The organism is Paraburkholderia sp. FW306-2-2C-D06C, from assembly GCF_058781505.1.
In genome coordinates this window covers 229308-343749 of record NZ_JBYSWU010000001.1, presented here as the reverse complement: position 1 = coordinate 343749, position 114442 = coordinate 229308, and the positions used below count along the sequence as shown (strand labels likewise).

At 60.6% G+C, this 114442-nt stretch carries 105 protein-coding genes and 4 pseudogenes (2 of these 109 only partly in view); 45 read left to right on the top strand and 64 right to left on the bottom strand.

Annotation, left to right across the window (positions count from 1 at the left end; genetic code table 11):
• Both AC3WLT_RS01565 and AC3WLT_RS01560 read right to left on the bottom strand, forming a co-directional pair.
• On the bottom strand, nucleotides 1–66 hold the 5' end (the start) of the coding sequence (locus AC3WLT_RS01565; RefSeq protein ID WP_492590084.1) for a rod shape-determining protein. It extends 987 nt beyond the left edge of the window; 66 of the gene's 1053 nt are visible here — the first part of the coding sequence; it begins with the start codon at nucleotides 64–66; its stop codon lies beyond the left edge, outside the window.
• 196 nt (nucleotides 67–262) lie between these two features.
• Nucleotides 263–916, bottom strand: a complete 654-nt coding sequence (locus tag AC3WLT_RS01560) for an alpha/beta hydrolase (RefSeq protein ID WP_492590083.1) — start codon at nucleotides 914–916, stop codon at nucleotides 263–265.
• Nucleotides 917–1330: 414 nt separating this feature from the next.
• Between AC3WLT_RS01560 and AC3WLT_RS01555 the strand changes: the two genes are divergently transcribed.
• A complete protein-coding gene (locus tag AC3WLT_RS01555; RefSeq protein WP_492590081.1) occupies nucleotides 1331–2908 on the top strand; it encodes a DHA2 family efflux MFS transporter permease subunit in 1578 nt (525 codons plus the stop codon).
• A 106-nt stretch (nucleotides 2909–3014) separates the two neighbouring features.
• On the opposite strand, the gene AC3WLT_RS01550 is transcribed toward AC3WLT_RS01555, so the two are convergent.
• Nucleotides 3015–3767, bottom strand: a complete 753-nt coding sequence (locus AC3WLT_RS01550; protein ID WP_492590079.1) for an AraC family transcriptional regulator — start codon at nucleotides 3765–3767, stop codon at nucleotides 3015–3017.
• Nucleotides 3768–3923: 156 nt separating this feature from the next.
• On the opposite strand from AC3WLT_RS01550, the gene AC3WLT_RS01545 reads away from it, so the two are divergent.
• Nucleotides 3924–4838, top strand: a complete 915-nt coding sequence (locus AC3WLT_RS01545; protein WP_492590077.1) for a glutaminase — start codon at nucleotides 3924–3926, stop codon at nucleotides 4836–4838.
• A 71-nt stretch (nucleotides 4839–4909) separates the two neighbouring features.
• On the opposite strand, the gene AC3WLT_RS01540 is transcribed toward AC3WLT_RS01545, so the two are convergent.
• The 6 genes from AC3WLT_RS01540 to AC3WLT_RS01515 form a co-directional block, all read right to left on the bottom strand.
• Nucleotides 4910–6046 carry an enoyl-CoA hydratase/isomerase family protein gene (locus AC3WLT_RS01540; protein ID WP_492590075.1) on the bottom strand — a complete coding sequence of 379 codons (1137 nt, stop codon included), beginning with the start codon at nucleotides 6044–6046 and terminating at the stop codon, nucleotides 4910–4912.
• Entirely contained in the window at nucleotides 6043–6852 is an 810-nt protein-coding gene (locus tag AC3WLT_RS01535) for an enoyl-CoA hydratase (protein WP_492590073.1), read from the bottom strand. The genes AC3WLT_RS01540 and AC3WLT_RS01535 overlap by 4 nt, the downstream gene beginning before the upstream one ends.
• Nucleotides 6849–7754: a 3-hydroxyisobutyrate dehydrogenase gene (gene mmsB, locus AC3WLT_RS01530; protein WP_492590071.1), complete on the bottom strand. Its 906-nt coding sequence runs from the start codon at nucleotides 7752–7754 to the stop codon at nucleotides 6849–6851. The genes AC3WLT_RS01535 and mmsB overlap by 4 nt, the downstream gene beginning before the upstream one ends.
• Before the next feature lie 125 nt (nucleotides 7755–7879).
• Nucleotides 7880–9427, bottom strand: coding sequence for a CoA-acylating methylmalonate-semialdehyde dehydrogenase (locus AC3WLT_RS01525; protein ID WP_492590070.1), 1548 nt, complete (start codon nucleotides 9425–9427; stop codon nucleotides 7880–7882).
• Nucleotides 9428–9493: 66 nt separating this feature from the next.
• Nucleotides 9494–11185: an AMP-binding protein gene (locus tag AC3WLT_RS01520; RefSeq protein WP_492590068.1), complete on the bottom strand. Its 1692-nt coding sequence runs from the start codon at nucleotides 11183–11185 to the stop codon at nucleotides 9494–9496.
• A gap of 155 nt (nucleotides 11186–11340) precedes the next feature.
• A complete protein-coding gene (locus tag AC3WLT_RS01515; RefSeq protein WP_492590066.1) occupies nucleotides 11341–12474 on the bottom strand; it encodes an acyl-CoA dehydrogenase in 1134 nt (377 codons plus the stop codon).
• Nucleotides 12475–12738: 264 nt separating this feature from the next.
• Here AC3WLT_RS01515 and AC3WLT_RS01510 point away from each other — a divergent pair, with 264 nt between their 5' ends.
• From AC3WLT_RS01510 to AC3WLT_RS01495, 4 genes are all read left to right on the top strand, one after another.
• Nucleotides 12739–13776, top strand: a complete 1038-nt coding sequence (locus AC3WLT_RS01510) for an AraC family transcriptional regulator (protein WP_492590064.1) — start codon at nucleotides 12739–12741, stop codon at nucleotides 13774–13776.
• Nucleotides 13777–13859: 83 nt separating this feature from the next.
• Nucleotides 13860–15431, top strand: a complete 1572-nt coding sequence (locus tag AC3WLT_RS01505; RefSeq protein WP_492590062.1) for an NfeD family protein — start codon at nucleotides 13860–13862, stop codon at nucleotides 15429–15431.
• The gene (locus tag AC3WLT_RS01500; RefSeq protein ID WP_492590060.1) at nucleotides 15428–16201 is read left to right on the top strand and encodes a slipin family protein; all 774 of its coding nucleotides are present in this window, start codon (nucleotides 15428–15430) and stop codon (nucleotides 16199–16201) included. The genes AC3WLT_RS01505 and AC3WLT_RS01500 overlap by 4 nt, the downstream gene beginning before the upstream one ends.
• A 119-nt stretch (nucleotides 16202–16320) precedes the next feature.
• Nucleotides 16321–16581, top strand: a complete 261-nt coding sequence (locus tag AC3WLT_RS01495) for a DUF4148 domain-containing protein (RefSeq protein ID WP_492590058.1) — start codon at nucleotides 16321–16323, stop codon at nucleotides 16579–16581.
• Here AC3WLT_RS01495 and AC3WLT_RS01490 read toward each other — a convergent pair.
• Nucleotides 16558–16797 carry a hypothetical protein gene (locus AC3WLT_RS01490; RefSeq protein ID WP_492590056.1) on the bottom strand — a complete coding sequence of 80 codons (240 nt, stop codon included), beginning with the start codon at nucleotides 16795–16797 and terminating at the stop codon, nucleotides 16558–16560. The two genes, AC3WLT_RS01495 and AC3WLT_RS01490, sit on opposite strands and share 24 nt — an antisense overlap.
• Nucleotides 16798–16958: 161 nt before the next feature.
• Between AC3WLT_RS01490 and AC3WLT_RS01485 the strand changes: the two are divergent.
• Both AC3WLT_RS01485 and AC3WLT_RS01480 read left to right on the top strand, forming a co-directional pair.
• Nucleotides 16959–17033, top strand: a pseudogene (locus tag AC3WLT_RS01485) (YaiI/YqxD family protein); the annotation flags it as partial.
• Nucleotides 17034–17151: 118 nt separating this feature from the next.
• Complete coding sequence (locus AC3WLT_RS01480) at nucleotides 17152–18453, top strand: NCS2 family permease (protein ID WP_492590054.1); 1302 nt, start codon at nucleotides 17152–17154, stop codon at nucleotides 18451–18453.
• Between the two features lie 303 nt (nucleotides 18454–18756).
• On the opposite strand, the gene AC3WLT_RS01475 is transcribed toward AC3WLT_RS01480, so the two are convergent.
• Nucleotides 18757–19047, bottom strand: coding sequence for a DUF1488 family protein (locus AC3WLT_RS01475; RefSeq protein ID WP_115100227.1), 291 nt, complete (start codon nucleotides 19045–19047; stop codon nucleotides 18757–18759).
• Between the two features lie 450 nt (nucleotides 19048–19497).
• Here AC3WLT_RS01475 and AC3WLT_RS01470 point away from each other — a divergent pair, with 450 nt between their 5' ends.
• Nucleotides 19498–21459, top strand: coding sequence for a sigma-54-dependent Fis family transcriptional regulator (locus AC3WLT_RS01470; RefSeq protein WP_492590052.1), 1962 nt, complete (start codon nucleotides 19498–19500; stop codon nucleotides 21457–21459).
• A 105-nt stretch (nucleotides 21460–21564) separates the two neighbouring features.
• Nucleotides 21565–21873: a 2Fe-2S iron-sulfur cluster-binding protein gene (locus AC3WLT_RS01465; protein WP_492590050.1), complete on the top strand. Its 309-nt coding sequence runs from the start codon at nucleotides 21565–21567 to the stop codon at nucleotides 21871–21873.
• A gap of 72 nt (nucleotides 21874–21945) precedes the next feature.
• Here the strand turns inward: AC3WLT_RS01465 and AC3WLT_RS01460 are convergent, their stop codons facing one another.
• The 3 genes from AC3WLT_RS01460 to AC3WLT_RS01450 form a co-directional block, all read right to left on the bottom strand.
• Nucleotides 21946–22140: a YqaE/Pmp3 family membrane protein gene (locus tag AC3WLT_RS01460; protein WP_492590048.1), complete on the bottom strand. Its 195-nt coding sequence runs from the start codon at nucleotides 22138–22140 to the stop codon at nucleotides 21946–21948.
• A 58-nt stretch (nucleotides 22141–22198) separates the two neighbouring features.
• Complete coding sequence (locus tag AC3WLT_RS01455) at nucleotides 22199–22393, bottom strand: DUF1653 domain-containing protein (RefSeq protein ID WP_492590046.1); 195 nt, start codon at nucleotides 22391–22393, stop codon at nucleotides 22199–22201.
• A gap of 68 nt (nucleotides 22394–22461) precedes the next feature.
• Nucleotides 22462–23106, bottom strand: coding sequence for a helix-turn-helix transcriptional regulator (locus tag AC3WLT_RS01450; RefSeq protein ID WP_492590044.1), 645 nt, complete (start codon nucleotides 23104–23106; stop codon nucleotides 22462–22464).
• A gap of 323 nt (nucleotides 23107–23429) precedes the next feature.
• Here AC3WLT_RS01450 and AC3WLT_RS01445 point away from each other — a divergent pair, with 323 nt between their 5' ends.
• From AC3WLT_RS01445 to AC3WLT_RS01415, 7 genes are all read left to right on the top strand, one after another.
• On the top strand, nucleotides 23430–23648 hold the full coding sequence (locus AC3WLT_RS01445; protein ID WP_106277571.1) for a hypothetical protein: 219 nt from the start codon (nucleotides 23430–23432) through the stop codon (nucleotides 23646–23648).
• Between the two features lie 575 nt (nucleotides 23649–24223).
• Nucleotides 24224–24505 (top strand): hypothetical protein, encoded by a 282-nt coding sequence (locus AC3WLT_RS01440; RefSeq protein WP_115100326.1) that lies wholly within the window; start codon nucleotides 24224–24226, stop codon nucleotides 24503–24505.
• A gap of 138 nt (nucleotides 24506–24643) precedes the next feature.
• On the top strand, nucleotides 24644–24916 hold the full coding sequence (gene infA / locus AC3WLT_RS01435; RefSeq protein ID WP_492590042.1) for a translation initiation factor IF-1: 273 nt from the start codon (nucleotides 24644–24646) through the stop codon (nucleotides 24914–24916).
• 971 nt (nucleotides 24917–25887) lie between these two features.
• The gene (locus tag AC3WLT_RS01430; protein WP_492590040.1) at nucleotides 25888–27981 is read left to right on the top strand and encodes a S8 family serine peptidase; all 2094 of its coding nucleotides are present in this window, start codon (nucleotides 25888–25890) and stop codon (nucleotides 27979–27981) included.
• 105 nt (nucleotides 27982–28086) lie between these two features.
• Nucleotides 28087–29883, top strand: coding sequence for a tetratricopeptide repeat protein (locus tag AC3WLT_RS01425; protein WP_492590038.1), 1797 nt, complete (start codon nucleotides 28087–28089; stop codon nucleotides 29881–29883).
• A 397-nt stretch (nucleotides 29884–30280) separates the two neighbouring features.
• A complete protein-coding gene (locus AC3WLT_RS01420) occupies nucleotides 30281–30856 on the top strand; it encodes an ANTAR domain-containing response regulator (RefSeq protein ID WP_115100235.1) in 576 nt (191 codons plus the stop codon).
• 10 nt (nucleotides 30857–30866) lie between these two features.
• Nucleotides 30867–31958, top strand: a complete 1092-nt coding sequence (locus AC3WLT_RS01415; protein ID WP_492590036.1) for a CmpA/NrtA family ABC transporter substrate-binding protein — start codon at nucleotides 30867–30869, stop codon at nucleotides 31956–31958.
• Here AC3WLT_RS01415 and rhaS read toward each other — a convergent pair.
• The 6 genes from rhaS to rhaM form a co-directional block, all read right to left on the bottom strand.
• A complete protein-coding gene (gene rhaS, locus AC3WLT_RS01410) occupies nucleotides 31948–32955 on the bottom strand; it encodes a rhamnose ABC transporter substrate-binding protein (protein ID WP_492590034.1) in 1008 nt (335 codons plus the stop codon). The genes AC3WLT_RS01415 and rhaS overlap by 11 nt on opposite strands.
• A gap of 82 nt (nucleotides 32956–33037) precedes the next feature.
• Nucleotides 33038–34054 (bottom strand): ABC transporter permease, encoded by a 1017-nt coding sequence (locus AC3WLT_RS01405; protein WP_492590032.1) that lies wholly within the window; start codon nucleotides 34052–34054, stop codon nucleotides 33038–33040.
• Nucleotides 34047–35105, bottom strand: a complete 1059-nt coding sequence (locus AC3WLT_RS01400) for an ABC transporter permease (protein WP_492590030.1) — start codon at nucleotides 35103–35105, stop codon at nucleotides 34047–34049. Before AC3WLT_RS01400 ends, AC3WLT_RS01405 begins: the two co-directional genes overlap by 8 nt.
• The gene (locus tag AC3WLT_RS01395; RefSeq protein ID WP_492590028.1) at nucleotides 35102–36685 is read right to left on the bottom strand and encodes a sugar ABC transporter ATP-binding protein; all 1584 of its coding nucleotides are present in this window, start codon (nucleotides 36683–36685) and stop codon (nucleotides 35102–35104) included. The genes AC3WLT_RS01400 and AC3WLT_RS01395 overlap by 4 nt, the downstream gene beginning before the upstream one ends.
• Nucleotides 36686–36733: 48 nt before the next feature.
• Nucleotides 36734–37627 carry an amidohydrolase family protein gene (locus AC3WLT_RS01390; protein ID WP_492590026.1) on the bottom strand — a complete coding sequence of 298 codons (894 nt, stop codon included), beginning with the start codon at nucleotides 37625–37627 and terminating at the stop codon, nucleotides 36734–36736.
• A 40-nt stretch (nucleotides 37628–37667) separates the two neighbouring features.
• Complete coding sequence (gene rhaM, locus AC3WLT_RS01385; RefSeq protein ID WP_115100242.1) at nucleotides 37668–37991, bottom strand: L-rhamnose mutarotase; 324 nt, start codon at nucleotides 37989–37991, stop codon at nucleotides 37668–37670.
• A gap of 131 nt (nucleotides 37992–38122) precedes the next feature.
• Here rhaM and AC3WLT_RS01380 point away from each other — a divergent pair, with 131 nt between their 5' ends.
• Entirely contained in the window at nucleotides 38123–39121 is a 999-nt protein-coding gene (locus AC3WLT_RS01380; protein ID WP_492590024.1) for a LysR family transcriptional regulator, read from the top strand.
• A 21-nt stretch (nucleotides 39122–39142) separates the two neighbouring features.
• On the opposite strand, the gene lra1 is transcribed toward AC3WLT_RS01380, so the two are convergent.
• The 9 genes from lra1 to AC3WLT_RS01335 form a co-directional block, all read right to left on the bottom strand.
• A complete protein-coding gene (lra1, locus tag AC3WLT_RS01375; RefSeq protein WP_492590022.1) occupies nucleotides 39143–39925 on the bottom strand; it encodes an L-rhamnose 1-dehydrogenase Lra1 in 783 nt (260 codons plus the stop codon).
• A 109-nt stretch (nucleotides 39926–40034) separates the two neighbouring features.
• The gene (rhmD, locus tag AC3WLT_RS01370) at nucleotides 40035–41213 is read right to left on the bottom strand and encodes an L-rhamnonate dehydratase (protein WP_492590020.1); all 1179 of its coding nucleotides are present in this window, start codon (nucleotides 41211–41213) and stop codon (nucleotides 40035–40037) included.
• 49 nt (nucleotides 41214–41262) lie between these two features.
• Nucleotides 41263–42591 carry an MFS transporter gene (locus tag AC3WLT_RS01365; RefSeq protein ID WP_492590018.1) on the bottom strand — a complete coding sequence of 443 codons (1329 nt, stop codon included), beginning with the start codon at nucleotides 42589–42591 and terminating at the stop codon, nucleotides 41263–41265.
• Between the two features lie 75 nt (nucleotides 42592–42666).
• On the bottom strand, nucleotides 42667–43419 hold the full coding sequence (locus AC3WLT_RS01360) for an SDR family NAD(P)-dependent oxidoreductase (protein ID WP_492590017.1): 753 nt from the start codon (nucleotides 43417–43419) through the stop codon (nucleotides 42667–42669).
• A gap of 1095 nt (nucleotides 43420–44514) precedes the next feature.
• Complete coding sequence (locus AC3WLT_RS01355; protein ID WP_062091079.1) at nucleotides 44515–44787, bottom strand: hypothetical protein; 273 nt, start codon at nucleotides 44785–44787, stop codon at nucleotides 44515–44517.
• A 605-nt stretch (nucleotides 44788–45392) separates the two neighbouring features.
• Nucleotides 45393–46811, bottom strand: coding sequence for an aspartate ammonia-lyase (aspA, locus tag AC3WLT_RS01350; RefSeq protein ID WP_492590015.1), 1419 nt, complete (start codon nucleotides 46809–46811; stop codon nucleotides 45393–45395).
• Nucleotides 46812–46904: 93 nt separating this feature from the next.
• Nucleotides 46905–48374 carry a cysteate racemase gene (cuyB, locus tag AC3WLT_RS01345; protein WP_492590013.1) on the bottom strand — a complete coding sequence of 490 codons (1470 nt, stop codon included), beginning with the start codon at nucleotides 48372–48374 and terminating at the stop codon, nucleotides 46905–46907.
• Complete coding sequence (locus tag AC3WLT_RS01340; protein WP_492590011.1) at nucleotides 48371–49660, bottom strand: dicarboxylate/amino acid:cation symporter; 1290 nt, start codon at nucleotides 49658–49660, stop codon at nucleotides 48371–48373. Before AC3WLT_RS01340 ends, cuyB begins: the two co-directional genes overlap by 4 nt.
• Nucleotides 49661–49838: 178 nt before the next feature.
• On the bottom strand, nucleotides 49839–50750 hold the full coding sequence (locus AC3WLT_RS01335) for a LysR substrate-binding domain-containing protein (protein ID WP_492590009.1): 912 nt from the start codon (nucleotides 50748–50750) through the stop codon (nucleotides 49839–49841).
• A 99-nt stretch (nucleotides 50751–50849) separates the two neighbouring features.
• Here AC3WLT_RS01335 and AC3WLT_RS01330 point away from each other — a divergent pair, with 99 nt between their 5' ends.
• Nucleotides 50850–51272 (top strand): SDR family oxidoreductase, encoded by a 423-nt coding sequence (locus AC3WLT_RS01330; RefSeq protein ID WP_492590007.1) that lies wholly within the window; start codon nucleotides 50850–50852, stop codon nucleotides 51270–51272.
• A 248-nt stretch (nucleotides 51273–51520) separates the two neighbouring features.
• Here the strand turns inward: AC3WLT_RS01330 and AC3WLT_RS01325 are convergent, their stop codons facing one another.
• Nucleotides 51521–52060 carry a hypothetical protein gene (locus AC3WLT_RS01325; protein WP_492590005.1) on the bottom strand — a complete coding sequence of 180 codons (540 nt, stop codon included), beginning with the start codon at nucleotides 52058–52060 and terminating at the stop codon, nucleotides 51521–51523.
• Nucleotides 52061–52278: 218 nt separating this feature from the next.
• On the bottom strand, nucleotides 52279–53091 hold the full coding sequence (locus AC3WLT_RS01320; protein ID WP_492590003.1) for a class I SAM-dependent methyltransferase: 813 nt from the start codon (nucleotides 53089–53091) through the stop codon (nucleotides 52279–52281).
• 498 nt (nucleotides 53092–53589) lie between these two features.
• Here AC3WLT_RS01320 and AC3WLT_RS01315 point away from each other — a divergent pair, with 498 nt between their 5' ends.
• The 5 genes from AC3WLT_RS01315 (at nucleotide 53590) to AC3WLT_RS01295 (ending at nucleotide 58378) form a co-directional block, all read left to right on the top strand.
• On the top strand, nucleotides 53590–53856 hold the full coding sequence (locus AC3WLT_RS01315) for a hypothetical protein (RefSeq protein ID WP_492590001.1): 267 nt from the start codon (nucleotides 53590–53592) through the stop codon (nucleotides 53854–53856).
• A gap of 1458 nt (nucleotides 53857–55314) precedes the next feature.
• Entirely contained in the window at nucleotides 55315–55890 is a 576-nt protein-coding gene (locus tag AC3WLT_RS01310; RefSeq protein ID WP_492590134.1) for a phasin family protein, read from the top strand.
• A 1023-nt stretch (nucleotides 55891–56913) separates the two neighbouring features.
• Nucleotides 56914–57357, top strand: a complete 444-nt coding sequence (locus tag AC3WLT_RS01305; RefSeq protein WP_492578473.1) for a response regulator — start codon at nucleotides 56914–56916, stop codon at nucleotides 57355–57357.
• A 243-nt stretch (nucleotides 57358–57600) separates the two neighbouring features.
• Nucleotides 57601–57870: a DUF1488 family protein gene (locus tag AC3WLT_RS01300; RefSeq protein WP_492589999.1), complete on the top strand. Its 270-nt coding sequence runs from the start codon at nucleotides 57601–57603 to the stop codon at nucleotides 57868–57870.
• Between the two features lie 199 nt (nucleotides 57871–58069).
• A complete protein-coding gene (locus tag AC3WLT_RS01295; RefSeq protein ID WP_492589997.1) occupies nucleotides 58070–58378 on the top strand; it encodes an acylphosphatase in 309 nt (102 codons plus the stop codon).
• A 195-nt stretch (nucleotides 58379–58573) separates the two neighbouring features.
• On the opposite strand, the pseudogene phoU reads toward AC3WLT_RS01295, so the two are convergent.
• Nucleotides 58574–59281, bottom strand: a pseudogene (gene phoU / locus AC3WLT_RS01290) (phosphate signaling complex protein PhoU).
• A 395-nt stretch (nucleotides 59282–59676) separates the two neighbouring features.
• On the opposite strand from phoU, the pseudogene phaP reads away from it, so the two are divergent.
• A pseudogene (phaP, locus tag AC3WLT_RS01285) lies at nucleotides 59677–60147 on the top strand (TIGR01841 family phasin); the annotation flags it as partial.
• 385 nt (nucleotides 60148–60532) lie between these two features.
• Entirely contained in the window at nucleotides 60533–61054 is a 522-nt protein-coding gene (locus tag AC3WLT_RS01280; protein ID WP_492589995.1) for a hypothetical protein, read from the top strand.
• Between the two features lie 113 nt (nucleotides 61055–61167).
• On the opposite strand, the gene benD is transcribed toward AC3WLT_RS01280, so the two are convergent.
• From benD to catA, 5 genes are all read right to left on the bottom strand, one after another.
• The gene (gene benD, locus AC3WLT_RS01275) at nucleotides 61168–61944 is read right to left on the bottom strand and encodes a benzoate diol dehydrogenase BenD (RefSeq protein WP_492589993.1); all 777 of its coding nucleotides are present in this window, start codon (nucleotides 61942–61944) and stop codon (nucleotides 61168–61170) included.
• Nucleotides 61941–62963, bottom strand: a complete 1023-nt coding sequence (benC, locus tag AC3WLT_RS01270) for a benzoate 1,2-dioxygenase electron transfer component BenC (protein WP_492589991.1) — start codon at nucleotides 62961–62963, stop codon at nucleotides 61941–61943. The genes benD and benC overlap by 4 nt, the downstream gene beginning before the upstream one ends.
• Nucleotides 62964–63002: 39 nt before the next feature.
• Nucleotides 63003–63491, bottom strand: a complete 489-nt coding sequence (gene benB, locus AC3WLT_RS01265) for a benzoate 1,2-dioxygenase small subunit (protein ID WP_492589990.1) — start codon at nucleotides 63489–63491, stop codon at nucleotides 63003–63005.
• Complete coding sequence (locus AC3WLT_RS01260; protein ID WP_492589988.1) at nucleotides 63488–64846, bottom strand: Rieske 2Fe-2S domain-containing protein; 1359 nt, start codon at nucleotides 64844–64846, stop codon at nucleotides 63488–63490. The genes benB and AC3WLT_RS01260 overlap by 4 nt, the downstream gene beginning before the upstream one ends.
• A 113-nt stretch (nucleotides 64847–64959) precedes the next feature.
• Nucleotides 64960–65895 carry a catechol 1,2-dioxygenase gene (gene catA, locus AC3WLT_RS01255; RefSeq protein WP_492589987.1) on the bottom strand — a complete coding sequence of 312 codons (936 nt, stop codon included), beginning with the start codon at nucleotides 65893–65895 and terminating at the stop codon, nucleotides 64960–64962.
• 174 nt (nucleotides 65896–66069) lie between these two features.
• Between catA and AC3WLT_RS01250 the strand changes: the two genes are divergently transcribed.
• From AC3WLT_RS01250 to AC3WLT_RS01235, 4 genes and pseudogenes are all read left to right on the top strand, one after another.
• Entirely contained in the window at nucleotides 66070–66993 is a 924-nt protein-coding gene (locus AC3WLT_RS01250; RefSeq protein WP_492589985.1) for a LysR family transcriptional regulator, read from the top strand.
• Nucleotides 66994–67098: 105 nt separating this feature from the next.
• Nucleotides 67099–68226, top strand: a complete 1128-nt coding sequence (locus tag AC3WLT_RS01245; RefSeq protein ID WP_492589983.1) for a muconate/chloromuconate family cycloisomerase — start codon at nucleotides 67099–67101, stop codon at nucleotides 68224–68226.
• 93 nt (nucleotides 68227–68319) lie between these two features.
• Nucleotides 68320–68598, top strand: coding sequence for a muconolactone Delta-isomerase (gene catC / locus AC3WLT_RS01240; RefSeq protein WP_492589982.1), 279 nt, complete (start codon nucleotides 68320–68322; stop codon nucleotides 68596–68598).
• A 16-nt stretch (nucleotides 68599–68614) separates the two neighbouring features.
• Nucleotides 68615–68743, top strand: a pseudogene (locus AC3WLT_RS01235) (benzoate transporter); the annotation flags it as partial.
• Between the two features lie 36 nt (nucleotides 68744–68779).
• Here AC3WLT_RS01235 and AC3WLT_RS01230 read toward each other — a convergent pair.
• The 11 genes from AC3WLT_RS01230 to AC3WLT_RS01180 form a co-directional block, all read right to left on the bottom strand.
• A complete protein-coding gene (locus AC3WLT_RS01230; RefSeq protein WP_492589980.1) occupies nucleotides 68780–69358 on the bottom strand; it encodes a Uma2 family endonuclease in 579 nt (192 codons plus the stop codon).
• A 247-nt stretch (nucleotides 69359–69605) separates the two neighbouring features.
• Nucleotides 69606–70640: a GlxA family transcriptional regulator gene (locus AC3WLT_RS01225; RefSeq protein ID WP_492589978.1), complete on the bottom strand. Its 1035-nt coding sequence runs from the start codon at nucleotides 70638–70640 to the stop codon at nucleotides 69606–69608.
• A gap of 77 nt (nucleotides 70641–70717) precedes the next feature.
• Entirely contained in the window at nucleotides 70718–71719 is a 1002-nt protein-coding gene (locus AC3WLT_RS01220) for a LysR substrate-binding domain-containing protein (protein WP_492589976.1), read from the bottom strand.
• A gap of 317 nt (nucleotides 71720–72036) precedes the next feature.
• Nucleotides 72037–72807 carry a pyrroline-5-carboxylate reductase gene (locus AC3WLT_RS01215; protein WP_492589974.1) on the bottom strand — a complete coding sequence of 257 codons (771 nt, stop codon included), beginning with the start codon at nucleotides 72805–72807 and terminating at the stop codon, nucleotides 72037–72039.
• 94 nt (nucleotides 72808–72901) lie between these two features.
• Entirely contained in the window at nucleotides 72902–74395 is a 1494-nt protein-coding gene (locus AC3WLT_RS01210; protein ID WP_492589972.1) for an aldehyde dehydrogenase, read from the bottom strand.
• Between the two features lie 17 nt (nucleotides 74396–74412).
• Nucleotides 74413–75744 (bottom strand): NAD(P)/FAD-dependent oxidoreductase, encoded by a 1332-nt coding sequence (locus AC3WLT_RS01205; protein WP_492589970.1) that lies wholly within the window; start codon nucleotides 75742–75744, stop codon nucleotides 74413–74415.
• 5 nt (nucleotides 75745–75749) lie between these two features.
• Complete coding sequence (locus AC3WLT_RS01200; RefSeq protein WP_492589968.1) at nucleotides 75750–76640, bottom strand: dihydrodipicolinate synthase family protein; 891 nt, start codon at nucleotides 76638–76640, stop codon at nucleotides 75750–75752.
• A gap of 157 nt (nucleotides 76641–76797) precedes the next feature.
• Nucleotides 76798–78093 carry a serine hydroxymethyltransferase gene (locus tag AC3WLT_RS01195; RefSeq protein ID WP_492589966.1) on the bottom strand — a complete coding sequence of 432 codons (1296 nt, stop codon included), beginning with the start codon at nucleotides 78091–78093 and terminating at the stop codon, nucleotides 76798–76800.
• Nucleotides 78094–78265: 172 nt separating this feature from the next.
• Nucleotides 78266–79147, bottom strand: coding sequence for a glycine betaine ABC transporter substrate-binding protein (locus AC3WLT_RS01190; protein ID WP_492589964.1), 882 nt, complete (start codon nucleotides 79145–79147; stop codon nucleotides 78266–78268).
• A gap of 112 nt (nucleotides 79148–79259) precedes the next feature.
• Complete coding sequence (locus AC3WLT_RS01185) at nucleotides 79260–80147, bottom strand: ABC transporter permease (protein ID WP_492589962.1); 888 nt, start codon at nucleotides 80145–80147, stop codon at nucleotides 79260–79262.
• A complete protein-coding gene (locus AC3WLT_RS01180; RefSeq protein ID WP_492590132.1) occupies nucleotides 80144–81358 on the bottom strand; it encodes a quaternary amine ABC transporter ATP-binding protein in 1215 nt (404 codons plus the stop codon). Before AC3WLT_RS01180 ends, AC3WLT_RS01185 begins: the two co-directional genes overlap by 4 nt.
• Before the next feature lie 677 nt (nucleotides 81359–82035).
• Between AC3WLT_RS01180 and AC3WLT_RS01175 the strand changes: the two genes are divergently transcribed.
• The 4 genes from AC3WLT_RS01175 to AC3WLT_RS01160 all read left to right on the top strand — a co-directional run bounded on the left by AC3WLT_RS01175 (nucleotide 82036) and on the right by AC3WLT_RS01160 (nucleotide 86411).
• A complete protein-coding gene (locus tag AC3WLT_RS01175) occupies nucleotides 82036–82977 on the top strand; it encodes a LysR substrate-binding domain-containing protein (protein ID WP_492589960.1) in 942 nt (313 codons plus the stop codon).
• Nucleotides 82978–83477: 500 nt separating this feature from the next.
• Nucleotides 83478–84734, top strand: coding sequence for an aromatic ring-hydroxylating oxygenase subunit alpha (locus AC3WLT_RS01170; protein WP_492589958.1), 1257 nt, complete (start codon nucleotides 83478–83480; stop codon nucleotides 84732–84734).
• A 13-nt stretch (nucleotides 84735–84747) separates the two neighbouring features.
• The gene (locus AC3WLT_RS01165) at nucleotides 84748–85905 is read left to right on the top strand and encodes an FAD-binding oxidoreductase (RefSeq protein WP_492589956.1); all 1158 of its coding nucleotides are present in this window, start codon (nucleotides 84748–84750) and stop codon (nucleotides 85903–85905) included.
• A gap of 110 nt (nucleotides 85906–86015) precedes the next feature.
• Nucleotides 86016–86411, top strand: a complete 396-nt coding sequence (locus AC3WLT_RS01160) for a cupin domain-containing protein (protein ID WP_492589954.1) — start codon at nucleotides 86016–86018, stop codon at nucleotides 86409–86411.
• A 78-nt stretch (nucleotides 86412–86489) separates the two neighbouring features.
• Here AC3WLT_RS01160 and AC3WLT_RS01155 read toward each other — a convergent pair whose 3' ends face one another.
• The 6 genes from AC3WLT_RS01155 to AC3WLT_RS01130 all read right to left on the bottom strand — a co-directional run bounded on the left by AC3WLT_RS01155 (nucleotide 86490) and on the right by AC3WLT_RS01130 (nucleotide 91407).
• Entirely contained in the window at nucleotides 86490–87206 is a 717-nt protein-coding gene (locus AC3WLT_RS01155; protein ID WP_492589952.1) for a GntR family transcriptional regulator, read from the bottom strand.
• Between the two features lie 56 nt (nucleotides 87207–87262).
• Nucleotides 87263–87562, bottom strand: coding sequence for a proline racemase family protein (locus AC3WLT_RS01150; protein ID WP_492589950.1), 300 nt, complete (start codon nucleotides 87560–87562; stop codon nucleotides 87263–87265).
• Between the two features lie 58 nt (nucleotides 87563–87620).
• On the bottom strand, nucleotides 87621–88745 hold the full coding sequence (locus tag AC3WLT_RS01145) for a diguanylate cyclase domain-containing protein (RefSeq protein ID WP_492589948.1): 1125 nt from the start codon (nucleotides 88743–88745) through the stop codon (nucleotides 87621–87623).
• Between the two features lie 170 nt (nucleotides 88746–88915).
• On the bottom strand, nucleotides 88916–89464 hold the full coding sequence (locus tag AC3WLT_RS01140; protein ID WP_492589947.1) for a hypothetical protein: 549 nt from the start codon (nucleotides 89462–89464) through the stop codon (nucleotides 88916–88918).
• A 196-nt stretch (nucleotides 89465–89660) separates the two neighbouring features.
• The gene (locus tag AC3WLT_RS01135; RefSeq protein WP_492589945.1) at nucleotides 89661–90554 is read right to left on the bottom strand and encodes a glutamate/aspartate ABC transporter substrate-binding protein; all 894 of its coding nucleotides are present in this window, start codon (nucleotides 90552–90554) and stop codon (nucleotides 89661–89663) included.
• Nucleotides 90555–91134: 580 nt separating this feature from the next.
• Complete coding sequence (locus AC3WLT_RS01130; protein ID WP_492589944.1) at nucleotides 91135–91407, bottom strand: hypothetical protein; 273 nt, start codon at nucleotides 91405–91407, stop codon at nucleotides 91135–91137.
• A 610-nt stretch (nucleotides 91408–92017) separates the two neighbouring features.
• On the opposite strand from AC3WLT_RS01130, the gene AC3WLT_RS01125 reads away from it, so the two are divergent.
• The gene (locus tag AC3WLT_RS01125) at nucleotides 92018–92359 is read left to right on the top strand and encodes an H-NS histone family protein (RefSeq protein ID WP_492589942.1); all 342 of its coding nucleotides are present in this window, start codon (nucleotides 92018–92020) and stop codon (nucleotides 92357–92359) included.
• A gap of 178 nt (nucleotides 92360–92537) precedes the next feature.
• Here AC3WLT_RS01125 and dmeF read toward each other — a convergent pair whose 3' ends face one another.
• The 3 genes from dmeF to AC3WLT_RS01110 form a co-directional block, all read right to left on the bottom strand.
• The gene (gene dmeF / locus AC3WLT_RS01120; RefSeq protein WP_492589940.1) at nucleotides 92538–93830 is read right to left on the bottom strand and encodes a CDF family Co(II)/Ni(II) efflux transporter DmeF; all 1293 of its coding nucleotides are present in this window, start codon (nucleotides 93828–93830) and stop codon (nucleotides 92538–92540) included.
• Between the two features lie 12 nt (nucleotides 93831–93842).
• On the bottom strand, nucleotides 93843–94118 hold the full coding sequence (locus tag AC3WLT_RS01115; protein ID WP_492589939.1) for a metal/formaldehyde-sensitive transcriptional repressor: 276 nt from the start codon (nucleotides 94116–94118) through the stop codon (nucleotides 93843–93845).
• 291 nt (nucleotides 94119–94409) lie between these two features.
• Nucleotides 94410–95078 (bottom strand): J domain-containing protein, encoded by a 669-nt coding sequence (locus AC3WLT_RS01110; protein WP_492589937.1) that lies wholly within the window; start codon nucleotides 95076–95078, stop codon nucleotides 94410–94412.
• Between the two features lie 485 nt (nucleotides 95079–95563).
• Here AC3WLT_RS01110 and AC3WLT_RS01105 point away from each other — a divergent pair, with 485 nt between their 5' ends.
• The 7 genes from AC3WLT_RS01105 to AC3WLT_RS01075 all read left to right on the top strand — a co-directional run bounded on the left by AC3WLT_RS01105 (nucleotide 95564) and on the right by AC3WLT_RS01075 (nucleotide 101991).
• Nucleotides 95564–96223 (top strand): NADPH-dependent FMN reductase, encoded by a 660-nt coding sequence (locus AC3WLT_RS01105; RefSeq protein ID WP_492589935.1) that lies wholly within the window; start codon nucleotides 95564–95566, stop codon nucleotides 96221–96223.
• 507 nt (nucleotides 96224–96730) lie between these two features.
• Nucleotides 96731–96946, top strand: coding sequence for a DUF6566 family protein (locus AC3WLT_RS01100; protein ID WP_492589934.1), 216 nt, complete (start codon nucleotides 96731–96733; stop codon nucleotides 96944–96946).
• Nucleotides 96947–97062: 116 nt separating this feature from the next.
• Complete coding sequence (locus AC3WLT_RS01095) at nucleotides 97063–97701, top strand: hypothetical protein (RefSeq protein WP_492589932.1); 639 nt, start codon at nucleotides 97063–97065, stop codon at nucleotides 97699–97701.
• 17 nt (nucleotides 97702–97718) lie between these two features.
• Nucleotides 97719–99173: an indoleacetamide hydrolase gene (iaaH, locus tag AC3WLT_RS01090; protein WP_492589930.1), complete on the top strand. Its 1455-nt coding sequence runs from the start codon at nucleotides 97719–97721 to the stop codon at nucleotides 99171–99173.
• 56 nt (nucleotides 99174–99229) lie between these two features.
• Nucleotides 99230–99979, top strand: a complete 750-nt coding sequence (locus AC3WLT_RS01085; protein WP_492589928.1) for a CDP-diacylglycerol diphosphatase — start codon at nucleotides 99230–99232, stop codon at nucleotides 99977–99979.
• A gap of 120 nt (nucleotides 99980–100099) precedes the next feature.
• The gene (locus AC3WLT_RS01080; protein WP_492589926.1) at nucleotides 100100–101104 is read left to right on the top strand and encodes a fatty acid desaturase; all 1005 of its coding nucleotides are present in this window, start codon (nucleotides 100100–100102) and stop codon (nucleotides 101102–101104) included.
• 230 nt (nucleotides 101105–101334) lie between these two features.
• Nucleotides 101335–101991, top strand: coding sequence for an aspartate/glutamate racemase family protein (locus AC3WLT_RS01075; protein ID WP_492589924.1), 657 nt, complete (start codon nucleotides 101335–101337; stop codon nucleotides 101989–101991).
• A 77-nt stretch (nucleotides 101992–102068) separates the two neighbouring features.
• On the opposite strand, the gene AC3WLT_RS01070 is transcribed toward AC3WLT_RS01075, so the two are convergent.
• From AC3WLT_RS01070 to AC3WLT_RS01055, 4 genes are all read right to left on the bottom strand, one after another.
• Entirely contained in the window at nucleotides 102069–103367 is a 1299-nt protein-coding gene (locus AC3WLT_RS01070) for an L-fuconate dehydratase (protein ID WP_492589922.1), read from the bottom strand.
• Between the two features lie 138 nt (nucleotides 103368–103505).
• Complete coding sequence (locus AC3WLT_RS01065) at nucleotides 103506–104447, bottom strand: ABC transporter substrate-binding protein (RefSeq protein ID WP_492590130.1); 942 nt, start codon at nucleotides 104445–104447, stop codon at nucleotides 103506–103508.
• 88 nt (nucleotides 104448–104535) lie between these two features.
• A complete protein-coding gene (locus AC3WLT_RS01060; RefSeq protein ID WP_492589920.1) occupies nucleotides 104536–105561 on the bottom strand; it encodes an ABC transporter permease in 1026 nt (341 codons plus the stop codon).
• A 24-nt stretch (nucleotides 105562–105585) separates the two neighbouring features.
• Nucleotides 105586–107097, bottom strand: coding sequence for a sugar ABC transporter ATP-binding protein (locus AC3WLT_RS01055; protein ID WP_492589918.1), 1512 nt, complete (start codon nucleotides 107095–107097; stop codon nucleotides 105586–105588).
• A gap of 926 nt (nucleotides 107098–108023) precedes the next feature.
• On the opposite strand from AC3WLT_RS01055, the gene AC3WLT_RS01050 reads away from it, so the two are divergent.
• A complete protein-coding gene (locus AC3WLT_RS01050) occupies nucleotides 108024–109697 on the top strand; it encodes a porin (protein ID WP_492589916.1) in 1674 nt (557 codons plus the stop codon).
• A gap of 373 nt (nucleotides 109698–110070) precedes the next feature.
• On the opposite strand, the gene AC3WLT_RS01045 is transcribed toward AC3WLT_RS01050, so the two are convergent.
• Nucleotides 110071–110544 carry a YbhB/YbcL family Raf kinase inhibitor-like protein gene (locus AC3WLT_RS01045; RefSeq protein ID WP_492590128.1) on the bottom strand — a complete coding sequence of 158 codons (474 nt, stop codon included), beginning with the start codon at nucleotides 110542–110544 and terminating at the stop codon, nucleotides 110071–110073.
• A gap of 426 nt (nucleotides 110545–110970) precedes the next feature.
• The gene (locus tag AC3WLT_RS01040; RefSeq protein WP_154563341.1) at nucleotides 110971–111129 is read right to left on the bottom strand and encodes a hypothetical protein; all 159 of its coding nucleotides are present in this window, start codon (nucleotides 111127–111129) and stop codon (nucleotides 110971–110973) included.
• Nucleotides 111130–111405: 276 nt separating this feature from the next.
• Between AC3WLT_RS01040 and AC3WLT_RS01035 the strand changes: the two genes are divergently transcribed.
• The gene (locus AC3WLT_RS01035; protein ID WP_492589914.1) at nucleotides 111406–112287 is read left to right on the top strand and encodes an aldo/keto reductase family oxidoreductase; all 882 of its coding nucleotides are present in this window, start codon (nucleotides 111406–111408) and stop codon (nucleotides 112285–112287) included.
• An 81-nt stretch (nucleotides 112288–112368) separates the two neighbouring features.
• Here the strand turns inward: AC3WLT_RS01035 and AC3WLT_RS01030 are convergent, their stop codons facing one another.
• Entirely contained in the window at nucleotides 112369–113445 is a 1077-nt protein-coding gene (locus tag AC3WLT_RS01030; RefSeq protein WP_492589912.1) for a PQQ-dependent sugar dehydrogenase family protein, read from the bottom strand.
• Between the two features lie 314 nt (nucleotides 113446–113759).
• Between AC3WLT_RS01030 and AC3WLT_RS01025 the strand changes: the two genes are divergently transcribed.
• Nucleotides 113760–114442, top strand: the 5' end (the start) of a protein-coding gene (locus tag AC3WLT_RS01025; protein ID WP_492589910.1) for a phospholipase D-like domain-containing protein. It continues 1801 nt past the right edge of the window; only the first 683 of its 2484 coding nucleotides appear in the window; its start codon is at nucleotides 113760–113762; the stop codon falls past the right edge of the window.

Sequence of the window (114442 nt, the reverse complement as noted above, 5' to 3'; positions counted from 1 at the left end):
GTCGACCGCCACTGAATGGCGGAACAGGCGATCGAAAAGCGGGTAATGCGGCGTCGGTCTGGCCATAGGAAGGCTCTGCTGTGTCGTTATCCGCCCTTGCCGGGCAGTCTGGAAAATGCGCCCCGGTCGCCCGAGCCGCTCGGCACGTCCTGACGGGCGTTGCGCGGTCCGCGCGGCGCGGGTGATTCTCATGCTAATGACCAGTTAACGGCAAGCAGATCAAATTCTTTAGACCGATTTTTCAATCAGGATCGTGTCAGTCTTACGACAAGCTGCCCAGCGCGCGCACCAGCGCCTCGCGGCCAAGCTCGACGCCGTCGGCACTAATGGTGTGACCAATGCCGGGCAACACGTAGGCGTCGACGCTGTAGCCGGCATTGCTGAAAGCATTGGCGGCATATTCCAGTTCGCGCACCGGGATCACTCCGTCTGCTTCGCCGTGCACCAGCGTGAGCGGCGTGCCGTTGCGCGCGACGATCGCCGAGCCGAGCCGGCCCGAATACGCGACGACGGCGGCTGCGCCTTCCGCGCTGGTCGCCACGTGATGCATCGACATGATCGAGCCTTGCGAGAAGCCCACCAGCGCAAGCCGGTCGAAAGGAAGCTGCCAGTGCGCCAACTCGGCTTCGAGCATGCGCCGCAGCGCCGGATAAGCGGCGGCGACACGCGCCCCGCGGTTGCCCTCGTCGACTTCGCGAAGGCTGAACCACTGACGCCCGCCAAAACCGCCGTCGAATTCCTCGCTGCCGTCGAGCGACACAAACGCGACGTCCGGCAAGGGCTCGCTCCAGATATCCGCGAGCGGCATCAGATCGCGGGCATTGCTGCCGACGCCGTGCAGCAGCACCACCAGTGCCTTCGCAGGCGCATTGGCCGGCGCGCGGCGCCAGCCGTGTTCGAATTGCTCCCAGCCCATATCCGTTTCCTTTCTCCCGATGCTTCCGGTTCGTGTTTCCGCACGCGCGGCGAGGCGCACGGCGGCGTATTTCCGCACGCTTGGCAAGGCGTGCTGCGGCGTGTCGCCCCAGCCGCGAGGATACGCTGCCGGATTACTTTTCGCCCGAGAGCCTGCACGCGCCGGCTACGTCAAAACGTGAATACAGGTATGCTTTTGCGAGCGTTCACCCAAGCTTTGATCACGTTTCCAGGCGCACTTCCGGGTGGCGCGCAACAGACGCAACAGCCGGCCCCGGCTCGAACAGCTTGCGCCGCGCCGGCCGTGCACCGTGGTCCCGCAACATCCTTAGCTGCCCACTTGCTTGACTGACTGCCCGGCGCCGCGCGCGAGCGGTGCATGGAACATCCGCCGATATTCTGTCCGGAGAATGGTTTGAGCCAGCCCACTTCCGCGCGAGCCGCGACACCGCCGGCACCACCGCCGCCATTACAAGGCGGCCAACTGGTTCTGGCGACCATCGCCGTCGCGCTCGCCACGTTCATGAACGTGCTCGACACGTCGATTGCGAACGTCGCGATCCCGACCATTTCGGGCAACCTCGGCGTTTCGGTCGACGAAGGCACATGGGTCATCACGGTGTTCGCCGCCGCCAACGCGGTGTCGATTCCGCTGACCGGCTGGCTCACACAGCGCTTCGGCCAGGTAAAGCTGTTCGTCGGCGCGATTCTGATGTTCGTGCTGGCTTCGTGGCTGTGCGGCATTGCGCCGACGCTGCCGATGCTGCTGATCGCGCGGGTCTTTCAGGGCGCCGTGGCGGGTCCGCTGATTCCGCTGTCGCAGGCCATTCTGCTCGGCTCGTACCAGAAGGAGAAAGCGTCGACCGCGCTCGCCTTATGGGCCATGACGGCGACCGTCGGCCCGATTGCCGGCCCCGCGCTCGGCGGCTGGATCACGGATAGTTACAGCTGGTCGTGGATCTTCTATATCAACATTCCGGTCGGCATTTTCGCGGCCGGCGTCACGTGGATGATCTACCGCAACCGCGAGTCCGCCACCCGAAAACCGCCGATCGACGTGGTCGGCCTCGGCTTGCTGGTTGCCTGGGTCGCCTCGTTGCAGATCATGCTCGACAAGGGCAAGGACCTCGACTGGTTCTCGTCGCCGGTGATCGTGATCCTGGGCATCACGGCGCTCATCAGCTTCGCGTTTTTCCTCGTGTGGGAGCTGACCGAAGAGAATCCGATCGTCGATTTGCGGCTCTTCACGCAGCGCAATTTTCTCGGCGGCACGATTGCGATTTCGGTCGCGTATGGCGTGTTCTTCGGCAACCTGGTGCTGCTGCCGCAATGGATGCAGGAGTATCTGAACTACCGTTCGGTGGATGCGGGTCTGGTCACCGCGCCGCTCGGCGTCTTCGCCGTGCTGCTCGCGCCGGTGATGGGCCGCGTGCTGCCGCGCTCGGACGCGCGCATCATCGCCACCCTCGCCTTTATCGGCTTCGCGATCGTGTTCTACATGCGCTCGAAGTACGTGATCGAAATCGACACCTGGCACCTCGTGATACCCACGCTGCTGCAAGGCATTCCGATGGCGCTGTTCTTCGTGCCGCTGACCTCGATCATTCTGTCTGGCCAGCCGCCGAACAGGATTCCGGCCGCGGCGGGCCTGTCGAATTTCGTGCGGGTGTTTTGCGGCGCGGTGGGCACCTCGGTCGCCGGCAACGCGTGGAACAACCGCACGGTGCTGCATCACGAGAGGCTCACCGAGCGCGCCACCGTCGACAACCCGCTGTTCAGCCAGCAGATCGATTCGACCCAGTCGCTGCTGCATCTGAATACGCAATCCGCGCATGCGCTGTTCGACTTCACCGTGAACACGCAGGCCGCGATGATGGGCCTGAACGACATCTTTTATGTGTCGGCGATCATCTTCATTCTGATCATTCCGCTGATCTGGATTACGCGGCCGGCCAAAGGCGGCGGTGGTTCGGACGCGGCGGGCGCGCACTAATGGCGGACAGGGGCGATGCGCAGGGGCGACACGCTGGGGCGATATACAGGGGTGACATGCAGGGTGACGCTTCGAGTTCGTGAATCGGCGCGTTTGCGCTCCGACGTCAGCGGAAATAGCGCGCCGGCGTGTCGCCGAACGCGTCGCGGAACACCGCGATAAACGACGACACATCGTTGTAGCCCACTTCGAGCGCCACCTGCGTGACGCTGGCGCCGGCGCCCAGACGCTCCAGCGCAACGAGCAGCCGCAATTGCTGGCGCCACTGGCCGAAGGTCTGCCCGGTCTCCTTGACGAACAGGCGCGACGCGGTGCGAGCGGTGACGCCGGCGGCGGCCGCCAGATCCTCGAGCACCGCCTGCTCCGCCGGGTTCGCGCTCAGCGCGTCGGCGATCCGCTGGGCGCGCGGATCGCGTGGCCAGTTCACCGCCAGCGGCGCGGCAGGCAGACCCGGCAGCCGGTCCAGCAACACCTGCACGAGGCGCGCGGACGGGGCATCGGGCGGCTCGTCCTTCGGTAAATCCGCCGCCGCGATCAGCAAGGCCGCCACCAGCGGGTCGAGCACGACCGCGCCGCCCTGCTCGGGCAGCGGCGCGGCGCCCGCTTCGGCATATAGCGAATAAAGCCGCACCGGTTCGGCCGCGGACAGGCGATGCAACACGTCCGGCAGCATCCAGACCGCGTGGCCCGGCGGCACAACGCATCGTGAGATTTCGGTGCGCACGGTCAGCACGCCTTCGCTCGCGTGAATCAGACGCGCGCGACGGTACGCGTGCCACGGCTCATCCAGCGCGTCGTACCGCTCCTCGACCACGAATACCGAACGCTCGATGAGGTCCGGATCGAAGGCTCCCATCATGAATGTCCGTTTTGCCCGGTTGTCGTTGGAAACGCAGAAAGATTAGCATAGCCGCCGCGAAACGATGTTCGGACGTTCGCGCCCGTCCGCTCGGCGCCGCACCAACAATTCGCTCCAGGTTGCCAGTAAAATCGCGGCTTCAACGGTCCGAGCCCAATGAACTACTCATCCATCCTCGAACAGATTCATCACGACCTCCAGCCTTATCTGGGCACCGGCAAGGTCGCCGACTACATTCCAGAACTGGCAAAAGTCCCCGCCGACTGCTTCGGCATGGCAATCGTCACGACCTCGGGCGAAGTGTTTCGCACCGGCGCCGCCGACACGCGCTTTTCCATCCAGAGCATCTCCAAGCTGTTCGCCTGCACCATGGCGTTCCGGCTGCTCGGCGACGCGTTGTGGCAGCGCGTCGGGCGCGAGCCGTCCGGCACCGCCTTCAACTCGCTGGTCCAGCTCGAAGCCGAACAGGGCAAGCCGCGCAATCCGTTCATCAATGCGGGCGCGCTGGTGGTCACCGACGTGCTGTGCCGCCGCTTCGTGCAGGCCGAGACGGCGCTGGTCGAATTCATGCGGCGCCTGACCGGCGAAACGAGCATCGACTACGATTCGCGCGTCGCCCAGTCTGAATGGCAGCACGCCCACCGCAACCAGGCGATGGCGCACTTCATGGCGAGCTTCGGCAACATGGAGATGCCGCCGCAAGTGGTGGTCGACGCTTATTGCCGGCAGTGCGCGATTTCGATGAGTTGCGTCGAACTGGCGAAAGCGGCGCTGTTTCTGGCCAACCACGGCGTCGTGCCCGCCACCGGCGAGCGGATTCTCGACACCAGTTCCGCCAAGCGCCTGTCCGCACTGATGCTGACCTGCGGCACCTACGATGCGGCGGGCGATTTCGTCTATCGGGTCGGCTTGCCGGCGAAAAGCGGCGTGGGCGGCGGGATCGTCGCCGTGCTGCCCGGCGAGATGGCCGTGTGCGTGTGGTCGCCTGGGCTCGACAGCAACGGCAATTCGCTGGCGGGCGTGCTGGCGCTCGAATGGCTGACCACGTATACGGGGCAGTCGATTTTCTGAGTCTGCGCCGAGCGCGCGGCGTTGCGGGCGGATCTCGTTGCCCGCTAACACCGCCGCCAAAGGCAAAAACATCACGCCATGGAAACCAGAGGATGCCCGTCCTTTCGCCACGGCGAAGCCAAAAACCACCGGACTCTTTCCGCGCGGACTTCCGCCAGCGAAGCCGGCGCCCACCTTGCGCGCCGGTCCTTATCGATCAACTGTGCCCTGACGCCCTCACAGAAATCCCCTTCCTCGATCACCCGCCTGACAATGCCCAGTTCCATCCGGAAGCACTCGGCCAGCGTCATCTGCCGCCCACGCAATAAAGCCTCACGCGTCACACACAACATCGTGGGCGAATGCCCTACCATCGCGTCATAAGTGGCCTGTAGCCACTGCCGCACCTCTCGCGGCGGCTCGCGCTCCAGATCATGCCGCAACGTCGCGACCATCCGCTCGACACTCGAGCGCCGATCGAAATGCCGCAAAATCAACTGCGTAAAAGGCCCCAACGCAGCATGCGGAATAATGTTGCACGGCGGCTCGAACACGCCTCGCAACGCAGCCAGCGAATCCCCCGCATGCGACATGCGCTGCAAGCGCTCCTCGAACGTAGCGAGCCACTCGGCCGGCACGCATAAATCAGCCAGTTGCAGCCGCAATGCATCAGCCCCGGAGAGCGTCACGCCCGTCAGGCCGACATACAACTCGGCCTCCGCCGGCATCGCGCTCAAAAACCGCGTCGCGCCGACATCGGGCAAAAAACCAATGCGCGTCTCCGGCATCGCAATCCGGCTGCGCTCTGTCACGATCCGCAGCCGCGCCGCCTGGCCAAGCCCCATGCCGCCGCCCATCGTAATACCGTCGAGCAAAGCGACCACCGGCTTCGGAAAGGTATGCAGCGCGTAATCGAGCCGGTATTCATCGACGAAAAATGCCAGCCACCGGCTGTCGCCGGCCTTCGCCAGCCGGTACATCTCGCGCACGTCGCCACCGGCGCAAAAGCCCTTGGCGCCCGCCCCCTTCAGCACGAGCGCGACAATGCCGTCATCCGCGCGGCAATGTTCGACCAGCACGGCAAGCTCGCGCACCATCGCATGCGACAACGCATTGAGCGCAGCCGGCCGGTTCAGCGTGATGATCGCCACGCGGTTGACGACGCGAAACAGAATCTCCCGCTCCGCCTCCACACTCGCCTGCGCTGCCAGGCTCTGTACCGCGCTCATCGATGCGTCTCCCGCTCCATGTGTTCAGCCTGCGCAGCCTGCCAGCGCGGTGAGCGCTTCTCGAGGAACGCGTTGACGCCTTCGCGCTGATCCGCGCCGTCGAACAGATCGACAAAACGCTCGCGCTCCACCGCCAGCGCCGCCGAGCGCGGCACGCCGTTGCGCGCCTGATGAATCAGCGTCTTGCTGAAGCCGACCGCCTGCGGGCTCAGCGTCGCGACGCGCGCCGCCATCGTCAGTGCGGCCTCGCGCGATGCGCCCTTGTCCACCACTTCTTCGACCAGACCGATGCGCAAGGCAGTCGCCGCATCGACACGCTCGCCGGTCAGAATCATGCGCTTGGCCCAGCCCTCGCCGACCAGCCACGGCAACGTCTGCGTGCCGCAGCCGCATGGCAGCAAGCCAACCGCCGTTTCGGGCAAGGCGAGCAGCGCATGCTGTTCGGCAATGCGGATGTCGCACGCCAGTGCGCATTCGAGACCGCCGCCCATCGCATAGCCGTTGATCGCCGCGATCACCACCGGCCGCGCATTCTGCAAGGCTTCGAACGCGCTGCCGAAACGCATCGCCGCCGTGCGCGCGACTTCGCGATTGCCGTCGGCGAACGTGTTCAGGTCGGCGCCCGCGCTGAAGAACCTGGGGCCGTCGCCGGTAATCACGACCGCCCGCACACGCGCCTCGCCGTTCAGGCGCTCGACGGTTCGTTGCAACAGCAGCAGACCGTCCGGCGTGAATGCATTGGCCGGCGGCCGCTTGAGCGTCAGCAGCGCGACCGCGCCGTCGTGCGCGTAGTCGAGTTCGATCATTGCGCGTCTCCGTCCTTGCCGTCGTTACGGTAAAGCTTGATCACCGCCGAAAAGTCCAGCCGTCCCGCGCCTTTGCTGCTCATCGTCTGATAGAGCTGTTGCGCCAGCGCGCCGAGATACACCGGCTGACGCGCGAATTTCGCGGCGTCGGTGGCGAGGCCCAGGTCCTTGAGCATCAGGTCGGTGCCGAAGCCGCCGGTGTAGCCGCGCGTCGACGGCGCGGTTTCGATCACGCCGGGCATCGGGTTATACGTGTCCGAACTCCAGCAGCGCCCGGTCGAGGTATTGATGATGCCGCCGAGCACCTTCGCGTCGATGCCGAGCGCCTCGCCGAGCGACATCGCCTCGGCCACGCCCGCCATCGTGATGCCGAGCACGAGGTTGTTGCAGATCTTCGCGACCTGGCCGGTTCCGGTATCGCCGCAATGCACGATGTTCTTGCCCATCGCCGAGAGCACCGGCTTGACCTGCTCATACGCGCTCGCGCTGCCGCCAACCATGAAGGTCAGCGTGCCCGCCGCCGCGCCGCCGGTGCCGCCCGACACGGGCGCATCGACAAAGGTGTTGCCGTGTTGCGCGGCCAGTTCGGCGAAGGCCTTGACGCTCGCCGGGTCGATCGTGCTCGAATCGATGATCGTCACGCCTTTGGCGAGGCCGGCGAATACGCCGTCGTCCGCCGTCAGCACGCTGCGCACATGGGCGGCCGCGGGCAGCATCGTGATCACGCATTCGACGTCGCTCACCGCCGCTTTCGGCGAACCCGCCGCCTTCGCGCCCGCTTCGACCAGGGCCAGCACAGCCTGCGCGTCGAGGTCGAATACGTTGACCGCGTGGCCCGCCTTGAGCAGGTTGTGCGCCATCGGCGCGCCCATGTTGCCGAGTCCGATAAAGCCTATTTTCATGGTGTCGTCTCCTGTGTCGATGGGAGTTGGCGCTTCAGCGCCTACTCCCATCCCATGCAAAGCTCGATGGGAGTTGGCGCTTCAGCGCCTACTCCCATCCCATGCAAAGCAATGAACCCGAGGTCTTAGCGCAGGCTGATGGTCGTGTTGACGCCGTCGTTGACGGTGTCGTCGTCGAACCAGCGGGCGGTGACGCTCTTGGTCTGCGTATAGAACTGCACGACCTGTTTGCCGTACGGCCCAAGGTCGCCGAGCTTCGAGCCGCGCGAGCCGGTAAAGCTGAAGAACGGCACGGGCACCGGAATCGGAATGTTGATGCCCACCTGGCCAATGTCGATCTCGCTCTGGAATTTGCGCGCCGCCGCGCCGCTCTGCGTGAACAGGCCTACGCCGTTACCGAACGGATTGCGGTTGACGAGTTCGATCGCCTCGTCGAGCGTGGCGGCGTTCAGAATCAGCAGCACCGGGCCGAAGATTTCGGTGCGGTAGATTTCCATCTCGGTGGTGACATCGGTGAAGACCGTCGGGCCGATGAAGTTGCCTTGCTCGTAGCCCGGCACCTTCACGTCGCGGCCGTCGAGCGCGAGCGTGGCGCCCTCTTTCACGCCCGCTTCGATCAGGCCGAGAATGCGTTGCTTCGCCGAGCGTGAGACCACCGGGCCGACGTCCGTATTCGGTTCATTGCCCGCGTTCACCTTCAGCGTCTTCGCCTTCGCGACCAGATCCGCCAACCATTGCTGCGCCGCACCGACCAGCACCACCACCGAAGTCGCCATGCAGCGCTGCCCCGCCGCGCCGAAGCCCGCCCCGGCGAGCGCGTTCAAGGTCTGCTCGCGGTTCGCATCGGGCAAGACAACGGCATGATTCTTCGCGCCCATCATCGACTGCACGCGCTTGCCGTGTTCGCTGCCGAGGCGATAAACATGCGTGCCGACCGCCGTCGAGCCAACGAAGGAAATCGCTTTCACCAGATCGTGCGTGCAGAGCGCGTCAACCACGTCCTTGCCGCCGTGCACGACATTCAGCACGCCCTTCGGCACGCCGGCTTCAAGCGCCAGTTCGACCAGTTGCATCGTCGACATCGGATCCTGCTCGGAAGGCTTCAGCACGAAGGTATTGCCGCAGACGATCGCCATCGGGAACATCCACAGCGGAATCATCGCCGGGAAGTTGAACGGCGTGATGCCGGCGCACACGCCGATCGGCTGACGCAGCGTGTAGGTGTCCACGCCGCCCGCCACGTTCTCCGCGAATTCACCTTGCTGCAAGGTACCGATCGAGCACGCATGCTCGACCACTTCGAGACCGCGGAAGATATCGCCTTCGGCATCGGGAATCGTCTTGCCCTGCTCGGCGCTCAAGGTCTTCGCGATACGCGGCATATGCTCGCGAATCAGCGCCTGGTACTTCAGCATGATGCGCATGCGCGCGCCGATCGGCGTGTTTTTCCACGTGTTGAACGCGGCGTGCGCGCAGCGGATTGCTTCGTTGACTTCATCGGCGGTGGCGAACGGCACGCGGGCGAGCACCTCTTGCGTGGCCGGATTCACAATGTCGCGCCACTCGCTGGTCTTCGATTCGACGAACTCGCCGTTGATCAGCAGTTTGACGCTCGCGGTCTGATTGCTCTGATTGCCTTGATTCCCGGCGTGGTTCGAAGCAGTTGCGCTCATGCTGAAACTCCTGTGCAGTGGCCGCGCGGCGGCCGGACAGTGACTGAAAAATTCGAAATGGAACAATCAACGCAGGTCCGGGAAATCCTCTTCCCAGTACTCACCCGGCAGGCGCGCGGGCTCGGCCTCGCGTTCCATTTCGCGGCGCCGCAATTCGACGCGGCGGATCTTTCCGGAGATGGTTTTCGGCAGCTCGCTGAATTGCAGGCGGCGAATCCGCTTATACGGTGCGAGTTTTTCGCGCGAAAACGCGAACACGGCGCGCGCCAGTTCCGGACCGGCCTCGTAGCCTTGCCGCACGGTCACGAACGCCTTGGGCACCGACAAACGCAGCGCATCCGCGCTCGGCACCACGGCCGCTTCACCGATCGCTTCGTGTTCGATCAGCACGCTTTCGAGTTCGAACGGGCTCAGCCGGTAATCGGACGATTTGAAGACGTCGTCGGCGCGGCCGACGTAGACGTAGTAGCCGTCGTCGCGGCGCAGCGCGACGTCCGACGTGCGGTAGAAACCGTTGCGCATCGCCTGCGCGGTCGCGTTGGCGTTGTTCGCGTAGCCGGTCATCAGGCCGAGCGGGCGGGCGGTCAAAGACAGCGCGATTTCGCCTTCGGTGACGGGCTGGTCGTCGGCATCGAGCAGTTCGATCCTGTAGCCCGGCAGCGGGCGCCCCATCGAACCCGGCACCACCGGCTGCCCCGGCGAATTGCCGATCTGGCAGGTGGTTTCGGTCTGGCCGAAACCGTCGCGGATCGTGATGCCCCACGCGTGCTTCACCCGCTCGATGATCTCGGGATTCAACGGCTCGCCCGCGCCGACGATCTCGCGCAGCTTCACCGGATAGTCGGCGAGATGCTCCTGCACCAGCATGCGCCAGACGGTCGGCGGCGCGCAGAGCGTGGTGACGTTGAAGCGCACCAGCACGTCGAGCGTATCTTTCGGCACGAAGCGCGGGAAGTTGAACACGAACACGCAGGCTTGCGCATTCCACGGTGCGAAAAAACAGCTCCACGCGTGCTTGGCCCAGCCCGGCGAGCTGATATTCCAATGGATGTCGTTCGGTTGCAGGCCGACCCAGTACATCGTCGACAGATGGCCGACCGGATAACTCTGGTGCGTGTGCTCGACCAGTTTCGGCTTGGACGTCGTGCCCGAGGTGAAGTACAGCAGCAGCGGATCGGTGGCGCGCGTGACCCCTTCGGGCGTGAATTGCGGCGATGCGTCATAGGCGGCGGCCAGGTCGATCCAGCCGGCGCGAGGCGCGCCCACCGAAAGACGTGTGAGCGGTACATCGAGCGCATCGAACTTGGCCAGCTCCGCGCTATCGACCACGACGAATTTCGCGCCGCCGATCTGCACGCGGTCGCGCACATCGTCGGCGGAAAGCTGGGTGGTGGCGGGCAACACGATCGCGCCGAGCTTCATGGCCGCGAGCATCACGTCCCATAGTTCGACGCGGTTCGGCAGCATCAGCAGCAGGCGGTCGCCCCGCCCCACGCCCACACCGCGCAGGAAGTTCGCCATGCGCGCCGAGCGCTCCGACATCTGCGCGTATGACAACCGCAGCCCCTCGCTCGCCGGATCGTCGACGATCCACAGCGCCGGATTGTCGTTGTTTCGCGCGACCACGTCGAAATAGTCGAGCGCCCAGTTGAACTCGTCCAGCACCGGCCACGTGAATTCGCGGTACGCACGGTCGTAGTCGGTTCGATGGCGCAACAACAGGTCACGCGCGTCGAAAAAGCTCTTCGCTGCAGTCATCGTCGTCTCCTGTGTCGATCGGAGTTAGTGCTTCAGCTGTCGGCCGGAGTTAGTGCTTTAGCACTTACTCCGATCCCATGCGGGCGGCGCGGTGTGCGCACCGCCTTTGTGTTATCGGGCCGCTTATTTTGCGCTCAAATGGCCCGTGTTTTCCTTCAAACGTGGCGCGCGATCACCATCCGCTGGACTTCGCTGGTTCCTTCGTAAATCTGCGTGATGCGAGCGTCGCGGTAATGGCGCTCCACCGCATAGTCCTCGAGATAGCCGTAGCCGCCGTGAATCTGGATCGCCTTCGAGCAGATCTCCTCGGCCAGTTCCGACGCGAACAGCTTGGCCTGCGACGCCTCCGACAAGCATGGCTTACCTTCCGTGCGCAGCCGCGCCGCGTGATGCACCAGCAGCCGCGCGGCGTTCAGACGCGTCGCCATATCGGCGAGCATGTTGGCGATGGTCTGATGATCCTTCAGCGCCTTGCCGAACTGGATGCGTTCGTTCGCGTAGAGGCGCGCGGCATCGAACGCGGCCCGCGCGATGCCGACCGCCTGCGCGGCGATGCCGATGCGCCCGCCTTCGAGATTCGACAGCGCGATGCGCAAGCCTTCGCCCGGTTCGCCGAGCAGATTGGCTTCGGGCACGGCGCAGTCGTCGAGCGAAATCGGGCAGGTGTCGGACGCGCGAATGCCGAGCTTGTGTTCCGGCTTGCCGACCTTGAAGCCCGGCGTATCGGTCGGCACGATAAAGGCCGACAAGCCGCGCTTGCCGCGATCCGGATCGGTGACGGCGAACACGATCGCAAGGTCGGCGCGCGCGCCGTTGGTCACGAACTGCTTGCTGCCGTTGAGAATCCACTTGCCGTCGCGCAGCACGGCGCGGGTGCGCAGATTGTTCGCCTCCGAGCCGGCTTGCGGCTCGGTCAGACAGAACGCGCCGATGCGGCGGCCGGTGGCGAGGTCGTGCAGATAGCGGTCTTTCTGCGCATCCGTGCCGAAGTTCAGAATCGGTCCGCAGCCGACCGAGTTGTGCACGCTCATCAGCGTCGCACACGCGGCACAGCCGGCAGCGATCTCTTCGAGCGCGAGTGCATAGGCCACGTAGTCGGTATAGGAGCCGCCCCATTCCGACGGCACGATCATGCCGAGAAAACCGAGTTCGCCCATCTGCGCGACGACCTCCGCGGGCAGCTTCGCGTCGCGGTCCCACTGCGCGGCGTTCGGTGCGAGGCGCTCGGAGGCGAAGTCGCGCGCGGCGTCGCGGATCATGCGTTGTTCGTCGGTGTAGAAATTGTCCATGGGCTCGATCCTGTCTTTTGCGCCTGCTCACGCCCCCGGTGTGGCATCCGGCTCGCGAACGGTTGAGGCAAGTGTAGGCAAGCGGCTGGGCAGGTTCGATGCTCAGCCCGATCATTCTGGCTGAGCGCATTTGCCATACTGCTACTATGCAAACCCGATTCGGGCCGCATCTTCAAGGGCTTGGCGAATCGCCACAGGGAAAACACTGAGCGTAATTGCCAGATGCACCAGATGCACCAGACATGCCAGACACGCCGGACACTCATGAGAAACGATAAAGGCACGATTTCCGTCAGCCTGGTCGAGGAAACGCTAGCGCTGGCGCGCGCCCGCGGTCTCGATGCGCTGCCGCTCGCCGAAGCCGCCGGCATCGCGCCGCCGATGCTGGCGTCGCCGAAAAGCCGGGTGTCGTCGGCGCAATACGGCGCGCTGTGGGCCGGCATCGCCCGCGCGCTCGACGACGAATTCTTCGGCCAGGACTCGCATCCGATGAAAAGCGGCAGCTTCATCGCGATGACGCAGACTGCGCTGACCGCGCGTAACGGCGCGCAGGCGCTCGCGCGCGCGCTCGGCTTCATGCGGCTGGTGCTGGACGACCTCGGCGCGCGGATCGAGACGAACGCGCAGCGCGTGCGGCTCAGATTCGTCGAACGCGAAGGCGCGCCGCCGCCCAGGATGTTCGCCTACGCGACCTACTTCATCCTCGTGTACGGCCTGTTGTGCTGGCTGGTCGGGCGGCGCATTCCGCTGCTCGAAGCGCGCTTTCGCTGCGCGGCGCCGCCCGCCGCGCATGAATACCGCCTGATGTTCTGCGACGACATGACGTTCGATCAGCCCGAATCCTATGTGGACCTGGCGCCGGCGTTTCTCGAGCTGCCGGTGATCCAGACGGCGACGTCGGTGAAGCCGTTCCTGCGCGACGCGCCCGGCAGCTTCATCGTCAAGTATCGCAATCCGGGTTCGCTCGCCGCGCGGGTACGCAAGATGCTGCGCGCGCTGCCGATGGCCGGCTGGCCCGCCGCCGATCAGATGGCGCAGCGCCTGCACGTCGCCGAGGCCACCATGCGGCGGCGTCTGAAACAGGAGGGCTACACGTATCAGTCGATCAAGGACGACTTGCGGCGCGACATCGCAATCGGCGAATTGCAGGGCACCAGCCGCACCATCGCCGACATCGCCGCTGCGGTCGGTTTTGCCGAACCGAGCGCGTTTCATCGCGCGTTTCGCAAGTGGACCGGCATGCGGCCGACTGATTACCGGCCGGCGCGCACGGACTTCACGCGCCGCGCGGAATCGGACTAAGCTGTAAGAAGCAGGCCAGCCTTTTTTGGGGTTCCGGCCCGCGCCGGTCGATACCCGTCGACGCGGCGTGACGGCCGTCAGCGATGAGCACGTATCAGCGTCTCCCGTTCCGGCAGTCCGGTCCACATCGTCCGCTTATCCGTGGCGCAATCGTGGGCCGGTTGGTGCGCGGCATCACCGCGCTCGGCGTACTGTTGACGTTTGCAGCCACGCTCCCCGTCGCCCACCCGCCGCTTCAGGCCGCCGCAGCGCCCAATGAAATCGTCGTGATTCCGGTGAGCGGCGCGATCGGTCCGGCCAGCGCCGATTTCATCGTGCGCGGCCTGCAACGGGCAGCCGACGAACGCGCCCAACTTGCCGTGCTGCAACTCGACACGCCAGGCGGGCTGGATACGTCGATGCGGCAGATCATCAAGGCCATTCTCGGCTCGCCGGTGCCGGTCGCGACCTTCATCAGCCCGAGCGGCGCGCGGGCGGCGAGCGCCGGCACCTACATCGTGTACGCCAGCCACATCGCGGCAATGGCGCCGGGCACCAATCTCGGCGCGGCAACGCCCGTGCAGTTGGGCATCGGCGGTGCGGAGCCGCCAGGCGGGGCACCGGGAACCCCCGGAATACCCGGCACACCCAGAACCGCGCCCGCGACGCCGGCCTCAACCAGTGCGGCAAGCTCGGCCAATGCAGCCAGTTCCGCCAGCGCCGCAAGCGGCGCGCTGCCGCTCGACACTCAATCGACCGAAATGCGCAAACAGGTCCATGACGCCGCCGCTTACATCCGCGGCCTCGCGCAAATGCGCGGGCGCAATACGGACTGGGCCGAACGCGCGGTGCGCGAAGCCGTCAGCCTGTCGGCGAGCGATGCGCTCGCGCAGCACGTCGTCGATCTGATTGCGCGCGACGTGCCCGATCTGCTGCGCCAGGTCGACGGCCGCACGATCAACACGATCCGCGGCAACGTCAAACTCAGCACCGCCGGCGCACCGGTCGTCACGCTCGAAGCCGACTGGCGCAGCCACTTCCTCGCGGTCATCACCGATCCGAACGTCGCGCTGATTCTGTTGATGTTGGGCATGTACGGCCTGTTCTTCGAATTCGCCAACCCGGGCTTTGTGCTGCCTGGCGTGGTCGGCGCGATCAGTCTGCTGATCGGGCTCTTCGCGATGCAAATGCTGCCGGTCAACTATGTCGGCTTGAGCCTGATCTTTCTTGGCATCGCGTTCCTGATCGCCGAAGCGTTTTTGCCGACCTTCGGCTCGCTGGGCTTCGGCGGCGTGGTTGCGTTCGTGATCGGCGCGATGATGCTGATCGATACCGATGTGCCCGGCTACGGCATTCCGCTGCCGATGATCGCCGCCGTCGTGGTGTTCAGCGTCGCCTTCGTGTTCGCGGTGTCGAGCGTCGCGTTGCGCGCGCGACGCCGGCCCGTGGTGACCGGCTCGGAAGCGATTGTCGGCAGTCTCGGCATCGTGCTCGACGGCGGCTTGCTGCCGGACGGCGGCACGGCGGCCGGCTGGGCGCGTGTGCACGGCGAACGCTGGCGGGTGTCCAGCTCGGCGCCGCTCGCGGCGGGTCATGCGGTACGCGTCATTGCGCGGCACGGACTGACGCTGACCGTGGAGCCCGCGGAAGCAATACAACAAGGAGAACGCTCATGATCGGTTTCACATTCGGCTTCAGCAGCATACTGATTCTGCTGGTGATCATCCTGCTCGCTTCGGCGATACGGATTTTCAGGGAATACGAACGCGGCGTCGTCTTCATGCTCGGGCGCTTCTGGAAGGTCAAGGGGCCGGGGCTCGTGCTGATCATCCCGATCGTGCAACAGGTGGTGCGGATAGATCTGCGCACCGTCGTATTCGATGTGCCGCCGCAAGACGTGATCACGCGCGACAACGTCTCGGTGAAGGTCAACGCGGTAGTGTATTTCCGCGTCGTCGATCCGGAGAAAGCTGTGATCCAGGTGGCGCGCTACTTCGAAGCGACCAGCCAGTTGTCGCAGACCACGCTGCGCGCGGTGCTCGGCAAGCACGAACTCGACGAACTGCTGGCCGAGCGCGAGCAGCTGAACGCCGACATCCAGAAAGTGCTCGACACCCAGACCGACGCATGGGGCATCAAGGTGTCGATCGTCGAGATCAAGCACGTGGACATCAACGAAACCATGATTCGTGCGATTGCGCGCCAGGCCGAGGCCGAGCGCGAACGGCGCGCCAAGGTGATTCATGCGGAAGGCGAATTGCAGGCCTCGCAGCATCTGCTGGAAGCGGCGCAGACCCTCTCGAAGCAGCCGCAGGCGATGCAGTTGCGCTATCTGCAAACCCTCACGACGATTGCCGCCGACAAGAACTCGACCATCGTGTTTCCGTTGCCGGTCGATCTGCTGGGCGCGGTGCTGGATCGCCTCGGCAAGCCGTCGCAGTCCTGAGCCGCGGGTCGCTTTGGATCACTGGATGAAACGGTGCATTGCTTTTCATCGCCTTACTCGAAAGGCAGGCGAAAACTAGAATACGTGGGTCGCAGATAACCGCTCCACGGGAGCCAGTCATGAAAATCGTTTCTCGAGTTGGACTCGGCGCGCTGCTAGCCGCCGTTTGTATGAGCACTGCGTTCGCGCAGACATCGGCGCGGCCTTACGATCCGTCGGCGCCGAAAACACGTGCCGAAGTGAAAGCCGATCTGGCCGCATGGCGCGCCGCCGGCTACGATCCGCTCGACTGGATCAACTACCCGGACAACGCGCAACGCGCGGGCCGCATCGTCGCCGCGCGGCGGGCGCAGGAATCAGGCGGGAGCGTGACGCAGTAAATAAAGCTTGACCGCGGCATGCCGGGCCGCCCGCGATTGCAATGACCGCGGGCCATGTTGGCCTCGCATGCCGCGCGCATGAGTTTTCCTTTTGCGGTTTTCCTTGCGGTTTTCCTTGCGGTTTTCCTTGCGGTTTTCCTTGCGGTTTTCCTTGCGGTTTTCCTTGCGGCTTTCCTTGCCGCCTCCCTGCCGCCTCCCTGCCTGAATCCGTTTCACCCGCAACGCCGCGCAACCGTTCCATCTGGCTTCATCTTTCGCCGCTCGTTTGAAAGCCGGCCGCGTCGCGCCCGAACATCGTCAATTCGCTTGCCGCTCCGCCCGACGCGCTGGCAAGGTATCATCTCGCCCCTTTCATCCCCGCAGCCGGAATCCGAACGATGCCAATCCGGGTAGACGCCGACGCCTGTCCGGTCGTGATCAAGGAGATGCTGTTTCGCGCGGCGCGCCGCACGGGCGGCCGGACTTCAGCGCCGCTTCGGACGGCACGCCGGCACGCCCATCCGCGGTTGATCCGCTATACATCGCACGCCCCAACAAGAATCACTTTTGAAACGACGAGAGACGCGCCTCATGGACTCGATAAATCGCTACTTCGGCCTCGACGCCGCCGGCACCAACGTACGCACTGAAGTGCTCGCCGGACTGACCACCTTTCTGACGATGGCCTACATCATCTTCGTCAACCCGGCGATTCTCGGCGACGCCGGCATGCCGAAAGACGCGGTGTTCGTCGCGACCTGCATCGTGGCCGCGCTGGCCTCGCTGATCATGGGCTTCTACGCGAACTATCCGATCGCGCTCGCGCCCGGCATGGGCCTGAACGCGTACTTTGCGTACACGGTGGTCAAGGGCATGGGCTTCACCTGGCAGGCCGCGCTCGGCGCGGTGTTCATCTCCGGGTGCCTGTTCCTGATCGTCACGCTGATTCGCGTGCGCGAAGTGATCGTCAACGGGATTCCGCGTTCGATCCGCATTGCGATTACCGGCGGCATCGGGCTCTTCCTGGCGATCATTTCGCTGAAGACGGCCGGCGTGGTGGTCGGCAATCCGGCCACACTCGTCGCGCTCGGCGATCTGCACAACCCGCATGTGATTCTCGCCATCGTTGGCTTCTTCGCGATCGTCACGCTCGACTATCTGCGGGTGCGCGGCGCGATCCTGATCGGCATCGTCGGGGTGACGGTGCTGAGCTTTTTCTTTGGCGGCAATCAGTTTCACGGCGTCGTCTCCGCGCCGCCGTCGATCGCGCCGACGCTGTTCCAGCTCGACATTCGCGGCGCGCTCTCCACAGGCGTGCTGAACGTGATTCTCGTGTTCTTCCTCGTCGAACTGTTCGACGCGACCGGTACGCTGATGGGCGTGGCCAACCGCGCTGGCCTGCTGGTCGAAGGCAAGATGCACCGGCTCAATCGCGCACTGCTCGCCGACAGCACGGCGATTCTCGCCGGCTCGATGCTCGGCACCTCGTCGACCACGGCGTACATCGAAAGCGCGTCGGGCGTGCAGGCAGGCGGGCGCACCGGCGTGACGGCGATCACCGTCGCTGTGCTGTTTCTCGCGGCGCTATTTTTCGCGCCGCTGGCGGGCGTGGTGCCCGGCTATGCGACGGCGCCGGCGCTGCTGTACGTGTCGTGCCTGATGCTGCGCGAAATGCTCGACCTGCCGTGGGACGACGCCACCGAAGTCGTGCCGGCCGCGCTGACCGCGCTGCTGATGCCGTTCACCTACTCGATCGCCAATGGCGTCGCGTTCGGCTTTATCTCCTACGCCGGGCTGAAACTGCTGACGGGGCAGGCGCGCAAAGTCAAGCTGGTGGTGTGGATCATCGCGGCGATCTTCCTGTTTCGCTACTTCTACCTTGGCAGCGAGTAATCGCGGAGGCTCGCGGCGTGGCAGCTCGCGGCGCGGCGGCTCGCGGCGCGCCGAGGCGCGAAGCGGTTGGCGTCGGATAGTACGGTCAGTGCCGGTTCGGTCTGGATCAACGAATCGGACGCTGCGGCGGATGGTTTGATGGTTTTTTCCCGCGCGTGAGTACACGAGGACACCCGCGCAGGCGGCGTGAACGGCCGCTGCCGGTTGGTTTTGCTGGCGCCGCGCCCTGGGTTTGCGTTGGTTGCCCTGGTTAGGTTAGCGCGGCGTTCTTCTCTGCTTTTCAGCCAGTCGGCGCGTCTTCCTTCAGTTGCGCCAGTTTGCTTCGTAGAAACGCACGTAACCGCTGCGGAGTATCAGGCATTGCGCTCTCGTTTCCGACAGCAGACGCCGCGTGGCCGCCTCGATGCGGGCCCGGTGCGCGTCGAATGCGCCGATCATGTCCTCGATGCGCGGCGATGCGGCGCCGAAATGGTCCTCGAGCGCCTCGGCGGTGATCATGCACTCCACCCTCTCTCCATCGACCATCGCCGGGAACGCCAAGGTAAGTTCGCGCCCTGAATATTCAGGGGATTCGTTCGGGAATAGGATCTGCATGGGAGTCACCTTAATGGTTGGGTGGCGCGCATTCATGATTGGGTGCTGCGCACGCTAGTCTGATGGAGTCGCGCTTTTTGCCTTTCTTTCCCTCCTTTTCGGATGCCGATGGCGCGGGCTTGTCACCCCTATGCGTCAATGGCGCAGTTCGCGCCTCGCGGAGGTGATTGGATTCACTTTAGACGAGTTGTAGCGTGGTGCAAGTTTTTCCTTTTTTTGTTTGATTTTCCGGCTTTATGGGGTGGTTTTTGCTGGGCGTAACCCGGCTGTTTTTGGCCTTTCCCCGATTTGTTATTCGTTTATGAGCGGGCTACCCCGTTATTTTTCCGCGCGGCGCGGTCTTCGCTTCGTCCTGTAATATCAGGGTTCGGCCGTCGCAGCTTATGTTGCGCTGCGCAACGACAACGGCGGGCAACGTACCCGCCGTGTCCGTATAACCGGAGACATGCCTTGATCCATCGCCCTGCCTCGCCGCCCATCACCGGTCGGCCAGATGTCATCGCGCAAGCTCATGCGCGCTCGATCGAACTCGGTCTGCGCGCGTCGGAAACGCCGGATTTTCATCCGCTGCGCCAGCCGGCGCTGCGTGAGCTCGTCGATCGGAACCAGTCGCTCTATATCCACGCTCTCCCGGTCATGGAGACGCTCCACGCGCAGATCGTCGACACCCAAAGCATGGTGCTCCTTACCGATAATCACGGGGTCATCCTGCATAGTCTCGGCGATAGCGACTTCGTCGAAAAAGCCAATCGCGTCGCGCTATGTCCCGGCGTTTCCTGGGCGGAGGCGGATCGCGGGACGAACGCCATCGGCACGGCGCTGGTCGACGGGCAACCCACCGTCGTGCATGCAGAGGAACACTTTCTGCACGCCAACCGGATTCTCACCTGCTCGTGCACGCCAATCGCAGATCCGTTCGGGCGCACCATCGGCGCACTCGATGTGAGCGGCGACACGCGCGGCTTTCACAAGCACACGCTGGCGCTCGTGCGGATGTCGGCGCAGATGATCGAAAATCATCTGTTCTCCAATCAATTCGCGGACTCGATCCGCATCCACTTTCATGCGCGTGCGGAATTCATCGGCACGCTGTTCGAAGGGCTCGCGGCGTTCGCAGCCGATGGCACGTTTCTGTCGGCCAATCGCAGTGCTCTGTTTCAGTTCGGCCAGCCGCTCGCCGCTCTGCAAAGGCAGCCGTTCGACGCGCTGTTCGGCCTCGCCTTCGCCACGCTGTTGCAGCAGACAAGCCGCGCACCAGGCGAGAGCATCGTACTCACGCTGCCAAGCGGCGTGCGCGTGGTGGCGCGCGGCGAATTTACGGCGCCGCGCTACATCGCGCCGGCCGACGGCTTCGCTGCCTCGTCGCGTATGGCGGCTTCGGCTGGAACGCGATCCAGCGCCCGTCCGTTCGAACCCGCACCTCTGGCGACGCTCGAAACACTCGACACCGGCGACGCGCAAGTCGCCGCGATCTTGCAGCGGGTCGCGAAGCTGCGCGGTCGCGATATCCCGACTCTGGTGCTCGGCAAAACCGGCACCGGCAAGGAATGGCTCGCCCGCGCGATCCATCACGATTCGCCGCGCCGGGCCGCGCCCTTCGTCGCGCTGAATTGCGCGTCGTTGCCGGATACGCTGATCGAAGCGGAGTTGTTCGGTTACGAAGACGGCGCGTTCACCGGCGCCAAAAAACGCGGCAGCGTCGGCAAGATCGTGCAGGCCGATGGCGGCACGCTGTTTCTCGACGAAATCGGCGACATGCCGCTCGCGCAACAAGTGCGGCTGATGCGTGTGCTGCAGGAGCGCACCGTCGTGCCGCTCGGCGGCACAAGGGCGATTCCGGTCGATCTGCGCATCGTCTGCGCAACCCACCGCAACCTGCGCGCGATGATCGAAGCCGGCACCTTCCGCGAGGACCTGTATTACCGGATCAACGGACTCGTCGTGACCTTGCCGGCGCTGCGCGATCGCACCGATCTGGCGGCGCTCGTCACACGCATGCTGGAATTGCAGCCCGATCGCGAACGCTTGCCGCGACGCGTGTCCGAGGCCGTGCTCGGGCGGTTTGCGCAATGCCGCTGGCCGGGCAATCTGCGGCAACTGGCGAACGTGCTGCGCACCGCGAGCATCATGGCCGAAGGCGCACAGCAGATCGAACTCGAAGATTTGCCGGAAGACTTCCTGCAGGACTGTATCGATGCCGCGTCCGACGGCGTCTCGGAGCCGCCCGCATCGGTTCCGTGCAACGGCAACCGCGCGCCTGCTGCAATGCCCGCCCGCATGGAGGACTGGCAGACCACGTTGATCGCGCAGACGCTCGCGCGGCTCGACGGCAACGTGTCGGCGGCAGCCCGCGAACTCGGGCTCGCGCGCAATACGGTCTACCGCTACCTGAGGCGCGCAAGCACGCACTGAAAGCGCAACAGCGACGCGTGCGGACTGAATATGAGCGTGACGGGCGCAGGGTGAGCGTCGCTCGCACCGTGTAAAGTGTGGCGCAATCAGTCACCGCTCCACACGATGTCCGACCCTACCCGCCCGCATCTCGTTCGTGTCGAACCGCTCGGCCAGACCTTCGAAGCGCCCGACTCGCTGACGATCCTCGAAGCCGCCGGTTTCGCCGTCCTGCGCCTGCCGCGCTCGTGCCGCAACGGAACTTGCCGCACGTGCCTCTGCAAAATGACCGCGGGACGTGTGCGCTACACGATCGAATGGCCGGGTCTAAGCCGGGAGGAAAAAGCGGAAGGCTATATCCTGCCGTGCGTGGCAATCGCGGAAACCGATGTGGTGATCGAAGCGCCCGACGCGGTCGAATCGCCGCCGCGCTGAGACCTGCGCCGCGCCGGCCCGCTCCTGCGGCACCGGCGTCCACGAGCGCGGCGGCGAACGCCGCCGCGAGCCTTAACGCCGGGCGCCCATCGCCCGTTCGATTTTCTTGTCGGTGTTGTACTGGCTGAGCGCGTACACCGACCAGATTGCGGCCGGAATCCAGCCGATCAACGTGATCTGCAAGATCAGGCAGATGATCCCGGCAACCGGACGGCCGATCGTGAAGAACTGAAACCACGGCAGAATGATGGCGAGCAATAGACGCATTCAGATTTCCTGTTTTTTCATTCGACCCGGCACGCGCGTATTCGCGTGAGCAGGCCTGTCAATCGATCGGCGCAAAGCGCGGCGCCTTGCCGCCGTCGTGCTCGACCAGCTCGAAAAATACCGAAGCCGGACGCGTCCAGATCGTACCATTGCTGGCTTTGTAGACGATCATGGTGACCGTCGGATCGGACTCCAGCGTAGCCTCGCAAAGCAGTTCGTAAATGCCGCCTTTGTAGTGCCGGTAACGCACCATTCGAATCCTCCTTGAATTGAAAACCTCAGCGTTTCCTGGCTGCAATTGACATTTGCGCCCGGCCCCAATCAGCCGCCCTCTTTCATCTGCTTCAGAATCTTGTAGACGGTCGCGCGCCCCATCGTCAGCACGGCGGCTACGTAGTTCGCGGAACTGCGGCCACGAAACGCGCCTTGCGCGTGCAACGCCTCGACGATCTCCCGCTTGTGTTCGCGCGTGAGTGCATTGACGCCGATTTGCCGCTCGCGCAGCCAGCCGTGCAAAAACGTGTTGATCCGGTCTTGCCAGTCGTCGCGAAACAGCTCTTCCGCGGGCGCGTCCGTCAGATTGCCGCCTTTGATGAACAGATCGAGCGTCGAGCGCACGTCTTCGAACACCGCGATATTGAAGTTCACGCACAGCATGCCGGCGGGCTTGCCTTCGTCGTCGAACAGGATGTTGCTCACGCAGCGCATGCGCCGCCCGTCCCAATTGAGCTTTTCGTACGGCCCGATGGTCCGGCCGCGCGCCGCGAAGTGGATTTCGTCGAGCACCGAGGGGCCGCCGACTTCCAGCTTCGACAGATTGTTCACGAGGTACGCAATGGTCTGGTCATGCAGGTCGTGAATCACGACTTCGGCGCACGGATAGAACAGCGCGGCGATGCCGTCCGCGATGGGTGCGTAGCGGTCCAGCAGCAGGTCTTTCACAGCAGAGACTTTTGTCTTGCGCATTGGGGAATCGCGGTCGTCGAGGTAAGCGGCGGCGCTCCGCACCGGTGAGCCGATACGGGAGCGCCAAGGTTAAAACCAGCAGGCCGGGCCAGCCCGACAAGGTCGGCCGGCCCGGCACGTCAGCTCGCCATTGTAGCCACCCCGATCGGCGGCGGCGACCGCGGCGGCATTTGCGAAAGCGCCGCGATCGGCGCTATCGCGGGCGATGGTTCGCGTCTGGCCACAATCTTGTGTTGGCGCGCCGGCACACGGCGAATTTTGTCCGCTTGGCGAGCGATTTTTTTTCGTGCGATAAAAGAACCATCTATTTCACGGAGCAACAGATGGCCACGCTCGAAGCGTTTCGCGCCGTGCTCGATGACGAAGGCACGCCGGAAATCATCCGCAATCACATCATTGATTCACTGCAATACACGCTGCGCAATCACGGGCAGATTTTTACGTCGAAGGAAGTCGAATGGCTGGCCGGCTGGGATGACGCGCGCATTCCGCTCGCGGCGTCGCGCGAGTTGCAGAAGCGCGTCGCCGAAACCTCCCGCTGAGCACCGCCCTGCCGCTTCATCGCCACCGCCACCCGCCTTCGCCCGCCACCGCCCCAACCAGGCCACCAGGCCATGCCGCTGATGGCCTGCCGGCAATCCGCCGGCGCGCCGCACGCGGACGGTCTTTCCCGCCCAAAGCCCCGTCGGCTGGGCGGCTTGCCCTTGCGCGGAACTTTTCGCTATCCAATTAGCCCCATTTAGTGCATCATATTGGAATAGCTGTATCCCGCGTCTGTTGCACCGAAGTCTCAAATCGGCTTCTCCGCACCACCCCCGACTGTTCGATCGCCGCCTGTCGGCGATCCCGTCACTCCGGCAATGCGCCGCATGCATTCGCCGTCGCGAGTTGTGCAGCTGAGTTGTTCAGCTTTTACGCGCCCGATGTCTGCGCGACATCAGCGTGTTTCTTCTCCATCGAATCCGCGATTTTGCGCGGCCGCGCTCAAGCCCTTGCCATCGGGCCTGTGCCAACCTTTTTCCATGGCGGCGCGCCCCAAGGCGCTGCGCTGCCCGGCCCGTCGTGCCGCGCGTAACACGCGTGACACGGCAGCCACGTAATACAGGACATGTGCTTCATGAATTCAGCTGTCAAGACCTACAAGGGTTACGAAATTCACCCGCTCGTCTATCCGCGCCGCCCGACCGACGCGCAGACAGGCCGCAATCCGGACGCGGGCTACGACGCATCGGTGCGCATTTGCCGCGTCGGCGCCAATCCGGCGGCCGACGGCCGCGTGTTCCGCCTGCAATATCTGTTTCCGTTCGACGGCACGGGCAAGGCACGCATTGCGTGCATGGCGCACGCCGAGCAACTGATCGACGGCCGTATCGACGGCCAGTCGGTCGCCGATCTTTGAGCGGCAGCTTCAGCGCATTCGCTGCGGTTGCCGCACGACGGGGCGCTCGTGAGCCTTCCGTCATACGCATTGAATGTTGTGCCGACCGGCAACGCCTATCGGCCAACACCCATTTATCCCATCGACCAGGAGTTATGCATGGCGAAAGAAGAACTGCTTGAACTTGACGGTATCGTCGACGAAGTACTTCCGGATAGCCGTTACCGCGTGACGCTCGACAACGGCGTCGTGGTTGGCGCTTACGCGTCCGGACGCATGCGCAAGAACCACATCCGTATCCTCGCGGGCGACCGCGTGACGCTGGAACTGTCGGTTTACGATCTGACCAAAGGCCGGATCAATTTCCGTCACAAAGACGAGCGCGCCACCGGTGGCGGTGCCGCCCGCAATACGCAATTCCGCCGTCGTTGATGCCGGCGGCACGCTGACCGCGCTTTTTGACCGCTTTCCGAGCGGTTGCCGCGTGACGATTGCCCGATTGCTGCTAGTTGTTCGCGAAGCCTCTCGCGCGCCTTCTCCGGCTTGACTCGACGAAGCCGACTTCGATGTCGGCTTCGATTCCGGCCTGAGCGGCGCGCCGCGGCATCGCATGAGTTGCAGGCTATATGAGGTGAGGCCGAGCGCTTTGCCGGTCTTCGGCACGCTGGCGTCAACTCGTGCTTCAGTTCAAGCTCCAGCGCCTCGCGTTTTTTGCCGCTAGCGGGCGTTTCGCCCCCCTCCGCACTACCCCGCCTTTTTACACTCCGAATACCGCACCGAGATCCTCTCCTGCGGCGCTCCTGCGCGCCCGCTCGACCACGCGCTCTTCCCGTTTCGACAAAAGATGCTCGCGCCTCGCCGCGAGCGCCGCTTGCAGGTCGCTTGCAGGTCGCTTTCATCGAGCGCTTCGATGAATCGCGCTCGCCCCGTTGCGCGCCCGGTGAAAACGATAACTTTTTCGCCGTGGCGCAAGCGGCGCGCGTGGACCGCGGCTCGCTGACCGAGCACGCTGACAGTCTTACGTGTTGAGTAAGTTATCCGACGAACAAATAGAAATCGCCGATTGCTTAAACTGGTCAGGCTATTTATTCTCTTATCCAAGCTACAAATTGCATACAACGATTACAAAGACGTAATGGGCTGACTCCCAACTGCGCAAGGCAACACATCTCGCAGGCGTCGCGGATAGCCATTAATTGGGATTCTTAAAACAACAGAAACATAGTCAGTGCCGAAAGAGTAAAGATTGGCGCGCGGCTCACTATCGAGACTGATGGCCGCAGTACGACTACCACATAAAAACAGGGGCAATCATTTCTATATGTCGTACAGGAAATATGCAAAAAGAGAGATCTCGGGGCACGCGGGATGATGCCTGCAAAGCCGGTACAGGAATCGGTGGGTTGCAGTCGAAAGTAACAGCGCGCCGCGTGCTTGCCGGCGCAGCCTGTCTATCCCTTTCGCTGGCGCTCGCAGCATGTGGTGGAAACAGCGGCAGCGACACGGCTTCCGGAACAACGCCGGCGCTTGAAAAGACGGCGGCATTGGCGGCGGCGTCCAGCACCGTTCCACTGCAAATGTCGCTGAAAATGAATACGAGCGGTCTGTCATCGGATGCCTCCGTTGACCGCTTCATCGTCAAGTACAGGAACGGCACGTTGGAACGCGGATCACCTTCATCGGTCCAGTCGAAACTTGACCGGCTGGCAGGTGCCTTTCCCGCGAAGGCTCGTCATTTGCGCCGAACGGGCGTCGGCTCCGACGTAGTGACGACTGAGCGCAAGCTGAGCGGCAAGGACGCCAGGGCTTTCATGCGCGCTCTCGCATCAGACCCGAACGTCGAATACGTGGAACCCGACACGGAAATGTCCGTCTTGATGGTGCCGAATGATCCGGAATACGGCATGCAGTGGGGCCTGACCTCTAACCTGAAACCCGGCACCACTACAGCAGGAATACGTGCGGAGGGCGCCTGGGACAACGCGAACGGTTCCGGCTCCGTGATCGCCGTGGTGGACAACGGCGTCACAAGTCACAGCGACCTGAATGCCAACTACCTGCCTGGGTACGACTTCACCACCAATCCCCGCGGCGGCAACGGCATCAACCCGGGCATCACCACGGAGAAATGCTCAGTCCTGTGGCACGGCACGCACATAGCAGGCATCGTGGCAGCGCAGACGAATAACGGCGTCGGGATAGCCGGCGTGGCTCCCGCCGCGAAAGTCGTCCCAGTTCGCGTCATGAATGCCTGCGGAAGAGGCTACACGTCCGATATTGCCGACGGCATTGTGTGGGCCGCCGGCGGGACTATTCCGGGCGTCCCGGCGAATTCGTATCCGGCGAAGGTCATCAATGTGAGTCTTGGCGGGTCCGGCTCCTGTGAAACGACTTTTCAGAACGCCATTGACTACGCGGTCAGTCGCGGCGCCGTTGTTACCGCAGCCGCGGGCAACGACGGTGCTAGCGCAACGAATTTTTCGCCGGCCAATTGCCGTGGCGTTATCAGTGTGGGCGCGACCCATCGGGGCGGTTTGAGGTGGGTTCGCTCGAACTTTGGTCCGGTTGTCGACGTTGCCGCGCCCGGCGACTCGATCTGGTCGACCTACAACAACGGGACAGCCGCACCGGGCACCGAAAGCTATTCATACATGTCGGGCACGTCGATGGCGGCGCCGATGGTGAGCGGAGTCGCAGCGCTTGTTCAGTCCGTGGCGCCCACGCCGCTGACATCGGCGGAAATGCGGACGCTGCTCGCACAGCATGTTCAACCGTTTCCCAGCGGCCAGCCGGATCAACCCATCGGGCCGGGCATTCTGGACGCAAACGCGGCTGTGGTGGCCGCCAGGTCCGGAAAGATTCCAGCGGCAGCGGATTTCAAATGCTCGCAAAGTCCAAACCTGATGCACGTTTCATGCACGGACCTGTCTAGTGCCAGAGGCGCACCCATCAAATCATGGGCATGGAATTTCGGTAATGGCAGTGGCGACGCTCTCTCCACGCAATCCGTCAATCCCGAGATCGACTTCGAACAGCCCGGGACTTATGAATTTACCTTCACCGTGACGGATGTTAATGGGGCCGTCAGCAAGGTGACGCGCCCGGTTCAGGTGAAGCCCCTTCTTGTTACGGACATAAACGACTATGAGTATGGGCTGCGAATTGGACTGCAACCCTCCGAGGTTCTGTACTTCTCGGGCACTGTCATACGAAGCCCGGTTCATAGCCGGTGGGTTCCCACGGAGGTGAAGTATCTGACGTTTACCCTTTCACCGGACGCACCTGGCCAGGTTGCAACGCTGTCTGTCAAAGGCGGCACGGCTTCCATGGTCCATCCCGACTGTACATCCGTCATGTCGGCAGGGCGAGCCGCCACCTGCAAACTCATGTGGCCTGACCCTGGGACTTATTACGCCATGGTGACCACCCGCACCCCGCTTGATGGCATTTCCATCAAGTACAAGGTTACCTGGCCGGTCGACGATCCAGATAGTTAACCAGCAGCGTGCCCCTGTGCCGCAGCTACGGTCACAGGGGCACACTTTCCGGCGCCATCCACCTGCCGGCGCGAATCAACATTCAACGAATTCCTGGCGACGCCTATGTCACTTATCGATAGCGATGACGCGAACTCGCTTGCTGCGCAGGCGGATGCGCATTTCTCTGTCCAGCGATTCAGCGAGGCGATGAACGGTTACCAAAACGTGTTGGCCTTGCACCCGTGCGATGCGCACGCACTGCACCGGATCGGACTCGTCTGCGTCCATAAAAACGAATTCGACCAGGCACGCGAGTATCTGGAACTGGCGTTGCAAGCCGCCCCTCATCGGGCAGAACTGTATGAACACGCGGGCCAGCTTGCGGCGCTGAAGCATGACTATGCAGCGGCCGAACGGTTCTATCGCCGCGCGATCGGACTGGCGGGCGGCACTATCAGTCTGCACAGGAATCTCGCCGACTGCCTGCGGCTGTCCGGCCGCCTGAGTGAGGCCATGGCGCACTATAAACACGCCGTTGAAATCGACCCGGCATTGCATCAGGCTATTCTTGCAATGGCACGGATCAGCACGGAACTCGGGGCGATCGATGACGCTGCGGACTATTGGCTACGCGCGTGGGAACTCGCCCCGTCCAGCCTGCAAGACGGGCTCGATCTGATTGCGGCACTCGCAAAAGCCGGCCGCGCCACTCAACTGGCAAGCGCGCTCACAGAGATAAGAACCCGCTTTGCCGACAATGCCGCGGCACTCAAATCGCTGTCGTTCGTATTGAACACACACGACCGTTTCAGCGAGGCGCTCAGCGTAGCCAGGCAGGGACTCGCCGTCGATCCACGCCATCCCCTGCTGTATCACAACGCGGCCCGGGCACTTAGCATAAGCGGCAAAGCCGCCGAAAGCCGGCCGTACAGCATGGAAGCCGCGCGGCTTCTGCCGGACAACCCTTATATGCAATTCCATCTCGCGGGCGTGCAACTTGCCCTCGGCGAATTCGAAGAAGGCTGGAAGAGATACAGATGGTTTTACGAACTCCTTGATAAGAGAACGGAACTGGTTTGTCCCAGCTTTCCTGAGTGGAAAGGCGAACCGGTTGCCGGCTGCCAATTCCTGCTGGTGGGCGAGCAGGGGCGCGGCGACGAAATACAGTTCATCAGATTCGCTGAATGGCTGCATCGGCAAGGAGCAACGGTGGATGTGCTGGTCAGCGAGCCAATCGCAGAACTGGCCGCCAGCATGACAGGGGTGCGCAACGTATTGACCAGGTTGCCGTCCGGCCCCTATGACTACTGGTGTCATATGTTACGGATGCCTGAGCACATGAAACTCGATCTGCCGATGCTCCCCGTCGTCATGCCCTATCTCGCTGCAAGGCCGGAAAAGATGCGGCACTGGGCGGCTTGCATCGATGCCATGTCGCCGCGCAGAATGCCCCATAAACTCAGACGCATTGGTGTTGTTTGGGCGGGCGGCCCGTACCACGTTCTGGACCGTTACCGGTCCATCCGCCTCGAAGCACTCAAGCCACTTTTTGCGCTTCATGAGGTGACCTGGTATTCCGTGCAAAAGGGCGAGCATGAGCACGAAAGCGAAGGTCTGGCGAATGAATATGATCTGCACACGCTGGGACCCGCAATCAATGACTTCACGGATACGCTCGCCATTCTTCACTCGCTCGATCTGCTCATCACGGTCGATACCTCAGTCGCTCATCTGGCGGGTGCTGCTGGACTGCCTGTTTGGGTACTCATCCCTGCCTGCTCGGATTGGCGATGGCTCACCGACAGAACCGACAGCCCCTGGTATCCGTCGATGCGGCTATTCCGGCAACAGGAACTGGGCAAGTGGGACCCGGTGATCGAAGAAGTCCGCAGCGAATTGTCGAAATGGTATGACGCGTGATTCACCGCCACGCGGCGGTGCTTCGCACAGTGCTTCTCGCCATGCTTCCCGCCGTGCTTCCTCAACGCATTGCGGCTCACGCCATGCGCCGGTTCGGTGCATGGCGATACGATGCCCCGCCAGAGTGCAGCCGGTTCCGTACGCCGGTTTCGCAACGCTATGATTCGCCTCGCCTTTATCAGCCGCTCCTTTTCTGGCACAGCCATTGCTTAATCGTTTGGTCCTGCAACGATGCCGGACACGATGAAGCCACGACTGTTCCGGCTTCTCCATACAATACGATTCGCTGGCCCGCCACGCACACGCTTGCGCGCATCAGCACATAATTTGTTGAACAACGACGTTCGACTTCGCCGTAGCGGGCCCCACGCCTGCGGCGGTTCGACAAGCCACACCCATGCTGCGCGTCCTGCTCGTCACCGATACCGATAAGCCCATAGGCGATCTGCGCGATGCCCTCGCGCGGCTCGGCTATGACATGCTCGCCGGCACCGCGACGCCACAGGCGCTGCATCGCGTGGTCGAAAGCGAACGGCCCGATGTGATCATCATCGATACGGAATCGCCGTCGCGCGACACGCTCGAACAACTCGCCGTGATGAACGCCACCGCGCCGCGCCCGGTGCTGATGTTCAGTCACGACGCGAACCAGCAGTTGATTCGCGATGCGGTCGGCGCGGGCGTGACCGCTTATCTCGTCGAAGGCCTCGAGACGGAGCGGCTCGCGCCGATTCTCGAAGTCGCGCTCGCGCGTTTTGCGCAGGAATCGCAGTTGCGCGAGCGTCTCGCGCAAGTCGAAAACGAACTCGCCGAACGCAAGCTGATCGACCGCGCCAAACGTCTGTTGATGGATCAGCAGAAAATCACTGAACACGCCGCCTACGCCAACCTGCGCAAGCGAGCGATGAACCAGGGTGTCAAACTCGCCGAGGTCGCGCGCGCCATCGTTGCAGCGGCAGACTCGCACAAATGAAGCGCTGCTCATGAACTCTCCTGCTCCCCTTACCTCAGCGTCCGCGCCCGCCCGGCTCGAGAAAACACATTTGCGGCTCGGCTTCGTGTCGCTGTCCGATGCCGCGCCGCTCGTCGCAGCGAAGCTGCTCGAATTCGGTCACGCACATGGTTTGACGCTGGAGCTATGCCGTCAGCCATCGTGGGCCGCCGTGCGCGACAAGCTTCTCTCCGGCGACCTCGACGCCGCGCACGCGCTCTACGGTCTCGTCTACGGCGTGCAGCTCGGCCTGGGCGGACCGCGAACGGACATGGCCGTGCTGATGGTGCTCAATCGCAACGGCCAGGCGATCACGCTGTCGAATGGACTCGCGGATGCGTTGGCCGAACATGGCACCTTGCCGAAGGCTTTGGTGACCCTCGGCCGCAAACCGGTGTTCGCTCAGACCTTCCCCACCGGCACGCATGCAATGTGGCTGTACCACTGGCTCGCTTCGCAAGCCGTGCATCCGTTGCGCGATATCGAAAGCGTCGTGATTCCACCGCCGCAAATGGTCGCCGCGCTTGCCGAAGACAAGCTCGACGGCTTGTGTGTCGGCGAGCCGTGGAATGCCATGGCCGAAGCCGAAGGCGTCGGCCGCACGGTTGCTTATACGAGCGAGGTTTGGCCCGATCATCCGGAGAAGGTGCTGGCATGCCGGCGCGATTTCGTCAGCGCCAATCCGAATGCGGCAAGAGCGCTGGTGCAGACGATGCTGGAAGCGTGCCGCTGGCTCGACGGCGCCGGACATCGTGCGGAGATCGCGCGCTGGCTCGCACGGCCCGAATTCATCGGTATCGACGAGGCGTTGATTGCCGCACGGCTCGGCAACGAGATTGCGGCTGCAACACCGCGACGTCTGCCGGTCCGGTTCTTCGACAATGGCACGGTGAATTATCCGCACACGATAGAGGGCGCTTGGTTTCTCACGCAGTTCGAGCGCTGGGGCATGATCGATAGGCGCACGGATTACGCGGAGATTGCGGCGAAGATCAATCAGACGCAGTTGTATCTCGAGGCCGCCGCACGCGTCGGCGTCGCGGTGCCGGACGACGCGCGGCGATCCATGCGGGTCAGAAATTGAAGTTGTCGATATTGCTCGCGTCGAACGTGGTCGGCGGTCCGAGAATGATCTCGCCTTGCGGCCCGATCGTGCGCTTGCCGAGCTTGCCGGCGTCGAACGATTCGCCTTCTTTGCCGGTTATCGCACCGGAAGACAGGTTCGCCGCGGCATAAGCCGCCAGATAACCGAGCTGGTTCGGATCCCAGAGCTGGAACGCCTTGACCGTGCCGTTCTTGACGAACGCACGCATCTGGTTCGGCGTGCCCAGCCCCGTTACCGCCACCTTACCCTTGCTCGACGAACTCGAGATATAACGCGCCGCCGCCGCAATGCCGACCGTAGTCGGCGCGACAATCGCCTTCAGATTCGGATACGCCTGCAACAAGCCCTGCGTTTCGACGAACGACTTCTGATCGTCGTCGTTGCCGTAGGCGATTTTGACGAGCTTGATCTTCGAGTACTCGGGCTTTTTCAGTTCCTCCTGCATCCATTTGATCCACGTGTTCTGATTGGTCGCGTTAGGCGTGGCCGACAGCACCGCGAACTCGCCCTCGCCGCCCATCAGCTTCGACACCAGCTGAATCTGGCCGCGGCCGATGCCCTCCGCGTTCGCCTGGTTGACGAACAGTTGCCGGCCTTCAGGCGCCGTGTCCGAGTCGAAGGTCACGACCTTGATGCCCTGCGACATCGCTTTCTTCAGATACGGCACGACTGCGTTGGCGTCGTTCGCGGCGATCACGATCGCGTCCTGCCGTTGCGTGATCAACGTATTGATGTATTGCACTTGCGACGAGGCGCCCGCATCCGACGGGCCCACTACCTTGCCCACGCCGCTGAATTCCTTGATCGCCGCCATGCCGCCGTCGTCGGCGATCACCTCATAGGGGTTGTTGATCTGCTTCGGCACGAAAGCGATTTTGAGCCCGCCTTTCAGGCCCGCAGCCGATGCCGCGCAACTGATCGCCACCAGAGCGATGCAAAGCGCGGCCGTGCCGGTGTGACGTAGAGGTTTGAACATGAAGTGTCTCCTGCCTTGTTGTTGGACGGAATGCTGTCCGGGTTGCCGGTGATTTCTCTTTCAGACAGTTTTTATGGGGAAGTTATAAAGAAGACGCGGACTTCGCGATGAAACGCCGGTCGCGCGCCGCGCGCCAGCGGGCGACCAGATTGGGAATCAGCACCGATGCCAACAGCAGCACGCCCGTGACGATCGTGAGCGTTTCGCTCGACACGTCGTCGAGCGTCAGTGCGTTTTTCAGCACGCCGATAATCAGCAGCGAGAGCAGGACGCCGATCATCGAGCCGCGTCCGCCGAAAATGCTCACGCCGCCGAACAGCACGGCCGCGATCACCGACAACTCGAAGCCTTCGCCGTTGTCGCCGCGCGCACTGGTAAACCGCAGCGTATAGACGACGCCCGCCAACGCGCTCATCGCGCCGGACAGCACGAACAGACGCAGCCTGATCTTCGCCACCTCGATGCCCGAGAAAGCCGCGGCGGTCGGATTCGCGCCGATCGCATACAGGCTGCGGCCAAACGCGGTGGATTGCAGCAGCACGGTAAACAGCACCGCCCCGGCGATCACGATCGAAAACGGCAACGGGATGAAGCTCGCGCCCACTGTATCCATGCCGAACGCCGTATAAGCCGCTGGAAAATCCGCGACTGCCTGGTCGCCGAGCAGCACATACGCAAGGCCGCGAAACAGCGCCAAGGTGCCGATCGTGACCGCGAGCGAAGGCAGATTGAGCTTGACGATCACGAGGCCGTTGAGCAGGCCGGCGAGCGCGCCGGCAATCAATACGAGCACGATCACCACCGGCATCGGCAAGCCCATATGCCAGAGCACGCCCATCAACGCACTGGATGCACCCAGCACCGACGCCACCGAAAGATCGATTTCCGCCGCGACGATAATCAGCGTCATCGGCAACGCCATCAGCGCGATCTCGGTCAGATCCGCCAATACGTTGCTCAGATTGGCGCCGGTCAGAAACACGGGCGACAGCAACCTTCCAAGCGCGAGCGACAAAACCAGCACGATCACCAGCAATACTTCCCATTGCAGCGGCGTTTCGCGTTTGCGCGTAAGCAGCGCGGAATCGGGTTTAGCCATGATCGCGTTTCCTCATCATGCGTTTGGCGACGGAACGGGCCAGCAAGGTATCGGCGGCAATCGCGGCGACGATCAACGCGCCTTCGATCGCCTGTTCCCAGAATGGCGACACGTGCAACACGACCAGCGCGATACTGATCACGCCGAGTACGAGCGCGCCGAGCGTTGCGCCGAGAATCGTGCCAACGCCTCCGGTAATCGCCACGCTGCCCACCACCGCTGCCGCCACCACCTGCAATTCGATACCCTTCGCGGTGCTCGCATCGACGGTGCCGAAACGCGCGAGCCACAGCGCGCCCGCGAACCCGGCGATTGCGCCGGACAACAGAAAGCCCGCCATCACGCGACGCTCGACGTTCACGCCGGCAAGCCGCGCAGCTTCGGGATTCGAACCGATTGCATAGTGTTCGCGGCCGCCGCGAAACTGTTTCAGGTACACGGAGAGGCCGGCCAGCACGACGACGGCGATCAGCGCGAGCGTCGGTATGCCCAGCAAAGCGCCGGTCGCGAGACGGGAAAACGCGTCGGGCAAACTGGTCGCGTTGATCTGTCCGCCGTGCACCCACGCATAATCGGCGCCGCGAAAGATGTAGAGCGTGGAAAGCGTCGCCACCAGCGACGGCACGCGTCCCACGGCAACCAGCAGCGCATTGATGCCGCCCGCCGCCAAACCGATCGCCAGTCCCGCAAGCAGAGCCACGATCACCGGCATATGCGGAAACGCGACGTACAGATTGCCGACCGCATAGGCGCTGATGCCGACCGTCGATCCCACCGACAGATCGATATGCCGCATCAGGATCACCACCGTCATGCCCGCCGTCAGCAGACTGATGATCGACACGTTCAGCAGCACGTCACGCAGATTTTGCAGATTGAGGAACTGCGGCTTCGCGAGCCCGGTGCCGGCGATCAGCAGGATGAGCACGACGAATAGCGTCGTCTCGCGGCTCCTGGCGAGATTCGCGAGGAAGCCGCCGGCATTTCCGTTCGGGCGCTTCGCGACGCTCGCCTGAACCGGCACGGGATGGGTGGAAGAATGGCGCATCATGCGGCGCCCCCCAGTCCCCCAAGGGGACTTCCTTCGGGGCGGGGGACTTCCTTCGGGGCATGCCCCAAAGGCGGAAGCGGTTGACCGAGCGCGGCGCCCATGACGCGCTCTTCGTCGGCCTCGGCGCGCGCTATATCCGCGCTGATACGCCCCTCGTGCATCACCAGCACGCGATCGGCCATGCCCAGCACCTCGGGCAATTCGCTCGAAATCATCAGCACCGCCATGCCGTCGCGCACCAGTTCGGCGAGCGCGCTATACACTTCGGCCTTGGCGCCGACGTCGATGCCGCGCGTGGGTTCGTCGATGATCAACACTTTCGGGCCAGTTGCGAGCCACTTGCCGAGCACGACCTTTTGCTGATTGCCGCCGGATAGCGTGCCGACCGGCGCATTCGGGTCACCGGCTTTGAGGCGCAAGCGCGTGCCCCATTGATCCGCCAGTTGCGTCTCGCTGCGCGCGGAGATGAGCCCATGTTTGACGAGCCGCCCGAGCACTGTCATCGAGGCGTTGCGCGCGATGCTCAACTCCAGCGCCAGACCTTGCTGCCGGCGATCTTCCGGCACCAGCGCAAGACCGGCCCGCACGGCCTCGGCGGGGCGGCCCGCTGTGAGACGCTCGCCGCCGATCCAGATTTCGCCGGCGTCGAGCGGATCGATGCCGAAGATCGCCCGCGCCACTTCGCTGCGCCCCGCGCCCACCAGGCCCGCCAGCGCGACGATCTCGCCGGCGCGGACGTCGAACGAAACGTCCTTGAACACACCCACGCGCGTGAGGCCGCGCACCGACAAACGCACTTCGCCCGGCGGACGATCCGCCTTCGGATAGAAGCTCTCCAGATCGCGGCCGACCATCTTCGCGACGATTCCCTCGGTCGTGAGGTCCGCCGTGAGCGCGTCGAACACTTTGGCGCCGTCACGCATGATCGTCACACGTTGCGTCAGCGTGAACACTTCATCGAGCCGATGCGTGATGAACAGAATCGCCACTTCGCGCTCGCGCAGCTTGCGCACGATCGCGAAGAGCCGCTCCACTTCCGGCAATGACAATGCGGCGGTCGGCTCATCCATGATCAGCACGTTCGCGTTCAACGACAACGCCTTGGCAATTTCGATCACCTGCTGATCCGCAATCGACAAACCACGCACCAGCTGATCGGCGCGCAAATCGACACCGAGCGAAGCCAGCAGGCCGTCCACCTCGCGGCGCATCGCGTCGTATTGAATGCGGCCGAGCCGATCGACCGGCTGCCGCCCCATGAAGATGTTTTCCGCAATCGACAGATCGAAGAACAGCGTCGGTTCCTGATAAATGACCGCGAGGCCCGCATCGCGCGCTTCAGCCGGCGTTGCAAAGCGACGCGCAACGCCGTCGATCAGCAGCTCGCCGGTGTCCGGTTGATGCACGCCGGCGAGAATCTTGACTACCGTCGATTTGCCCGCGCCGTTTTCGCCGAGCAGCGCATGCACTTCGCCTGGCCATAGCGCGAGATCGCCGTCGGATAACGCACGGACCCGGCCGAAAGATTTGCTCGCATGCCGCAGTTCGAGCCTGGGCACCGCGGATGTCGGTTGCTGCACTGCGTGTCTCCTTCTTTGCGCTCACTGGGTGAGGCTTTCTTCAGATGCTCAGATGCGATAGAAACGCTCCGCGTTCCGGCAGAACAGCGCATCTTTCTCCGCTGCGCTCGCGCCGCCCACGATCGACGCATACGCGTGCCACAAATCCGCGTACGAACCGAACAGGCGATCGACCGGAAAGTTCGACGCGAACATCGCGCGTTCCACGCCGAACGTATCGATCGTTTCCAGCACATAAGGCCGCAGGCTTTCGACAGTCCACTGATGATCGAACATCGCCAGTCCGCTGATCTTCACCGCGACATTCCTGCAACCCGCCAGCAAACGCATGCCGTCACGCCATGCGCGATAACCGGCCACGCTGTCGCGATCCACGAACATCCCCGCATGGTTGACGATAAAGAGCGTGTCGCCATGCGAGCGCGCCAACGCAGCCGCCTCTTCCATCTGCGACGGAAACAGTTGCAGATCGAACGACATGTCGTGACGGCGCAGCAACCCAAAATGCTCGCGCCACTGCGGCTCGCGCATGAAATGACGACCCACGTAATCGAACAGCTTGTTTTCGTGCACGTTCAGGATTTGCCGCACGCCGCGCGTATTGGCGAACGCCGCATGCGCTTCGAGCACCTGTGGCGCGTTCGGCGCCGCCAGGTCCACGGCCGCGACGATCGCATCCGGCATGCCGCGTGATTCGGCGCGATCCGCGATCGACTGCAACCAGCGCGTTTCCTCGACCGGATCGGCGGGATCGTGATTCGCTTCGACGTGCACCAGCTTCAGCACCTCGATATCCGCTGCTTCGCCGAGCAAATCGGTAAGCAGGTAGTCGTGCTTCAACTCGCGAGCGTCGCCCACGAACGACACGCCCGGATTCTCCAGCCACGGATAGCGATGCGTTTTCAGATCCCACAGATGGATATGCGAATCGACGACCTGCATGCGACACCCTCCGCCTTCTGTTGGCAAAAAGTCAGCAACCTCAGCTGAGCGAGCTCAGATGAAAGACCAGCTCGAGCGGCTGTTGAAGCGGCGTGTGATCGGGCGCCGTCTGCATGATGTCGGCCATGTAGTCCCACCATTTGCGCATCACGTCGAGTTGCGGCAGCTCGTCCATTCGGTGATTCGTGTTGCGGGTCAGAACGGCGAAAAGATAGTGCGAGTCCGCGTCGAAGAAGATCCGATAGTCGCGCACGCCCGCGTTGTGCAATGCATCAACCAGCTCGGGCCAGATTTGCGCGTGACGTCGTTCGTATTCCTCGCGCATGCCGGGGTTGAGCACCATCCGGAAAGCGATTGTTTCCATTGCGGCCTGTCTCCCGTCGTCTTCGGGCGCTTTCCTGGCGAAGCGTCTGAAACGACTATAATTCCTGCGTCGATAGCATCTCAATCCGTTGTTGGGATTGGGCGATCCAGAAACCGAATCGCACCGGAACCATGAGCCAACACTCTGCTGCCGTCGCCCTCGTTAATCGGCTCAAGTTCAAGCACCTCGCGCTGCTCGTCGCGCTCGACGACGCCCGCAATCTCCACCAGGCCGCCGAGGCGATCAACGTCGCGCAACCCAGCGCGAGCCGCATGCTCGGCGATATCGAAGAAGCGCTCGGCTTCCTGCTGTTCGAGCGCAACGCGCGCGGTATGACACCGACTCCGCTCGGCGTCGTCACGCTCGCTTACGCAAGGCGCGCGCTGGCCGAATTGACCCGTTTCGCCGAAGACCTCGAGGTCAAACGCCGCGGCGGACACGGCCAGTTGACCGTCGGCGCGATCATGGGCGCCGCGCCCGATCTGCTGGCCATGGCGGTCGCCGCGCTGAAAACCGAAAGCCCGTTGCTGAACGTGCGCATTCTCGGCGAAACGAGCGATCAGGTCGTGCAATTGCTGCATCGCCGCGAAGTCGATCTGGCGCTTGGGCGCCTGACCAGTCCGCTGCAACACAACGATTTCAGTTTCGAGCCGCTCGCGCGCGAGACTTTGCTGCTGGTCGTGCGTTCGGTGCATCCGCTGGCGCAGCGCGCTTCCCTCACCTTGCGTGAGCTGATCGACTGGCCGTGGGTCGCGCAACCGGTCACCAGTCCGGCACGTGTGCTGTTCGAAGAGGAACTCGCGCGCGCGGGGCTCGCCACGCCCGTGAACCTGACCGAATGCGCATCGATCTTCGCAACCCTTCAGTTGCTGGAAAACTACGATGCCGTGGCGATGCTGCCGGAGTCGGTCGTGCGCGATCATCTGCGCGGCAAGCTGCTGGTTGCGCTGCCGCTCGAAATCGGCAAGAGCCTCGCCGGCTTCGGCATTCTCACGCGCAAGGAAGAAGCGCTTGCCGAACCGGCGCTGCGTTTCATCGACCTGTTGCGCGGTTTTTCGCGCAAGCTCGCACGCGATGGCTCCACCTCCCCCGCACCGGGTTCCGTCATCGCGTCCGCACCGGTCAATTGACATTGGCATCGGCGTCGTGCGTCACTGCAAATTGACGAACAGACCGCCGTCCACCAGCAACGCGGCGCCGGTCACATAGCGCGCGCGATCGGACGCGAGGAACACCACGCAATCGGCGACGTCTTCCGGACGGCCCAATCTGCCGAGCGGAATGCGTTTCTCGAAGTAGGCTTTCTTTGCTTCGTCGGCGAGGTCTTCTGCATTCAGGTCGGTCGCGATCGTGCCCGGCATCACCGAATTGCAGCGAATTCCGTATGGCCCCAAAGCGACCGCGCACGATTGCATCAGCGAATGCACGCCCGCTTTGGTCGGCGTGTAGTGGGTCTGCATGCCGCCGCCCACCAATGCGCTAATCGAACTCGTCGCGACGATCGCGCCGCCCGTGCCCTGCGCTTTCATCTGCTGCGCCGCCGCCTGGGTGACATAAAACGCGCCGTTCAGATTGACCGCCACCGTCGACTCCAACACTTCAGGCGGCATATCGAGAAACGCATGGAACGGACAGATGCCCGCGTTGCTGGCGAGCACATCGACTTTGCCGAATGCTTCGACGGTACGGCGCACGAGATGCTGACCGGTCTCACGCGCGGCGACATTGCCCTCGATCGCAATCACGCGCCGCCCCAGTGCCTCGATTTCGCCGACCACTTCTTCGACGGCGGAACGGCGCCCGTATGATGCGTCGTTATCGCCCCAGTAGTTGATCGCCACATCCGCGCCTTCGGTTGCGCACGCAACCGCTATCGCGCGGCCGATGCCACGCGAGCCGCCGGTGACGATCACGACCTTGTCCTTGAGCAGCACGTCATTCTCCTTTGTCGATCGGAGTTGGCGCTTTAGCGCTTACTCCGATCCCATGGACCAACACGGTGCTTTACCGTTAATGAGCGATCAATAAGCGTTCGATCGGTATTCAACGCGGATAAGGCCGCACCAGCGCACATTCCGGATTCAGGCGCACGCCGAAGCCCGGTGTGTCCGGCACTGTCATTCTTCCGTTTACCGGCACGGGTTCGTCGAGCAGAAGCGGCGTGAACATCGGCACGACCTCGTCCGCTTTCGGCGCCATCATCAGAAACTCGGCGAATGGCGAGTTGTGCCGCGTGACGACGAAGTGATAGCTATACACCGACGAACCGTGCGGCACCACCATCACATTGTGCGCGTCGGCAAGCGCGGAAATCTTGATCAGCTCCGTCATGCCGCCGCACCAGCCCACATCCGGTTGAATCAGATCGCAGCACTGCATTTCCAGCAGCATGCGAAAGCCCCAACGCGTCGCTTCATGTTCGCCGGTCGACACCATCATGCCGCGCGGCACGTTGCGGCGGAGTTCGGCGTAACCCCAGTAGTCGTCCGGCGGCAGGCATTCTTCGATCCACTTCAGGCCGTATTCATGCGCCGCCTGGGCGAGCCGCGTTGCATACGGCACGTCGAGACTCATCCAGCAATCGAACATCAGCCAGAAGTCGTCGCCGACGCGGCTGCGCATGTCGGCCAGCCTGGCCAGATTCTGCTTGAGGCCCGCATCGCCTTCCGCGGGACCGTGCTGCAACGGCAACTTGCCGCCGATGAAACCCATGTCCTTCGCGAGGTCCGGGCGGGCGCCGGTCGCATAGAACACGAGTTCGTCGCTCACCTGGCCGCCCAATAGCTGGTACACCGGCTCCTTGCGGACCTTGGCGAGCAGATCCCACAACGCGAGATCGACGCCGGAAATCGTATTCAGCACCACGCCCTTGCGGCCGTAATACAGCGTCGAGAAGTACATCTGATCCCACATCTTCTCGATGTCGGTGACGAGCTGGCCTTCGAGAAAGCGCGCCAGATGTTTCTCGACGATGAACGCGCCGATCTCGCCGCCCGTGGTCACCGCGAAACCGACGGTGCCGTCGCTCGCTTCGATCTCCACCACCAGCGTGCCGAGCACATTGATCCCGAACGACTGGCGGCTTTGCCGGTACTCCGGATAACGCGCCATCGGCGTTGAAATGTGATCGTCGATCCAGTGTCCGTCGGGTTGATCGTGATAATCCGCACCGCCGCCGCGGACGATGAAGGCACGCACGTGCCGGATAGTAGGCATGACCATGAAAAGGGGCTCCGTTGTAGGTTCGTCGAGAGCGCAGCCGAAAACGCGCCTAGCGGGCGCGGTGCAGTAAATGATGGAAGGACCACGCCGAACGCGCGCCGTCGCGGCGCAAGAGCGCGCCGATCAGCAGCGCCGCCAGCAGACTCGCTGCGCCCAATACGGCCAGCCCCGCCGACGTCGACGAAAACGCGCGCTCAGCCGCCGTGCGCAGGCTCGGGGCAATGAAGCCGCCGAGGCTGCCGAGCGAGTTGATCAGCGCGATACCGCCCGCAGCCGCCGCGCCGGTGAGATAGCGTGTCGGAAAAGTCCAGAACAACGGTTGTGCCGCGATAAAGCCGCTGGCCGCGCAACACAGCGCGATCAATCCGATCGACGGGTGATGCGCGAGGCCCGACACGCCGATGCCGAGGCCCGCAAGAATCAGCAACGCGACGGCCCAGACTCGGTGCGTGTCGAAGCGGTCCGCGCGGCGCGGCACGTACCAGGTCACCGCCAGCGCGCACAGCCACGGCAGCGCGGCGACGAGTCCCACGCGAAAGCCGACCGTCGTGCCGAACCAAGCGGCCACCTGTTGCGGCAAATAGAAGATCACGCCGTAGACGCTCATCTGGATCAGCAGATAGATCGCGGACAGCAGCAATACACGGCGATCCAGCAGCGCGGCGAGAATGTGATGCGGCCCATGCGCCGATGCAGCGCGCGCATCGTCTTCGAGCGCGCTGCGCAATACTGCCCGTTGTTGCGCGTCGAGCCAACGCGCGTCTTCCGGGCGGTTGTCGAGATACCAGAACGCCCACACGCCGACCACCGACGCGAGGCAGCCCTCAATCAGAAACAACCATTGCCAGCCGGCCAAACCTGATACGCCATGCAGTTCGAGCAATGAACCCGACAATGGACTGCCGAAAATGAACGCCAGCGGCGCACCGAAATAAAACACACCGACAGCACGGGCCCGCGCCGTTTGCGGAAACCAGTGCGTCAGGTAATAGATCACGCCGGGAAAGAAGCCCGCCTCGGCGACACCGAGCATAAAGCGCAGTGCGTAGAACGCCGCGGGCGTATGGGCCAACGACATCGCCGCCGATACGAGTCCCCACGTCACCATGATCCGGCACATCCAGATGCGCGCGCCGACCCGATGCAGCAGAAGATTGCTCGGCACTTCGAACAACGCATAGCCGACGAAGAACACGCCCGCGCCGAATGCGAATGCCGCGTTCGACAAACCCGTATCGTGCTGCAACGCTTTCTGCGCGAAGCCGATATTGGCGCGGTCGAGAAAGGCCAGCACATACATCAGCAACAGAAACGGCAACAGCCGGCGCATAACCTTGCTGTTGATCGCCTCGAGCGAAACTGGCGGATGCGGATTCATGTTGTCTCCTTCGCAGCTCGCGCGCGTGGCGCGCTGCGTTTTTTTGCTCTCGTGCCTGTCGTGACTTTCGTGCCTTCAGTACGTCGCGCGTCCGCCGGACAGATCGAACACCGCGCCGGTGCTGAACGCGCAATCTTCGGACGACAGCCAGAGAATCAGCGACGCCGCTTCTTCGGGCAGCAGGAAACGATTCATCGGGATCTTCAAGAGCATGTAGTCGATATGCTGCTGCGACATAGAATCGAAGATCTCGGTTTTGGCCGCAGCGGGCGTGACGGCATTGACGAGGATGTTCTTCGTCGCGAGTTCTTTGCCGAGAGATTTGGTCAAGCCGATCAACCCGGCTTTGGACGCGCTGTAGTGTGACGCGTTCGGGTTGCCCTCCTTGCCGGCCACCGAAGCGATATTGACGATCCGGCCATAGCCTTGCCTGAGCATTTGCGGCACGACCGCGCGGCAGGTGAGATACGGGCCAATCAGATTCACGTCGATCACGCGGCGCCAGATGTCGGGTTCCAGCTCCCATGTCGTGCCGTTACCGCCGGTGATGCCCGCGCAGTTGATCAGCACGTCGATCGCGCCATGAGCCGCGACGGTTTGCGCCACCGCCTGGGTGACCGCCGCTTCCTGAGTGAGCTCGACCGTGATGGCGGACACCTTGCCCAGTTCGCTCAATTCGCGTGCGCTGCGCGCAAGGCGCTCGGCGTCGATGTCCCACAGCGCGACCGAGGCGCCCGAGTTCAATGCCCGTTGCGCCACCGCGTAGCCAATGCCGCGCGCACCGCCGGTAATGACGACGACGCGCCCCTCCAGATCGATTCGATTCATCGCTGTGCTCCTGTGGCACGCTTAAGCGGCGTGCTTTTCAGTTGTTATTTCTGCTGGCTCTGTTTTCTGTTCAGCAAATATACGGGCGGTGCGATACGCTAACAATCCGAGTATTGGAGGGGGCGATAACAAAAGTGGATCGCCGGGAGGAGCACAGTACGGAGGTTGCCAAGACGCTGGTTCGTCGTAAATAAAACCTGTCCGCGCGTAAATAAATCTGTCTTGGCGATTTCTCGCAATAGAAACTGGCCTGACGCTTCGCCTCGGTCTGCATCATTTTCAAATCAAACTGGCCTGAGGTTGCGAATCCCTTACCTGGCGGGCAACCGCTGCCGAAGCGCGGAGCGCCCCTAACACTACGCCACCACCACAGTAACTTCGTTGAATTTTTTACAACGCTGGACTTCCGAGAAATCGAGCGCAATCTACGAAGGCTACTGACGCCAACGAAGCGGTAGCTTAATGAGCCTGGTTCGTCGATGTGCTGCCTCGGCTATGGGATACGACCTTCGCATCAAGCGCAAAGAGAACTGGTTCGACGAAGGGGCGGAAATCAGTCTTCACGAGTGGAAGACCTCTTTAGATACTGGTGCCATTTGTTGGCTGCCCGAAAGGGAGCACCCCAAGGCCGCCCCAGTTGATGAGTGACGTCGCCCTGCGGAATCCAGCGCATCCGAGTGTGCACCAGCATCTCGTCAATGCTGGCCGGCGTTAAGCAGCATCCAAATCTGCCGCGTCGGTGGCTCGGCAAGAATCCGCGCAAACACCGCGGGGCATCGAACGCAGGTGCAGTGCTCTTCTACTCGCGCGTCTTTGACCGCGCCGATACCGTTAAGCGTGAGGTCCTGGTGCGGAAGCTCTTCCGCCGGCTTACCGTACAGGTCAGCGCATGGCGCGCGGAGTTGAATCCAAAGGTCCATTCATCAGTTGTCGGCAATTTTGAGCGACATGCGGCCATGTCGATGCTGGTGGAAAGCATATGTTTCAAAGCGAGGAGTATCTGCGACGGGGCGTCACAAGGTAGACCATTTGAGGTAAGCGCACCATTAGTGCCCACGCCATCAAAAACGAACACCGAGTCGATGTCTTTCGCGGTTAGTCGCCAAACGGGTTGCCGGTGTCTTTCACTTCGGTATTGAGGTTGTATTCCGCACGCACGGCCTTGAGCACGCCCTCGATGTCGCGCTCGAAGCCGACCGCGTTGCCGAAGTGGGTCATGTTCCAGTTGCAGCCTGTCTTGTCAGCCTCTTGCAACTGCGGCCGCGGCACACGAATCTTCACGCCATCCTCGACGATTTCCTGCAGTCGATGGATTCGCCGGTTGACCTCCTGTTGAAGCTGCGAGGCATTGAGCGTCTTGCGTATCATCCAAGTCTCCTTCCGGTTGCTCAGGCCAGTCTAGCGCAAGTGAGGCGTTCCGCGACCTGGCGCTGAAATGCTAAGTGCCTGAGAGAGAGCAGGCGCCTTGGTTCGTCGGGGTGCGTCAGTAGGTCAATACGCGACAATCACGACACCGCTGCCGCCAATGCCACGACCACCGATGCGCACATCCGCTTCCGGCGTGCCTTGCGATGCTTGTTTCCAAACCGGGGCCGGGCATGTTACCGGCGGACAATATGACGAAACGTACCAAGGCCCCGTGAGACTTGCTCCAGGCGGCGCCTCGGCCGGAATTCTTTCACTCAACAAAGCTGCCTTGCCGAATGCGTCTGGGCGCGGTCTTTGTGGACACTGTCGGAGTGGGGCTGCTTGAAGTCGGTGCACCGCGAGATAATGTTTCCGTCCAGTGAACAACATTCACGAGTAGCGACGGCTTCTCATTGTGGACGAGACATCGAGAGTAGCCGCCGCGCAATGACGCGTGAGCGACAGAAGTCGAAAGGCACACGAGTAGCGCCAGTGGCAACCAGTTACATCCACCGGAACTTAAAGTCGATGACCGGAGCTAGCCACGCGCCCCGGTTGACTATTCTTTAAGCAGCCGACGTGGCTTTCCTCGGCTGGGTCAGCATGGCTGGCTGCAAAATCTCGTTGAGCTGAGACTGACTCAATAGCCCTTTGCTAATCACTATCTCCGCCACGCTTCGACCAGATGCAAGGGCTTCCTGTGCAACCTCCGTCGCATACGCATACCCAATGTATGGGTTAAGCGCTGTCACGATTCCAATCGAATTTTCGACGATTGACCGCAGCCGGTCCCGATTGGCTGTGATTCCGTCGACACATCTGGACGCCAGCGTCAAACATCCTGCCCGCAGATGGGCGACACTCTTGAAGAGGCTGTGCGCGATGATTGGCTCGAACGCGTTGAGTTGAAGCTGCCCGGCCTCTGCGGCAAAGCTGACGGTCACGTCATTACCGATGACCTCAAACGCTATCTGATTGACGACCTCGGGTATGACCGGGTTGACCTTGCCCGGCATGATGCTGGAGCCGGCCTGAACCGGTGGCAGATTGATTTCCCCAAGACCTGCGCGGGGGCCGCTTGAAAGGAGCCGGAGGTCGTTGCACGTCTTCGAAAGCTTCACCGCAACGCGCTTCAACACACCAGACAGTTGCACAAATGACCCGACATCCTGCGTCGCTTCGACCAGGTTTGGAGACGTCGTCAACGGAATACCGGTTACGTTGCTCAGGTGACGGCATACGAGTTGTGCATACTCGGGATGAGTGTTGATGCCCGTTCCAATGGCTGTTGCGCCCAGGTTAATCTCACAAATCAACTTCGATGCTTCCCTGAGACGCTCCTCGTCTTCGCCGAGCATGACAGCAAACGTGCTGAACTCCTGTCCCAACGTCATGGGAACTGCATCCTGCAGTTGAGTTCGCCCCATTTTCAGGTCGTCCTTGAACTCTTCGGCCTTCCGTTCGAACGATGCTCGAAGCACGGCCATTGCGTCTACCAGTTGCATGATTCCCGCGTACGTCGCGATTTTCAATGCAGTCGGGTATACATCGTTCGTGCTTTGCCCGAGGTTGACGTCCTCATTGGGATGAAGGATGTGGTACTCGCCTCGTTCGTGCCCGAGGTGCTCAAGAGCAAGATTGGCAATGACCTCATTCGCGTTCATGTTGGTTGAGGTGCCGGCACCGCCCTGAATGACGTCAACGACAAAGTGCTCGTGTGCGATACCGGAACGGACCTGCCTGCAGGCTTGCACAATAGCCGACATCTTGACCTCGCTGAGAAGCCTAAGGTCGTAATTCGCTAGCGCAGCCGCCTCTTTAACGTTCGCAAGCGCGTTGATGAGATTCGGATAAGCCGAAATAGGAATTCCTGTGATGGGGAAATTCTTGAGTGCGCGCAGCGTGTGGACGCCATAGTAGGCTGCCGCTGGTACGGCGAGGTCGCCGAGAAGGTCGTGTTCGATGCGTTCGATGGCCGCGAGCATAGCTATCCTTATTAGGTAAAAATTTGGACGAAGTGCAACACCCGACGCCCGTGTACACCACAGGTCGGAGGAAAGAATGATTCGCTCGGTCGCTTATGGGCGGTGCGATTCCGATGCTGCAGTTGCGTATGCAACGCACTGCCGGGCAAGTACGTCTGTAGGGTCCACCAGGCGGACCGATGTACCACTCGTACCGACAAAATCCGCCCGCGGAAACAGTAGCGGCAACTCGGTGCAGCCAAGGATGACGACTTCTACGCCCTGGGAAATGAGTCCATCTATCGCAGCAGCGATATCAGACTGGCATCGCCCGGTCGTGAATCCTGCTTTCACGCCTTCCTTGCCATAAATTGCATCCATTACTCGCGCCTGCAAAGCCGGGCCCGGAACGACCTGCGTTAACCCTTGTGAAGAGAGCGCCTTTTTGTATACACCGCTTTCGACCGTACCCGAGGTCGCCAGCACGCCGACTGAACGCAGCGAGGGAAAGGTCTCGCGAAGGTAGCGGACAGTAACCGTCAGCATGTTCACGATAGGTATGCCGAGATAGGGCTGGATACGCTCGACGAACGCGTGAGCAGTGTTACACGGGATAGCAATGATGTCCGCGTCTCCGGCTTCGAGCTTCTTGCATGTCGCGTAAAGGGAGATGGTCGGGTCAGGTCCATCGCCAATCAGGCTTTCTGTGCGGTCCGGAATCTGCGGGTTCTGCTCGACCAACAGTTTGATGTGGTCCTGGTCCCGTTTAGCGGGCGTGTTGCGCACTATCTTATGGATGAAATCGACGGTTGCCGCTGGTCCAACCCCACCGACTATACCGACCTTGAACAGCGTTTCGGGCGAGGAAAACTGACCCGATACAACGTATTGCGCATATGCCAGATTCGAATCGAGTAGCGGCACCTGCAGCGGGCCAATCTCCTCGGCTACCAGAGCGATTTCGGTCAGACCCGGGACAATGAGGTTGACGCCCTGCGAGATGAGGTCCTCACACGCCTCGCGCAAAAGCTTCACCGGTAGGCCACTCAGGTTCCCGCTCTTAACGCCCTCAGACCCATATACGGCTTCTGTGACGAGGTCCAGGCTCTCCCGGTGGCGGGGATAGACAACCTCAAACTCGGGCGGTGCAAAATATTTCTCAAACAAACCTTTCCTACGCGTGTAATCGGACGCCAGCACACCGATTCGACGCACGGCAGGAAATTTTCGCCGAACGTGACTGCGAACAGCCTCAACCATGTTGACAATCTGAAGCGGTGAATTTGCCTTCAGCTCGTCGATGAACGTGTGACTGAGGAAGCAAGGAAGCACGACCGTCGTCACGCCTTGCTTCTCGAAGCGGCCAATCAGGTCGAAGATATACAGCTTGCGTTGCGTCGTGGCCTCAGTCCCAGTACCCAAACTTCCGAAAGGATGCTGTTCGAATACCACGTCGAAGTGCTCCGCGTCGCTGGTAGCAGGAGTCGATTTGACGAGCTTGAAGAATACGTCCGCGCTTGCCAAAGGCCCCAGGCCACCCACGACCCCGAACCTGCGCACGTTCCTTTCCTTCACTTCCCTCATTCCGTCTCACCTTGCAGTTGAACGAAAGCAGTGTCGCTGGCGCGTTTCGCATGCCTGGCTGAGCGCTTGGCCTCCCACTTCGCGATGACGGCCGTTGCGATGCTGTTGCCAATCACGTTTGTGGCGGTTCGCCCCATGTCAAGGACCTGGTCGATGGCGAGAATGAGCACGACTCCGGACGGCGGCAGATGGAACATCGGTGCGACAGCAGCAACCACGACCACCGAGCCTCGGGCGACACCTGCCATTCCCTTGCTGCTAACCATGAGTACGAGCAACATCATGATTTGGGCACCCAGTGGCATATCGATGCCGAAAGCCTGTGCGATGAAAATCGCAGCGAAAGCCTGGTACATCATCGAACCGTCCAGATTGAATGCGTACCCAAGGGGCAAGGTGAACCCGACAACCTTTTTGTCGACCCCGAACTCTTCGAGCTTTTCGGTCAGGCGGGGGTAAGCCGCTTCGCTGCTCGCCGTCGAGAAAGCGAGCATCGCAGGCTCCCGAACCGCCTTTAACAGCGCCCAAATCTGCTTTCCGAGAAAGCAATAGCCAACGATGATGAGAAGCGTCCAAAGAAGCGCCAGACCGACATAGAAGCTGCCGATGAGCTTGCCATAAGTGGTCAATACATCCAGGCCGTGTACCGTAATTGCTGCGGCGAGCGCGCCGAATACACCAATGGGCGCGAGGCGCATGACGTAGTCGGTCAGCTTCAGCATTGCGGGCACCAAGGCATCTACGCCTGCAATCAACGGCGCCACGCGTGGGTCGGTCTTGATGACGCTCAGCACGACCCCAAACAGTACAGAAAAGACAAGGATTTGCAGGATATCGTTTCGGGCCATCGCATCGATGATGCTCGTCGGAAACGCATGGGTTACGAAGTCCTTGAAGTTCAGGCCAGCGGTATTCAGACCTGTCGTGACATCGACGCTTGTCTGGACCATATGTAACCCTGCGCCTGGCTGAAACAGGTTCGCCAGGACAAGACCGAGAGCGAGGGAGAGGAGAGACGCGCAAAGGAACCATCCCACCGACCTGAATCCGATTCGGCGTACGTCGCTTGTTCCCGCCATGCCGGAAAGTCCAGACACCAACGTCGCAAAGACCAGCGGCGCGATAATCATCTTCACAAGGCGAAGAAAGATATCGGTGATGATTGAAAAGTAGCCGGCGATGGTCTTCGCTTCAGCGGCATCCGCGACCGACCGGTGGCAGATGTATCCAACGACAACGCCGAGCACCATGCCGACAAAAATATATAGTGTGAGGCGATTCTTCATTTGAATCCGTCCAGAATGGCGCCCGGCGGTGGGATGCATCACCGGGCGCATGAATGGCAAAAACGTCGCTGAACTAGCAGGTTTTTGTGTATGGACGGATGTTAAGGAACGTCAAAAATACGTCGATGCTATTACTGCATGCACCTATGCGAGTTTCGCATAACCCGCGAAAACCCCATCAGGAGGGTTGCGAAGCAGCACGAATGTGTCCCCAAAGCTTCTCCAGAAACTCGCTGCGATTTGAGGCATCGCGGTATACGCGCAGCTCGACCTCGAGATGCCATTCGGTGCGCCCGGCAGGCACCAGTTCGCCTGATTCGAGTTCGCTACTGATGGAACTTTTGGGCAGCCATGCGACCCCTTCACCTTCCATCACGAGTTTCTTCAGCACTTCCGCCATGTCCGATTCGTAATGAAGCTGCAGCGCCGGGGCAGCAGTTGCTTGCTCAAGCAGTAACGCAAGGCACCGGCCGAAATAGCTGGTTTCCGTATAGGAGATGAGCGGGAGTGGACGGTTCGCCGTTCCCGGCAACCGGAACGCAGGGGCTGAGCGTTCATTGGGTCTGCAGACCGGCATGAACGTGTCGACGCCTACGGTGAGATGCTGGTATCGCGCCGGGTCCAGATGCAGCGGCAACTCTGGATGGTGATACGCAAACATCAGTTCGCAGTTACCGTTGACGAGCATCAGAATCGAATCGTGCACGTTGGTCGGAATAACCCGAGCGCGTACCTCGCCAAAGTGCGCGGTGAGCGTCTTCAGCCATGCAGGCAGAAAGCTCAGCGCGATTGTGTGGCCGGCCGCAATCTGCAGGCCTTTGCCGGCCATTCGCTGCTCGGTGCGAATGATGGCGCGCGTATCGAAAAGCTTTTCGAGTATGTCTTCGGCTGCTTCCTGAAACAGTCGCCCCGCCGGCGTTAGCGTCGGAGGAAAGCTGCTCCGGTCGATGAGGTCAGCGCCCACCCATTGCTCAAGCGACTGTATTCGCCGACTAAACCCTGACTGCGTCACATTCCGAAATTCCGCTGCCCGTGAAAAGCTTTGATATCGGGCAAGCGCGATGAAGTCTTCAATCCACTTGATTTCCATGTCTGGTCCTGTGACAAGCCGTAGCGCCTGCGAGACCGAGAGATTCTACGCCGGGCCGCTTCCTGAGTAACGCTGTAGGATGCGGATGTCATCGAGATTGTGGCTGCGGGAAAGAGACTGAATGTCTCGCTCGCGCGGCTTTTTGCGGCAGAGGGTATGCGGGTTGCGCTTGCTGCACGCGACGCCAGCAAGCTGGCGGACCTCGTCGACGAGACAGGCGTTCTCGCCTTGCATTGCGGCGCAAGTCGGCCGGACGATGTCAAGGCACTTTTTGACCGCATAGATGATGCACCGGGCGCTCGCGACCTCGTTGTCTACAACGCAAGTGGCCGCTACCGCGCGGCAGTCGAAAACATCGACGCAGAGAAACTTGAGGATGCGTTTAAAGTGACCGCCGTCGGTGGCTTTCTCGTAGCCCAGGCCGCAGCCGTTCGAAGACCACTACAGGATACGATGCCGGGACACGCAATGAAAAAAAATGGACGCGCACGAAAGCGATATGCACCCGATGTCGCCCGATGACGCCATGAGTCCGGCGAAAACCGGGCAGTAAGGCGCGCCCGCGCTTCGCGTCAGGGGTTACTCAACCTGATGAAGCGCGAGTAGCGAATCACACTTATGTCACGCGCCTGGTATTCGATTTCCGGCTCTGGACCGTCGCTCCCTGCGCCCAACGCCTCAGATGTTGGCGCGTATTGGAGCCCGCCGGCTGCTGGACGCAAATACAGAGCTGTCTGGCGTGCACATAACCACTTCATTCCCTTGATAAGCTAGGGCTGGCTCATCTCCCCATCTAAAATCCATTGGCGCTCACTTTCGGATAGCCGGTTAATTCTGAGCGTGCCAGCGCCCTTTAGTCCTTTGAATTTTCCAGCAGCGCCACTGACTTCCCAAAGGCCAGTGAAAACGGAGCGTTGTTCGTCACCTTTTCCTGATAGGGACAGCTGACGCAACTGTGTCTTGAGGTAGAGGATATCGCCGGGGCTACGAGAGATGACGAGATAGCCGGTCCCTCGACCGTTGGCTTCCGGTCCCAACGTAACTTCATGAAATCCCCACTCCTGGACCTTCGCGCCGCGCAGCATTCCCTCGCCCACGACCTTGCCCGAACGCCGCACGAGCGCGACATATCGATTGCTGCCATCCGCAAACTCCAGTTTTGTGTACTCGTTCGGTTGGCCCGGTTCGCCCTTCTTCACGTCAAACCTGAATTCGACTGTAAAAGGTTCCGCAGAGGCCGGCAGGCTCGTCGATAACCAGCACGCTGCCGCCGTCCCGAGGACTACCGCAAATTTCTGGAAATGTCTCACGCCTTTCTCCCGTGGAGTTTCGCCGGGCGGCGGAAATGCTATCAAAGTGCAGTACGTGACGTCCTGGGTGGTATGGCGGCGCAACGTGACGAAGCCTCATCGTGCGTAAGCAGTTCGACGCCCGCGGCTGCAAACTGGGAGCAACAAAGGCATTATGCAAATCCAAGGTGTTCAGGCAGGATGACGCTGATTGCGGACAGAAACAACACGACGACCGTTCAAGGCTTCCTCGCTGAGGCAAGCACGCACGGCATCGGTACCCGAACCTCTCCGTCGCTTTGATACGCGGCGGCATCTTCGGACACCGATTTTTGAATCAAAGCCAAGGCCTCTGGTGACTGAGCCTTCAAAATTGCGGCGATGCGCACGCCGCCGCGCATCAGCATGTCGAAAGGCGTTTCCGGAATGCGAATGCGCAACGTCTGGCTGATTTCCTGGACGTGGGGCTCGTCGAATCCCGCTGCGACCAATACGCGTTCACATTCGTGCAAGTCGCTAAACCGGAAGAACGGCGGCCCAGGGGGCAGTGGAACATCCAGTCGACCGTGCGCCTCGATTGCCTTGAGCACCATCGCGAATCCGACGGCTTTGTCCGGTGTCGCCCACACAGTGAAGCCAATCCTGCCGCCGGGACGGAGCACCCGAAACGTCTCGGCGAGTGCATTCTCCGGATGGGCGAAGTGCAACATCCCGAAGCTGATACCAACGGCGTCGAAACTCTCGTCGGGAAAGGGCAGGTCTTCCGCGCTGCCAATACGGAACGTGAGCTCGGGATACATGCGCCTTGCCTGTTCGACCATCGACTCGGCGAAATCGACACCAACAGCATTGGCGCCGCGCTGTGCCGCTGCGGCAGCGAGATAGCCAGGACCCGACGCGACGTCCAGGAAATTGACCCCGGGCCGGACTTCCAACGCATCGAGCAGGGCGCTATTGGATTGTGTGGTCAAGTTGGCGAAATACGTATGGTAGGGCTGCGCGACCTTCTCCCAACCTTGGTGCTCGAAAGCACTGAAATTGTCTTGTTCCATTTCAGCTTCTCCACGCTTCGTCGTGCTCGCACAAAGCGATGCCGGACCGGCATGTTGTGCTCGCTCATCTTCAGGGTGAAAGTCAGACCTCGCGTCGAGGGGCCGCGACGGGTCCGCACATCACACTCTGTTATAGGTCCCCAGCGTTGGAGTTCAACGAACATTCAATGCAGCGTCTGGACGCTGTGCAGCGATGACCAGTTCTGCCACATTTGCGCTGCGGCGAACGGATATCGATGTTTTGCACGCCTGGCAACACAGGCGAATTGCAAGTGTTGGCTTCGCGTCGGCAACCATGATTCATGGTGTTAGCCGGGACCCAACACTGCGGCATCCTTTCCACCCTCCGCTTACCGGGTCCCGCCGGTGCAACGCAATGAAGCCCTTGTGTCACAAGCGAGACGAGCGAGCGGTGATTGCACGGGCATACTCATTGCGTAGTTGTGCCAGCCCGTCACTCGAGCGGCGCCCACACCGCGTACCCCACTGGAGACTAACGTGCTGGCAACGAAATCGTGTACCGCAACCTGCGTCATTGACGGCATCGCCGTCACGCTCACATTCTTCCCTGACACCGGCGTCCTGCGAATTACCGACGCCACTGGTGCCCGATTAAGGGAGACGAGGTGGTCCGCTTCCTGGCATAGCCTTGTCACGACATTCCGCGAACTCAGCGAAACACCAGTAGAGGACCCTGAGGCCCTCTTCCGTTATCAGAACCGCGGCTCCGCGCGCATCGAAGAACCGATGGCCGCGTTTAGCTGAATTTGCGGGACAGTACGCCGCACCGAGCCGCGCCTCTCCACCGCCATCCTAGTACTTCCATGTAGGCGACGCTTTCTTCGGGCGTCGAGATGGCGAACCGGATGGCGTTGCCAATGTGGCGAGCCAAGTGACAGAAAGCGCCAGAGCACCAGGGCGCAAGGCCCATGCAATGAAAGTTGCGACCAAATCGACATTCTCCAGCGACCTGCAAAGTCGTACGAGCTTGTCGACAGCACACCGCACACATCGCTTAGCAGCGGTAACTCCTTACCCCGCGATTCTCACGGAAAACGGACTAGGCGACTTGGGTGTGCCCCGTGCAGAGCCAGTGAACGTCGAGATTGAGGACGGCGGCGAGACACGCGCAAGCGTTCAGCGGAGGGACCGTGATTCCGCGTCGCCAATACTCCACGTCGTCTTCACTCACGCCTAACCACTTCGCTGCGTGGGCTGACTTGATATTGGCGCGTTTGCATGCCCTGTCAACGCGTGCAGCCAAGGCGCGCCTGAGGCGGTTGTCCTGTGCGCTACGCTCAAGGTGACTGATATTTTGGGCCTGTCGATTCATCTTGTGTCTCTCAGCTTATATTTTTGTGCAATTCAGCGCCACTCATCGACAGCGTCGAACGACGATACACGTCCGCCATGACAGCCTCGTGACGCAATGTTAAGTACGCGTCAACCTGCAAGGCGCCGAAGTTGTGTGTTGGTTGTTTGCACAACTATTCCTCCGCGTGCGCATTGGTGTCAAACAAAAAAACAATGCGCACAAGTCGTTGCGCCGTATTCAGCGTGCTCCGCTTCTCTCGGTCGGCAACTGTGTCCCATCGCACAGACGATGTAAAGCCATCATGACTCGATATGGTGAAAGCCAGAGCCTGCCCGGACTTCTCCAAATGAACCGCCCCAATAAAGGGTGCGGTCTATAGCGTTTCTCGCACGGGCCAGCCTCTTGTTTAAGCTGGGGCGGGGGTACTGGAAGATTCGCCGTTGCCTCATCAGCAAAGTGCGAACATTTTTCAACGCGTGCGCCAGCGTTCGACTGAACCGTTGACGATGGCGTCCCACTGGGCAGACACGCCTACGCGCACCGAAGCAACGACTTTGCGCATCGAGTTCGACAGCGCTCCACAACGGCTTCGGCCGGCTGACTGCAACCCTTTTTTGCGGCGTTGCACACACCCAGATAAACGTTCATATATGACCTCCAGGCAAGGCCCTAAGCGTTGGCCGGGTTTTCCCTGGAGCACCGCTATACGTCAACAGCAACGGGGCATTAAGCGTCTCCGGCACACGCCGCGTATCGCCGCAACGCAGCAAACGATTGACATTCGCACACTCAGTCCTAGAATGAACTCCGCTGCACCGCACCAACGTTCCTATTTTGTGGCTCGTCGTTTGTGATGCCGTTCGGCGGTGTTCCGGAGACTCGCCACGTCCACCTTTATGGAGTTAGTGATGAGCAGTCTCGCCCCTGAACAACTTTTCGCAGCGCAGAAGGTCGGTTTCGAAACGATATCTGGACTCCTGACCAAAGCTTTCGGCGGCGTTGAAAAGCTGGCTGAACTGAACCTGCAAGTGGTCAAATCGACGCTCACCGAAAATCAGGAAATCACGGCCAAGGCGCTTTCGTCCAAAGACCCACAGGACTTGTTCGCTCTGCAGGCCAGCTATACGCAGTCGGTGACAGACAAAGCGCAGTCGTACGGCCGTAAAGTGTACGAAATCATCTCCAGCACGCAAGGTGAATTCGCGGCGGCGGCTGAAGCGCAGTTCCAGCAGTACTATCGCGAGACGCAAGAGTTCGTCGACAAGCTCGCGAAGTACGCACCGGCCGGAAGCGAAACCGCCGTGGCAACATGGAAGACATTCATCACGACGGCCAGCGAGACGGCCAGCACGACGTATGAAGCTGCCAAAAACGCTACGAAGCAAGCGGTTGAGATTGCCGAAAGCAATGTTAGCGCTGCGTCGTCGGTCTCGGCTAAGCGGACTCGACAGGCCGTCGTACCAGTCGCCGCCGCTGAGAAGTAACAACGTTTTTGACGTCGGCCACCGGCGTCTAATTCTTCAAGCGAGCCTCTGCTCGCTTTTTTTTGCGCGTGGCCTTTTGGAGCACGGCGGCGTCCGGCGCGCCTCGGATGCCGTCATGAAGCAGTGGCCTGAGCTAGAAATTCGCAGGCATGGTTGCGCGGGTAGCCGCCGTTGCTTCGTTGGGTTGCGTTCACTGTCAATCATGCGATTTGACCAGACTCCTTGTGGCCGAAACTTCGTCGCGCCAAGTCCAATGGGGCACGACCGAACCAACGGGAGCGAGGTTGAAGGAGAAGCGGATGACCGCCGCAGAAAAGTCTTTGCATTTGCTGGTTGAAAAATGGCTGACGCCAACTTCCGCGACACCAGTTCGGGTAACCCGATTCGGTCGCACAGCCTCTAACGGGAGACGTTATGTATGCGTTGAGGCACTGCGACCGGAAGGCCCGGTTGCACTATTTTTCTTCCGGCACGATGACGGTACCTGGCGCGTGTTCCCGCCTGAGAGCAGGTGCTAACAATACGTGCTTACGCAAGTGCGGCGTGACGTGGTGACCCGAAAGTAGCAGCGCTGGACACGTCAGGCGAAAATCCGAGAGCGGCGCATCTGTCGCAGCCAGTCCGTCGCGAGTTCATCTGCTGTTTGCGACGTCCTGCTGCAGGCAGCGGCATAGCCAAGCTTGGCGAAAAGTTCGGCCCACGCCCGAAGGACTTCGGCTAGGCATTAGAACGATAATGAAATGCATGCTGACGGTTTCGACTGCACCTGTCGCAATCACCCGCCCGAGCTGGATGCTCAACGCCGGCCTGCTGCTGCATGAAGTATCACCGTTATCGCCGCCGATGGTGCTGTTGTCACCTCCAAGGTCCGACGAATCGGTGGTTTCGCCGAGTTGCCCCACGTTTTTTCAAGTGTTAGCGTGAAACTCGTGGCACGGAGCGGCCGCGGTGACGCAAATAGCCAGGTCTCGCGGCAGGCCAGTTCTACACGGGCCAGGATACGTTCGACCAGGAGGCAGCATCATGGTCCACCGCGTCTATGTCGACAGCACCGATGACTTCGTGATGTGGCGCGCTGTCGATGCACTGGGCCCGATTGCGCGTCCGCGCGTTCTGGTGGTCGATGACTACCCCGCCGGCGCAGATGCGCTGCAGCTGTTACTGGAGCAGGACGGGTTCGAAGCTCGGAGCGTGGGCGATGCTCGTATGGCATTCGCGGTCGCCGAACAATGGCTGCCTTTCGCCGTTGTTGTCGACCTTGCCATGCCCGGCATGACTGGCTTCGAACTCGCACGCCAACTCCGGCTTGGCGCACTCACGCGCGATATGTTGCTCGTTGCTTTCACCGCGCGTGCCTCCCCCGAGGACATAGTCCGCGCGTTCAAGGCAGGTTTTGATGGGCATTGCGCGAAACCGCTCACGCCGGTTCAGTTACTCACCGTGCTCCGGTCCGTCACAGGCAGGTGAGGCTGTAAGCGCGACCCGGTAAATTTCGACAGCTGCGGTCGCCGTCGGCGGCCGACTCTGTGGCCATCCCGCATTTCCTTGACAATATGGCGCACGTCTGGTGCCGGTCACGATTCGGCTGCCCCACCGACGTAAGCGAGAACTCTCTAAGCTTAGGGCTCTATGATTTATGATGAGACGAGTACCGACGCCAGTCCCTGCGGGGGCAGCCCGGTGGCTGGGTCAACAAAGAACCAATGAACCATGGACAGCACTCTCGCCGCAGAAGCCAGCGTTTCGCCAGACGGAAAACTGGTAGTTTTCATCGTCATTGCCCGCGAACGTGCGGTGCAATGTTCGATTACCCGAGACGTACTCGAACAGTATTTCTGGGCGCCCATCGGCGCAAACAATGCGCGTCTTCTAAAAGCTTATATGGACGGACACAAGCGGATTGTGGCAGCTGTTGAACGAAAGGTGCTGAAAGGCTCGGACGAGCCAATAAAGCTGAACGCCGCAGATTTTTCTCACTGAGCGTCGCGTTACTCCGTTTCGCGCAGACAAAAACAACCAGTTGTCGTGAAGAGAGCTTTGGCAGATGCATGGCCGGATGGGGCGCCGTTAACCGGTGAGTAGCGCCGACTCGATAGCTTCCCAACTTCGCAATAGGCGCGTCCATGCGGAGCCGTTCGGCGCGCAGGACATCGTGTCAGCCAACGCTGGAAACACACGGATGGAAGACGACCAGAAAGATGGAATACTTGAGACGCGGCTGGTGAGGGTGCACGGCCTCGTGCAGGGTATTGGCTATCGGGAGGCCTGTGTACGCCGCGCCCATGCACTGGGCGTCATTGGCTGGGTCCGCAACCGCATGGACGGCTCGGTTGAAGCGATGATTCAGGGTTCGCCGGAGCAGCTTGCAGAAACGTGTGCCTGGTTAAGTGAGGGCATGTCCGCCGCGCTTGCCGACAGGCTTGAGGTAACCGAGGTCCTGCCACCGTTCGCCCGCTTCGAACACTTTGAGCGATTACCGACGTTGTAGGGACTAACGGTTTGCCGCATTGCATTCCCACTGTGCATAAGTCTGGCGTGCCAACTTTGAACGATGCCTTCTCCTCGACCCGGAGGCTCAATTTTCATTGCCAGGGACGCTTCTTCGAACGCAACTGCTAGCGTTGAGCAGATGACCGTGGCGCGACAGCACCTACGTTCTGAGAACTGGCCGCTCGCGTCGCCTTCAACTGCGCGAACCCTCGCGCTCATGCTGCTTTCTATGTTCGTGGCGAATATCGGTACCGCGAGCAACATAGACGACGGACTCGGCGATATTTGTCGCATGGTCGCCGATACGTTCGATAGCCTTCGCGATGAACAGATAGTCCAGCCCCGTGGAAATTGTTCGAGGGTCTTCCATCATGTATGTCACGAGTTTTCACACGAACGCCCGGAACTGGTTATCGATGGCTTCGTCATCCCGGATAATCTGTTCTGCGGCAGTCGTATCCATCCGCGCAAACGCGTCCAAAGCCCGGCGAAGAACGCTTGAAGCCATTTCGCCCGAAACCTTGATTTCAGTGATGTTGATGTTCTGCGCGTTTGCTTCCCTAGCGATTCGACGGGTTCGCTTCACAATCTTGTGTGCCTCGTCTCCCGCACGCTCGAGGTTTGTGACGCAATTTGAAGCCGCCATCAGGAGCCGAAGGTCACGAGCGGCCGGTTGCCTCCGGGCGATGACGTTACTAATTTCCTCGTCGATTTCGATTTCCATCGCATTGAGCTGGCGTTCACCGTCGAGGACGAGTTCGACAAGGTCCAGGTCGAATGCGTTCAGCACTTCCATTGTGTGGACAATCTGTGACTCGACCAGTCCGCCCATTTCGAACAGCCTCGTTGAAAGCAGATTGAGGTCGGCGTCGAACTGACTTGAGAGATGTTTGTCTGGCATATTTGCTCCTCAACCGACGCGGCAGGTAACGTAATTTTTAGTTGCCCGCTGTGTCGAGTTCGACAGAATCTGTTCGGGCTGCACCAATCCCGACGAGCTCGTCGAAATACATGAATGGAGTCCGCCCCGTGAGTTGGCCGCCCGATACATGGGTGCGTGTCCTCCGCGGCAAAGGTCACTCGCCAACAGAGGTCCACACAACTCTCCCCGGAATTCTTCGCACAACCGCAAACATTCCACGTCGACGTAGTAGCGAAACTGATTGACTTCCGGGTATTCCCCCGTACAATGAGTTTTGCTGCATTGCAGCAATTGGCCTTCGGCCCTCGCGGCGCGTGGATTTTGTTTTCACTCAGAGCCCCTCGCACTTGCCGCCTTACCCCTTCGGAGCAGTGATGAGCACTCTTACCCCCCAACAACTGGTTGCCGCCCAGCAAGCCAGCCTCGAAACGCTTTTCGGCCTGACGAACAAGGCTTTTGAGGGCTTCGAAAAGCTGGTTGCGCTAAATTTGCAGGTTGGCAAAGCGACTCTCGCCGAAAACCAGGAAATCCTGACCAAGGCACTTTCAGTCAGCAACCCGAGTGAACTGTTCGCGCTGCCAGCAAGCCTGTCTCGGCCTGTTGCGGAAAAGGTGGCAACGTACGGCCGCCAAGTTCACGAAATCGCGTCCGGAGTTCAGAGCGGATTCTCGGCCGCCGCGACAACGCAGGTCCAGCAATTCCAACGAGATGCGCAAGGGTTCGTCGAAAACCTCACGAAGAATGCCCCGGCAGGAAGTGAATCGGCCGTTGCAGCATGGAACTCGGCCTTCTCCGCAGCTAATGCCACCTATGAATCGGCCAACAAGGCGGCAAAGCAGTTCGTGTCGACCGTATCCGCCGTTCAATAAGACTGCTTGGTCTCCCACAGACCTTCTGCATCGACAAATGCGAACTTAGGTTCGCATTTCTACTTCCTGCACCGGATGTGTTGAGAAGCGACGAATGCCGAACATGGTTGCATTGAACGAATACCGTGCCTCGTGAGTACGCACTGACCGTGACTCGACAAGTTTGAGGCGTTCAGGCGCGTGGACGGCGCCCCGAACAGCGACGCCGGCTCGCCGGTAGCTGACAGCGCTGCCCCTATCTTGCAATCAGAATACGTCGACCTGTTCGACGAAGATGCGCCGGAATATGAGGCGACTGGACGAGGCGTCGCGCCGAAACATGGCGTTTCCAGCCAGGGACGAAATGAACGGACATATTGCGATGGACGACCGATTTGATAGACGAGAACTGCTGCTTCATCTTGGCGACATTCTCGAAGCATTGAACTGTTTAGCCCGGACGGGTCGCCCAAGCGCACTGGTGGTGCAGCTTGCGCAGGAAGAGGATTCGTTGCGGGACTTTGAGTTCCTCCGGGCGCTTGCGCCAAAAATGACGGTGGCCGAATTCACCAAACGCATCGCCAGCGCGTTCTTCCTGTGGCCAAGGGAGCTGCTTGAGGCAAAGCTCAACCGGGACGCACTGGCGTCAACGGTTCAGCACAACCTTTTTGACGGTAACCCTGACGGCTGGAACGCGTATATCAGCCACGTCCAGAACAAAGTGAAGTGGTTTGGGACCGGGCTTTCGAATATTAAAAAGGGCGCTCTGACTGAACCGTCGCACAATGCCACTGATGAGGCGAGTACGGTCGAGGCGCCGGTCACGGCCGTGCCGCCCGTGGAGGCGGATGTGCGCAACGAGAAGAGAGGTTGGCCTTGGCCCGAGCCGAGGTCGACGTCCTGAGGCACTGCCGCTCACGGCAGATACCTGGGACTGCGAGTTTGAATGCGAAATCCGTAGTGGAATGCTACCGCTCTTCGCTAGTTCCTAAGTCAGTTGGGCCGAGAATTCGTAGTTCAGCCGGTGTCACCGCCTGCTACTGGCAACACGGTGCCGGTGATATAGCCTGCCTCGTCCGAAGCGAGGAACAGAATCGGCGCGGCCTGCTCGTCGATGCTGCCATAGCGTTTAAAGAAGGTCGATTCAGTGACCTGCTTCACCGCTTCGCCCATCCAGACTTTTTCCTGCTCGCTATCGCCGGCAGAGTTACGCGGGACACGTCGCGGAGGCGCATCGGTTCCACCCGGCGCGGTGGCGACCACGCGGATGTTGTGGTCTGCGTATTCCATCGCCAGCGACTGCGTAATCGCGTTGACGCCGCCCTTGGCCGCAGAATACGGTACACGGCGGATACCGCGCGTGGCATTCGAGGAGACGTTGACGATAGTTCCACCGCCGCGCTTGAGCAGGTACGGCAAAACTGCATGGCAGGCGTACAGCGTGGGCATCAGGGAGCGCCGAATTTCCGCATCAATCTGTGCAGGCTCGAACTCGGCGAACGGACGCATGCGAATCGCACCACCCACGCCATTGACCAGAATGTCAATGCCGCCAAACCTGCGCGAGGCAAAGGCCATCGCCGACGCAGCGCCTTCGTACGTCTCAAGGTCGGCGACAAACCCTGCTGTGTCCGCGCCGTCCGCTTCGGCGGCGACTTCTGAGACGAAGTCGGCGCGGTCGACGAACAGCACCTTGCCGCCTTCGGCGGCTGCGCGAAGCGCTACCGCGCGACCGATGCCCTGCGCGGCGCCGGTGACCACCATGACCTTGCCAGCGAATCGTTGCGTGCTCATGCGGTCCTCGGTGCTGCGTTAGCAGTGAATTTCTCGTAGTGGAAGCTGTTCGGCTTCACGCCGTTGTCGTCGAAATGCTTACGCACTGCATCGACCATCGGCGGTGGCCCGCACAGGTACACGTCCACGTCACCATCATTGACGGCCTCCGCCGGCACGTGCTGCGTCACCCAACCCTTGCGAGGATGGGTCGAATCCGTGTCGGCCACGACGGTGCTGTAAGTGAAATTTGGCAACTTCGCCACGTAGGCTTCGATTCCATCGACCTGCACGAGGTCGAGGTCTCGCGTTACGCCGTAAATCAGATGAACTTTTTGCTGCGAATTCGCACGAGCCAGCACTTCAAGCATCGACAGGAACGGTGCCAGGCCTGTGCCGCCAGCGAGGAACAGCAACGGCCGCTCAACAGCGCGCAGATAGAAGCTGCCGAGCGGTCCGGTCAGCTCCACCTTGTTGCCTGCTTGCGCGGATTCGAGCCAGGTGCTCATCACGCCACCAGGAATTTTCTTAATCAGAAAACTGATTTTCGATTCGCCCGGTGCTGACGAAAAAGAATATGAACGGTGCTGACCGCTGCCAGGAACGTCAATGTTGACATACTGGCCCGGCAGGAATACCGGCGCGGTCGCCTCCACATCCAGTTCGAGCACGATGGCCGCATCGTTGTGCGCTTCGACCTTTGATACGGTAGCGGCGAACTTGCTTTCCTCAGTCTTGCATGCAGTGGAAGATGCCGGCACCGCAATGACACAATCGCTTTCTGGCACCATCTGGCAGGTGAGTACGAGACCGCCTTCCTTCTCATCCTCGGTCAGCGCGTCTTCGATGTAATCGTCGCCCAGGTCGTAGCTTCCGCTCTCGGCTCGGCACTTGCAGGTACCGCACACGCCATCAGAGCAATCCATCGGCAGGTTAATTTTTGCGCGAAAGGCGGCATCGAGTACCTTTTCGCCCGCCTTGCATGTAACGAAGCGGGTCACGCCGTCTTCAAAATTCAGTGCAATGTTGTAGCTGGACATCTTGCCTCCTGTACTTCTCATTTCCGCAGATGTTTGCGCTCAAACGTGATAAACGTCGAGCACCTGGCGGATGTAGTCGTCCTTCAACACGATGCGCTTGTAGCAAATCAACAGTTCATCGTTGACCCTTCGCAGAGTCACGAACATCGTGCCGAAGAATTGGTCGGTGGTTTTGTATCGGTGGCTGAGCGTGTTGAAGTTGTAGCGCACGTCCACTTCGCTCTCGCGCTCGGCCAGCACTTCCACATTGGTGACGTTGTGACTGGTTCGCGGTTCAGGCATCGAGGCACCACTGCGTTCGGTCTTGATGCGGAACACACGGTCTTCCAGGCCGCCACGGTCCGGGTAATACATCAGCGAAATTTGACTCTCGTGGTCGTCGGTGAGCTGGTCGTCGTCATCCCACGCCGGCATCCAGTAAGTGACGTCCTCGGTATAGCAGGCAAGCCAGTCGTCCCATTGCCGGTCGTCGAGCAGGCGCGCTTCGCGGAACAGCACGGCGTAAATTTTCTGGTAATCGAAGCTCATGCCAGGGCCTCCCCTTGTTCCTTTTTGAGTGCGTCGCGCATCAGGTGCACCCAGTATTCGTGTTGACACACAAACAGGCCTTCGTCTTCGCTTCGCTCGCCTGAGATGAGCGGCTTCAGGCCCATACTTTTCGCGTTTGCGTCGGGACCTTCGACCCACAACGGCGCCCCGCGCGAAAGGTCGTTCCACAACGCAGTGGTACCGGCATAGCCAGCCTGGCAGGCGCGAAACTCTTCGAGGTCATCTGCGGTGCCCATACCCGAGACGTTAAAGAAGTCTTCGTACTGGCGGATGCGGGTAGCTCGGTCGGCTGCGCTCTCGCCCTTCGGAGCGAAACAGAAGATGCTGACTTCGGTCTTGTCCACGCTGATTGGACGTACGACGCGAATCTGCGTGCTGAACTGGTCCATCAGGAACACGTTGGGATATAGGCAAAGGTTCCGGGTCAGGTTGACGATGAAATCCGCCTTCGCTTCGCCCACACGTTCCTTGATTTCGTCGCGGTATTGATAGACCGGTCGCACTTCCGGGTTCATCGTCTTGGTCCACAGCAGGATGTGGCCGTGGTCGAACCCGTACACTCCGGCTACCGACTTGCTCCAGCTGTTCGCATCCACAGCCTTGGTGCCTTCGACCTTGCGCCGGTCCATCGTCGCAGCGTAGTTCCAGTGCACGGTGCTGACGTGGTAGCCGTCGCAGCCGTTCTCCATCTGCATCTTCCAGTTACCGTCGTAGATGTACGATGAATTGCCGCGCAACACTTCCAGTTCGTCCGGGGCCTGGTCAACGATTTGGTCGATGATGACCTTGGTCTCGCCGAGGTAGTCCTCCAGTGGAATCGCGTCCGCGTTGAGGCTGCCGAACAGGAAGCCGCGATAGCTCTGGAAGCGTGCGACTTTTTTCAGGTCATGCGAGCCGTTGGTATTGAATTGCACCGGGTATTCGGTGGTCTTCACATCTTTCACTTTCAGCAGCTTACCGGTGTTGGCGAAGCTCCAGCCGTGGAAAGGACAGGTGAAGGTGCCTTTGTTGCCGTGCTTTTTACGGCACAGCATCGCGCCCTTGTGCGCGCAGGCGTTGATGACCGCGTGCAGTTCGCCGCTTTTGTCGCGAGTTACCACTACAGGCTGGCGGCCAATCCAGGTGGTGTAGTAGTCGTTGTTGTTGGGAATCTGGCTTTCATGCGCGAGGTATACCCAGTTGCTCTCGAAAATGTGCTTCATTTCGAGCTCGAACAAATCAGTGTTCGTAAAGATGTCGCGGCGGCAACGGAATACACCGTTTTGCTTGTCGTCCTGAACGGCGGTGTGCAGCAGTTCATCAAGTTGCGAGGCTTTGTCGATAATTGCAGACATGAGTGCTCTCCCTACGCTTGCTCCAGGTTATGGGGCACGCGCATCGGTGTCGAAAGATTCTTGCGAAGGATTGAGCGGCAGCAGTGGTACGACGTAGCGGCCGCGTTTAGCGGTTAGGCGGTAGCAGACGCACGCAGGCGATGGACGACCTGGTTATCCTTGCCCTGAATCAGCGGAGTCAACTCGATGTCGAACTCGATTTCCCTATACATATCGGCCTTCATTCCCAGCGCAGTGCCGCCGGTCTTTTCGACCACATGGGGAATCAAATCCTCGCGGGTGGCGTAGGCAAAGTCGTCCCAAATCAACGGGTCGCCCTCAATGTTGATTTGCGTCGTCAGCTTGCGGTACTTGTCCGTGGTGACGAAGAAGTGCACATGCGCTGGGCGGTTGCCATGGCGGGCGAGCAAGTTCAACAGTTGTTGGGTCGCGCCATGCGGCGGACAGCCATAGCCTACCGGCATGAGCGTACGGAACTCGTACTTGCCGTCGGGACCGGCGCTGACCGCTCCGCGCAGGTTGAACTCGCTCTGCGCGCCGGTCGGGTCGAAGTGCGAATAGAAGCCTTTCGAGTTGGCGTGCCAACATTCGACCACCGCCCCTGCAACCGGCTTGCCATCTGGACCGGTTACCGTGCCGCGGATGACCAATGGGCCGGCATCCTCGTCCGGATTGATATCAATCTTCGATACGCCATCGCGCACCGGCGCACCGGAGACATACAGCGGACCTTCGATGGTACGCGGCGTGCCGCCGGTGATTTCAGCCGCCTTGTCCTCCGCGTCCATGCGGATGTCGAGGTATTTCTCCAGACCGAGGCCGGCAGCAAGCAGCGCAGCTTCGCCGTCCTGGCCGAGCTTGTTGAAGTAGTGGACGCCAGCCCAGATTTCGTCGGGCGTCATGTCGAGGTCGTCGATGGCCTTGAACAGGTCGCCCAAAAGGCGATTGACAATCAGCTTTGCGCGAGCACTGCCGTCCTGGCTACCAACGTTAGCAGCAGCCTTCAGCAGGTCCTGCACTTCCTTCGTATCGAACACTTTGACGCTCATGTCTGCTCCTGAATCTCTATTTTCTGGTGGGGTAAACCCTTGGTTTAGCGCCCGCTTGAATATGCCTGAGAGGTATAATGGGTGCTGAAACAGAGTGTAAATGCAGAATAATGGACGCCGGAAGGCCGCGTCCAACACTGATTTAGTATCGGTCTATATCCACGAGGTATTGAAATGGAACTGCGGCATCTTCGCTATTTCGTCGCCGTAGCCGAGGAACGCAATTTCACGCGCGCGGCACAGCGACTGAACATGGCCCAACCGCCTTTGAGCCGTCAGATACAGCAGCTTGAAGAGATTCTTGAGGTGCAGCTATTCCAGCGCGACTCGCGCCCGTTGAAGCTAACCGAGACGGGTAAGTTCTTCTATGCTCATGCCGTCCAATTGCTGGCTCAAACGTCCGAACTCGAATCAATGACGCGGCGCGTGGGCAACATTGAGCGCAGCCTCTCTGTCGGTTTCGTGGGCTCGACGTTGTACGGAATGCTGCCCAAAATCATCCGGCGCTTCCGCGATGAGAACACTACAGTCGAACTCAGCCTCCATGAGATGTCGACGATGGACCAGATTCGAGCGCTGAAGGACGGTCAGATTGATGTCGGGTTCGGTCGCATTCGGCATGAGGACGCAAACATCCGTCGGGTGATTCTTCGCGAAGAGAAGATGATTGTTGCATTCCCGGAGGGCCATCCACTCTCACTGGTCAAGCCCGTCCTCGCTCTCAGCGACCTGGTCAACGAAACCCTGATTATTTTCCCTAAAGCGCCGCGACCCAGTTATGCGGACCAGGTGCTGTCGGCATTCAAAGACCGTGGTCTCAAGCCTCGCCGGATATACGAAGTACGAGAATTGCAGATTGCGCTAGGCCTCGTAGCGGCGGGCGAAGGAATTTCTGTCGTTCCGAGTAGTGTGTACGGCCTGAAGCGAGACGATGTGAGTTACAAGGAACTGGACGACCCCACTCTGGTTTCCCCAATCATCATGAGCATGCGTGCGCTCGACGAGTCGCGGGACATTCGGGAAATGCTTGAACTCATCTATCGGCTGTACGAGGAGGAAAGGATACCCCATGCACCTCGTAATGATTTTGGGCGGTGATACCTGCTATACCTCGGAGGTATGGCACTAGACGTCGATGGTGTTGGACAGGGGGTTATTGGGCACGCAATACTTCAGCAACCCCTCAACTCCAACATTCCAGGTATGAACGCCCAAATCACCTCCGTCGAAGCGATTCTGGTTGACCTCCCAACCATTCGCGCGCATCAGCTAGCAATGGCAACGATGCAGCAACAAACCTTAGTCATCGTCCGTCTGCGCTCAAGCGATGGCATCGAGGGTCTTGGCGAAGCGACTACGATTGGCGGTCTGTCGTACGGCGACGAGAGCCCCGAAGGCATCAAGCTGACCATCGACACTTATCTTGCACCTGCAATTGTTGGGCAAGACGCGACCAACATCAACGACGCAATGCTCAAGCTGAACAAGGTTGCTCGGGGGAACCGGTTTGCCAAGTGCGCAATTGAGACGGCTTTGCTGGACGCTCAGGGCAAGCGCCTGGGCGTTCCGGTTTCAACGCTTCTTGGCGGCGCTGTCCGCAAGACGCTTCCGGTCCTGTGGACGCTCGCAAGTGGCGATACCCAACGCGACATCGATGAAGCAGAAACGCTGCTCGCCGAACGTCGCCACAATACTTTCAAGCTGAAGATTGGCCGGCGTAGCGTTCGTGATGACGTAGCGCACGTATCAAAAATCAAAGCCGCGCTCGGCGACCATGCCAAAGTCACCGTAGACGTGAATCAGGCCTGGAACGAGGCTGACGCAGCGCTGGGAATCGAAGCGCTTGAAGCTGCTGGCATTGACCTCATCGAGCAACCCACTCCGCTAGAGCAGCGCGGAGCACTGGCCAGGCTTGCATCGCGTTTCATCGTACCCATCATGGCCGACGAAGCAGTGACAGGCCCGGAGGATGCCCTTGAACTTGTGCGCGGCGCATGTGCGGACGTCTTTGCGCTGAAGATTGCGAAGTCCGGCGGAATCTACGGAATGATGCGTACAGCCGCCATTGCGGATGCAGCCGGAGTGTCCCTGTATGGCGGCACGATGCTTGAAGGCAGCATCGGGTCGATTGCATCGGCACACGGATTCGCCGCTCTCCCGCAACTTGCCTGGGGTACAGAGTTGTTCGGACCACTCCTGTTGAAAGACGACATCGTCACTGCTCGCCCCCAGTATCGGGACTTCGACCTTCATCTACCGGAAGGGCCGGGCCTGGGCCTGCATATCGATGAGGAAAAGCTCGCTTTCTATCGTCGCGACAAAAATAGCTGAGCGCACAGTCAATCCAGCACCGGGCACATCGACCCATTCCAACTATTGTGCTGGCGGACCTGAGAGACCCCTACTTTTTTGAATGAGAAACACATGCTATATCTCGTAAGAATGGATGTACACCTGCCACACGATATGCCGGTGGCTCAGGCTGACGAAATCAAGGCACGAGAAAAGGCGTACTCACAAGAGCTCCAGCGCCAAGGCAAGTGGCAGCAACTACATCGCGTTGTCGGTGAGTATGCGAACTACAGCATCTTCGACGTCGACTCGCACGACGAACTGCACACTATCCTCTCAGGTCTGCCGCTGTTTCCGTATATGACGATGAAGGTGGCCGCGCTCGCGCGTCACCCGTCGTCCATCCGCTGAAGCCGCAACGGATGCCATGAATCGCGACACCGATGCTGCTCTAGTGTCTCCCGCTCCAAAAGGGAGCTGGTCCGTGTCGGCAGTAACTGCCGGGCGACTTGCCGTCTTCATCTCTTATGCCGGACCGCTTGCGATATTTTTTAGGCCGCACGTACTGTGATGGTCTAATTTCCTCGTCGATTCAGGATTGTCCTCCTATCGACCTGTCCGAGGAAATTAGACCATCACACACGCCGGATTTCTCGAAGTACATACTGTCAAGAGATAGTGCTATCCCGAAAGTTGAAGTTGGTCGCCGACCTCTGGCGCCCCAGAATTCAACCTGTCCAAAGTGGTCCACAACGATTACCTCAGTTGCACCACCTTCCAGATAGCTTTTGATTCTCCGGGCTATGTCCCGGGTCCTGTCGCTATCGAGAAGCATTTCAACGCACAGGTCGGGCACGAACGGCACCGGCTCGTCGCGGTCGAAACTCTCCCATCTTTCGCTCGGCATCCAGACCACATCGGGCACCCTGATGCCAAACGATGGTGTCGTAACGGCAACCGACATGGCCGCAAGATGTCCAATCTGCTCGGTGAGGTCACAGTAGACATCCGTGACCGCTATCTGGCGCCTCGCCGACGGTCGCGAATCCGTCACGACTTCACCGCGCTCGTTCAACTCATACCATTCCTGCCAGCCAGATTCCGCCGCTGTGGTCACGCGACGCCATGCGGCAAGCAATCCGTTGCGGTTCAGAAGAGTTGGCATGTCCATGAGCTTCTCGCCGGGAATTTACTTAAGCGTATACCCTTCTCCCGCGATTTAACAATTTGGCATGTGTGCACTGCACAATCAGCGTTACATCCTGGGTCATCGTCCGCACCCAGTCTGCCCTCCATATACAGCTTCGGCAAAGCATCAGGCCAGTCAGTCTTCTGGCCTCGCACCGCAACTTCATCAATCTCCACATTGCCGGCGGATTTCGGGTCGGTGTACCCGTCACCATTGCCACGACGACACCCTATTCTTCCGGCATCGCATGCAGGCCCCGCAACCTGTAGGCGTTGGGAGACTCTCCAAAAGTTTTCCGGAATTCGCGCCCGAGATGCGATGCATCTGAGAATCCGCAAGAGGATGCGATGTCGGCCACCGTTCTATCCGAGCTAGTCAGAAGCCACGCTGCCGTTCGAATACGGAGTTGTCTTCCATATGACAGCGGCGCTTTGCCCACCTCACTGCTGAACAATCGCTCAAGTTGGTGAACTGACATCTCGAGTCGACGCGCAAGTTCGTTGAGGCTGAGAGGCTGCCCGATGTGCTGCTCCATCAAAAGGATGGCGCGCTTTACCTTGGGATGGGTCGCCGGTTCAAGACCGGGGGGATACGGTTGTGGTGCATTACCCTTTTCCGCGTCCTCCACAAGCAGGATACGAAGCGCCTTTTTTACGATGGTGGCTTCCACATGCCGCAGCAGGATTGCAGCCGCGACATCAATGGACGCCCGGCCTCCCGAGCAGGTGATGCGCCGTCTGTCGATTACGAACAACCTGTCCGCGACAAGATTGCGCTCATCGGTCTTGGGGAAGCGCTCGATAAAGTCCCAGTAGTGAAACCAGCTTACGCAGACACGATAGCCGTCCATCACGCCGGCCCGCATCAACGCGAATGCGCCCGTGCATATGCCGACCAACGTCGCAGATGTACTTGCAGTCTCGCGGATAAAGCGAAGCGTGGCCTCGCTTGCCGACGGGCCAGAATGCAATAATCCGCCGACCACGACCAGATAGTCCAACTTTCCAGCCTCTTCGAATGTAATCCACGGCGCGACCTGGATTCCACAGCTTGCCCGGACTGGAGTGAGCGATTCGCCGATGATGCTCCAGGCACAGCGAACGGGCTTGCTGAAGTCTCCTTCGTCGCTGGCCAGGCGTAGTAAGTCAACGAATCCGGAGAACGCCGTTAGCGTGAAATTCGGAAGCAGTACGATTCCGAAGCGGACTGGCGGCACTCGCCCGTCCGGGGAATCAGTTCGTGGCGTCGCCGTGATGCTTTGCATTTCAGATTCAGGTTGTGGCGGTCACTCGTCCGTAGTCCGCGTCGGAACCATGAACCGCCATTCAACGCGCGACGAACCTACTCCGTCGTACCGGAAGGGACATTGGGCCACTCTCTCATCATCTCGTCGACTTCGGCGCCTATCCACTCGCGGAACTTCGTATATTCCGGACGGTTCCTCGCGTTCTTATGCGTAATGACGTAGTGATGTCTGTCATGGAAGACGAGCGCGTCCTGCACTGGGCGAACAAGGGTTCCCTCGTCAATTTGGCGATGAACCAGGTGATGCCAGCCGAGAAGCGTCCCTTCGCCAGCTTGCGCCAACGAAACAAGGAGCCGGTAGTCGTTGCTTTCGAAATGCTCGCCCAGCGCCAACTTTTCAGAGCCATCGCCCTGCTGAAACCAGTTTCGCCACACACGCCAGTCAACATGCTCACAAACCTGCGCACGACCCAGTAAAGACAGGTGGAGCGTAGGCTGCTTGAGAAGGTCAAGCGGCTTCAATGCCTTGCTCTGAAAGTGACTGTCGAAGAACTCCCGACTACAGACTGGATACACGACATCGTGAAAAAGCGGTTCTACTTCGTACTCCGGCTCGCGCGGCGGATTCTTTGTGATGATGACGTCCGGTTGCATGAGCTCGTCCAATTCCATGAAGTGCTCAGTAACCGTAACGTTGAGTTTAATTTCTGGGAATTTTCTCCGGAAACGCGGCAACCTTGAAGACAACCAGAGCGCTGAGAACGTATGAGAAATACAGATGTTCAACACATGCTTATCCGAGCGCCGCACCACTTCAGCGGCCTCTGCGATATTCATAATCGACAGATATGATGCGTTGTACAGAATACGGCCGGCATCGGTCAGTGCAATGTGTCGCCCCGTCCGCTCGAACAGCGCGACATCCAGTGCGTCCTCAAGCTCCTTGATTTGCCTGCTGATCGCCGCCTGCGTCACGCATAGAACATCCGCTGCCTGCGTAAAACTCTCGTAGCGCGCAGCCGTCACAAAGCACCTCAATGCCCGTAGCGAGGGCATTTGAGCCAGTAATCTGTCAGCAAACAGTTGCTTCTTCTGCATGGTCCTCACCTTAAAGGCGGGCAAACTGGGAGAGACCGCGAACCCGCGGCGGGCAGTTATCCAGACTTTACTCAGACAATAGTCACGACTCGTTCCCGTGGGTGGCAAACGGATACTGTCTCCTCCGAACAGTTTGGGCGCAGCCTTGCTCACCGGCAACTGCGGCCAACCCGCCCTTGGCGAGTGGCCGTGCGCCCCTGAGTAAGCGCCGCCGGTATCAGCCAGAAGAGCGTCCAGTTCGCAGCTCATCTTCGTGACACCACCCACGGCGGGCGACCCCGATCCCACGTCCTGGTCCGCCACGAATCGCTGCAACGCTACTTCCGTCCTTCGATGCGACTCAAGACATGGTCCAGCGCATCGCAAAAGTGGGCATATGAGCCTCGGCGCGAGAGCTCCTCGTGAAGCTGCTCGTTGATTCCGCCAGGCGTCATGGATTGCTGCACCAACGCTGAGAACGGTTGCGCACCTTCGGCCGCCTCGTTGGCCAGCCCCACACAATAGGATGATAAATACGCTCGCGCAGAGCTGTAATCGACGCCTTGCTTGACCAACCATGCTGCCTGAGTTTCCAGTACGGCATAGAAGCTCGCCATAGTCGCTGTAACGGCAGACAAGGCATTGAATTTCCCTTCATCGTCCACTTCAACTGCGGCGCCCACAAATGAGAAAAGCCGGCTCGCCGCTTCATCCGGGGGACAGATTGCCGTGCTTCCTTTGGCGGCAGCAACAGCCGGTAAAGGTATCGCGCGGACGACCGAGTCCATTTTTCGCACCAGCCGTTGCACGTCTGTAATCGAGACTCCGGCGATGAAACTGATGACGCGGTGGCGTGCCGTGAAGTCGAGAGGACCAAGTACATCCGACGCGACTTGCGGCACGACTGCGAGACACGCTACGTCACAGGTATCAAGCACTTCCTGATTTGTCTCGCAAACAAAAATACGCGAGTCAAGTGCGGCAAGCATGGCTGCAGCTTCCGCATTTCGCGGCGATAGAGCGATACTTTCGAAAGGCGCGCGGACTCGAAGCAACCCCGTCACGATTGCCCGAGTAATCGTACCTGTACCAATGAATCCAAGTCGCATAGTATCTGTCTTTGCTAAAGAGCGGTCCTGGTCCGGCCGCATAGGGATGTTCGTGCGGCTCGCCCTGTGCGGGGCGGAAGCCCGCGTTCCAATATCACTCGAGCTTTAACCAGGTGGTTTTCAGCTCGCAATACTGGTCGTGCGCATAGACCGACTTATCTCGCCCGCCAAACCCCGACTGTTTAAAGCCGCCGAATGGCGTCGACAAATCGCCTTCGCCAAAACAATTGACCGTTATCGTCCCCGCGCGGATTCTGGCCGCAACCTTGTGCGCGTTGTTGACATTGTCTGTCCACAGTGAGGCAGCCAGTCCGTAGCACGTATCGTTCGCTATCCGGACGGCTTCGTCTACATCGTTGTACTCGATGACACACAGCACTGGGCCGAATACTTCCTCACGGGCAATGCTCATTTCGGGCGTCACGTTGTCAAAGATTGTCGGTTCGACGTACCAGCCGCCGGTCTCCACAAAAACAGCATTTCCGCCGCACACGAGTCGCGCGCCCTCCGCGCTGGCCTTTTCGATGTGGCCAAGGACCTTCTCATAATGCTTTTGCTCAATCAGTGCGCCGAGCTTCACGCATGGGTCCAGCGGGTTCCCGGTCTTCCATGTCTCAAGAACACTCCTGATTTTCTCCAGCAGAGCGTCCTTCTTGCTGGTATGGACCAGTAGACGCGAACCCGCGCTGCAGTTCTCACCCATGTTCCAGAAAGCAGCGGCAACCGCTTGCTCCGCGACAGCGTCCAGATTGACGACGTCGGGAAGTACCACCTGCGGGTTCTTTCCACCGCATTCGAGAATGACCCGTTTGAGGTTCGTATCTGCGGAGTACCGGAGGAAGAGCTTGCCAGTGTCGGTGGAACCCGTGAACGCGATGAGGTCCACGTCGGGGTGGCGACCAAGCGCCTGTCCGGCGGTCTCCCCGAAACCCGTTACGACACTGAACACCCCGGCGGGAACACCAGCTGCCAGCGCGAGGTCTGCGATGCGCAGTGTTGCGAGAGACGTTTGCTCGGCGGGTTTCACGATGACGCTGTTGCCGACCGACAGGGCTGGCCCGATTTTCCACGCGAGCATCAGTGCAGGAAAATTCCACGGAAGAACGGCGCCTACGACGCCGATCGGCTCCCGGGTAATCATGCTGACTACATTGCTGCCCGAGGGCGAGAGGGCGTCGTATCGCTTGTCAGTGACTTCTGCGTGCCAGCGGATGCATGCGGCCGATTCCGGGATATCCAGTCCCAGACACTCCGAAATCGGCTTGCCTGCTTCAAGCGCTTCGAGCGCGGCCAATTCGTCTGTGTTCTCTTCAATCAGCTGGGCAAGCTTGAGAAGCACGGACTTCCGATGCGCCGGTGGCGCCTTCGACCAGACGCCAGATTCGAAGGCATCCCTCGCAGCAATGACCGCGCGGTCAACGTCCTTTTTCTCACAACGGGCGATGTCAGCGAGCACCTTGCCATTAGACGGGTTCAACGTCTGAAAGGTCTCATCGGATGCCGCCGTACAGCGCATCCCGCCGATGAAGGCGCGCCCGTCCAGCGACAGTGCGTCAGCCCTTTGCTTCCATTCCTCAAATGTCGCCATTTCCTATCCTCACTCAATTAAAGTTCGGCGCCAGCCGAGAATTCCTTGACCCATATAGCTGCAGAAACTGCTACGTCGGCAATCGGCCGCATGGGCAGCGGGCGCGGCTTCGGCTGCTGCAACAGCTGTTGAGTCATGTCGTTCGTCATGCCCAATGCGTACTCAGCGATAACCTTTCCCGATGCAGAGCCTCGGCTGAGCCCCAGGCCGTTGCAACCAATCGCCTGATACAGGCCGTCGTCCCGCTTACCGAACAGCGCTCCGCTGTTTGCTGACAGGCAAAGCGCACCGCCCCACGTGTATTCCAGTTCGACGTTCTTGAGCATAGGAAAGCGGCGGTCGAAGGAACGCTGATGCAGGCTTTTTGCTTTCCGCAAATCCGCCTGCGAAACTTCCAGCCCCGGCCTGAAGGCAAAGTGATTGCGAATGCAGATGCGGCCCGTGTCCAGACGGCGGACGGTGGTACCCATCGGGTCCGCCGGAATCAGCGCCCACGAATTCATCCCCCCAAGCGCCTTGGCCTCGACCGAAGTCATGACGCGGCTCATCGAGGCGAAGGTGTACACGGGCAGCAGACCATTTGGATTCTCACCAAAGGTGGCCGCGTAGGCATTGGTGCACAGAATCACATTGCCGGCAGTTATCGTGCCTTCCCCGAAAGAGAGCACTTTCGCGGAAGGCATGTGCTCAAGCCGTCTGACAGGACTGAGTTCGAATACCTCTACATTCGACGGCATGGTTCTCGCCAATCCGCGCATCAATGCTGCTGGCTGCACAGTGCTGCACCCAGGAGTAAATATCGCGCCGTGGTAGAACGAAGTTCCGGTGACCTTCGCGACACCGGCCTCGTCGAGCCACTCGAACTTTTCGTCAATCCGCCGCAAGCCGTCTGCAAAGTGCTCAAGCGCTTCCTTACCGCGCTTTTTCACCGACGCATGGTATTTACCATCGTCGCGCCAATCGCACTCGATGTGCTGTCCTCGGACCACCGACCGTACGTAATCAATGCCGTGACGCTGCATCCGTACGTCTGCCTTGTCAGCGTCAACGCTTCTTGAGTAGCTTTCGCTGCTGATGTCGTGCGGCAAGTCAACAAAGAATCCAGAGTTACGCCCCGCAGTCGAGCGACCAATACGGTCCGCCTCGACGAGCGCAACGGAAGCCTCTGGAGCCAATTCAGCCAGACGCCGAGCCGCACATAGTCCGGTGATTCCCCCGCCGACCACCACAAAATCAAATCGCCTGTCGCCGCGCAATGGGTTCGCGGCTGGTGGCGGAGGCAGACTCTCCCACCAGCCGTTCACACCGTCGGCGGCGGGAAGACGAGTGAATTCGAGTTTCGAGGCCATGCAAATCAGCGTCCCTTTCGGAGCAGCGGCTGCACGAGCTTCGCGAAATCGCGACGCTCATCGTCTGTGAGCATGCCCAGCGGCGCGCGGGCGTTGCCCACGTGCGTGCCCGCCAGTTCGCAGCCGTAGCGGACGTACTGGATAAACTTACCGCTTCGCTCGAGTAGCTCCAGAACGGGAAGCAGTTGCGTCATCAGCTCGCGACCGGCTGCAAAATCGCCCCGGGAGACACAGGCGTCAAGCAGTTCGACGTGCACTTCAGGAAGAAAGTTTGCCGCGCCTGCGACCCAACTCCGGGCACCCCAGACGAAGAATTCGAGCGCCTGGTCGTCCATGCCGCAGCTCAGCACAAGCTTGTCCCGGAAATGCGTGGCAAGGTGATGCAGGTGCGCGATGTCGCCGGTGCTCTCCTTCATGGCGACAAAGTTCCGGCGTTCGAGCAGTTCTTCGAGCACGCGGTCACTGATTTCAGTGCCCGTACGTGCCGGGAAGTTGTAGAGCATGATGGGCATGTCGAGACTGTCATCAATCGCGAGCATGTGCTGCAATAGTTCGTCCTGCGTAGGCTGGGCGTAGTACGGCGCCGCTACCAGCAACGCAGAAAGCCCGGCTTTCTTTGCTTCTTGTCCTAGCCGTAAGACCTCCCGAGTCGTCGTGGCGTTGATTCCCGCCGTCAGGAACGTCTTTCCGCCAGCAGCTTGCGCGACTGTATGGAACGTGCGCACGCGCTCCTCGAAACTGAGCGCGTAGTATTCGCCCGTCGTGCCACCAATTCCAAGGCCCGCGAGGCCTCGTCCTGCGAGGTCAACAGCGTGTTGCCCCAGTAGATCGTGGTCGATTTCTCCGTCAGCTTTGAACGGCGTGACCAAAGGCGCGTGTACTCCCTCGAAGCTCATCAATTTCTCTCCCAATTTGAACTGTCACCGCGAGCATCTGCGCCTTCGCCCATGTGGATGTGAAGGCCAACAGTGCCGTTGACTCCCGTGACGTAATGTTGAAAATCAACTCTTCGGATGCGCGACGCGGTCCATTTGCGGATGCGCGCGGCCCGACTTAAACCAAAGTTTCCGCGTGCGAGTAAATCGGGAAACGGTTGCATATGTCACGGACGCGGCTTCGCACCGAACGCTCAATGAGTTCGTCACCCTCCGGCTGTTTTTCCAGCGCTAACAGTACTTCGAGGATGAGGGCGCCAATTTCTTCAAACTGCTTGACGCCAAATCCACGCGTCGTTCCAGCCGGCGTACCGAGGCGAATGCCTGATGTCACAGTTGGATTTTCAGTATCGAACGGAATGCCGTTCTTGTTGCAGGTAATGCCCGCCCGTTCGAGAGCCTTTTCAACCTGCGTCCCGGTCAGTCCCTTCGGGCGTAAATCGACAAGGAGAAGATGGTTATCGGTGCCCCCGGTCACGAGGTTTACACCTCCCAGCTTCAGCACTTCGCCGAGTGCCTGGGCGTTTTGCAGAACCTGGTCGATGTAGGTCGTGAACTCGGGACGCAATGCCTCCCCGAAAGCCACCGCTTTTCCGGCGATGACATGCATGAGCGGACCGCCTTGCAGACCGGGGAAGACAGCGGAGTTGATTTTCCTGGCGACATCGGCGTTATTCGTGAGAATAAAGCCGCCGCGCGGACCGCGAAGTGTCTTATGCGTAGTGGACGTCACCACGTCTGCAAAACGAACCGGGCTCTCGTGCCGGCCGGCGGCAACGATTCCGGCAATGTGCGCCATGTCGACCATCAGCAGTGCACCAACGCTGTCGGCAATTTCCCGAAACTTTGCGAAGTCGAGCGAGCGCGGATAGGCCGAATAGCCGGCGATGATGAGCTTGGGACGATGCTCCTCGGCAAGTCGCCTTACTTCCTCATAGTCGATTCGGAGAGTATCCCGGTTGACGCCGTACTGAACGGCGTTGAACCATTTACCCGACAACGCCGGGCGGGCCCCATGAGTCAGATGGCCACCTGCATCCAGTGACATCCCGAGAACCGTGTCGCCTGGTTTCAGGAGCGCGAGCATGACCGCACCGTTCGCCTGAGCGCCGGAGTGCGGCTGTACGTTGGCAAACTCGCATTCGAACAATGCCTTTACGCGGTCCATGGCGAGCGCTTCGATGCGGTCGACGTGTTCGCATCCGCCGTAGTAACGCTTCGACGGGTAGCCCTCCGCGTACTTGTTCGTCAGGACTGTGCCCTGCGCTTCCATCACTGCTGCCGACACGATGTTCTCGGATGCAATCAGTTCAATCTGGGACTGCTGGCGACGCAATTCCAGCGCGATTTCCGACGAAATAACCGGGTCGCGGTCTTGCAGGGTCTCTGAAAAGAATCGAACGTTATCGTTCACAGACGTACTCCGTGATAGTCGTAAAACAATATTTCTTGAAGCACCAAGCCGTGGGTCCTTGCTCGTGTCCCGAGCAAGGACAGCACTCGATTCGTCACGCTGCATTAAACGACACTTGATGAGCGCGTTAGGGAGAGCCGACAGCCCTCCCGTACGCGTCCAGTAGCCGGCGCTATTGCTCCAGCCACGCTTTCAATTTGTCCGGGTTCGATTCGACGAATTTCTTTGCTGCGGTGGCGTAGTCGTTCGTGCTGTTTCCCTCGAACTCAATGGCCTCCACATCAGCGAGCGTCAGCTTGAAATGTTTCATGAACACATCCGCACGCGGGAACTTGGCAGCAAATTGCTTCGAGCCGAACGCGTGAACTTGCTCTTCGCCGCCCAGCGGTCCTTTCGGGTCCTTTAGATAGCGCATCTGCCATTTCTGGAAGAGCCAATGGGGACTCCAGACGGTAGCGACAATCCACTGTTTGGATTGGTAAGCACGGGATACCGACGCAAGCATCCCTGCTTCACTCGAAGACTGCAGGTTGTAGCCCGCCAGTTTGTATTCCTTGATGGTCTTCTCAGAGGCCTGCATCAGGCCGCCACCGGGCTCAATGCCTTGAATGGTGCTGTTCAGCTTGCTCTTGACGTCTGGCTTGTTGAGGTCGGAAATCGACGAGAGCTCGGACTCGGGAACATACGCCGGAACCGCCCAACCGTTTTTTCCACCGGTGTAGATGATGCCGACATCATCCATGTCGTTTTTGTACTTCGCGTAATACGTCGCGTGTGTGACCGGCAGCCACCCGCCAACCATCAGGTCAACGTCGCCACGAGCGACGCCCTGGTACTGGATGCCGATATCCGCTTGAACAAACTGGACGGGCTGCTGGAGTTTTGTCTCCATAACATACTTCGCCACATTCGCAACAGCCAAAACGTCAGCCCAATTTGTTATCGTGATTTTCACCGGTTCCGCCGCCACCGCTCCACCACCGTAAAGGCCGAATGAGCAGAGAGTAGCCGCGGCAATTTTCACAACATAAGACTTGAGTATTCCGGTATTCATCTAGTACTCCTTCATTATCGAAAAAATTGCCTGTTTTGTTATTCCGTAGCTGCAGGTTTTGATACTGCGTGATTGCGCGGAGCGATTCCAGCTCCTCCGCGCGTCGAACTCACTATGACTGCGTCTGGGCTGTCTCACGCGTGGTTCGCCTGGACGTCCGCGCCTTACTCTTCATCCTGACCGATTTAACCCCGAAACTTTCAGTCAGGCGGTCAAGAATGATTGCGAGCAGAACGACTCCGAGACCGCCTTCGAATCCAATGCCAATGTCGAGTCGTTGAATCCCGCTAAGGACGTACTCGCCTAGCCCGCCCGCCCCAATCATGGAGGCGACTACGACCATTGAAAGCGCCATCATGATGGTCTGATTGATGCCAGCCATGATGGACGGCAGTGCATTGGGGAGTTGAATCTTCCACAGGAGTTGCGAATCGGTGCTGCCAAACGACCGTCCAGCCTCCATCAATTCTTCTCGTACCTGCTTGATGCCGAGCGTGGTAAGGCGAACGACTGGCGGCATGGCAAAGACAATCGTCGCAATCACCGCCGGCACGCGGCCGAGTCCGAACAGAATGACCGCAGGAATCAGATACACGAACGCGGGCATGGTCTGCATGAAATCCAGCAGCGAGCGCACAATGACCTCCACGCGTCCGTTGCGCGCGCCCCAGATTCCAAGGGGAATGCCTATCAGCAGGCTGAAGAAGGTCGCCGCAATAACCAGGGCGAGGGTCGACATGGTTTGCGCCCAAAGTCCCATGTAGTGGATGACCTCAATCGCGATGCCGACAAAGGCTGCAAACACGACACCTTTCCGCCACAGCGCGAGTGCCATCAGCGCGACTAACATCACGACAAAAGGAATCGCACCAAGACCATCTTCAAGGAGTTTGACCACCGCGCCCAAGGCTGCGGAAAAGGTGTCAAATCCGCCTCGAAAATGAAGGAACAGGAAGTTGACCGCGTTCTCTGCGGCGCGCCCGAAAATTGACGAGTTCATGACGCCCTCCGTTGCATAACCTGTTTAAGAATCGTGCGGCACGACACAACACCGGCAAGTTTCCCCGCCGCATCGACAACCGGTACGTCGTGTTCCTGGCCAAGAGCGATGGTCGACAACTCGTGTAAATCGGCATCCGAGGACACCACGACGATGTCGCGAAGCAGAGCATCTCGAATCGGTCCGCTTCCGCATTTGTGCAACGACGCAGGCGTAACGCACCCCTGGTACTGGCCAGCTGCATCGCAGACATATCCGCATTCGACTCCGGCGTCGATAAGCTGATTCAGATACCGCTCCGATGACGCGCCGCTGTCGCATGAAATCTGGGCCCTGTCGACCTTCGTGAGGAAGCTGGATGCCTTGAGAAAGCGCGAGACGTCAACGTTACGGAAGAAGTTGCGCACGTAGTCGTCAGCAGGCGACTGGATGAGTTCAACAGGTGTGCCGACCTGAACCAGCCGGCCATCCTTCATCACGCCAACGCGGCCACCAATCTTGATTGCTTCTTCGATGTCGTGCGAAATGAAGACAACGGTCCGCTGTTCTTCTTTCTGCAGGCGCAAAAGTTCGTTTTGCATCTCGAATCGAATGAGCGGGTCAAGGGCTGAGAAAGCTTCGTCCATCAGAAGCACGGACGGATTCACGGCCAGAGCACGGGCAAGGCCCACCCGCTGTTGCATGCCGCCCGACAGTTCGCCCGGATAAAGCTTCTCGTACGAGCCGAGCCCAACGCGAACGAGAGCGCTTTGCGCCACCTTGTACCGCGCCTGCTTTGTTAGTCCCGCAACTTCGAGACCGTACGCAACGTTGTCGATAACCGTTCGGTTGGGCAGGAGCGCGAATGACTGAAAGACCATAGCCATCTTCTTGCGCCGTACTTCGCGCAATTCCGGCGTCGACATGGGCGCGATGTCGCGACCTTCGAGAACGACCTTGCCGGAGGTCGGTTCAATCAGGCGATTCAACAGACGAACAAGTGTGGATTTTCCCGAGCCGGAAAGTCCCATAATCACGAAAATCTCACCTGCCCGAACGCTGAGACTCACATTGTCGACCGCAACCATGTTTCCGGTCTGTTCGAAAATCTCATTACGCCCGAGACCCTGCTGCAGTAACTCCACTGCGCGCTCGGGTTTTGGACCAAAGATTTTCGAGAGGTTTTGAACCGTGAGAATTTCATCCGCAGGCACGACCGAGGGCGCTGCGATTGAGGACGTAGTGCGCGACGTATCGACGCTCGGATACACCGCCTCTTCCGACGCGAAGGTAAGGTTTGGGGTCATTCTGTCATTCCAACTGGCAAGTTCAAAAAATTGAAGCCCGCGACCAATTGGCCTGTACGCGAAGCCACGCATAGGGCTCCGTCCGCGGTCAGCGATAGACCTGCTACCCAGCATGCTCATTGCGTGAGGACGCGGGCGCTGAAAGCAAACGCTGCGAGCAGCACAAATCGTACAAATCACGGCTTTTCGCACAACACCTAAAATTTTCAGGCACTGCACGACTTCTCTCCGGTGTTTAATGCATTGATTGCAGCGTACCTCGCCAAATTGGCACATCCAGCTACATTTTCTACGCCCTTTCCCCTACCTTTGGTAATGAGTCCAGTTAGCGCAGCGTCTACAGAAAATATGGTCGGCAAGGGGCTGTTCGCGCGGAGGTAGTAGTGACGGGGGCTTGGGCCTGTTGCGAGCGCAGGAGAACTCCGCTGGCACCCTGCTGACTGGTGGCAATCGAGTTTCGACTCATAGGGAATGTCCTAAGTCTGACGCCGCACGCTCCCGAATCCCTTCGCTCGGGCGGAGCTTCTCGAATATCATCGGGCTGGCGAGATAAGACGTGATTCGCTCGCCCACCACATGCCTTTCCCTACAAGCAAAATCACATGAAAGCGGCAAACGACGGAGCAAAAGGATACCGACGGCTAATCCCGTCACTGACTGCCCTGGTTGAGTTCGAAGCAGTCGCGCGGTTGAGCAGTTTCACACTGGCAGCAAATGAACTAGGAGTGACACAAGCCGCCGTCAGCAGGCAGGTGCGGTTTCTTGAAGAGTCGCTCGGGGTGCGGCTTTTCCATCGACTGCATCGCTCAATCAAGCTCACCGGCGAGGGAGAGGCTTTGTACCTCGTCGTGGCCGAATCGATGCAACGAATTGCCGGCGCATTCGACCGTCTCTCCAGCGGCACTGAAGAACAGGAACTGGTACTGGCTACCACTGCGGCCTTCTCTAATTTCCGGGTTCTTCCCAAGCTGGCCGAACTCAAGCGGCTGCTGCCGCATCTGAAGCTTCGTCTGTCTACGCAGATGTTTACCGCCGACCTGCGTCACAACGAAGTCGACATCGCCGTTCGATATGGGAATGGTAAATGGCGCGACGGCACCTCGGCATTGCTGTTTGATGAAGAAGTCTTCGCGGTCTGCTCGCCAGCTTGGCTCGAAGCAAACCAGACACCGGCATCGCTCTCCGACTTCGCCAAAGCCCAACTTATTGATTCCGACGCAACTTCCGAAGGGTGGATGGGATGGGAAGAATGGTTCGAGGCCGTTGGATTTCGTCCTCCCAGATTGCGCTACGCGCTCCGCTGCAGCCTTTACACCGATGCGATTCAGGCTGCCTTGCATGGGCAGGGCATTGCGCTTGGCTGGCGCAGGTTACTTGACGATCTGTTGAATGAAGGCGAACTCGTGCGCCTGACAGACATATCCTTTAGGGTCAGCGAATCGTACTTCGTCGTTATCCCTCACGGTCGCACCATTACCCCGACGACGAACAGCCTGATTGAGTGGCTACGCGGGGATACGGGAAATAGCGAACGTGACGTTTAAGCCAACGCGCTGGTGCGACGTCTCCGCTGTCGCATCGCATAACTTGCGGCAATGCGAACGCGAAAACAAATCCGCCGACTTTACCGAACGGGCCCGCTCCAGTAATGCCTGCCCGTCCTGAAGAGTGATGCCATGCTTTCCTAACTTTGAGTATGGTTAAGCCGTGCACCGACAATCTCAATTGTCCGAACCTGGCGCGGATGCGCTCGCCGTTCCCGGTGGCGACGAAACTAGCTCATGCCTGGGTCGATACCGCCTGTCGGTTAGCAACCGGTTAGACCGTAATCTGTGGCATTGAGCCGCTACCCTGTTCTGGCTGCCATAGCCCGCGTGAAACGCCAGCTGCCTAAGAGACGCGGCTGACGACAGCTTTCGCATAACGTGTAGTAATGCGAGAGGAAGAATAAAGCGCATTGACGCTCCATTTCATCCCTTCAATACTGGATTCATAACGTAGATGCGGTGGCATCACGACAGTCCAACCATGCAAGGGGCAATCGATGTCTGTAGCGAAGTTTAAGACCCACAGTGAACTGATTCGCAGTCGCCGACCAGGGTATGGCATGCCCGGCGAACTTTTCGGACGCCAGGACGTGTTCGAGACGGACGTCGATGTCTTCTTCCACAAGCATTGGATTCTCGTCGGCGTCACGGCCGACGTTCCGGAACCTGGTGACGTATCCACCGTCGATATTGGAAAGGCATCGATTCTCATCGTGCGCGACGACGACGAGAACATCCGGACTTATCGAAATGTTTGTCGACATCGGGGAGCGCGACTCAAGGACGCGGGGAAATCCACTGTCGGCATGCTTGTGTGCCCCTACCACCAGTGGACGTACGACCTCGACGGTGGTCTGAAGCACACCACCCATATGGGCGTCGACTTCGACCGCTCGTGCCGCAGCCTCATCCCGGTAAAGACACACATCGTGGGTACCCATATTTTTGTATGTCTGTCGGGTGACGCTCCCGGCGACATCGCCGCTCTTGAAGAAACGATGGCGCCCCGGTTCGCTCCGTATGAGTTGACCCACACCAAAATCGCGCACGAGACTGAAATCATCGAGAACGGAAACTGGAAACTCGTGATGGAAAATAACCGCGAGTGTTATCACTGCAGCGCAACTCATCCGGAGCTGACAGCTTCTTTCCTTCCTGAAGATTTCGGGTTCTGCCCGCAAGGGTTGAGCGAAGAATCGCAGCGCGCTCTAGACGCGTACCACGAGCGCAATGCCGCGAGTATCTCAGGCTGGGAACAGGACGGACTGATTTGCAGCACGGTCGAACAGCTGGAACCGGAAGTCGCCACTGGCTTCCGGACGCAGCGTCTGGTTATCGCGGGACATGGTGAGTCGCAAACCATGGACACCAAGGTGGCAAGCACGAAGCTGTTCGGTGACATTAAGCGTCGTGACCTCGGCGACGTACATATGTGGACTCACAACTCGTGGACGCATGTGATGAGCGACCATGCGGTCATTTCGTACATCATTCCGCTTGCTCCCGACAAGACTCTTGTGCGCACCAAGTGGCTTGTCCATGAAGATGCGGTCGAGGGTGTCGATTACACCATGTCTGCACTGACAGAAGTCTGGGTTGCAACGAACACGCAAGACGCAAACCTGGTCTCTATCAATCACCGCGGAACTCAAGACCCCGCGTATGAGCCGGGACCGTTCTCTCCGTTTACCGAGGCGTACGTGGAACTGTTTTCGCAATGGTACGTAGCCAGGCTGAAAGCGCACGGCGTTTGATTATTTGACTGCCATGATTCTCACAGACACCTTTGTCGGCGTTGCCTCGCCGGAAACTGCAGCGGACCGGTTGACCAACGCCGCCACTTGGGAGCGCGCCGACGCTCAGTGGACTAGCTCCGCGAAAAAAGAACTCATATGTTGTCGTGTCATTGACGAAACACTCGACGTCAAAAGCTTCATTTTTAGCGCGGGGGATAGTCTTCCGTTCAGCTTCGAGCCAGGGCAATTCATTACGGTGTCGGTCGAAGTCAATGGGAAGACGCTCGCGCGTTGCTACACGATATCCTCGCCGCCGACCCGGCCTTACACGCTGTCTATCACGGTCAAGCGCGTGCCCGGAGGCATCGTATCCAACTGGCTGCACGACAACTTGCAGCCGCGAGCCACTTTGCAGGCTTACGGTCCTTCTGGCGTATTTACGCCTTCGTCGCACCCAGCAAAGAAGTCACTCTACCTGTCCGCTGGGTCTGGCATAACGCCTCTCATGTCGATGACGCGCGCTGGTCACGACCTGGGACTCGACCGCGACATCGCTTTTGTGCACAGCGCGAGGACTCCCGCAGACATCATCTTTCGGAGCGAATTGTCTCAGTTGAGCGCGTCTGCGAGCCGACTCCGGGTCGTCCACCTGTGCGAGCGAATCGGCCTTGAAGCTGACTGGCACGGTTCTGTGGGCAGACTGTCGCTGGAACTCCTTGAGCGTTACGTGCCGGACTTCAGAGAACGCGAGGTGTTCACGTGCGGTCCTGCTGGCTACATGCAATCGGTCAAAGAAATCTTGCGTCAAGGCGGTCACGACCCAGTCCGCTACCATCAAGAAAGCTTCGACATCGGTGCCAATGAAGCCGCGGGTGAAGTTGCGGCCTCAGGTGCACCTTGTTGCATTGCGCCAGCCGAAGTTGGGCAGCTGTACAGTATTCGGCTTGCTCGCTCTGGAAAGACATTCATGATGGACAACACCCAGACTGTCCTCGCAGCCGCGCGCAAAGCTGGCGTCGCAGTTCCATCTTCATGTGGCCAAGGGCTTTGCGGCACGTGCAAAACCGCCGTTCTGGAGGGGAGCGTCGATATGCAACATAACGGCGGCATACGCCAGCGTGAAATCGACAAAGGATTGCGCCTGCTTTGCTGCAGCCACCCCCAGTCCGACCTCGTGTTAGACCTTTAGCTATCGAACGGCATATGCCGAAACACCACCGTGACTACAGTGCGTCCCACTCGACACGGACTCCAGTCAACTGGCGCCGCACCGTTAAGGCGCATCGGACCGAGGTACTCATGGATTCATCGAGAAACGCTGCAACATCTCCGGCCGGCTTCTCCGATTTCGCCGGCCGACGCCACTACAAGATTCGCGACCAGGATTGGCGTCCTTTACAAATCGGCGAATCGGACATTCCCGGTTACTTCTGGATTCCCTTGTCGGACGACGAGGGAGGCGCGTGGTCGAGTTACTGGATGAAAATCGAGCCGGGAGCACGAGGCCCGGAGCATCACCACGATGCGACTGAGTTAATTTTTGTCGCCGAGGGTGTCTTCACCGATAGCGACGGCGTTAACTTCCTACCCGGGGATGTGCTCACTTACCCAGCAGGCTCAAGCCACTCCAGTTCGTCCGCTAGCGGTTGCACCATCCTGGTCGTTACGCGAACGGGTTCGCGTTTGGTCGATTGATTCAGCGATGTCTGGCCAGCACTCAAACCCTCTCCGAGAGCGTCAGCCGCCAAAGAAACCAGGACGGCTCCGAGCACATTACAGAATCGCCATCGATTCTGTCAGGTTCTGTTTCATGTAGTCGAGGAACCGCTTCTGGAAAAGCATGGTGTGCTCATGAGCGGCTTTCTCGGCGGCATCAGCATCTCGCCTCGCAATCGCGTCAATCAACTCGTCGTGGTCGCGCCCAAGCTTCGCTGCAGTAGGCGAGCTGACCGTGAAGTCGAAGTGCAGGTGGAGCAGCCGTTGCCCCTCCCCGAGAAGCCGTTCGTAGTACCCCACGAAGTACGGGTTATTCGCTGCATGTGCGATCGCCAGGTGCAGCGCCTTATTCGTCTCGGACATCGCCTGGAAGTCACCGCCGGCAACGGCCTCCATGTAGACCTCGTCCGCTTTGCGGATGCGGGCCAGATCTGACGCGTTATGCTGCGTGGCAGCCAGCCGGCTGACGGCGCGCTGGATGAGGTCCAATGCCGCAATGTATTTCGGAAACTCCTCGATTTCGAACGGCGTGACCAGCGTCGTCCGGTTGGGCAGAATCGTGACCAGTCCTTCGCTGATAAGTCGCGCAAGCGCATCCCGGACTGGTGAGCGCGACAGTCCGAACTGTGCAGCCAACGAGACTTCGTCCAATTGGACGCCCGGCTTGAGCTTGAGCGTGAGTATCTGCTTGCGCAGTTCCTCGTAAATATATCGTCCGCCATGCCGACGGCCGCCTGCTTCCGTCTCTGCTGTATCTTTTGGCCATCGTTTCACCGCCTTCGTCGTGGGCCCGAAAAGATGGGCGTGCGTTCAAGTTTACCATTGCGCACCTACCCTAAAGCTTTCGGGAAACCCGAGCCCCACGTGTCGCTCAACATGAAGCCGGCGGCCAGCGGGTCGTCCGGGTCGACGCCGAGCTGCTGGATTCCGTAAACCCACGCGCGACCCTGAATACGCGGGAGGACTGCAGCCTTGCCTGCCACTTCGGTGCGACCCAGCAACTCGACTTTGAACTCCCCTCCGATGGTGGAGCGTGAAACAAGGCGACTGCCTACTTCGACGCGAGCAAGGGGCAACCACGGGTTGAGGCGCGCATCCATTGGCTTGCGTCGCCCGGCGAGTGTCCGCATGACGCCCTCGGCTTCGATTTCGATGGCGCCGCTCCGGCGCAACAGCGCTGACCCGCGCTTACCTCGTCAGCTTCACGACGTTGGACGCGCCGCGGCCAGCAGACGTGCCGAAGCGGTATGTCGACCGGCCCGCCTGCTTGGCGGCGTACATGGCCGCATCGGCGACGTCGAGCAATTGCTCGACGGAGTCGGCCCGGTCGGGACAGGTGGCAATGCCAATGCTGACGCTGATCTGGAAACGTCCGGCATATTCCTTGTCGCCGACCTCGCGAACGCGCGCAATCAGGCGGCCCGCCAGCTCACGCAATTGTTCGTCGTCGTCGCAATCGGCCGCGAGCAGCACGAATTCATCGCCGCCGACACGCGCCAGCATGTCCTGCTCCCGCGTCGCCGCGCGTAGCGCTTCACCGAGCCGGCGCAACAAGGCGTCGCCGGCGCTATGGCCGAGCGCGTCGTTGACGCTCTTGAAGCCATCTATATCGAGGTACAGCAGGCCGGTGCGCTGGAAGTCGTCCGCCGGGGAAGGCACCAGCGCGTCGATTGCCGCCAGCAACCGGCGACGGTTCGGCAAGCCGGTCAGCGAATCCTGCGCGGCCTCCAGATCGAGCGCCGCGGAATACGCCTGAACTTTCGCAAACGCGCGCCGCTGAATGAAGAGTGTGTAGACCAGCAGACAGCACACGAAAACGGCGACTGCCGCCAGCGCGGCCGTGCCATACACCAGCCGCACGTGCGCATCGCGCGTGGCGACCCGGCGCTTTTCCCGCCAGTCATTCAACAACTGGCCGAGGTCGCTGTGAAGGCTGTCCATGTACCGCTTGCCTTCGTTGGTCTGCACGAGCGCAATGGCCGCGGCATGGTTACCCGAGCGCGCGAGCTCGATGCTGCGCGCCAGTTCCGTCACTTTGTCCGTCTTCGAATGTTCGATTTGCCGGACCAGTTCGACTGATTTCTCGTCGTTGGTCACTACCCGCTGCAGGTGCAGGACGGTATCGTCCAGATCGTGCACTCCCTGACGATAAGGCAACAAATAGCTTTCGTCGCCAGTCAACAGGTACCCGCGCTGTCCGGTTTCCGCATTTTCGAGGTTGTGCAAGACCCTGTTCGCCGCGCCGAGCACGGCGAACGCTTCTTCGTCGCGCAAGCCGTCGTCCACGATGACGCGGGCTTCGTAGAGAAACATTCCCGCAGCGACCAACAAGCCGACGACTATCGCAACGTAAAGTGTGACAAAGCGATTACGGTCGGCATTCGCTGAGCGGGATAGACGCGAAAGCAAGGGTTCTCCATAAGGGCTATCAGTCGAAAATGCTGTCAATGATAACCGCTGACGAATAACCGCTCACGAAGTCCCTACACACCTGGCTTCCAAGGCCAGGAGGGATAAATACGCTCGCTGCTTTCAACACTCTCCCGCAGATCCTCAGTTTGCCCGCCATTGCGTTCGACGTCGCCAGCGGCCGCAACCTCGTTCAGCTGCTCGCCTTCGGCCGCGCCTTCAGCGGGATCCACATGGACGTCCTCGCCGGCCTTCAACGGCAGCAGGCCCTCGCCGAACCACGGAACCTCACCTCTCAACGCGGCGACATACGCCCGCCATCCTTGCGTGTTGCCGGCAAACAGGTTCAGCTGGACCGTGGATGCAAGACGCTCGCGATTCAACTCAGGCTCGAGTAACTCCCCCGGCCATGCAAAGAAGGCGCTCGTCGCGCGCTGTACAAACTGCTTCGATGTCATCCGCGGCGATACCTGAGTGAGTAGCGCCAAGCTGGCGAACGAAGCGTTTGCTGCCGCCAGTTCGTGCACGGTCTTCTCACCGTCACATTTCAGGAGCCAGTTCACGGCCTCCAATACCTCTCCGAGGTGCAACAACAGAGCGCGGCGTTCGAATGCGTCTTTCATCTGCGTATTTCGTTACGTAAGTTCGACGCCCAATTCTAGCTTGCCGGCCGCGCGGCGCAATCAAAAGAGCGGCGTGCGCGCCCTCGCGGGCGGACAGCGCGCGTTCCGTTTCTGTGGCGGCGATGCCCACGAACAGGAAGTGCAAGAGCCTGTGTAAGAAGCAGGTGTAAGCGGCTGGTGTAAGCGGCGCCAAAACTCAGTCGAAAGCCTTGTCGTTCGGTGTCGCATAGAGCTTCTGCATCGCGTCGCTCATCGGGAAATCGAAGTTGATGTTTTTCGGAGGCACCGGCTTCATGAACCACTTGTCATACATGGTTTTGATTTCACCGCTCTTCATCACCTGGCTCATCGTGTCGTCAACCAGCTTCTTGAATTCGGGGTCATTCCTGCGAAGCATGAAACCGTACGCCTCCGACGACTGAGGCGCCCCCACGATCACCCAATCGGCTGGCTGTGAGGTCAGCGAACGCGCGCCGGCAAGCAGAACGTCATCCATCATGTAAGCGACGGCCCGTCCTGTTTCGAGCGTGGCTCTTCCTTCGCCGTAGTCTTTCGCGCTGATGATCTGCATGTTCATCTTCTTCTCCTCGTTCATTTTCCTGAGGATACGCTCTGACGTCGTGCCCTGATTGGTCACCACGGTTTTACCGGCGAGGTCGGGAAAATCCTTGATGCCGGAGTCTTTGCGTGTGAGCAGACGTGTTGTGGCAACAAAGAACGTATCGGAAAACGCGACCTGATTTTGCCGCGAGGTCAGATTAGTCGTGACGCCGCACTCGAGGTCGACCGTCCCATTCTGAACCAGCGGAATGCGGTTCTGCGACGTGACAGGTATGAAGCGGACGCGGAGGTCGGGATGCCCCGTCTTTGTCTTGACCGCCTCGATGATCCTGTTGCACAGGTCCTGGGAGAACCCGACGACCTGATTATTGGAATCGACATAAGAGAACGGCACAGATGTCTCCCGATGACCGATTGCGATCAGGTTCGAACTCTGAACCTTCGTCAAGGTCGGTTGGGCATCTTGCGCTGAAACGGCCTGCGAGAAAATCGCAACCGTTGCGAGAGCCAATAGCGACGCGTATTTCATGACAATCCCCTATCCGTTTCGAAAAGCTATAGGTCGCACCGATGCGCAACCCGATACATATGTTGCCATGACAAAAATTATCGCAACATATGTTAACTACCGATACGGGATTGAGCGGCTGCGCGCCGACGCGCACCGCTTGTCAGCCCCCGCCGGCTCGCGCCGCCCGTACCCGCGGACTAGCGAACTCTCGGGGTAAAGCGGCCTGGAACGGGGCGCGGACCGGGAGACGATTTTGATGAAACGGATTAACGCAGGTATCGCAGATATCGCGCAGCCTGCCGCGCCGACGTTTGAAACCGGAAAAGGGTGACGGATGGCCGGGAGGCTTCGATCGACATAGTATTGTTTGCGAGCAACTGAACAACGGGCGGGATTGGAATGGCTTCACCGGACCCATCAAATCCGAAGCAATAGCCACAATAAAAAAGCAGGCGATAAACTGCCTGCCTGTCACTATGGGTTTAAAACTCACCCAGTGAAAACCTAAGTCGGATACACCATAACATCGTATTAAATCGCTCGCTGACGAGCCCGTAAAATTGGACTCGCGGGTATGGGTATTCGATTGCCTTAAGTGTCATTGACCAAAATAGATCCTGCATTGAGGACCGGTCGCGCACGGCCGGTCCTGCCGGCTCCCTGCCTGCGAGCGGCTGTCTGCCGCGCCGCCGTAGGCGGCGTCCTGTCCAGTTTCACCGAGCGATATGTCGGTAGTGGATTGCGCTGTTTCGTTCGCGTCATGCTGCATGAGTGCACGGCCCTGCTGGCTGTCCAGCGCGGCGGCTGTCGTCGGCGCAAAAAACAGAACCAGAACCGCGCCCGCCAAAGGCACCACTAAACGTAATTTCATGTCCAGACTCCTCGAATGCGGCGCAGCAGCGTTGACGCCATCGGAAGAATTTTCATGTCCCGATGTCCTATCCGCGAAAAAACGCCTTGTAGCCAAATCGAGCTGACGGACGAGCGAATGCCTTAACACGTGCTGCTGCGGCGAGTCACAGAACTAAATGAATATATAGTTGCCAGTCCTTCGACTGATGTCGACTGCGATTTCGCGATTTGCCGGAATCAGTATTCACACGGCTGGAGATGCAGATTGTTTGCCCTGCGTTTTTGTTATAGGTCGGGTGCTCAGGATTTCAACCAGCGGCGTGCGGACTCCTGCGAAAGCCGACGCAACATGGCGTGCGGCGACCGTACAGTGCGCTATGATATCGACATAACGCAGAAAATTGGCCCGCGCGAGGCACCGCCGAGTTGACGGTGCCTGCATATGAGACCGGGCGTTCGCAACCCGTGCATTATCAGCACCGTCTTTTCATTGCGGCCGTGACGCTCATCCAACCGTATGTAAAACCTGTCCCCGCAGGCCGACCCCATTACATGGGTTCGCTGTCTTCGAGGCCCCTTGCAATCTGCACTTGACAGAAAGCCGGACGATTTAGAAGGACGAATATCTTATGGACGAAAGGAAGCGAGATAGCATGATTGCGTATCTCCGCCGCCGCATGGAAGAGTTTGGTATCAAGCCGGAAGATCTGGCTTCGGCGCTGGCGTCCGAGCAATCAGGTCGAAACGCGGGACAAAATGCGGAGCGCTACCGAAGCGCCATGGGAGATACCTGGGACGGCCAGGGTGAAATGCCCCAATGGCTTAAACAGGCAATTAGCGCAGGCCAGACAATCGAACACTTCGAATTGTCGGCCGCACCGGTAGCCACACCGCCTGCAAAAAAGCGCGTGGATTGGCAAAACGACCCGTTTGCGGGAAGCCCGCTCGCGCGGCAGAGTCCGCGATCCTGATCGACCGCGGACGAAAAGTAAAAGTAAAGCCGGCCTCGGTTGCCAGGCCGCGGCGAATAATCGATTCGGCGCCGGCGTACAGGCGAATCTTTCAGTACGCGGTCACCCGCGCGTCCGGCTATGCGCCCTCCTACTTCCATGAATCGCTTTTTCATGGAGGCGAATCAGTTGCCGCGATTCAGGCCGGCGCTCGCGGCGGTTGCACTTCAACGGTGACATGCGAGAGCCCCTTGAAGCGTTCGAGCACCGCATGATAGAAGCGCGAATCCCGCTGAGACTCGCTGGTCGCAACCGACACGACGGCGCTCATGTGACCGGGCCCCACTCGCCACACATGCAGGTCGACAACCTTGTCGCCACGGTCCTCGATGGCGTGACGAACATTGTCTTCCATGCGCCTGTCGGGATTCATGTCGAGCAGAATCGCGCCGGTGTCGCGCATCAGGCTATAGGACCAGTTCGCAATCACGAGTGCTCCGATGACGCCGGCCAGCGGGTCCATCCATAGCCAGCCAAACGTCCGCGCGAGCACGAGGCCGACGATGGCCAGCACGGAGACCGCCGCGTCCGCGATAACGTGCAGGTAAGCAGAGCGAATGTTGTGGTCCCGCGTAGCCGCCTCGTGCGCCTCATGCGCGTCGTGACCGTGCTCATGTTCCTCGAACCCGAGCTCGTGCTCACCGTCCGCTATCCGCACAATGGCTTTGAAAGCGTGCGGCTCAGGAATGTCTTCCTTCGACTCCAGATAGCCACCACGGTCCGCCAACGCAAATACCTGCCGCGCACCGTCCGGCCGGATAGTGGTGATAGACGTTACCGACGGGTCCAGCACTGAATTCTCCGTCGCCGGCGTGACGCGAAAAACGGGAGGCACGCCGTCCTCGAAAATGGACACGGCAAACACACCGGACGAAGCAAAAACCTTCTGCACCTCGTCATCGTGACCGTGCTCATCGTGACCGTGGCTGTGGCCGTGCCCATGACTATGGCCATGGCCGTGGTGGTCGCCGCTCAGCAACCACACGCTCGCGAGGTTGACCAGCAGGCCCACCACGGCGATAGGAATCGCTTCGCCGAAATGAATCGGCACGGGTGACAGAAAACGCGCAACCGCCTCGTAGCCGATGAGCACGGCAATCATCGCCAGCACGATGGCACTCGTAAATCCCGCGAGATCGCCCAGCTTGCCGGTACCGAACACAAAGCGGGAATCGGCGGCATGCCTGCGCGCATACGTGTAGGCGAGCGCGGCAATCAACATTGCGCCTGCATGCGTCGACATGTGGAGACCGTCGGCCACGAGCGCAAGCGACCCGAATAGACTGCCGCCGACGATTTCAATCAGCATCATCGCGCTGCACAGCGCGATCACCGCCCACGTCTTGCGCTCGTTCTTTTCGTGACCGGCACCCAGAAAGATGTGGTCATGCCCTGCGCCAAACGCGGCGTCCTTGAAGTCGATCTCATTCATTTTCCGCTCGGCTCATTTGAAATAACTGTGAACAACTTCGATGATCTGTTCGGTCGCGCTGCCGCCTGACTCCTCGCCGGTATCCGCGTCGACCAGGTGGTTCCTGATGTGGTCCTCCAGCACAACGGCAAGCAGACCGTTCATGGCGCCCCGGCAACTCGTAATTCGTTGCAGAACATCCGAGCAGCCGTGCTCTTCCTCGAGCGCCCGCTCGATGGCTTCGACCTGCCCCTTGATGCGGCGGACGCGGTTGAGGAGCTTCTGCTTATCCTGAATCGTGTGACCCATTCCATCCTCCGTCTATACCCGGGGGGAGTATAAACCTTTTGGAGAATCGGGATAGGGGGGTGGGGTATTTGGATCCGCGTGGCGGATCCGTTTCAGGCGTTTTCTGAGGGGGGGCCACCGTGGGCCGGCCCCGCAAAAGAATGCGCAGCACGTGTGCTTTGATTCTGGAAGCGGATACCCAGCGCTAAAGGCTGCTGCCTCTATCAATCCGGTCTACGTCCATCGTCTGCCGGACAAATGAGCCGGACTCGTTCTCCCCGCACGCGGACATGCGCAAGCCAAAGCCGCGGGTCAAAGCCGCAGGCCGTTCAGAAACTGATACCAGAGTCCACTTAACGCACCGAGCGGATGCGCGTCGTTTGAATTTTCTTCGCGCGTGGCGTGATTGACGGGGCTGGCGGCTTCGTCCTTTGCGGCCGCCGCCTCAGCCGGGGTGGAAGCCATCGGAGTCTCGGAGGCTTCAAAAGTCGCAGCAGCCTCAGCAGCCGCCTCGCCCTTTTCCGCCTCGCGCCGCGATGCCTGCAATGCCGCGACGCTGTCGGCGATCTGCGCCGCCCGCCGCGCCTCGCACTGGCGCCCGAGCAGCACGCCGAACAGGACGTCGCGATTGTGGCCTTCGTCGGCGAAACGCATGGCCAGCGAGACCATTTCCGCATACGCGGCTTCGTCGGCCGCCCGCGCGGCGGCCTCGCGCTCGGCTTGCGCCTGCTGCTGACGCGCGCGCTGCGCTTCCCAGCCGCGCATCTGCTCGGCATAGACCGCGTCGTACACCTTACGCTGCGCGGCGTCGGACAGGATCGCGTACGCGTCCTTGATTTCCTGGAAGGTGGCGCGCGCCACGTGTTCGGCGCCGGCATTGCGGTCGGGATGCCATTTCATCGCGGCCTTCCGGTAGGCGCGCTTGATTTCGTCGGGAGTGGCGTGCGCGTGCACGCCGAGCGTGTCATAGAGGGTTGTCATCGCTTGCTCGACCTCGGCGGGAATCGCTTCGCGGACCATCGTAGCATGCGAAAAACTGCTTTATTGTGAAGCGCGAGCGTTTGCGCACATGAAAGGCCGCGCAAAAAAAAAGACCCCGCCACTGGCGTAGCGAGGCCGAGTCCCATGTCAAGGAGATGTCATGGAGGAGACGATCCGATCATAGCCTCGCGTCATCGCGTCCCCAAACAATCGTTCGCCATATGCTTATCCGGCGCGGCCTGAGCTGCATTGCACGGCGCGCGGCATCTGAATCGAAACGCCCGCCGGGGCGCCTGTCGCGATGCCTGCCGCAGCACCAGCCGACCGTGCGACAACCTCAAGCGGTTATATCGTTAGAACAAAAAGTCGCTTCGCGGGGCTGGCGGGCGTCATTAAGATGACACTTCAAAGTCCGGTTCGCCCCGGTTCCTCTGCGCGCAGCCCCGCGCCAGCGTACCGGCAGCCGCTACCGAAGGAGCATTTCGTTGACCAGTTTCGATCATCACCGCCGGCCTCTCGTGATCGGCATCGGCGGCACGACCCGCGCCGCGTCGTCGACCGAGCGCGCGCTCGGCTTTGCGTTGCGTGGCGCGGAAGCCGCCGGCGCGAATACCCGCCTGTTCGGCGGCACCTTCCTGCATAGCCTGCCCCACTACGCACCGGAAAACCCGCAACGCACCGACGAACAACTCGAACTGATCGAAGCCGTGCGCCACGCGGACGCCGTGATCATCGCCACGCCCGGCTATCACGGCGGAGTATCGGGTCTCGTCAAGAATGCGCTCGACACGCTCGAAGAGCTGCGCGCCGATGAACGTCCGTATCTGGACGGCCGCGCGGTCGGCTGCATCGTCACGGCTTATGGCTGGCAGGCCGCGGGCTCGGTGCTGACCTCGCTACGCTCGATCGTGCACGCGCTGCGCGGCTGGCCGACGCCGTTCGGCGCCGGCATCAACACGCTGGAAACGCGCTTCGACACCGTCGACACGTGCTCGGATGCCAAGGTGGTCGGCCAGCTCTCGACGGTCGGCCAGCAAGCCGCGCAATTCGCGCTGGCGTTCAATGCGCACCGCACGCCGGCGGCTGCGCCGCTCGGCAACGCGCTCAAGGAAGCGCAACCGGCAAGGCTCCTGCACGCGGTTTGACGCTTTTGCGCACTGCATCGTGGACCGAAGCCGGTCCACGATGCTTGCCGCATCGCAACGCGGCCAACCGCTAACGACCGTGGGTTCTCGCGCCGGTTCTCGCGTCATTGATTTGACGCCGCATTCGCGGGCCACGCGCTCAAGCCGCCCCCCACGGCGCGTCTCATCCCAAAGGTTCATCAAAGCCAATCCTGCTCGCAGAGCGTCTGATCGCACGCGCTCAAAACCGCCCGCGACGCCATTGCGCAAACCGTGCGCCAAACAACAGACTTCCCGCCGAGAGCGCCGGATAGTGTGTGCGAATACAGCGACTATGGCCCGATCAGGCCTCCTGAAGACGGTTCCAGGACCTCGCTGATTTGCTTACGACGAAAGATTGGTTCACCCGTTGCGTGGCGCGGCCTACGCTTCCCCCCTGCCCGCTGAATCATCGGCCACCTGACGCACAGGGTTGCACCTCGAACGCCGGTTCCCCCTAGCAACGCGGGCATACTCACTGCCACGACCATGAATTCACATATCCGCTACAAGGGCTACGAAGTCGCACCGGTTGCACAACGCCTGCCCAACGGCCTGTTCGCCGCCAACCTGACCATCGAGAAAACCACCGCGAACGAGGGCCAGGCCTATTCGTTCGACGCGCTAGATTACTTCTTCGACGAAGAACATGCGCTCGCCTATGCGTTCCGCTGGGGACGCATGTGGATCGACAGCCGCCAATGACGCAGTAACGCAGTAGACCAGCCAGCCGGCGCGCGCAGTTTGCCGGCCCTGGCGTCGGGTTTTAAATGGTTGTGCCAGAATAGGCGACACACCAGTTCGCTCTCTGTTCGCCTGCCATGTCCGACACCCTGACAGACGCCGCCGAAGATCGCACCCTGCGCCATTGGACATTCCGCGGCCCCGCCCGCGTGAAGATCGGTTCAGACGCTCACAAGCAGATGTTTTGCCGCATGCTGCTTGAAACCCACAACCCCTATAGACCGGCCGTGATCGAATGGCTTCCGCTGCCCCCGGACACGCTCGAATGCCTGTGCTCGCGGCCGATCTGGGACATCGCGGCGCAGCAGTCCGGCTACTTTCCCGAGGCGCTGGTCGAGACCTTCGAGCCGGTGATTCAGGAAGAAGCGCGCCACATTCTGTTGTTCGCCAACTGGGTCGCGTGGCATCGGCGCACAATGCCATGGTGGCGACGGCCCTGGCATGCGCTGCGGGTCGCCGCGATCTGGGCCGTGCTGATCTGGCAGCGCGTCGCCATCGCCAAAGGTCTCGACGCCCAAGGCGTCGCGCACGATTCCAACTTCCTGCCCGAAAGCAGCAAAATGATCGGTGAAGCAATCGAAGTGCGCAAACTGATCGAACTGTGTCTCGCGGAAAACGACCGGCGTATGAGCGGTTACGATGCGCGGCTGGTGCCGGCCCTCGCGCGCTTTGCGCTACGCTTCATGAAAACATCGCGCCGAAACCGGCAGCACTAGACAAGGAGACGTCGGCCATGACCTGGACCGTCGATGCACAACTGGCTTTGACGTCGACTCAAGCGGTCGAGGCGATCCAGTCGGGGCGGCTCAAAGCCGCCGACTACATCGCCACGCTGCTGGCCCGCGCCGCCGCACTCTCCAGCCTGAACGCGCTGACCACGCTCGATCTGGACGGCGCGCTGGCCGCCGCGCGGCGCATCGACGCGTTGCCGCCCGAAGCGAAAACGCAATTGCCGCTCGCCGGTCTCGCGGTCGTCGTGAAGGACAACATCAATACGGCCGGCCTGCAGACTTCGGCGGGCACGCCCGCGCTCGAGAACTTCGCGCCGAAGACGAACGCGCCTTCGGTGCAACGGCTTATCGACGCCGGCGCGATCGTACTCGGCAAGGCCAATATGCACGAACTCGCGTTCGGCATCACCAGCACGAACCTGGCCACGCACGCCGGGCCGGTACGCAATCCGTACGATCCGACGCTGATCCCGGGCGGCTCGTCGGGCGGCACCGCCGCGGCGATCGCCGCGCGCATCGCGCCCGCGGGTCTGGGCACCGATACCGGCGGCTCGACCCGGATTCCGGCCGCACTGACGGGCATCGCGGGATTTCGTCCGTCGGTGGGCAACGGCGGCGCCGAGCGGCGCTATCACGATCCGAACGCCGTGGTGCCGATCAGCCATACGCGCGACACGGTGGGACCGATGGCGCGCACGGTCGCCGACATCGCGTTGCTCGACGGCGTCATCACCGGCGCGGGCCCGTTGCCTATGGTTGCGCTGAACAGTCTGCGCATCGGCTTGCCCGCGCCGCTGTGGGCGGGGCTCGAAAAGCAGGTGGAGGTTGTCGCGCGCGCCGCGTTGAACCGGCTCGAGGCAGCCGGCGTGAGCCTGGTGCCGGTCGAGATGAGCGAACTGGAGACCTTGAACGGTTTGGTCGGCGGCCCGATCGCGATCCACGAGGCGCGTGAGGACCTGCGCGCCTGGCTCGTCGCCAACGACGCGCCGGTCAAGACCGTGGCCGAAATGGCGGCCCGCATCGCGAGCCCGGATGTGCGCGCCATCTACGACGCCGTGCTCGCCGATCAGCTCGGCGCGCGTTATGAAGCGGCGCTGAACCAGTGGCGGCCGAGCTTGCAGCAGTATGTCGCCGCGACCTTCGCGGACCATCGTCTCGACGCGCTGCTGTTTCCGACCACCCGCCTCGCCGCGGTGCCGATCGACGACGTGCACGGTTCGTCGACGGTATCGATCGACGGTGCCGCGCCGATCGACACGATGGACGCGTTTCTGCGCAACACCGATCCGGCCAGCACGTCGGGCATTCCGGGGTTGTCGCTCGCGGCGGGGATGACGCGGGGCGGCTTGCCGGTCGGCCTCGAGCTGGATGGACCACTGGGCAGCGACCGGCGGCTGCTGGCGATCGGCGTCGCGTTCGAGCAGTTGCTCGGCGTGCTGCCCGCGCCGGCGCTTTGATGCGGACGGCAAACCGCGTGCAGCGAGGCCCGCTGCGAAGCGCGCTGCGAAACCCATTGCGAAGCGCCGCGGCGGTCGCGGCCGCGTTATCGGTCGTCGCGCTGGTCTGCGCATGCGCGCGCCTCGCCGCACTCGATTCCGACGCGCTATGGAAGATAGTCGACCTCCGCTGCGTGCCGTCGCAACAGGCCAGCGGCACGCCGGGTCAGTGCACGGCCGTCGATCTCGACAAGCGCTATGCGATTCTGAAGGACATCGTCGGCCGATCGCAGTATCTGCTGATTCCGACCGATCGCATCACCGGAATCGAAAGCCCGCGTGTGCTGGACGCCCATGCGCAGGACTACTGGGCCGATGCGTGGGCGTCGCGGCACTATGTGGAGAAGTCGGTCAAGCAGCCGCTGCCCGACAATCGGCTCGGCATCGAGATCAACTCGGCTTTCCGGCGCACCCAGCAGCAACTGCATATCCATATCGATTGCATGCGCGGCGACGTGAGCGACGCGCTCGCGCGTCACACGCATGACGCGCCCGGCACATGGCGCTGGGACACGCTCAACGGAAACCGTTATCGGATCATGCGGATCACCGCGCTCACGCAAGGAAACGATCCGTTTCATCTGGTCGCGCGCGACAACAAGGGGGCCGACGCGATGGCCACACAAACCATTCTCGTGACGGGCGCGGGGCCGTCGGCCGAGCGTGACGGCTGGCTGGTGGTGAATAGCGGCATCGAAGCCGACAACGGCAGCGGTACGGCGGAAGGCTTGCTCGACCATGCCTGCCGGATTGCGGACGGCGGCTGACGCACAGGCCCGCCGTCACTAATGCACAAATTCGCAGATGCATTGCTCAACAAAATGGTTCGAGTGGTGCGGATTGGTCCGTAGGATCAGCCTGAACGTGTATTCCGGCCGATCCAACCGATGGCGATTTACCTCGACGACACCCAACGCAAAACGCTCGCGCGGCTCGCCGCGAGCTGGACATGGCGCACACAATGGCCGACGTGGGCACTGATCGGCACGATCTACGGTGGATGGCTCGGCGTCGCGACGCACGCGCGCAACCTCGGCTTGCCGCTGACCATCATGCTGCTCGCGTTGCTCAGCGCATGGTACATGTCGCTGCAACACGAACTGCTGCACGGTCATCCAACCCGTTCGCCGCTCGTCAACGCACTGTTGGGTTTCCTGCCGCTGGCGGTGTGGTTTCCGTATGGCATCTATCGCGACTCGCATCTTCAGCATCACGACGATCCACATCTGACGCGTCCCGACCACGATCCCGAGAGTTACTTCATAAGCCAGGGGGTGTGGGTTCGTGCAGGCTGGCCGATTCGTGCGCTGCTGACATTCCGCAATACATTCATCGGCCGCCTGCTGGTCGGGCCGGCTTTTGCGATTGCTGCAACCGGCGTGGACGCGCTGGCGAAAATCAAGCGAGGCGATTGGCGCGACGTGCCGGTTTGGCTTGCACACTTCGCTGCGCTGGCCGCGCTGACGATCTGGCTCCAGCGTGCTTGCGGGATACCCGTGTGGCTGCTCATTGCCGGCGTCGGTTATGGCTCGCTGGCGTTGGGCTCGATTCGCTCGTTTCAGGAACATCGCGCGGCGCATGCTCACGAGCATCGCACCGTCATCAATGAAGCGGCGTGGTTCTGGCGTCTGCTGTTCCTGAACAATAACTACCATGCCGTGCATCACGATCTGCCGCATGTGCCGTGGTATGCGCTGAAACGCGTCTACGAGGAGCGGCGGGAATCTTATCTGGAACGCAACGGAGCCTTTCTGGTAAAGGGATATAAGGAATGGCTCACCCGTTACGCGCTGACGCCCGTCAGCCAGGTGGTGCACCCGGAAAGCGAAAATCTGCCCGGTGCCAAGCGGCGGTCGCATTTGCGTTCGTCTATCTCGATCGTCAGGTCTTGATCCTGCTGGGCGAAGGCGCCACTGTCGGCAGGTCGCGCTTCGGCAATCCGAACCCGGTGTGCCTGGAACGAGGGTGGTATCAGCTATACCGTTACTTAGAGTTGTCTTGTTACACCCGAACGGCGTTGCAACAATGCTAGTGAGCCATCCGGCGAAGCTGTCGACCCGGGCGCGACGAATTTGTGTCGATACCGACCATCAGCCATGCAACCGAATCGGGGTAACCAGCAATGCGAATTTCCTTTTTGCACACGATTGAAGGCAACAAGAACGTTTTTGAGCAAGCGGCAAGAGATCTTGGACTGCCAATCGAGCACCTTCATCATGAAGTGCGATCGGACCTCCGTCTGTCAGTGGATCAGGCTGGAACATTCACAAGCGCGTTGAAGGCGCAGACAAACGACTGTCTCCTCGAATTGGCCGCCGGCGCCGACGCTGTCATCCTGACCTGCGCCACGCTTGGCCCGGCCGTGAGCGACATCGAGCATCCTCCGGTTCCAATCGTAAGGGCAGATGCTGCGTTAGCGTCCGTGGCCGCAAGCATTGGCGGAAGAATCATCGTGTTGTGTGCCGCGGAAAGTGCCATTGAGCCTACGAGACGTCTGTTCGAGCAGTACGCAAACAAAGAGAGTGCTTCAGTGTCGATCAATCACGTCGCCCAGGTTTGGGAGCTGTTCAAAAGCGGCGATCTCGACGCATGCCTCGCTGCAACGGCGCGGGCAACCGATGAGGCCTACGAAGCCGGCGCAACGGTAGTCGCGTTTGCTCACCCGTGGATGGCACCGGCCGCGCGTCTCGTCGGCAAGGGACGGCATCCGGTTGATAGCGCTCACGCCGCGCTGCAAGCGGTGATGCAGCAGCCTGGAAAGACTGCACTGGATGATTGATCGGAATACGGCCCGATAGCGCCAGTCCGTTTACGGCCGACTGCTACCCACTATCGGTCATGCTCCCGCGCGCTGTCTCAGGGCCGCCAGACGGGGCCATCAGGAAAGGAATACTGATCGAGCGACGCCGCAAGCATTTCGATGCTGTAGCCGGGACGTTGCGGCGGCATGTAACGGCCGCTGCGGATCACGACAGGATCGACGAAATGCTCATGCAGATGATCCACGTACTCGAGCACGCGGTTTTCCAGCGACGCCGACACGCAGATATAGTCGAAAATCGAAATGTGCTGCACGTACTCGCACAAGCCGACGCCGCCCGCGTGCGGGCACACGGGCACGCCAAACTTCGCCGCCATCAACAGGACGACGATCACCTCGTTCAGACCGCCCAGGCGGCAGCTATCCACCTGACAGAAGTCGATTGCATGCGCCTGCAGCAACTGCTTGAACATCACACGGTTATGGCAGTGCTCGCCCGTCGCTACGCCGATTGGCTGAATCCGCCGGCGGATGGCCGCGTGGCCGAGAATGTCGTCGGGACTCGTGGGTTCCTCGATCCACCATGGATCGAATTCCGCCAGGCGCCGCATGTTGGCGACCGCTTCATCGACATCCCATACCTGGTTCGCATCCATCATCAGCTTCAGGTTTTCGCCGATTTCCTCACGCAGGATGCGGGCCCGGCGCGCATCTTCTTCGAGATTGCCGCCCACCTTCTGCTTGAAATGCGTCCAGCCCTGCGCGACGCCTTCACGTGCGAGCCGGCGGATCTTGTCGTCGTCGTAACCGAGCCAGCCGGCCGAAGTCGTATAGGCGGGATAGCCGCGCGCCAGCATGTCCTTTTCGCGCTCGCCCCTGGTCTTTGCATGGCGATGCAGCATGGCGATGGCTTCATGCGGCGTGATCGCGTCGGTCACATAGCGGAAGTCGAGACAGCGCACGAGTTCTTCGGGGCTCATGTCGGCGAGCAGCTTCCACACCGGCTTGCCTTCCGCTTTGGCCCACAGGTCCCAAACCGCATTCACGACAGCCGCCGTCGCCAGATGAATGGCGCCCTTGTCCGGGCCGATCCAGCGCAGTTGGCTGTCCGACGTCAGCGCGCGCCAGAAAGCGCCCATGTTCGCCGCGATATCCTCGAGCGTCTTGCCGACGACCAATGGGGCAAGCGCCTGTACCGCAGTCACGCAGATCTCATTGCCGCGCCCGATGGTGAAGGTGAGGCCATGGCCCGTGACCGTCTCCGGCGAATCGGTTGCGAGCGTCACATAGGTGGCGGAGTAATCCGGCGCGACGTTCATCGCATCGGAGCCGTCGAGTGAACGCGAGGTCGGAAACCGAATGTCCCGGACGGACAGCTTTGTGATCGTGGACATCTGAACACCCTCCTGGGCGGCAGCTATCGACTTCCGCGCGGCCTTTTCGCGGCCACCTTCGCTCCCCGCGACGCGGGTCGCGAAGAGAAGAGGAGGCGCCGCGCGCCCTCCTCTCTCGCCGCGCCCAGGCGGCAGCGGTCAATCATAGAGCACGGCGGCGATCTTCGGATCGCTCATATTGCTCTTGTCGTACCAGTAGAAGCCCGTGTCGACTTTCTTGGGCAGCTTCTCGCCCTTCAGCGCCTTCATCGCGGAGTCGACAACGCATTTGCCGATGCCGACCGGGTTCTGCGTGATAGCGCCGGCCATCAGGCCCGAATTGATGTCCTCCTTCTGCTCCTTGCCGGAGTCGTAGCCGATCAGGACGAGCTTTTTGCCCGACTCCCTGACGCCGATCGCGGCACCCTCCGCCGAGCCTTCATTGCCGCCGAAAATGCCCTTGAGATTGGGATTGGCCTGGATCATCGCCTTGGCGATTTCCGCCGACTTCAGATGGTCGCCGCCGCCATATTGGACCGAGACGATCTTGATGTTCGGATGCTTCGCCTTCATCTCGTTCAGGAAGCCGTCGCGGCGATCGATGCCGGTGCGGCTGGTCTGGTCGTGCACGATCACGCCGACCTCACCGGCATTGCCGATCGCGCTGGCCATCTTGTCGGCGGCGAGCGCGGCCGCGGCAAGATTGTCTGTCGCGCACGTCGTCAGCGGAATGTCGCTGTCGACGCCGGAGTCGAAGGCGATGACCGGTATCTTGGCGGCCTGCGCCCGCTTCAACAGCGGAATGGCCGCTTTGCTGTCGAGTGCGGCGATGCCGAGCGCCTGGGGTTTCTTGGCGAGCGCGGCCGAGAGCATATCGATCTGCTTGTCGACCATAGCCTCCGTTTCCGGTCCCTCGAACGTAATCCTGACCTTGTGCTCCTTCGCCCCCTGTTCAGCGCCGGCTTTGACGGCCTGCCAGAACTGGTGCTGAAAGCCTTTCGAGATGAGCGGAATGTAGGTTTCGTCCGCGCGGACAAGACTCGTCCCGCCGATGAGCGCGCCGACGCCGACCACGACACCAATTAGTTTTCTTTTCAACATGGGGTTTCTCCTCCTAAGGTAGCCATCAACTTTCAGCCGTTGGGAGAGCCCTTGGCGCTCCCTTTTCTTGATCTTGTCCCGTGCAGCTTCAGCTTTTCTTGCGCCGCAAAATATCGGCATAGACCGCGAGAATGATGATGAGGCCCGTCACCACGATCTGCCATTCCTGCGCGACGGACATGATGCGCAGGCCATTGGTCAGCACGCTCATGATGAAAGCGCCGATGATCGTGCCCAGAATCGTGCCCGCACCGCCGCTGAGCGAGGTCCCGCCGATCACCACCGCGGCGATCGCTTCGAGCTCATAGCCCTGGCCTAGCGCCGGCTGGGCCGAATTCAGGCGCGACGCGATGAGCAGCCCCGCGACGCCGCAAATTGCCCCGGCCAGGCCGTAAATGGCGATCTTCCACCGATCGACATTCACGCCGGAAAGGCGGACGGCTTCCTCGTTGCTGCCGAGCGCAAATGTATAGCGGCCGAGCGCCGTGCGATTCAGCGTGATCGAACTCACGACCGCAAGGAAAAACAGGATCAGGACCGCGTTCGGAATGGGCAGGTTCGGCAGGAAATAGCCGATCAGCGAATCCTGAGAGATCATGTAGAAGTTTTCGGTGTCGTTGAAATAGATCGGCTTGTCAGCCGAGACGACGAGCGAAAGCCCTTTCAGCAGCAGCATCATGCCTAAGGTGGCAATGAAGGGCGGTATTTTCATTTTCGCCGTGAGGGTTCCCGAAATGGTGCCGCAGATTGCGCCCGTGCCGATCGCAGCCACGACGCCGATCCACATCGGCAAATGCCAGAAGGTCAGAAACACGCCGCAAATGACCGCCGTGAAGGTCATCAACGTGCCGACCGACAAATCGATGCCTCCGGTGATGATGACGAACGTGCTGGCGATCGCCAGAACGCCGTTGACCGCCGTTGCCTGCAGAATCCCGAGAATATTGTCGGTCTGCATGAAAGCGGGCGAGGCGAAGCTGAAAAAACCCAGCAGCAGGATCAGGCTCGCGAAGGCGAGCAGCTTTTGCAGAGCAGCCGGCGCGAAGATGCGGGCTCTAAGGCCGGACGGCCGTCCCTCATTGGCCAGCGCCGACGTATCCGATGGCTGTGTCATAAATTGGACCTCCCCTCTTGAGGCTCACGCCGCTTTCAAGGTTTCGCGCTGCGTCGCCAGGTGCATGATGCGCTCCTGCGTCGCCTCCGCGGCTGAGAGTTCGCCGGTGATGCGCCCCTCGCACATCACGACGACGCGGTCGCTCATGCGCAAGATTTCCGGCAACTCCGACGAGATCATCACGATCGCCTTGCCTTGCTCGGCGAGCGCGCGCAGGAGCTTGTAGATTTCGCTCTTGGCGCCGACGTCGATGCCGCGCGTCGGCTCGTCGAAGAAGAGCACGTCGCAGTCGCGCTCGAGCCACTTCGCAATCACGATTTTCTGCTGATTGCCGCCCGACAGAAGCCGCACCTGCTGCGCCGCGGAGGGCGTACGAATGGCGAGCGCATTGATGAAATGGGAGGCTGTCCGGCGTATCTGAGCGCGGCGCAAGAAAAAGTTGAGCGACAGGAATTTGCGCAAGTTGGACATCACGATGTTCGATTCGACATCCATGCCGGTCGCAAGGCCGAAGCGCTTGCGGTCTTCCGAGAGATAGCCGATACCGCGCGCCACCGCGTCGCTCGGATTCCTGATCGTCGCTTTCACGCCTCTCACGACAATTTCGCCGGATTCGACCGGATCGGCGCCGAACACCGCCCGGGCGACCTCGGTGCGGCCGGCGCCCATCAAGCCGGCAAAGCCCAATATCTCGCCTTTGTACAGCGCGAAGCTCACGTCTTTGACCAGCGGACCGGCGTTCAGATTCTTTACTTCGAGTGCGACCTCGCCTTTGTCCCCGGCGCTGTGAGAACGCGCGACGTCGGTCAAAGTTCGCCCGACCATCATGCCGATGATCGCTTCGACGCTGGTGTCCCCGGCGGTGACAGTGGCCACATATTCGCCGTCGCGCAACACGGTGACGCGGTCGGAAATCTGCTTCAGCTCGTCCATCTTGTGGGAGATATAGATGATTCCCACGCCCCGGCTCTTCAGCTCCCGGATGATGCGGAAGAGCTCGGCGATCTCGGCGTCGTTGAGCGCCGAGGTGGGTTCGTCCATGATCAGGACGCGCGAATCGAAGGACAAAGCCTTGGCGATCTCGACCATCTGCTGCCGCGCGACGGTGAGCGTGCCGACAACCGCGCGCGGGTCGATATTCACATGCATGCGGGCAAGAAGGTCGCGCGCTTGCGCGTTGAGCTTGTCTTCGTCGAGGAACAGGCCGAAGCGTCCGCGCGGCTCGCGGCCGATGAACATATTCTGGGCGACGCTCAGATGATTCATCAACTGGAGTTCCTGATGAATGATGCAGACGCCCATGGCCTGCGCCTCGCGCGGGCTCAAGAACTCGACCGGCTGGCCGTCATAGAGAATTTCGCCGGAATCCCGGGTGTATACGCCGGCGAGGATTTTCATCAGCGTCGACTTGCCGGCGCCATTCTCGCCCATCAGCGTGTGGACTTCCCCCGCCATGAGATCGAACTGGACTTCGTGAAGCGCCCTCACGCCGGGAAAGCTCTTGCTGAGCCTTTTAACGGAAATGAGCGGGGTCATGGCGCGGATTCAACGGCAAGTCCGCGACGGCCACTGGCCTCATGGCGAGGAGCGGGTCGAAAAAGCGCCGGGTGGCGCCGGATATCGCGGTAGATATCGCGGCTGAAATCGCAACGAGAAGCCAGGCACATTGCTGGTCCCCCAAACGGATGTGCCACGATTTTACGACGCTGGACGGCAGCGGCTCAAGCGTAGGCATTCCCTAGTGTCACGCGGTCATGCGCAATGTATCTCGCGCCCTTGCGGCCAGACGTGCGGCTGATGCCGCCCCAATTGAGCCGCACCTATAACCACACGTCGTCGAACCCCGTTGTGTCTGTCGCAGTCGATTGAATCGAGTCAGTGAAAGTGCGATTGTCCGCGTTCCAGGAAGTTTCCCACGGCTCCGCTGGCCCTTACCCGCATAACCGCGTCCATCGACAAGCAGTTCTTATGCGCGGAAGCGCTATGCGTGGACGCAGCTGTCAGGAGCTGGTGTCGTTCCCGGCAGCACACACCTGTTGCGACAGAGCCGTTCGATAAATCAGAACAGGATCAACGTCCGTTTGCCCGGCGGCATTCTCGCATCAAGCACGCATAGACCGTGCTTAAGACAGTGTTTCCTTAAGCTTCGGGTAATGGATACTATAAAAAGATTTAACTATCTTAATCGACGAGATGGCCTCAAATTGAGGCCACGTTTCGCATACAAGGCGGTACGGATAGATTGATTTTGTAATTAAATCAATAGATTTACGCAGGTAATTCGTAATCGTCTCCGAATGGCCGCACCAGAATAAAAAGACCATCACTGTGAACTGGGAGATTGAGGCAATGGATAGCCCGGAACAGATCAGCCCCATAATTTAATCCTCATTTTAAAAAATCTTTAAATTAATTTAAATATAACAATAAATTAGAATGGCTAACGATATCAGGAGATAATTTTGAAAAAGATAAAGCTGACGCTGCCTCGTGTTCCGGTTCGACTGCTTTTGCTGGCGGTCGGCGGTGTTGCCTGTTCAGGAGGAGCGCTCGCGCAGGCAAACGCATCGAATGATCAGACGCAAGAGATCCAGCTGTTGAAACAGCAAATGGACGCCCTTAACAAAAAGCTCGATGCGTTGATGGCGAAGCAGGCTCAACCGATGGGCAATCAGCCAGTAGCGAATTCAGGTGCCGCAAGTACAAGCACGGCCTCAGGCGCGCAGCAGGTATCCGACGCAGCGTCATCGTCCTCTGGATGGGGTGCCGGCATGCCGCCGAAGTTGAAGTCGTTACTGGCTGCGCTGGGAGACATGGAATTCTACGGAAATCTGGACCTCTCCGTGGACTACGCTACGAAGGGACTTCACTCTTCATATGTCACACCTGGCGGGACTGTCGTGTCGCCCCGGGGGCATATGGGCTGGCAGCCCGACATCTCGAGCAATCTTTCGTACATCGGTGTTCGCGGCAAGCGACCGTTTGGTTCAGACAACAACCTCGCTTTCGTCTACCAACTGGAAACACAACTGGACATTTCCGCGACCGCCGGTACCTCCAATTCAAACTCGGCACAGGATTCCACGGTCAAAGGCGCCCTTACGTCCCGTAACAGCTTCATTGGACTGGCATCGCCCACCTGGGGCGCACTGAAGATTGGCAAGACCGATGCTCCATATAAAACGTCGACCGCTCGCATGAATCCGTTCTCAGGCACGCTCGGCGATTACTCGATCATTATGGGAAATACCGGCGGCGACAACCGCGTTGAATTCGGCACGCGACTGGATCACGCGATCTGGTATGAGTCGCCGAGTTTTCACGGCTGGTCTCTCAACGCACTGGTTTCGCCCGGGCAAAACCGCGGTTACGAAAATTCGGTGCAGGCTTCGGGCGAGTCGAATTGCACGGGCGGCAATGTCCCTGGTAGTGGTGGAAATCCAATTGCGTGTAACGACGGTAGCTACGGGTCGGCCTACAGCGCGAACCTCGCCTATAGCAACGGCCCCCTGTACTTTACGACAGCCTATGAGATACACCTCGGCGTGAATCGCTCAAGCGATGTCACGAACACTCCTGCTGCGCTGGCTTCGCCTGACGGGACGGACCCCAACGACATCGGCAACGAATGGGCGTTCAAGGTCGGTGCGCAATATAAGTTGCCCACGCTGACCACTGTGAGTGCGATTTTTGAAGTGCTCCGCAGAAACATTCCGGCCTACCTGCAATCGCAGAACGAGCGGAGCCGCAATGGCTTCTGGCTTGCCGTGACGCAGGAACTCACCCCTAAAGATAGCGTGAGCGTTGGTTGGGCCCACGCCGGCCGCACCCCGGGCGACCCGGGACAACATAACACGGCTCCCGCCGACCCAAACGCCATTGGTACGGCGAATCCCTCCAACGCCGCCAATATGTTTACCGCCTTGTATAAACATGCTGTTGATAAACATGCCACGGTGTATGCAGACTATGCAGTGGCACTCAATAAGTCGGCGGCGCACTATGCCTTGGGCGCAGGCGGGCGAAGCGTCACCGTCGATTGTCATGACGGCAGCTCGATCTCGCAGGGTGCGCCGTTTTGCTACGCGGGCGGCAGAGAAATGGGGGTCTCCGTCGGCCTGAATTACAAGTTCTGAACCCGATCTCGTTGCAGGAGTGAGGGACGCGCAAACCTGTCACGGGCTTTCGCGCTCCTCATGCACGTCGGGATTTTTGATATCCACCCACGCTGATCGGAGTAGGTCCGATAGGGGCGTCTGCCGGCACAGGCCTCGCGTTACGTTCCACACCGTCGACCCGCGGTAAGCGGCCATTTGGCCGCAGCGTGTGAACGGCCGCAAGTGTTAAGCGTTGTTCGACGCCTGCCCATGTCTGCTGCCGCGTGAGTACGCGACGGCGCATGTGGGCAGGCGTTGGACAACGCTTAACACCCTCTGCCTGATGCGTGTACAAAATCGGCACCACTGGATTTATTTGTCTTCAATCCCAATCCATACAGCGACGCATCGCTCATCGCTTCTGATAGGTGCCGATCAGTTCCGCGTGCGTTAGCACGTGCCCCTGCATGGCCTTTTCAAGCGCCGCCTTACTGGGGCCCTTCAAATCAGGCAGTACGGTGTCGAGCGCATATAGCTTGTGGAAATAGCGGTGGCGTCCGACGGGCGGACACGGGCCGCTGTAAGCGGCACGCTTGAAATCATTGGTGCCTTCGAGCGTACCGCGCGGCAAAGCCTGCGCAGCAGCGCCATCGGGCAGGCGGGTTGCCGTCGGCGGGATGTTGTAGAGCACCCAATGTACCCAGGTCATTTTTGGCGCGGCCGGGTTCGGCGCGTCAGGGTCGTCGACTATCAGCGCCAGGCTTTTTGTGTTCGCGGGCACGCCTGACCACGCGAGCGGCGGCGATACGTCGGCGCCCTGGCAGGTATGCTGCGCAGGAATCTCGCCGTTCTGTCGGAAGGCTTGCGACGTTAGGGTTAGGGTCATGATGCGCTCCTCGGCGGCAACGGTGGATGACAGCCCCGGTGTGAAGATCAACACGACGAGCGAGAGTGTCGACAAGGAACGCGAGGTCCGTGCCCAGGCCGCTCTTTCAAAGCGTTTGAGGCGGGCGTCGGGCACGTTGAAGTCTCTCATCGTCACGCTCCGTACTCTGTTCGTGACGGGGCCGATGATTGGTGCGTGCCCTGCTCGAGTCGCGACCGAAATCGCCGTGCGGCTCATATCGTGACATAAGTGCCGCCCCAGCAAAGATGGCTGTGAACGATGACGATCGTCGCGCACGGGGTCGCGGGAAGTGCGGCAAGGAGGAAGGGCATCACCGCTGTGAAAACCACGGCCGCTGATTGTGAGCTGCGATATATCGCACGAAGCCCCGCTGGATTGCGGGGCATTTCATTTTGCGATGCCGCATCAATGTTTGTGCCGATGCAGCCAACCCATATGATGCGAATCAAGCCACTGGGCCATCCCCTCTGCGGGGTGATCGCGCCTGTAACGTTGCGCCACCATGAACCCCGCGACCAACAAGACCGCCAGGCCAACAACGAAGTAGATCATAGACTGGGTCATGGCAGCCTCCTTATCAGGTCGCGACCGTGGTTATATTGTAGGTCAGCGGTTACCGAAGTGGCGTGCGGTCCGAGTGCACGATTTCACCGCGCGCACCAACACGCGAGCTCGAGCCAGCGCCAGCGCGAGCGCGAGCCACTGAAACGAACGCGGCAAGATCATCCAATTCCATCGTGATTGTTCACTTTGTTGCACAACCTGTTCAATCTAGATGGGATTATTTAACAACGCAATCCCCGCCATACTGGCGCTCAACATTCATCCAGGGAGAACGCTATGTCGAATCTCAACAACGTGGGCACATTTCCGCTTGCTGGTCGGCCGGTCTACCGCATCGGATACGGTGCGATGCAGCTTGCCGGACCGGGCGTATTCGGGCCGCCGAAGGATCGCGACGCAGCGATCGCCATCCTGCGTGAAGCGGTGACGCTGGGGGTCAATCACATCGATACGAGCGACTTCTACGGGCCGCACATCACCAACCAGATCATTCGGGACGCGCTGCATCCTTACCCGGACGACCTGACGATCGTCACCAAGGTCGGTGCCGTGCGGGGCGAAGACGGCTCGTGGATCCCGGCGCCCGAGCCGGAGGACATCGAACGCGGGGTCCACGACAACCTTCGTAACCTCGGCGTCGACGCACTTGACGTTGTCAACATGCGAATCATGGGTAACGTCCACGCCCCCACGGAAGGATCGATCGAAAAACAGGTTGCTGCGCTTGCAGAACTTCAGCGCAAGGGCCTCGTCCGCCATATCGGTTTAAGCAATGTGACTTCGGCGCAGGTTGCGGAAGCCCAGGGCATCGCGGAGATCGTCTGCGTTCAGAACCAGTACAACCTGGTGCAGCGGGAAGACGACGCGCTGATCGACGAACTTGCGGCCAAGGGGATTGCTTACGTACCGTTCTTCCCGCTTGGCGGATTCTCGCCGATTCAATCGTCCGCGCTGTCCCATGTCGCCCAGACGATCGGCGCGACACCGATGCAGGTGGCGCTCGCCTGGCTCCTCCATCGCGCGCCGAACGTCTTGCTGATTCCGGGCACATCGTCGCCGGAACATCTGCGCGAAAACATGCGGGCGGCACAACTGAGCTTGTCAGACGCAGTGCGCGCAGAACTGGACGCGATTGGTCAAGTCAGCGGGCAAACGTGATCGTGCAGGTTTCTACGGTGAAGCAAGCGCCGCGTGATCGCGACGCTTATCCCCGCGCGAGGCAACGTGATCGCGTCACGCCTACTGGTCGGCTGCCGGCACGAACGCCATGCCGTGCGGGCTGAGCAGATTGCTCACCAACGGAAGTAGTGCTCCGCTGCGCAAATCGAGTTGGCCGACATAAGCCGGCACCGCCGGTTGGCCACCCGCAGCGGCTACGCCCGTTGATGCGGAAAACGCCGCGTCGAGCTGCCAGACATTGGCACTGATTTTGTAGATCTTGTTGGCCTTCGTATCGGACACGAGGAGAAAGCCCCGTCGCGCCGTGGCGAACACCGTATCGTCAATCTGCACGCTGCCGAGCAGCGGTAAATACTCCACGCGCGGACCATCGCCCGACGAGCGCAGCAGGACAAGCTGACCGTCGCCCTGATCATCGAGCAGAACATCACCCGACGGCGTCACCGTCATCGAATCCGGATCGGTCAGGTTGAGCTTCGCCACTGTGCCAAACGGAATGTTGCTGGCATCAGGCATTCCAGACAACACCGCGGAAACATCGATCGTGCCGTTCGGGTGGAGGATTGCGCGAACAATCGCGGGCCCCGTATTGAGGCCGTTGGCGTCAAGCGTCGGATTCGACGCGCTGAAATAGGCCTGACCGTCCTTGAAGACGATGTCGTCGTAACCGCCGCCGTGCGGCGGCTTGCCAAACGTATAGAGCTTGGTCAGACCCGTCGCCGCGTTGATCGTGACGAGATTTGCGTTCGCATCCTCGTTCTGCATCGCCCAGATTTCACGGGTGTAAGGATTGACCTTCAGACCATCGTTGTGTCCCGCTACGGTCAGGCTCCGCAGGACCTTGCCGTCCAGCGAGTATTCGACAATCTGGCTTTGAGCATTACCCGTGCCATCCGGCGCGCCGCCGTTTGCATAGCCAACCCAGACGTGATCGTCGAGTATGGCCAGCGAGTCCGGCGCGGTGGATCCGGAGGGAGCAGCCGCGAAGACACTCAGAGTAAAACCCGGTGTCACCACCGGCTGTGTCGCCGGCGTTTGCGCGTGGGCAGCACCTGTCGCGAGACATAACGCGGCGAATGCTAATCTGGTGCGATTGAAAATGCGGTCGGCTGCGGAAATACGTCGAGTGTTTGCCATGTTCGGCTCCTGGGACGTGTACGCGGGGGGAGAAAGGCGAAGCCGGGGGCGCAAACTGGACTCGCCCGAGGCTGATCCGATGTAATGGCCGGTAAGGGTAGGTGACGTATGGGAACACGCTACTGTTACTGCGTGGTGACACCCCCCAACGCAGCAACCAACTGCCGAGGTTCGCGCAGGCGGGTCTTCCGAAATGCCTCCGCTTTGCCTTGCAAGATGTCTGCGCCGCGACACCAACCTCGCTGTCATTGCCGCGCCATATCAACCCGGCACGCTGAGTAGCCGCAGCCCACAACCCGCCAGGGAGACACGCCATGCTGACTGCTCGCGTTGGAATCGTTTCGCAATCCGCCGCTGTGCCTTACACCGACGTCGTGCGCGTCGCACAAGCGCTCAACCTCCAGATCAGCCGTGACCTCGGGCCCATCTGGAATGTGTCGGGTGCCGTCGTCGCGCTCGAATCCGCCGACCACCTCGATCCGGGCATCTGGCCCGTGTATATCGTGGACGAAGTTCAGTCGGGTGCGGCCGGCTTTCACCTGACCGAGCACAATCAGCCGTTCGCGGTGGTGCTGGCCGGCGACACCTGGTCTCTGTCGGCGAGTCACGAAGTCATGGAAATGCTGGTCGATCCAAGTGGTAACCGGCTCACCGCGGCCAACGCCGTCGCGATCATCGACAACGATGTCCAGGACAGCAACGGCAAAGTCGAATTCCTGGTCGAGATCTGCGATCCATCCGAAGACGCCAGCAACGCCTATCTCATCGACGACGTGCTCGTCTCGGACTTCTACACGCCGCACTATTTCGCTCCCGCCGGAACGTCGGGCGCGCGCTACAGTTTCAGTGGCCGGATAAGCCGCCCGCGCCAGGTGCTGCCCAACGGCTACCTCACCTGGTTCAATCCGCAGAACAACACACTCCAGCAGGTCCGGCATTTCGGCGCGCCCGAGATCGTCGATCTCGCAACCGGCCAGCCCGGCGGCGGCTCGCTGAC

Excerpts from the sequence above, each read along its gene's own strand:
- AC3WLT_RS01220 (WP_492589976.1), bottom strand. The coding sequence starts at position 71,719 with ATGCAGAAGAAGCAACTGTTTGCTGACAGATTACTGGCTCAAATGCCC.
- catC (WP_492589982.1), top strand. The coding sequence starts at position 68,320 with ATGCTATATCTCGTAAGAATGGATGTACACCTGCCACACGATATGCCG.
- AC3WLT_RS01055 (WP_492589918.1), bottom strand. The coding sequence starts at position 107,097 with ATGACCCCGCTCATTTCCGTTAAAAGGCTCAGCAAGAGCTTTCCCGGC.
- AC3WLT_RS01515 (WP_492590066.1), bottom strand. The coding sequence starts at position 12,474 with ATGGACAATTTCTACACCGACGAACAACGCATGATCCGCGACGCCGCG.
- AC3WLT_RS01355 (WP_062091079.1), bottom strand. The coding sequence starts at position 44,787 with ATGATACGCAAGACGCTCAATGCCTCGCAGCTTCAACAGGAGGTCAAC.
- AC3WLT_RS01030 (WP_492589912.1), bottom strand. The coding sequence starts at position 113,445 with ATGGCAAACACTCGACGTATTTCCGCAGCCGACCGCATTTTCAATCGC.
- AC3WLT_RS01525 (WP_492590070.1), bottom strand. The coding sequence starts at position 9,427 with ATGAGCGCAACTGCTTCGAACCACGCCGGGAATCAAGGCAATCAGAGC.
- AC3WLT_RS01075 (WP_492589924.1), top strand. The coding sequence starts at position 101,335 with ATGCGAATTTCCTTTTTGCACACGATTGAAGGCAACAAGAACGTTTTT.
- AC3WLT_RS01280 (WP_492589995.1), top strand. The coding sequence starts at position 60,533 with ATGGACGACCGATTTGATAGACGAGAACTGCTGCTTCATCTTGGCGAC.
- AC3WLT_RS01455 (WP_492590046.1), bottom strand. The coding sequence starts at position 22,393 with ATGGTGCGTTACCGGCACTACAAAGGCGGCATTTACGAACTGCTTTGC.
- AC3WLT_RS01095 (WP_492589932.1), top strand. The coding sequence starts at position 97,063 with ATGTCCGACACCCTGACAGACGCCGCCGAAGATCGCACCCTGCGCCAT.
- AC3WLT_RS01505 (WP_492590062.1), top strand. The coding sequence starts at position 13,860 with ATGAGCACGTATCAGCGTCTCCCGTTCCGGCAGTCCGGTCCACATCGT.
- benC (WP_492589991.1), bottom strand. The coding sequence starts at position 62,963 with ATGTCCAGCTACAACATTGCACTGAATTTTGAAGACGGCGTGACCCGC.
- AC3WLT_RS01060 (WP_492589920.1), bottom strand. The coding sequence starts at position 105,561 with ATGACACAGCCATCGGATACGTCGGCGCTGGCCAATGAGGGACGGCCG.
- benD (WP_492589993.1), bottom strand. The coding sequence starts at position 61,944 with ATGAGCACGCAACGATTCGCTGGCAAGGTCATGGTGGTCACCGGCGCC.
- AC3WLT_RS01215 (WP_492589974.1), bottom strand. The coding sequence starts at position 72,807 with ATGCGACTTGGATTCATTGGTACAGGTACGATTACTCGGGCAATCGTG.
- AC3WLT_RS01510 (WP_492590064.1), top strand. The coding sequence starts at position 12,739 with ATGAGAAACGATAAAGGCACGATTTCCGTCAGCCTGGTCGAGGAAACG.
- AC3WLT_RS01185 (WP_492589962.1), bottom strand. The coding sequence starts at position 80,147 with ATGAACTCGTCAATTTTCGGGCGCGCCGCAGAGAACGCGGTCAACTTC.
- catA (WP_492589987.1), bottom strand. The coding sequence starts at position 65,895 with ATGAGCGTCAAAGTGTTCGATACGAAGGAAGTGCAGGACCTGCTGAAG.
- AC3WLT_RS01335 (WP_492590009.1), bottom strand. The coding sequence starts at position 50,750 with ATGGAAATCAAGTGGATTGAAGACTTCATCGCGCTTGCCCGATATCAA.
- AC3WLT_RS01210 (WP_492589972.1), bottom strand. The coding sequence starts at position 74,395 with ATGGCGACATTTGAGGAATGGAAGCAAAGGGCTGACGCACTGTCGCTG.
- AC3WLT_RS01130 (WP_492589944.1), bottom strand. The coding sequence starts at position 91,407 with ATGAAATTACGTTTAGTGGTGCCTTTGGCGGGCGCGGTTCTGGTTCTG.
- AC3WLT_RS01400 (WP_492590030.1), bottom strand. The coding sequence starts at position 35,105 with ATGATGCGCCATTCTTCCACCCATCCCGTGCCGGTTCAGGCGAGCGTC.
- AC3WLT_RS01550 (WP_492590079.1), bottom strand. The coding sequence starts at position 3,767 with ATGATGGGAGCCTTCGATCCGGACCTCATCGAGCGTTCGGTATTCGTG.
- AC3WLT_RS01205 (WP_492589970.1), bottom strand. The coding sequence starts at position 75,744 with ATGGCCTCGAAACTCGAATTCACTCGTCTTCCCGCCGCCGACGGTGTG.
- AC3WLT_RS01450 (WP_492590044.1), bottom strand. The coding sequence starts at position 23,106 with ATGCGCAAGACAAAAGTCTCTGCTGTGAAAGACCTGCTGCTGGACCGC.
- AC3WLT_RS01170 (WP_492589958.1), top strand. The coding sequence starts at position 83,478 with ATGTCTGTAGCGAAGTTTAAGACCCACAGTGAACTGATTCGCAGTCGC.
- AC3WLT_RS01160 (WP_492589954.1), top strand. The coding sequence starts at position 86,016 with ATGGATTCATCGAGAAACGCTGCAACATCTCCGGCCGGCTTCTCCGAT.
- AC3WLT_RS01380 (WP_492590024.1), top strand. The coding sequence starts at position 38,123 with ATGAGCCAACACTCTGCTGCCGTCGCCCTCGTTAATCGGCTCAAGTTC.
- AC3WLT_RS01080 (WP_492589926.1), top strand. The coding sequence starts at position 100,100 with ATGGCGATTTACCTCGACGACACCCAACGCAAAACGCTCGCGCGGCTC.
- AC3WLT_RS01175 (WP_492589960.1), top strand. The coding sequence starts at position 82,036 with ATGAAAGCGGCAAACGACGGAGCAAAAGGATACCGACGGCTAATCCCG.
- mmsB (WP_492590071.1), bottom strand. The coding sequence starts at position 7,754 with ATGAAAATAGGCTTTATCGGACTCGGCAACATGGGCGCGCCGATGGCG.
- rhaS (WP_492590034.1), bottom strand. The coding sequence starts at position 32,955 with ATGTTCAAACCTCTACGTCACACCGGCACGGCCGCGCTTTGCATCGCT.
- rhmD (WP_492590020.1), bottom strand. The coding sequence starts at position 41,213 with ATGGTCATGCCTACTATCCGGCACGTGCGTGCCTTCATCGTCCGCGGC.
- AC3WLT_RS01260 (WP_492589988.1), bottom strand. The coding sequence starts at position 64,846 with ATGTCTGCAATTATCGACAAAGCCTCGCAACTTGATGAACTGCTGCAC.
- AC3WLT_RS01415 (WP_492590036.1), top strand. The coding sequence starts at position 30,867 with ATGAACTCTCCTGCTCCCCTTACCTCAGCGTCCGCGCCCGCCCGGCTC.
- AC3WLT_RS01390 (WP_492590026.1), bottom strand. The coding sequence starts at position 37,627 with ATGCAGGTCGTCGATTCGCATATCCATCTGTGGGATCTGAAAACGCAT.
- AC3WLT_RS01465 (WP_492590050.1), top strand. The coding sequence starts at position 21,565 with ATGTCCGACCCTACCCGCCCGCATCTCGTTCGTGTCGAACCGCTCGGC.
- AC3WLT_RS01405 (WP_492590032.1), bottom strand. The coding sequence starts at position 34,054 with ATGGCTAAACCCGATTCCGCGCTGCTTACGCGCAAACGCGAAACGCCG.
- aspA (WP_492590015.1), bottom strand. The coding sequence starts at position 46,811 with ATGCTCGCGGCCATCGAACGCATCGAACACGACCTTCTCGGCGACCTC.
- iaaH (WP_492589930.1), top strand. The coding sequence starts at position 97,719 with ATGACCTGGACCGTCGATGCACAACTGGCTTTGACGTCGACTCAAGCG.
- AC3WLT_RS01150 (WP_492589950.1), bottom strand. The coding sequence starts at position 87,562 with ATGCGGACACTCGCCGGGCGACGCAAGCCAATGGATGCGCGCCTCAAC.
- benB (WP_492589990.1), bottom strand. The coding sequence starts at position 63,491 with ATGAGCTTCGATTACCAGAAAATTTACGCCGTGCTGTTCCGCGAAGCG.
- AC3WLT_RS01500 (WP_492590060.1), top strand. The coding sequence starts at position 15,428 with ATGATCGGTTTCACATTCGGCTTCAGCAGCATACTGATTCTGCTGGTG.
- AC3WLT_RS01420 (WP_115100235.1), top strand. The coding sequence starts at position 30,281 with ATGCTGCGCGTCCTGCTCGTCACCGATACCGATAAGCCCATAGGCGAT.
- AC3WLT_RS01445 (WP_106277571.1), top strand. The coding sequence starts at position 23,430 with ATGGCCACGCTCGAAGCGTTTCGCGCCGTGCTCGATGACGAAGGCACG.
- AC3WLT_RS01200 (WP_492589968.1), bottom strand. The coding sequence starts at position 76,640 with ATGAGCTTCGAGGGAGTACACGCGCCTTTGGTCACGCCGTTCAAAGCT.
- AC3WLT_RS01460 (WP_492590048.1), bottom strand. The coding sequence starts at position 22,140 with ATGCGTCTATTGCTCGCCATCATTCTGCCGTGGTTTCAGTTCTTCACG.
- AC3WLT_RS01245 (WP_492589983.1), top strand. The coding sequence starts at position 67,099 with ATGAACGCCCAAATCACCTCCGTCGAAGCGATTCTGGTTGACCTCCCA.
- AC3WLT_RS01495 (WP_492590058.1), top strand. The coding sequence starts at position 16,321 with ATGAAAATCGTTTCTCGAGTTGGACTCGGCGCGCTGCTAGCCGCCGTT.
- dmeF (WP_492589940.1), bottom strand. The coding sequence starts at position 93,830 with ATGAATGAGATCGACTTCAAGGACGCCGCGTTTGGCGCAGGGCATGAC.
- rhaM (WP_115100242.1), bottom strand. The coding sequence starts at position 37,991 with ATGGAAACAATCGCTTTCCGGATGGTGCTCAACCCCGGCATGCGCGAG.
- AC3WLT_RS01110 (WP_492589937.1), bottom strand. The coding sequence starts at position 95,078 with ATGACAACCCTCTATGACACGCTCGGCGTGCACGCGCACGCCACTCCC.
- AC3WLT_RS01045 (WP_492590128.1), bottom strand. The coding sequence starts at position 110,544 with ATGACCCTAACCCTAACGTCGCAAGCCTTCCGACAGAACGGCGAGATT.
- AC3WLT_RS01360 (WP_492590017.1), bottom strand. The coding sequence starts at position 43,419 with ATGAATCGAATCGATCTGGAGGGGCGCGTCGTCGTCATTACCGGCGGT.
- AC3WLT_RS01480 (WP_492590054.1), top strand. The coding sequence starts at position 17,152 with ATGGACTCGATAAATCGCTACTTCGGCCTCGACGCCGCCGGCACCAAC.
- cuyB (WP_492590013.1), bottom strand. The coding sequence starts at position 48,374 with ATGAGGGAAGTGAAGGAAAGGAACGTGCGCAGGTTCGGGGTCGTGGGT.
- infA (WP_492590042.1), top strand. The coding sequence starts at position 24,644 with ATGGCGAAAGAAGAACTGCTTGAACTTGACGGTATCGTCGACGAAGTA.
- AC3WLT_RS01190 (WP_492589964.1), bottom strand. The coding sequence starts at position 79,147 with ATGAATACCGGAATACTCAAGTCTTATGTTGTGAAAATTGCCGCGGCT.
- AC3WLT_RS01305 (WP_492578473.1), top strand. The coding sequence starts at position 56,914 with ATGGTCCACCGCGTCTATGTCGACAGCACCGATGACTTCGTGATGTGG.
- AC3WLT_RS01535 (WP_492590073.1), bottom strand. The coding sequence starts at position 6,852 with ATGATCGAACTCGACTACGCGCACGACGGCGCGGTCGCGCTGCTGACG.
- AC3WLT_RS01295 (WP_492589997.1), top strand. The coding sequence starts at position 58,070 with ATGGAAGACGACCAGAAAGATGGAATACTTGAGACGCGGCTGGTGAGG.
- AC3WLT_RS01320 (WP_492590003.1), bottom strand. The coding sequence starts at position 53,091 with ATGGAACAAGACAATTTCAGTGCTTTCGAGCACCAAGGTTGGGAGAAG.
- AC3WLT_RS01040 (WP_154563341.1), bottom strand. The coding sequence starts at position 111,129 with ATGACCCAGTCTATGATCTACTTCGTTGTTGGCCTGGCGGTCTTGTTG.
- AC3WLT_RS01115 (WP_492589939.1), bottom strand. The coding sequence starts at position 94,118 with ATGGGTCACACGATTCAGGATAAGCAGAAGCTCCTCAACCGCGTCCGC.
- AC3WLT_RS01165 (WP_492589956.1), top strand. The coding sequence starts at position 84,748 with ATGATTCTCACAGACACCTTTGTCGGCGTTGCCTCGCCGGAAACTGCA.
- AC3WLT_RS01145 (WP_492589948.1), bottom strand. The coding sequence starts at position 88,745 with ATGTTTCTCTACGAAGCCCGCGTCATCGTGGACGACGGCTTGCGCGAC.
- AC3WLT_RS01225 (WP_492589978.1), bottom strand. The coding sequence starts at position 70,640 with ATGCAAAGCATCACGGCGACGCCACGAACTGATTCCCCGGACGGGCGA.
- AC3WLT_RS01065 (WP_492590130.1), bottom strand. The coding sequence starts at position 104,447 with ATGTTGAAAAGAAAACTAATTGGTGTCGTGGTCGGCGTCGGCGCGCTC.
- AC3WLT_RS01300 (WP_492589999.1), top strand. The coding sequence starts at position 57,601 with ATGGACAGCACTCTCGCCGCAGAAGCCAGCGTTTCGCCAGACGGAAAA.
- AC3WLT_RS01440 (WP_115100326.1), top strand. The coding sequence starts at position 24,224 with ATGAATTCAGCTGTCAAGACCTACAAGGGTTACGAAATTCACCCGCTC.
- AC3WLT_RS01135 (WP_492589945.1), bottom strand. The coding sequence starts at position 90,554 with ATGAAATACGCGTCGCTATTGGCTCTCGCAACGGTTGCGATTTTCTCG.
- AC3WLT_RS01230 (WP_492589980.1), bottom strand. The coding sequence starts at position 69,358 with ATGGACATGCCAACTCTTCTGAACCGCAACGGATTGCTTGCCGCATGG.
- AC3WLT_RS01250 (WP_492589985.1), top strand. The coding sequence starts at position 66,070 with ATGGAACTGCGGCATCTTCGCTATTTCGTCGCCGTAGCCGAGGAACGC.
- AC3WLT_RS01100 (WP_492589934.1), top strand. The coding sequence starts at position 96,731 with ATGAATTCACATATCCGCTACAAGGGCTACGAAGTCGCACCGGTTGCA.
- AC3WLT_RS01140 (WP_492589947.1), bottom strand. The coding sequence starts at position 89,464 with ATGAAAGACGCATTCGAACGCCGCGCTCTGTTGTTGCACCTCGGAGAG.
- AC3WLT_RS01365 (WP_492590018.1), bottom strand. The coding sequence starts at position 42,591 with ATGAATCCGCATCCGCCAGTTTCGCTCGAGGCGATCAACAGCAAGGTT.
- AC3WLT_RS01425 (WP_492590038.1), top strand. The coding sequence starts at position 28,087 with ATGTCACTTATCGATAGCGATGACGCGAACTCGCTTGCTGCGCAGGCG.
- AC3WLT_RS01070 (WP_492589922.1), bottom strand. The coding sequence starts at position 103,367 with ATGTCCACGATCACAAAGCTGTCCGTCCGGGACATTCGGTTTCCGACC.
- AC3WLT_RS01125 (WP_492589942.1), top strand. The coding sequence starts at position 92,018 with ATGGACGAAAGGAAGCGAGATAGCATGATTGCGTATCTCCGCCGCCGC.
- AC3WLT_RS01475 (WP_115100227.1), bottom strand. The coding sequence starts at position 19,047 with ATGCAGATCCTATTCCCGAACGAATCCCCTGAATATTCAGGGCGCGAA.
- AC3WLT_RS01035 (WP_492589914.1), top strand. The coding sequence starts at position 111,406 with ATGTCGAATCTCAACAACGTGGGCACATTTCCGCTTGCTGGTCGGCCG.
- AC3WLT_RS01310 (WP_492590134.1), top strand. The coding sequence starts at position 55,315 with ATGAGCAGTCTCGCCCCTGAACAACTTTTCGCAGCGCAGAAGGTCGGT.
- AC3WLT_RS01560 (WP_492590083.1), bottom strand. The coding sequence starts at position 916 with ATGGGCTGGGAGCAATTCGAACACGGCTGGCGCCGCGCGCCGGCCAAT.
- AC3WLT_RS01520 (WP_492590068.1), bottom strand. The coding sequence starts at position 11,185 with ATGACTGCAGCGAAGAGCTTTTTCGACGCGCGTGACCTGTTGTTGCGC.
- AC3WLT_RS01545 (WP_492590077.1), top strand. The coding sequence starts at position 3,924 with ATGAACTACTCATCCATCCTCGAACAGATTCATCACGACCTCCAGCCT.
- AC3WLT_RS01340 (WP_492590011.1), bottom strand. The coding sequence starts at position 49,660 with ATGAAGAATCGCCTCACACTATATATTTTTGTCGGCATGGTGCTCGGC.
- AC3WLT_RS01540 (WP_492590075.1), bottom strand. The coding sequence starts at position 6,046 with ATGAGCGCGGTACAGAGCCTGGCAGCGCAGGCGAGTGTGGAGGCGGAG.